The organism is Ruegeria sp. EL01, assembly GCF_900313035.1.
Classification (GTDB): domain Bacteria; phylum Pseudomonadota; class Alphaproteobacteria; order Rhodobacterales; family Rhodobacteraceae; genus Ruegeria.
Genome location: NZ_OMPS01000009.1, coordinates 1 through 110518, shown reverse-complemented (window position 1 = coordinate 110518; position 110518 = coordinate 1). Strand labels below are relative to the sequence as shown.

126 protein-coding genes (1 of these 126 cut by a window edge) are annotated in these 110518 nt (G+C 56.9%); 50 read left to right on the top strand and 76 right to left on the bottom strand.

The genetic code is table 11. The features are described from left to right. From lysA to argH, 4 genes are all read right to left on the bottom strand, one after another. Positions 1–789, bottom strand: partial view of a diaminopimelate decarboxylase gene (gene lysA / locus D9K61_RS06275; protein WP_120632388.1) — the 5' portion only. 477 nt of this gene lie to the left of the window's left edge; the window shows 789 of its 1266 coding nt (coding positions 1–789); its start codon is at positions 787–789; its stop codon lies beyond the left edge, outside the window. Positions 790–860: 71 nt separating this feature from the next. Next, on the bottom strand, positions 861–1010 hold the full coding sequence (locus tag D9K61_RS26870) for a hypothetical protein (protein WP_162946775.1): 150 nt from the start codon (positions 1008–1010) through the stop codon (positions 861–863). A 90-nt stretch (positions 1011–1100) separates the two neighbouring features. Further along, entirely contained in the window at positions 1101–1283 is a 183-nt protein-coding gene (locus D9K61_RS06270) for an argininosuccinate lyase (RefSeq protein WP_120632512.1), read from the bottom strand. Then, entirely contained in the window at positions 1283–2671 is a 1389-nt protein-coding gene (gene argH, locus D9K61_RS06265; RefSeq protein ID WP_120632387.1) for an argininosuccinate lyase, read from the bottom strand. Before argH ends, D9K61_RS06270 begins: the two co-directional genes overlap by 1 nt. A gap of 21 nt (positions 2672–2692) precedes the next feature. On the opposite strand from argH, the gene D9K61_RS06260 reads away from it, so the two are divergent. From D9K61_RS06260 to D9K61_RS06215, 10 genes are all read left to right on the top strand, one after another. Beyond that, complete coding sequence (locus D9K61_RS06260) at positions 2693–3259, top strand: TlpA disulfide reductase family protein (protein ID WP_120632386.1); 567 nt, start codon at positions 2693–2695, stop codon at positions 3257–3259. Next, positions 3249–3689, top strand: a complete 441-nt coding sequence (locus tag D9K61_RS06255) for a hypothetical protein (RefSeq protein WP_162946774.1) — start codon at positions 3249–3251, stop codon at positions 3687–3689. Before D9K61_RS06260 ends, D9K61_RS06255 begins: the two co-directional genes overlap by 11 nt. A 132-nt stretch (positions 3690–3821) precedes the next feature. After that, a complete protein-coding gene (locus tag D9K61_RS06250; protein WP_120632384.1) occupies positions 3822–4208 on the top strand; it encodes a hypothetical protein in 387 nt (128 codons plus the stop codon). Further along, the gene (locus D9K61_RS06245; protein ID WP_120632383.1) at positions 4205–5176 is read left to right on the top strand and encodes a sterol desaturase family protein; all 972 of its coding nucleotides are present in this window, start codon (positions 4205–4207) and stop codon (positions 5174–5176) included. The genes D9K61_RS06250 and D9K61_RS06245 overlap by 4 nt, the downstream gene beginning before the upstream one ends. A 93-nt stretch (positions 5177–5269) precedes the next feature. Then, positions 5270–5449: a hypothetical protein gene (locus tag D9K61_RS06240; RefSeq protein ID WP_120632382.1), complete on the top strand. Its 180-nt coding sequence runs from the start codon at positions 5270–5272 to the stop codon at positions 5447–5449. 98 nt (positions 5450–5547) lie between these two features. Beyond that, positions 5548–6381 carry an EAL domain-containing protein gene (locus D9K61_RS06235; RefSeq protein ID WP_120632381.1) on the top strand — a complete coding sequence of 278 codons (834 nt, stop codon included), beginning with the start codon at positions 5548–5550 and terminating at the stop codon, positions 6379–6381. Positions 6382–6576: 195 nt separating this feature from the next. Further along, positions 6577–7752, top strand: a complete 1176-nt coding sequence (locus D9K61_RS06230) for an acetyl-CoA C-acetyltransferase (protein ID WP_120632380.1) — start codon at positions 6577–6579, stop codon at positions 7750–7752. Between the two features lie 186 nt (positions 7753–7938). Then, complete coding sequence (gene phbB, locus D9K61_RS06225; protein WP_120632379.1) at positions 7939–8661, top strand: acetoacetyl-CoA reductase; 723 nt, start codon at positions 7939–7941, stop codon at positions 8659–8661. A gap of 303 nt (positions 8662–8964) precedes the next feature. After that, positions 8965–9912, top strand: coding sequence for a transcriptional regulator GcvA (locus tag D9K61_RS06220; RefSeq protein ID WP_120632378.1), 948 nt, complete (start codon positions 8965–8967; stop codon positions 9910–9912). Then, positions 9909–10775: a DMT family transporter gene (locus D9K61_RS06215; RefSeq protein ID WP_120632377.1), complete on the top strand. Its 867-nt coding sequence runs from the start codon at positions 9909–9911 to the stop codon at positions 10773–10775. Before D9K61_RS06220 ends, D9K61_RS06215 begins: the two co-directional genes overlap by 4 nt. On the opposite strand, the gene D9K61_RS06210 is transcribed toward D9K61_RS06215, so the two are convergent. From D9K61_RS06210 to D9K61_RS06200, 3 genes are all read right to left on the bottom strand, one after another. Then, the gene (locus tag D9K61_RS06210) at positions 10772–10936 is read right to left on the bottom strand and encodes a YdcH family protein (RefSeq protein WP_120632376.1); all 165 of its coding nucleotides are present in this window, start codon (positions 10934–10936) and stop codon (positions 10772–10774) included. The two genes, D9K61_RS06215 and D9K61_RS06210, sit on opposite strands and share 4 nt — an antisense overlap. A gap of 131 nt (positions 10937–11067) precedes the next feature. After that, a complete protein-coding gene (locus D9K61_RS06205) occupies positions 11068–11832 on the bottom strand; it encodes a tRNA1(Val) (adenine(37)-N6)-methyltransferase (RefSeq protein ID WP_120632375.1) in 765 nt (254 codons plus the stop codon). Continuing rightward, positions 11829–12044, bottom strand: coding sequence for a DUF2007 domain-containing protein (locus D9K61_RS06200; RefSeq protein WP_120632374.1), 216 nt, complete (start codon positions 12042–12044; stop codon positions 11829–11831). The genes D9K61_RS06205 and D9K61_RS06200 overlap by 4 nt, the downstream gene beginning before the upstream one ends. A 56-nt stretch (positions 12045–12100) precedes the next feature. Between D9K61_RS06200 and D9K61_RS06195 the strand changes: the two genes are divergently transcribed. Further along, the gene (locus D9K61_RS06195) at positions 12101–13099 is read left to right on the top strand and encodes a polyprenyl synthetase family protein (RefSeq protein WP_120632373.1); all 999 of its coding nucleotides are present in this window, start codon (positions 12101–12103) and stop codon (positions 13097–13099) included. Here D9K61_RS06195 and D9K61_RS06190 read toward each other — a convergent pair. The 4 genes from D9K61_RS06190 to soxR form a co-directional block, all read right to left on the bottom strand. Next, a complete protein-coding gene (locus tag D9K61_RS06190; RefSeq protein WP_120632372.1) occupies positions 13092–13913 on the bottom strand; it encodes a 4-(cytidine 5'-diphospho)-2-C-methyl-D-erythritol kinase in 822 nt (273 codons plus the stop codon). The genes D9K61_RS06195 and D9K61_RS06190 overlap by 8 nt on opposite strands. Further along, on the bottom strand, positions 13903–15618 hold the full coding sequence (locus D9K61_RS06185; RefSeq protein WP_371688458.1) for a tetratricopeptide repeat protein: 1716 nt from the start codon (positions 15616–15618) through the stop codon (positions 13903–13905). The genes D9K61_RS06190 and D9K61_RS06185 overlap by 11 nt, the downstream gene beginning before the upstream one ends. A gap of 102 nt (positions 15619–15720) precedes the next feature. Beyond that, positions 15721–17367: an electron transfer flavoprotein-ubiquinone oxidoreductase gene (locus D9K61_RS06180; protein ID WP_120632371.1), complete on the bottom strand. Its 1647-nt coding sequence runs from the start codon at positions 17365–17367 to the stop codon at positions 15721–15723. Positions 17368–17504: 137 nt separating this feature from the next. Further along, on the bottom strand, positions 17505–17960 hold the full coding sequence (soxR, locus tag D9K61_RS06175) for a redox-sensitive transcriptional activator SoxR (RefSeq protein WP_120632370.1): 456 nt from the start codon (positions 17958–17960) through the stop codon (positions 17505–17507). A gap of 88 nt (positions 17961–18048) precedes the next feature. Between soxR and D9K61_RS06170 the strand changes: the two genes are divergently transcribed. The 3 genes from D9K61_RS06170 to D9K61_RS06160 all read left to right on the top strand — a co-directional run bounded on the left by D9K61_RS06170 (position 18049) and on the right by D9K61_RS06160 (position 20144). After that, positions 18049–18429: a VOC family protein gene (locus D9K61_RS06170; RefSeq protein WP_120632369.1), complete on the top strand. Its 381-nt coding sequence runs from the start codon at positions 18049–18051 to the stop codon at positions 18427–18429. Between the two features lie 234 nt (positions 18430–18663). Then, complete coding sequence (gene greA / locus D9K61_RS06165) at positions 18664–19134, top strand: transcription elongation factor GreA (RefSeq protein ID WP_120632368.1); 471 nt, start codon at positions 18664–18666, stop codon at positions 19132–19134. Between the two features lie 14 nt (positions 19135–19148). Further along, positions 19149–20144, top strand: coding sequence for a hypothetical protein (locus D9K61_RS06160; protein ID WP_120632367.1), 996 nt, complete (start codon positions 19149–19151; stop codon positions 20142–20144). Here D9K61_RS06160 and D9K61_RS06155 read toward each other — a convergent pair. Genes D9K61_RS06155 through D9K61_RS06130 form a run of 6 tightly spaced genes read right to left on the bottom strand, consistent with a single transcriptional unit; the run spans position 20141 to position 25952 of the window. Further along, positions 20141–20734 carry a GNAT family N-acetyltransferase gene (locus tag D9K61_RS06155; RefSeq protein WP_371688457.1) on the bottom strand — a complete coding sequence of 198 codons (594 nt, stop codon included), beginning with the start codon at positions 20732–20734 and terminating at the stop codon, positions 20141–20143. The two genes, D9K61_RS06160 and D9K61_RS06155, sit on opposite strands and share 4 nt — an antisense overlap. Then, positions 20731–22800: a gephyrin-like molybdotransferase Glp gene (gene glp / locus D9K61_RS06150; protein WP_371688456.1), complete on the bottom strand. Its 2070-nt coding sequence runs from the start codon at positions 22798–22800 to the stop codon at positions 20731–20733. Before glp ends, D9K61_RS06155 begins: the two co-directional genes overlap by 4 nt. Then, positions 22797–23288 (bottom strand): molybdopterin-guanine dinucleotide biosynthesis protein B, encoded by a 492-nt coding sequence (gene mobB / locus D9K61_RS06145; protein WP_120632366.1) that lies wholly within the window; start codon positions 23286–23288, stop codon positions 22797–22799. The genes glp and mobB overlap by 4 nt, the downstream gene beginning before the upstream one ends. Continuing rightward, complete coding sequence (gene mobA, locus D9K61_RS06140; RefSeq protein ID WP_120632365.1) at positions 23285–23929, bottom strand: molybdenum cofactor guanylyltransferase MobA; 645 nt, start codon at positions 23927–23929, stop codon at positions 23285–23287. The genes mobB and mobA overlap by 4 nt, the downstream gene beginning before the upstream one ends. A gap of 58 nt (positions 23930–23987) precedes the next feature. Continuing rightward, the gene (locus D9K61_RS06135) at positions 23988–24998 is read right to left on the bottom strand and encodes an AEC family transporter (RefSeq protein WP_120632364.1); all 1011 of its coding nucleotides are present in this window, start codon (positions 24996–24998) and stop codon (positions 23988–23990) included. A 6-nt stretch (positions 24999–25004) separates the two neighbouring features. Then, positions 25005–25952, bottom strand: coding sequence for a formate dehydrogenase accessory sulfurtransferase FdhD (locus tag D9K61_RS06130; protein WP_120632363.1), 948 nt, complete (start codon positions 25950–25952; stop codon positions 25005–25007). On the opposite strand from D9K61_RS06130, the gene D9K61_RS06125 reads away from it, so the two are divergent. Then, positions 25951–26661: an AzlC family ABC transporter permease gene (locus D9K61_RS06125; RefSeq protein ID WP_120632362.1), complete on the top strand. Its 711-nt coding sequence runs from the start codon at positions 25951–25953 to the stop codon at positions 26659–26661. The two genes, D9K61_RS06130 and D9K61_RS06125, sit on opposite strands and share 2 nt — an antisense overlap. Continuing rightward, on the top strand, positions 26658–26990 hold the full coding sequence (locus D9K61_RS06120; protein WP_120632361.1) for an AzlD domain-containing protein: 333 nt from the start codon (positions 26658–26660) through the stop codon (positions 26988–26990). The genes D9K61_RS06125 and D9K61_RS06120 overlap by 4 nt, the downstream gene beginning before the upstream one ends. Here the strand turns inward: D9K61_RS06120 and D9K61_RS06115 are convergent. The 7 genes from D9K61_RS06115 to D9K61_RS06085 all read right to left on the bottom strand — a co-directional run bounded on the left by D9K61_RS06115 (position 26979) and on the right by D9K61_RS06085 (position 33488). Then, positions 26979–27611 (bottom strand): hypothetical protein, encoded by a 633-nt coding sequence (locus tag D9K61_RS06115; RefSeq protein WP_120632360.1) that lies wholly within the window; start codon positions 27609–27611, stop codon positions 26979–26981. The two genes, D9K61_RS06120 and D9K61_RS06115, sit on opposite strands and share 12 nt — an antisense overlap. Before the next feature lie 18 nt (positions 27612–27629). After that, positions 27630–27764: an aa3-type cytochrome c oxidase subunit IV gene (locus D9K61_RS06110; protein WP_120632359.1), complete on the bottom strand. Its 135-nt coding sequence runs from the start codon at positions 27762–27764 to the stop codon at positions 27630–27632. Positions 27765–27832: 68 nt separating this feature from the next. After that, positions 27833–28393 carry a hypothetical protein gene (locus D9K61_RS06105; RefSeq protein WP_120632358.1) on the bottom strand — a complete coding sequence of 187 codons (561 nt, stop codon included), beginning with the start codon at positions 28391–28393 and terminating at the stop codon, positions 27833–27835. Then, positions 28380–30218: a glycerophosphodiester phosphodiesterase family protein gene (locus D9K61_RS06100; protein WP_120632357.1), complete on the bottom strand. Its 1839-nt coding sequence runs from the start codon at positions 30216–30218 to the stop codon at positions 28380–28382. Before D9K61_RS06100 ends, D9K61_RS06105 begins: the two co-directional genes overlap by 14 nt. A gap of 64 nt (positions 30219–30282) precedes the next feature. Next, positions 30283–30735: a DUF6173 family protein gene (locus D9K61_RS06095; RefSeq protein WP_120632356.1), complete on the bottom strand. Its 453-nt coding sequence runs from the start codon at positions 30733–30735 to the stop codon at positions 30283–30285. A gap of 3 nt (positions 30736–30738) precedes the next feature. Then, the gene (locus D9K61_RS06090; RefSeq protein ID WP_120632508.1) at positions 30739–31785 is read right to left on the bottom strand and encodes an MBL fold metallo-hydrolase; all 1047 of its coding nucleotides are present in this window, start codon (positions 31783–31785) and stop codon (positions 30739–30741) included. After that, entirely contained in the window at positions 31785–33488 is a 1704-nt protein-coding gene (locus tag D9K61_RS06085; RefSeq protein ID WP_120632355.1) for an acyl-CoA dehydrogenase, read from the bottom strand. Before D9K61_RS06085 ends, D9K61_RS06090 begins: the two co-directional genes overlap by 1 nt. Before the next feature lie 139 nt (positions 33489–33627). Between D9K61_RS06085 and D9K61_RS06080 the strand changes: the two genes are divergently transcribed. Next, positions 33628–34575 (top strand): L-threonylcarbamoyladenylate synthase, encoded by a 948-nt coding sequence (locus tag D9K61_RS06080; RefSeq protein ID WP_120632507.1) that lies wholly within the window; start codon positions 33628–33630, stop codon positions 34573–34575. Here D9K61_RS06080 and D9K61_RS06075 read toward each other — a convergent pair whose 3' ends face one another. Next, entirely contained in the window at positions 34576–35130 is a 555-nt protein-coding gene (locus D9K61_RS06075) for a YqgE/AlgH family protein (RefSeq protein WP_120632354.1), read from the bottom strand. Positions 35131–35287: 157 nt separating this feature from the next. On the opposite strand from D9K61_RS06075, the gene D9K61_RS06070 reads away from it, so the two are divergent. Next, complete coding sequence (locus D9K61_RS06070; protein WP_254055695.1) at positions 35288–36091, top strand: protein-disulfide reductase DsbD domain-containing protein; 804 nt, start codon at positions 35288–35290, stop codon at positions 36089–36091. A gap of 4 nt (positions 36092–36095) precedes the next feature. Beyond that, positions 36096–36515 carry an NUDIX hydrolase gene (locus D9K61_RS06065; RefSeq protein ID WP_120632352.1) on the top strand — a complete coding sequence of 140 codons (420 nt, stop codon included), beginning with the start codon at positions 36096–36098 and terminating at the stop codon, positions 36513–36515. On the opposite strand, the gene D9K61_RS06060 is transcribed toward D9K61_RS06065, so the two are convergent. The 6 genes from D9K61_RS06060 to D9K61_RS06035 form a co-directional block, all read right to left on the bottom strand. After that, on the bottom strand, positions 36512–39913 hold the full coding sequence (locus tag D9K61_RS06060; protein ID WP_120632351.1) for an efflux RND transporter permease subunit: 3402 nt from the start codon (positions 39911–39913) through the stop codon (positions 36512–36514). The two genes, D9K61_RS06065 and D9K61_RS06060, sit on opposite strands and share 4 nt — an antisense overlap. A gap of 5 nt (positions 39914–39918) precedes the next feature. Further along, positions 39919–41367, bottom strand: a complete 1449-nt coding sequence (locus D9K61_RS06055; protein WP_120632350.1) for an efflux RND transporter periplasmic adaptor subunit — start codon at positions 41365–41367, stop codon at positions 39919–39921. 106 nt (positions 41368–41473) lie between these two features. After that, entirely contained in the window at positions 41474–42016 is a 543-nt protein-coding gene (gene moaB, locus D9K61_RS06050; RefSeq protein WP_120632349.1) for a molybdenum cofactor biosynthesis protein B, read from the bottom strand. 6 nt (positions 42017–42022) lie between these two features. After that, entirely contained in the window at positions 42023–42643 is a 621-nt protein-coding gene (locus D9K61_RS06045) for a LysE family translocator (protein WP_120632348.1), read from the bottom strand. Next, the gene (locus D9K61_RS06040; RefSeq protein WP_120632347.1) at positions 42640–43239 is read right to left on the bottom strand and encodes a metallophosphoesterase family protein; all 600 of its coding nucleotides are present in this window, start codon (positions 43237–43239) and stop codon (positions 42640–42642) included. The genes D9K61_RS06045 and D9K61_RS06040 overlap by 4 nt, the downstream gene beginning before the upstream one ends. Further along, positions 43236–44003: a uracil-DNA glycosylase family protein gene (locus tag D9K61_RS06035; RefSeq protein ID WP_120632506.1), complete on the bottom strand. Its 768-nt coding sequence runs from the start codon at positions 44001–44003 to the stop codon at positions 43236–43238. The genes D9K61_RS06040 and D9K61_RS06035 overlap by 4 nt, the downstream gene beginning before the upstream one ends. A 146-nt stretch (positions 44004–44149) precedes the next feature. Between D9K61_RS06035 and D9K61_RS26865 the strand changes: the two genes are divergently transcribed. From D9K61_RS26865 to D9K61_RS05985, 10 genes are all read left to right on the top strand, one after another. After that, positions 44150–44476, top strand: coding sequence for a hypothetical protein (locus tag D9K61_RS26865; RefSeq protein WP_162946773.1), 327 nt, complete (start codon positions 44150–44152; stop codon positions 44474–44476). 290 nt (positions 44477–44766) lie between these two features. After that, positions 44767–45702 carry an aspartate carbamoyltransferase catalytic subunit gene (locus D9K61_RS06025; protein WP_120632345.1) on the top strand — a complete coding sequence of 312 codons (936 nt, stop codon included), beginning with the start codon at positions 44767–44769 and terminating at the stop codon, positions 45700–45702. Continuing rightward, entirely contained in the window at positions 45699–46220 is a 522-nt protein-coding gene (locus tag D9K61_RS06020) for a hypothetical protein (protein WP_120632344.1), read from the top strand. Before D9K61_RS06025 ends, D9K61_RS06020 begins: the two co-directional genes overlap by 4 nt. After that, a complete protein-coding gene (locus D9K61_RS06015; protein ID WP_120632343.1) occupies positions 46205–46591 on the top strand; it encodes a hypothetical protein in 387 nt (128 codons plus the stop codon). Before D9K61_RS06020 ends, D9K61_RS06015 begins: the two co-directional genes overlap by 16 nt. Continuing rightward, entirely contained in the window at positions 46588–47046 is a 459-nt protein-coding gene (locus D9K61_RS06010) for a hypothetical protein (RefSeq protein ID WP_120632342.1), read from the top strand. Before D9K61_RS06015 ends, D9K61_RS06010 begins: the two co-directional genes overlap by 4 nt. Further along, positions 47043–48323, top strand: a complete 1281-nt coding sequence (gene pyrC / locus D9K61_RS06005) for a dihydroorotase (protein WP_120632341.1) — start codon at positions 47043–47045, stop codon at positions 48321–48323. Before D9K61_RS06010 ends, pyrC begins: the two co-directional genes overlap by 4 nt. Then, complete coding sequence (gene plsY / locus D9K61_RS06000; protein ID WP_120632340.1) at positions 48323–48928, top strand: glycerol-3-phosphate 1-O-acyltransferase PlsY; 606 nt, start codon at positions 48323–48325, stop codon at positions 48926–48928. Before pyrC ends, plsY begins: the two co-directional genes overlap by 1 nt. Continuing rightward, entirely contained in the window at positions 48925–49194 is a 270-nt protein-coding gene (locus tag D9K61_RS05995; RefSeq protein WP_120632339.1) for a hypothetical protein, read from the top strand. The genes plsY and D9K61_RS05995 overlap by 4 nt, the downstream gene beginning before the upstream one ends. A gap of 190 nt (positions 49195–49384) precedes the next feature. Beyond that, positions 49385–49858, top strand: a complete 474-nt coding sequence (locus D9K61_RS05990) for a YHS domain-containing (seleno)protein (RefSeq protein WP_120632505.1) — start codon at positions 49385–49387, stop codon at positions 49856–49858. 271 nt (positions 49859–50129) lie between these two features. Then, on the top strand, positions 50130–50663 hold the full coding sequence (locus D9K61_RS05985; RefSeq protein WP_120632504.1) for an outer membrane protein: 534 nt from the start codon (positions 50130–50132) through the stop codon (positions 50661–50663). A gap of 50 nt (positions 50664–50713) precedes the next feature. On the opposite strand, the gene D9K61_RS05980 is transcribed toward D9K61_RS05985, so the two are convergent. Continuing rightward, a complete protein-coding gene (locus D9K61_RS05980) occupies positions 50714–51697 on the bottom strand; it encodes a quinone oxidoreductase (RefSeq protein WP_120632338.1) in 984 nt (327 codons plus the stop codon). Between the two features lie 189 nt (positions 51698–51886). Between D9K61_RS05980 and D9K61_RS05975 the strand changes: the two genes are divergently transcribed. Beyond that, entirely contained in the window at positions 51887–52744 is an 858-nt protein-coding gene (locus D9K61_RS05975; protein ID WP_120632503.1) for a DUF2189 domain-containing protein, read from the top strand. Between the two features lie 20 nt (positions 52745–52764). Here the strand turns inward: D9K61_RS05975 and D9K61_RS05970 are convergent, their stop codons facing one another. Together D9K61_RS05970 and D9K61_RS05965 are read right to left on the bottom strand one after the other, a co-directional pair. Further along, positions 52765–53751, bottom strand: coding sequence for an NAD(P)H-quinone oxidoreductase (locus D9K61_RS05970; protein WP_120632337.1), 987 nt, complete (start codon positions 53749–53751; stop codon positions 52765–52767). A gap of 64 nt (positions 53752–53815) precedes the next feature. After that, a complete protein-coding gene (locus D9K61_RS05965) occupies positions 53816–54508 on the bottom strand; it encodes a COQ9 family protein (protein WP_120632336.1) in 693 nt (230 codons plus the stop codon). 111 nt (positions 54509–54619) lie between these two features. Between D9K61_RS05965 and rpsU the strand changes: the two genes are divergently transcribed. Together rpsU and D9K61_RS05955 are read left to right on the top strand one after the other, a co-directional pair. Further along, complete coding sequence (gene rpsU / locus D9K61_RS05960) at positions 54620–54826, top strand: 30S ribosomal protein S21 (protein ID WP_008207378.1); 207 nt, start codon at positions 54620–54622, stop codon at positions 54824–54826. Between the two features lie 300 nt (positions 54827–55126). Further along, the gene (locus D9K61_RS05955) at positions 55127–56227 is read left to right on the top strand and encodes a CAP domain-containing protein (protein ID WP_120632502.1); all 1101 of its coding nucleotides are present in this window, start codon (positions 55127–55129) and stop codon (positions 56225–56227) included. Positions 56228–56286: 59 nt separating this feature from the next. On the opposite strand, the gene ppk2 is transcribed toward D9K61_RS05955, so the two are convergent. After that, positions 56287–57225: a polyphosphate kinase 2 gene (gene ppk2 / locus D9K61_RS05950; protein WP_120632335.1), complete on the bottom strand. Its 939-nt coding sequence runs from the start codon at positions 57223–57225 to the stop codon at positions 56287–56289. A gap of 276 nt (positions 57226–57501) precedes the next feature. Between ppk2 and D9K61_RS05945 the strand changes: the two genes are divergently transcribed. Continuing rightward, positions 57502–58341, top strand: a complete 840-nt coding sequence (locus D9K61_RS05945; RefSeq protein WP_216825760.1) for a CPBP family intramembrane glutamic endopeptidase — start codon at positions 57502–57504, stop codon at positions 58339–58341. Between the two features lie 4 nt (positions 58342–58345). On the opposite strand, the gene D9K61_RS05940 is transcribed toward D9K61_RS05945, so the two are convergent. After that, on the bottom strand, positions 58346–58804 hold the full coding sequence (locus D9K61_RS05940) for an Lrp/AsnC family transcriptional regulator (protein WP_120632334.1): 459 nt from the start codon (positions 58802–58804) through the stop codon (positions 58346–58348). Positions 58805–58940: 136 nt separating this feature from the next. Between D9K61_RS05940 and ald the strand changes: the two genes are divergently transcribed. Then, positions 58941–60059 (top strand): alanine dehydrogenase, encoded by a 1119-nt coding sequence (gene ald / locus D9K61_RS05935; protein ID WP_120632333.1) that lies wholly within the window; start codon positions 58941–58943, stop codon positions 60057–60059. A 100-nt stretch (positions 60060–60159) separates the two neighbouring features. Here ald and D9K61_RS05930 read toward each other — a convergent pair whose 3' ends face one another. Beyond that, positions 60160–60966 (bottom strand): mechanosensitive ion channel family protein, encoded by an 807-nt coding sequence (locus D9K61_RS05930; RefSeq protein WP_120632332.1) that lies wholly within the window; start codon positions 60964–60966, stop codon positions 60160–60162. A gap of 94 nt (positions 60967–61060) precedes the next feature. Then, a complete protein-coding gene (gene mscL / locus D9K61_RS05925) occupies positions 61061–61489 on the bottom strand; it encodes a large conductance mechanosensitive channel protein MscL (RefSeq protein ID WP_120632331.1) in 429 nt (142 codons plus the stop codon). Positions 61490–61635: 146 nt separating this feature from the next. Here mscL and D9K61_RS05920 point away from each other — a divergent pair, with 146 nt between their 5' ends. Further along, a complete protein-coding gene (locus tag D9K61_RS05920) occupies positions 61636–62337 on the top strand; it encodes a glutathione S-transferase family protein (RefSeq protein ID WP_120632500.1) in 702 nt (233 codons plus the stop codon). Positions 62338–62391: 54 nt separating this feature from the next. Here the strand turns inward: D9K61_RS05920 and D9K61_RS05915 are convergent, their stop codons facing one another. Together D9K61_RS05915 and D9K61_RS05910 are read right to left on the bottom strand one after the other, a co-directional pair. Continuing rightward, entirely contained in the window at positions 62392–62841 is a 450-nt protein-coding gene (locus tag D9K61_RS05915; RefSeq protein WP_120632330.1) for a YtoQ family protein, read from the bottom strand. Positions 62842–62928: 87 nt separating this feature from the next. Beyond that, on the bottom strand, positions 62929–63567 hold the full coding sequence (locus tag D9K61_RS05910; RefSeq protein ID WP_120632329.1) for a class I SAM-dependent methyltransferase: 639 nt from the start codon (positions 63565–63567) through the stop codon (positions 62929–62931). Between the two features lie 84 nt (positions 63568–63651). Between D9K61_RS05910 and D9K61_RS05905 the strand changes: the two genes are divergently transcribed. Further along, the gene (locus D9K61_RS05905; RefSeq protein WP_120632328.1) at positions 63652–64536 is read left to right on the top strand and encodes a LysR family transcriptional regulator; all 885 of its coding nucleotides are present in this window, start codon (positions 63652–63654) and stop codon (positions 64534–64536) included. A 44-nt stretch (positions 64537–64580) separates the two neighbouring features. Here D9K61_RS05905 and pheT read toward each other — a convergent pair whose 3' ends face one another. The 10 genes from pheT to D9K61_RS05860 all read right to left on the bottom strand — a co-directional run bounded on the left by pheT (position 64581) and on the right by D9K61_RS05860 (position 73457). After that, positions 64581–66977, bottom strand: coding sequence for a phenylalanine--tRNA ligase subunit beta (gene pheT, locus D9K61_RS05900; protein WP_120632327.1), 2397 nt, complete (start codon positions 66975–66977; stop codon positions 64581–64583). Between the two features lie 86 nt (positions 66978–67063). Further along, positions 67064–67471, bottom strand: coding sequence for a cupin domain-containing protein (locus tag D9K61_RS05895; RefSeq protein WP_120632326.1), 408 nt, complete (start codon positions 67469–67471; stop codon positions 67064–67066). Between the two features lie 69 nt (positions 67472–67540). Further along, positions 67541–67696, bottom strand: a complete 156-nt coding sequence (locus D9K61_RS27450; RefSeq protein WP_254055694.1) for a hypothetical protein — start codon at positions 67694–67696, stop codon at positions 67541–67543. Between the two features lie 3 nt (positions 67697–67699). Further along, complete coding sequence (locus D9K61_RS05890; RefSeq protein ID WP_254055693.1) at positions 67700–68347, bottom strand: PHB depolymerase family esterase; 648 nt, start codon at positions 68345–68347, stop codon at positions 67700–67702. 95 nt (positions 68348–68442) lie between these two features. Beyond that, complete coding sequence (locus tag D9K61_RS05885) at positions 68443–68781, bottom strand: DUF2513 domain-containing protein (protein ID WP_120632325.1); 339 nt, start codon at positions 68779–68781, stop codon at positions 68443–68445. Next, positions 68778–69851: a phenylalanine--tRNA ligase subunit alpha gene (gene pheS, locus D9K61_RS05880; RefSeq protein WP_120632324.1), complete on the bottom strand. Its 1074-nt coding sequence runs from the start codon at positions 69849–69851 to the stop codon at positions 68778–68780. The genes D9K61_RS05885 and pheS overlap by 4 nt, the downstream gene beginning before the upstream one ends. 71 nt (positions 69852–69922) lie before the next feature. After that, positions 69923–71293 carry a glutamate--cysteine ligase gene (locus D9K61_RS05875; RefSeq protein ID WP_120632323.1) on the bottom strand — a complete coding sequence of 457 codons (1371 nt, stop codon included), beginning with the start codon at positions 71291–71293 and terminating at the stop codon, positions 69923–69925. Positions 71294–71359: 66 nt separating this feature from the next. Continuing rightward, positions 71360–71887, bottom strand: a complete 528-nt coding sequence (locus D9K61_RS05870; protein ID WP_120632322.1) for a hypothetical protein — start codon at positions 71885–71887, stop codon at positions 71360–71362. Beyond that, entirely contained in the window at positions 71884–72735 is an 852-nt protein-coding gene (locus tag D9K61_RS05865) for a GNAT family N-acetyltransferase (RefSeq protein WP_254055692.1), read from the bottom strand. The genes D9K61_RS05870 and D9K61_RS05865 overlap by 4 nt, the downstream gene beginning before the upstream one ends. After that, positions 72732–73457 (bottom strand): 16S rRNA (uracil(1498)-N(3))-methyltransferase, encoded by a 726-nt coding sequence (locus D9K61_RS05860; RefSeq protein WP_120632321.1) that lies wholly within the window; start codon positions 73455–73457, stop codon positions 72732–72734. The genes D9K61_RS05865 and D9K61_RS05860 overlap by 4 nt, the downstream gene beginning before the upstream one ends. Before the next feature lie 11 nt (positions 73458–73468). Between D9K61_RS05860 and ubiA the strand changes: the two genes are divergently transcribed. The 3 genes from ubiA to D9K61_RS05845 all read left to right on the top strand — a co-directional run bounded on the left by ubiA (position 73469) and on the right by D9K61_RS05845 (position 76732). After that, positions 73469–74431, top strand: a complete 963-nt coding sequence (gene ubiA, locus D9K61_RS05855; RefSeq protein WP_120632320.1) for a 4-hydroxybenzoate octaprenyltransferase — start codon at positions 73469–73471, stop codon at positions 74429–74431. A gap of 65 nt (positions 74432–74496) precedes the next feature. Further along, positions 74497–76410, top strand: a complete 1914-nt coding sequence (locus D9K61_RS05850; RefSeq protein WP_120632319.1) for an OmpA family protein — start codon at positions 74497–74499, stop codon at positions 76408–76410. 1 nt (position 76411) lies between these two features. Further along, entirely contained in the window at positions 76412–76732 is a 321-nt protein-coding gene (locus D9K61_RS05845; RefSeq protein ID WP_120632498.1) for a hypothetical protein, read from the top strand. 5 nt (positions 76733–76737) lie between these two features. On the opposite strand, the gene D9K61_RS05840 is transcribed toward D9K61_RS05845, so the two are convergent. The 3 genes from D9K61_RS05840 to pgsA are packed head-to-tail and all read right to left on the bottom strand — an operon-like array spanning position 76738 to position 78103. Further along, positions 76738–77181, bottom strand: a complete 444-nt coding sequence (locus D9K61_RS05840; protein ID WP_120632318.1) for a molybdenum cofactor biosynthesis protein MoaE — start codon at positions 77179–77181, stop codon at positions 76738–76740. A 4-nt stretch (positions 77182–77185) separates the two neighbouring features. After that, positions 77186–77431: a molybdopterin converting factor subunit 1 gene (gene moaD / locus D9K61_RS05835; RefSeq protein ID WP_120632317.1), complete on the bottom strand. Its 246-nt coding sequence runs from the start codon at positions 77429–77431 to the stop codon at positions 77186–77188. A gap of 3 nt (positions 77432–77434) precedes the next feature. Continuing rightward, the gene (pgsA, locus tag D9K61_RS05830; RefSeq protein WP_120632316.1) at positions 77435–78103 is read right to left on the bottom strand and encodes a CDP-diacylglycerol--glycerol-3-phosphate 3-phosphatidyltransferase; all 669 of its coding nucleotides are present in this window, start codon (positions 78101–78103) and stop codon (positions 77435–77437) included. A 191-nt stretch (positions 78104–78294) separates the two neighbouring features. On the opposite strand from pgsA, the gene D9K61_RS05825 reads away from it, so the two are divergent. Continuing rightward, positions 78295–79179, top strand: a complete 885-nt coding sequence (locus D9K61_RS05825) for a DMT family transporter (protein ID WP_120632315.1) — start codon at positions 78295–78297, stop codon at positions 79177–79179. On the opposite strand, the gene uvrC is transcribed toward D9K61_RS05825, so the two are convergent. The 6 genes from uvrC to D9K61_RS05795 form a co-directional block, all read right to left on the bottom strand. Then, a complete protein-coding gene (gene uvrC, locus D9K61_RS05820) occupies positions 79176–81050 on the bottom strand; it encodes an excinuclease ABC subunit UvrC (protein ID WP_120632314.1) in 1875 nt (624 codons plus the stop codon). The two genes, D9K61_RS05825 and uvrC, sit on opposite strands and share 4 nt — an antisense overlap. A 290-nt stretch (positions 81051–81340) precedes the next feature. Continuing rightward, a complete protein-coding gene (locus D9K61_RS05815) occupies positions 81341–82120 on the bottom strand; it encodes an SDR family oxidoreductase (protein WP_120632313.1) in 780 nt (259 codons plus the stop codon). 21 nt (positions 82121–82141) lie between these two features. Then, positions 82142–83104, bottom strand: coding sequence for a calcium/sodium antiporter (locus tag D9K61_RS05810; protein ID WP_120632312.1), 963 nt, complete (start codon positions 83102–83104; stop codon positions 82142–82144). Between the two features lie 168 nt (positions 83105–83272). Next, entirely contained in the window at positions 83273–84070 is a 798-nt protein-coding gene (locus D9K61_RS05805) for a S49 family peptidase (RefSeq protein WP_120632311.1), read from the bottom strand. A 114-nt stretch (positions 84071–84184) separates the two neighbouring features. After that, a complete protein-coding gene (locus D9K61_RS05800; protein WP_120632310.1) occupies positions 84185–84946 on the bottom strand; it encodes an ABC transporter permease in 762 nt (253 codons plus the stop codon). Next, positions 84943–85872 carry an ABC transporter ATP-binding protein gene (locus D9K61_RS05795; RefSeq protein WP_120632309.1) on the bottom strand — a complete coding sequence of 310 codons (930 nt, stop codon included), beginning with the start codon at positions 85870–85872 and terminating at the stop codon, positions 84943–84945. Before D9K61_RS05795 ends, D9K61_RS05800 begins: the two co-directional genes overlap by 4 nt. A gap of 588 nt (positions 85873–86460) precedes the next feature. On the opposite strand from D9K61_RS05795, the gene D9K61_RS05785 reads away from it, so the two are divergent. Beyond that, positions 86461–87570 carry a CaiB/BaiF CoA-transferase family protein gene (locus D9K61_RS05785; protein WP_120632307.1) on the top strand — a complete coding sequence of 370 codons (1110 nt, stop codon included), beginning with the start codon at positions 86461–86463 and terminating at the stop codon, positions 87568–87570. Between the two features lie 58 nt (positions 87571–87628). Here D9K61_RS05785 and hemE read toward each other — a convergent pair whose 3' ends face one another. Beyond that, positions 87629–88663 carry a uroporphyrinogen decarboxylase gene (gene hemE, locus D9K61_RS05780; RefSeq protein WP_120632306.1) on the bottom strand — a complete coding sequence of 345 codons (1035 nt, stop codon included), beginning with the start codon at positions 88661–88663 and terminating at the stop codon, positions 87629–87631. Between the two features lie 105 nt (positions 88664–88768). On the opposite strand from hemE, the gene hemC reads away from it, so the two are divergent. Beyond that, positions 88769–89728 (top strand): hydroxymethylbilane synthase, encoded by a 960-nt coding sequence (gene hemC / locus D9K61_RS05775; protein ID WP_120632305.1) that lies wholly within the window; start codon positions 88769–88771, stop codon positions 89726–89728. A 234-nt stretch (positions 89729–89962) separates the two neighbouring features. Here the strand turns inward: hemC and D9K61_RS05770 are convergent, their stop codons facing one another. Both D9K61_RS05770 and D9K61_RS05765 read right to left on the bottom strand, forming a co-directional pair. Beyond that, positions 89963–91237 carry an aspartate aminotransferase family protein gene (locus tag D9K61_RS05770; protein ID WP_120632304.1) on the bottom strand — a complete coding sequence of 425 codons (1275 nt, stop codon included), beginning with the start codon at positions 91235–91237 and terminating at the stop codon, positions 89963–89965. Position 91238: 1 nt separating this feature from the next. Then, a complete protein-coding gene (locus tag D9K61_RS05765; protein WP_371688455.1) occupies positions 91239–92129 on the bottom strand; it encodes a mandelate racemase/muconate lactonizing enzyme family protein in 891 nt (296 codons plus the stop codon). Between the two features lie 50 nt (positions 92130–92179). On the opposite strand from D9K61_RS05765, the gene D9K61_RS05760 reads away from it, so the two are divergent. Beyond that, the gene (locus tag D9K61_RS05760) at positions 92180–93112 is read left to right on the top strand and encodes an IS5 family transposase (RefSeq protein ID WP_120631521.1); all 933 of its coding nucleotides are present in this window, start codon (positions 92180–92182) and stop codon (positions 93110–93112) included. A gap of 27 nt (positions 93113–93139) precedes the next feature. Here the strand turns inward: D9K61_RS05760 and D9K61_RS05755 are convergent, their stop codons facing one another. From D9K61_RS05755 to D9K61_RS05725, 7 genes are all read right to left on the bottom strand, one after another. Beyond that, positions 93140–93763: a mobile mystery protein B gene (locus D9K61_RS05755; RefSeq protein ID WP_254055691.1), complete on the bottom strand. Its 624-nt coding sequence runs from the start codon at positions 93761–93763 to the stop codon at positions 93140–93142. Next, on the bottom strand, positions 93760–94221 hold the full coding sequence (locus tag D9K61_RS05750; protein ID WP_120632303.1) for a mobile mystery protein A: 462 nt from the start codon (positions 94219–94221) through the stop codon (positions 93760–93762). The genes D9K61_RS05755 and D9K61_RS05750 overlap by 4 nt, the downstream gene beginning before the upstream one ends. Positions 94222–94411: 190 nt before the next feature. Beyond that, positions 94412–94741, bottom strand: a complete 330-nt coding sequence (locus tag D9K61_RS05745; RefSeq protein WP_254055690.1) for a hypothetical protein — start codon at positions 94739–94741, stop codon at positions 94412–94414. After that, complete coding sequence (locus D9K61_RS05740; RefSeq protein ID WP_120632302.1) at positions 94725–96284, bottom strand: relaxase/mobilization nuclease domain-containing protein; 1560 nt, start codon at positions 96282–96284, stop codon at positions 94725–94727. The genes D9K61_RS05745 and D9K61_RS05740 overlap by 17 nt, the downstream gene beginning before the upstream one ends. Next, positions 96278–96607 carry a plasmid mobilization relaxosome protein MobC gene (gene mobC / locus D9K61_RS05735; protein ID WP_254055689.1) on the bottom strand — a complete coding sequence of 110 codons (330 nt, stop codon included), beginning with the start codon at positions 96605–96607 and terminating at the stop codon, positions 96278–96280. Before mobC ends, D9K61_RS05740 begins: the two co-directional genes overlap by 7 nt. Before the next feature lie 118 nt (positions 96608–96725). Then, on the bottom strand, positions 96726–97481 hold the full coding sequence (locus tag D9K61_RS05730; RefSeq protein WP_120632301.1) for a helix-turn-helix domain-containing protein: 756 nt from the start codon (positions 97479–97481) through the stop codon (positions 96726–96728). Further along, complete coding sequence (locus tag D9K61_RS05725) at positions 97474–97674, bottom strand: hypothetical protein (RefSeq protein WP_120632300.1); 201 nt, start codon at positions 97672–97674, stop codon at positions 97474–97476. The genes D9K61_RS05730 and D9K61_RS05725 overlap by 8 nt, the downstream gene beginning before the upstream one ends. Positions 97675–97895: 221 nt before the next feature. On the opposite strand from D9K61_RS05725, the gene D9K61_RS05715 reads away from it, so the two are divergent. The 4 genes from D9K61_RS05715 (at position 97896) to D9K61_RS05700 (ending at position 102222) form a co-directional block, all read left to right on the top strand. Beyond that, positions 97896–98888 (top strand): site-specific integrase, encoded by a 993-nt coding sequence (locus tag D9K61_RS05715; protein WP_120632299.1) that lies wholly within the window; start codon positions 97896–97898, stop codon positions 98886–98888. 94 nt (positions 98889–98982) lie between these two features. Beyond that, on the top strand, positions 98983–99180 hold the full coding sequence (locus D9K61_RS05710) for an AlpA family transcriptional regulator (RefSeq protein WP_120632298.1): 198 nt from the start codon (positions 98983–98985) through the stop codon (positions 99178–99180). Positions 99181–99538: 358 nt separating this feature from the next. Beyond that, entirely contained in the window at positions 99539–100996 is a 1458-nt protein-coding gene (locus D9K61_RS05705; RefSeq protein ID WP_120632297.1) for a DUF2235 domain-containing protein, read from the top strand. 48 nt (positions 100997–101044) lie between these two features. Continuing rightward, positions 101045–102222 (top strand): IS3 family transposase gene (locus tag D9K61_RS05700; protein ID WP_120632296.1). Its coding sequence is split into 2 segments (ribosomal slippage): positions 101045–101291 and positions 101291–102222, totalling 1179 coding nucleotides; the frame shifts between segments, so codons are not numbered across the junction. 43 nt (positions 102223–102265) lie between these two features. Here D9K61_RS05700 and D9K61_RS05695 read toward each other — a convergent pair. The 5 genes from D9K61_RS05695 to D9K61_RS05675 all read right to left on the bottom strand — a co-directional run bounded on the left by D9K61_RS05695 (position 102266) and on the right by D9K61_RS05675 (position 105835). Further along, positions 102266–102775, bottom strand: a complete 510-nt coding sequence (locus D9K61_RS05695; RefSeq protein WP_120632295.1) for a hypothetical protein — start codon at positions 102773–102775, stop codon at positions 102266–102268. Positions 102776–103274: 499 nt separating this feature from the next. Continuing rightward, positions 103275–103487 carry a hypothetical protein gene (locus tag D9K61_RS05690; protein ID WP_120632294.1) on the bottom strand — a complete coding sequence of 71 codons (213 nt, stop codon included), beginning with the start codon at positions 103485–103487 and terminating at the stop codon, positions 103275–103277. After that, positions 103472–104389 carry a RimK family alpha-L-glutamate ligase gene (locus D9K61_RS05685; protein WP_162946771.1) on the bottom strand — a complete coding sequence of 306 codons (918 nt, stop codon included), beginning with the start codon at positions 104387–104389 and terminating at the stop codon, positions 103472–103474. Before D9K61_RS05685 ends, D9K61_RS05690 begins: the two co-directional genes overlap by 16 nt. Before the next feature lie 24 nt (positions 104390–104413). Then, the gene (locus tag D9K61_RS05680) at positions 104414–104707 is read right to left on the bottom strand and encodes a hypothetical protein (RefSeq protein ID WP_120632292.1); all 294 of its coding nucleotides are present in this window, start codon (positions 104705–104707) and stop codon (positions 104414–104416) included. A 381-nt stretch (positions 104708–105088) separates the two neighbouring features. Continuing rightward, positions 105089–105835: a dienelactone hydrolase family protein gene (locus tag D9K61_RS05675; protein WP_216825759.1), complete on the bottom strand. Its 747-nt coding sequence runs from the start codon at positions 105833–105835 to the stop codon at positions 105089–105091. 188 nt (positions 105836–106023) lie between these two features. Here D9K61_RS05675 and D9K61_RS05670 point away from each other — a divergent pair, with 188 nt between their 5' ends. The 3 genes from D9K61_RS05670 to D9K61_RS05660 all read left to right on the top strand — a co-directional run bounded on the left by D9K61_RS05670 (position 106024) and on the right by D9K61_RS05660 (position 109415). Further along, positions 106024–106950 (top strand): alpha/beta fold hydrolase, encoded by a 927-nt coding sequence (locus D9K61_RS05670; protein WP_120632290.1) that lies wholly within the window; start codon positions 106024–106026, stop codon positions 106948–106950. A 54-nt stretch (positions 106951–107004) separates the two neighbouring features. Beyond that, positions 107005–107931 carry an alpha/beta hydrolase gene (locus D9K61_RS05665; RefSeq protein WP_120632289.1) on the top strand — a complete coding sequence of 309 codons (927 nt, stop codon included), beginning with the start codon at positions 107005–107007 and terminating at the stop codon, positions 107929–107931. Positions 107932–108380: 449 nt separating this feature from the next. Further along, complete coding sequence (locus D9K61_RS05660) at positions 108381–109415, top strand: AraC family transcriptional regulator (RefSeq protein ID WP_120632288.1); 1035 nt, start codon at positions 108381–108383, stop codon at positions 109413–109415. Positions 109416–109472: 57 nt separating this feature from the next. Here the strand turns inward: D9K61_RS05660 and D9K61_RS05655 are convergent, their stop codons facing one another. Together D9K61_RS05655 and istB are read right to left on the bottom strand one after the other, a co-directional pair. Then, positions 109473–109733, bottom strand: a complete 261-nt coding sequence (locus D9K61_RS05655) for a hypothetical protein (protein ID WP_120632287.1) — start codon at positions 109731–109733, stop codon at positions 109473–109475. A 184-nt stretch (positions 109734–109917) separates the two neighbouring features. After that, on the bottom strand, positions 109918–110518 hold a 601-nt coding region (gene istB, locus D9K61_RS05650; protein WP_120632286.1), incomplete at its 5' end, for an IS21-like element helper ATPase IstB.

Here is a 110518-nt window from a genome sequence, read left to right as displayed (position 1 = left end):
TTTCTTGATCATAGCGCCGTATTCAACCGGCAAGGGAGGGGCATCATTCGAACGCGTATAAGGAATGCCCAGCCCGCCGCCCAAATCGAGACGACGAATATCGTGCCCTTCGGACCGCAGACGTTCGGTCAGTTCTGCGACTTTGTTATAGGCAAGCTCAAATGGCTCCAGCTCGGTCAGTTGCGAGCCGATATGGACGTCGATCCCGATAACCTTCAATCCCGGCAGGCTGGCGGCGAGTGCATAAACTTCAGACGCGCGCGAAATCGGGATGCCAAACTTGTTCTCGGATTTCCCGGTGGCAATCTTGGCATGGGTTTTGGCGTCCACGTCCGGGTTCACCCGCACGGTGATCGGCGCGATCACGCCCAACTCCAGCGCGACGGCGTTAATCACATCCATCTCGGGCTCGGATTCTACGTTGAACTGACGGATGCCGCCAGTGAGCGCAGTGCGAATCTCATCCGCTGTTTTGCCGACGCCCGAGAAAACGATTTTGTCGCCCGGCACGCCTGCGGCCTTGGCACGCATGTACTCCCCGCCCGAAACCACATCCATCCCTGCGCCTGCTTGTGCCAACGTTTTCAGGATTGCCTGATTGCTGGCCGCTTTCATCGCATAGCAGACAAGGTGATCGGTGCCGTCCAACGCGTCATCGAATAGTTTGAAATGCCGCAGCAAGGTTGCAGAGGAATACACATAGAACGGCGTTCCAACCGCGGCTGCGATTTCGGAGATCGGGACATCCTCGGCGAAAAGCGCGCCGTCGCGGTAGAGAAAGTGATCCATAACAGCGCGCTTAGACCAAAACTGCCGCGTGGATCAATCGATTCCGTCTGCTGCTCGCCAGTGATGCGCCACTAAAGCTCGGTCGAGACCCCAATACGACCATATCCGGAAACCGAAATACCCGACTTCCGAGGTTCTGCCGCAGGTTCAGGTCGCGGAGAGGATGACGGTTCGCAAGCGATCAGAACGGCCAATGTCAGAAACAGGGCAACAATCTTCATGGTAATCCTTAAGTTTGGCATGTGTCCGAGGCGCACGGGCAACGCTTTTCATAGATGGGGTGTTTGCCGCCGAACACAACGCACTTCGGGTTAGACACCCAAATACACGCCAAGCCCGCCACGACGCAGGCCAACGCCGCCGCCGACATGTGTACCGCTAGAGCCGACACCGATATTTGCATTGACAGTGGGTTGAACCGGTTCGCCGTCCGCGCCACAGGCGGACAATACAAATCCAGCCGCAATCAGAAGGATTACGTGTAGTATCTGCATCAAACCATCGCCTTCCATCGTTCAATCTGAGCGCGGACCTGATCGGGTGCCGTGCCACCATAAGATTGGCGGGAGTTTACCGAATTGTCGACCGTAAGGACAGAAAAGACGTTTTCGGTGATGTCCGCATGGACCGATTGCATGTCTACCAGCGTCAGATCAGGCAGGTCGCAACCCTTGCCTTCTGCCAGCGCCACCAGCGAACCAGTGACGTGATGTGCATCGCGGAACGGCAGCCCCAGCACCCGCACCAGCCAATCGGCCAGATCAGTCGCGGTCGAAAACCCAGATCCGGCCGCGGCGGCCAGGCTTTCGCGATTGGCGGTCATGTCCTTGACCATGCCTTCCATCGCAGCAAGCGCCAGCATCCAGTTGTCCGCGGCATCGAAGACCTGTTCCTTGTCTTCCTGCATGTCTTTGGAATAGGCCAGTGGCAAGCCTTTCATCACCATCATGAGCGCCGTGTTGGCGCCATAGATTCGGCCTACCTTGGCGCGGATCAACTCGGCCGCATCGGGGTTTTTCTTCTGCGGCATGATCGATGAACCGGTCGAGAACCGGTCGGACAACGTGACAAAGCGGAACTGGGCCGAGGACCAGATCACCAGTTCTTCGGCAAAGCGTGACAGGTGGACGGCGCAGATCGATGCGGTCGACAGGAACTCAAGCGCGAAATCGCGGTCGCTGACGGCATCCAAGGAATTTGCTGCAGGGCGATCAAAGCCCAGCGCCTCGGCCGTCATCTGGCGGTCGATGGGGAAGGATGTTCCGGCCAAAGCAGCTGCACCCAATGGCGATTCGTTCATCCGGGTGCGGGCATCACGGACACGGCTCAAGTCACGACCAAACATCTCGACGTAGGCCATCATATGATGGCCCCATGTCACTGGCTGCGCGGCTTGCAAGTGGGTAAAGCCCGGCATGACCCACTCAGCCCCAGCCTCCGCCTGCGCCAAAAGCGCGCGGATCAGGGCCAGAAGCCCATTTTCAGCCGCGTCCAACTGATCCCGCACCCAGAGTTTGAAGTCGGTCGCGACCTGATCGTTGCGCGAACGCCCTGTGTGCAAACGGCCTGCGGGTTCTCCGATGATCTCTTTCAGTCGCGCCTCGACGTTCATGTGAATGTCTTCCAGCGCGGTCGAGAACTGAAATGTGCCGCTCTGGATTTCTGACAAAACGGTGAGCAGCCCTTCCCGAATAGCCTGCGCATCACTATCACTTATAACGCCTGTGGCAGCCAACATGGCGGCATGGGCGCGCGAGCCTGCGATGTCCTGGGCTGCCATCCGCTGATCGAACCCGATCGAGGCATTGATTGCCTCCATGATCGCGTCTGGACCGGCGGCAAAGCGGCCGCCCCACATCTGGTTCGAAGATTGATCGGTCATGTAAGAAAACCCGGAGTTGATATGCGCCTATTTCGTCTGATCCCCCTTTATATGGCCCTTGCGCTAGGTGCAAACGCGGCTTTGGCAACCGATGCCGAGACATTGGCGCCGTTACGCGATGGCAGCCTGAAGCGTCTGATCCTCCACAAAGAGCCGAAGCCAGTCGAAGCGGTTGAATTTGAACTGGAAGACGATGGCGGCACCGCGACACTGGCGGACTACAAAGGCAAGTATGTGCTGTTGAACTTCTGGGCCACCTGGTGCGCCCCCTGCCGCAAAGAGATGCCCCAGATCGCTGAATTACAGGAAGAATTCGGGGGCGACAAATTCGAGGTTTTGACCCTGGCGACTGGTCGCAACTCGCCGGCAGGCATCAAGAAATTCTTCGATGAAAACGGCATCGATAATCTGCCCCGACACCAAGACCCTAATCAAGCGGTTGCGCGTGAGATGGGTGTGATTGGTTTGCCAATCACTGTCATCATCGACCCCGATGGCAACGAAATCGCCCGGCTGATCGGTGACGCGGAATGGAACTCGGATAGCGCGAAATCCATCATCTCGACACTCGTTGGCGGTGAAAGCTAAGAACCTTTCACCAAACCAACGGAATTATGATACTCTCCCGGCCACATTAAACGGGAGAGTATTGATGAAAGTTGTTGCTTTGTTGGCAGTTGTGGCCAGTGTCGTTCTGCTTTCCGCAGAGACCTTAGACGCCAAGGATCTGAAGAAAGAGGATCAATTTCTGGCAGCTGTCGCAGGAAAAAAACTGGTGGATGGCGGCACATGGGTGATTATTTCTGCCGATGGCAAATTGACCGGTGAAACCGGCGACAAGGTTAAATTCAAAGGCGCCTGGGCTTGGAACAAACGCTTCTGGTGCCGAACTCTGGTTGTTGGTGGCAAGCAAATTCCCCAAGACTGCCAAAAAGTTACAATTGACGGCAATCAGGTCACGTTCACGCGCAACAAAGGTAAAGGTAAATCAGGAGGAACCTACACAATCACGAACTGAGGTTTTGTGGGCTCTATTCCCGCTTTCGGGATCGCTGTGTGGCTAGGCCGCACGAAGTTGCAAGCTGCCATGACGCGACGCCACCTTTGACAGACCTGTCCTGACTTTGCAGTTTTGCGTCAGGAGGATGGTATGCCGCTCGAAATTCTACTGGTTCTGGTGGTTGTTGGAATCACCGGGATCACGCTGCTTCTGCATCTGACCGGCAAGTCCGCGCAGCGCGAGTTGACGGCTGATATCGCACGGGATCAGTGGCTGCGTCACGCGCCGGATGACGCGATCATTGATGTCACGGTGTCCCATGATCGCCATTCGGCTCTGATACGCACGGAAACGGGCCCGGGGCTGCTGTGGTCCTTTGGTGCTGACACCGTGGCGCGGCATCTGGTGGATTTTGACTGGATCGAACACCCGGATGGGTTTGAGGTTCAGTTCCACGATTTTGCAACCCCCGGCACGATCATCCGCCTTGACGAAACAGAATGCGCCCACTGGCGACATCTGATGGAGCCTGCATGACCGACCAAGTGAGTTTTCCCGACGCCGTCCAATGGGCCGTCCCGTTTTTCATCGCTGCCATTCTGGCCGAGTTCGTGTGGATCGCAATCAAAGGTAAAGGCGGACGCTATGAAACGCGCGACGCGGTGACCTCGCTGATCATGGGGGCCGGAAACATCGCCTCGGGCTTCCTGTTAGGCTTCATCGCTTATGCGTTTTTCATGTGGCTCTGGCAGATCACGCCCCTGAATCTGGGCACGTCGATCCCAATCATCCTTCTATGCTTTGTCCTGGACGATTTGCGCTATTACTGGGTTCACCGGTTCGGTCATCGTATCCGCTGGGTCTGGGCCAGCCATGTGAACCACCACAGCTCGCAGCACTACAACCTGACTACGGCGCTGCGGCAGACCTGGACCTATACCTTTACGTTCATGATGGTCGTACGCGCGCCGCTGATCTTGCTGGGGTTCCACCCGGCCTTGGTTTTGTTCTGCGGGGGTCTGAACCTGATCTACCAGTTCTGGATTCACACCGAAGCCATCGGTAAAATGCCCCGCTGGTTCGAGGCCGTGATGAACACCCCCAGTCATCACCGTGCCCATCACGGACGCAATGCGCGCTATCTGGATTGCAACTACGCGGGTGTCTTCATCATCTGGGACAAGATGTTTGGAACCTTCGTGCCTGAGCAGGAAGATGACCGCGTCGACTATGGGCTGGTCCACAATATCGGCACGTTCAACCCGTTGCGCGTGGCGTTTCACGAGTGGGTCGGCATTTGGCGCGACGCGACTCAGCCGGGTCTGACCATACGCCAACGACTTGCCTATTGCTTTGCCCCGCCCGGTTACAGTCACGATGGCAGTCGCGACAGCTCGGAGCAGATCAAGAAAAAGCATCTGGACAGGCACCCGAATGATCGCGGAACGCCCGGTTTCGAGCAATTTGACGAAAATCCGCCTAGTACTCGGACGAAACAGGCCTGACGACTTCGCGAGCAAAGCCTATTAGCCTTGTAATCCGGCCCTCACGCCCCATATCGGGCGTCATGTGTGGAGTATGAGTTTCCGGAGGCCAGAATGAACCGCGTAACAACCGTATCAACTGTTATCGGGCTCTTGGGTCTGGTACTGGCGATGATTGCTGCAATCGGCACCGCTGTGACTGCTTTGATCGCCTTGGGTTTTGTAATGATGGTTCTAGGCGCGATGGGGGCCGTTGTTGGGGCCGCAGCCACGCTGGCGCAGTCCGCACGCTGACCGCTCATATTTTCTGAAAAATCTTAACTGCAGATTCACCTGTTTGCCCTGAAACTGTGACGAACCCACGTTCGGCGTCACACAGGGAACCCTTGCTCATGCGGGACAAGAAGCTTGCAGATCTTCCCGAAGGCTCCGAAAGCCCGTTGAACGCTGCAGTCTCGACCAGGGACCGCTCGGTGGTTCAGATGGCAACGGATGCGGTGAAACACAAGCAATGCAAGCTGGCGTTTCAACCCGTCATGCAAGCACATCCTCCACGTGGAGTTGCCTTTTATGAAGGCTTTATTCGCGTCCTTGACGAAACCGGTCGCGCCATTCCCGCGCGGGACTTCATGCCTCAGGTCGAAAACACACCGATTGGGCGGGAACTGGATTGCGTCGCGCTGGAAATGGGTTTGCGCACACTTGGTCGAAATCCTGCCATCCGATTGTCCATAAACATGTCGGCCCGATCAATCGGTTACGCCCGCTGGTCCCGAGTGTTGGACAGGTTTCTGAAAAAGGACGCAAGCGTGGGCGAACGTTTGATCCTCGAGATCTCGGAAAGCTCAGCGATGCAAGTCCCCGAACTTGTTGTGGACTTTATGGATCGCCTACAGGAACGCGGCATTGCTTTTGCACTGGACGACTTCGGCGCCAGTAATTTCAGTTTTCGCCATTTTCGCGAATTCCTGTTTGATGCCGCCAAGATCGACGGGCAGTTCATTCGGGGGATCAGCGAGAACCCGGACAATCAGGCGCTGGTTCGCGCTTTGATCGCGGTGGCTCGGGAGTTCGAAATTCTGGTAACGGCCGAATCGGTCGAAACTCAACAAGATGCAGAGTTCCTGATCGCCAGCGGCGTTGATTGTCTGCAGGGCTTCCTGTTTGGTGCACCATCGGTCACGCCGCCCTGGAAACAGGAAACAATGTCAAAAACAGGAACTTAGCCGAACAACGCTGTTGCGACAGATCGCCCCCAACACTGCTGAGACAAGCTGTCCGTTGCTGCGCGTGCAGCATTACGCTATGGCAGAGAGTGCTGGAGCGGGGGATCATGAGGCGCTCTGATACCGGGAGAGAGCCTCTCTGCCACCTGCGCCGTCAGATTTCCCACAGGACCATGACGGTAAAGGACTGATTTTATGACCAACGTAGTAATCGCATCCGCCGCACGCACAGGTGTCGGCAGCTTTAGCGGTTCGTTTGCGACCACCCCTGCACACGATCTGGGCGCTGCCGTCCTGGAAGCAGTCGTCGAACGCGCCGGGATCGACAAAGGTGAAGTAAGCGAAACCATCATGGGCCAGGTGCTGACCGCCGCTCAGGGCCAGAACCCCGCGCGTCAGGCGCATATCAACGCCGGCTTGCCGCAGGAAAGCGCCGCTTGGGGTATCAACCAGGTCTGCGGCTCGGGTCTGCGCGCTGTCGCATTGGGCGCTCAGCACATCCAACTGGGTGACGCCGATATCGTGGCCGCCGGTGGACAAGAGAACATGTCATTGTCACCCCATGCCGCAGCGATGCGCGCCGGTCACAAGATGGGTGACATGAAGTACATTGATACGATGATCCGTGACGGTCTGTGGGATGCCTTCAACGGCTATCACATGGGTCAGACCGCCGAAAATGTTGCCGAGAAATGGCAGATCAACCGCGATACACAGGACGAATTCGCTGTTGCGTCGCAAAACAAAGCCGAGGCCGCGCAGAAGGCTGGCAAATTCGCCGACGAAATCATTCCGTTCATCATCAAGACCCGTAAGGGCGATATTGTGATGGATAAGGATGAATACATCCGTCACGGCGCAACCATGGAGGCCATGGCCAAGCTGCGTCCCGCTTTCGCCAAGGACGGTTCGGTCACAGCCGCTAACGCATCCGGTCTGAATGATGGCGCCGCGGCCACCCTGCTAATGTCGGCCGAAAACGCCGAAAAGCGCGGGATTGAGCCTTTGGCACGTATCGCGTCTTACGCCACCGCTGGTTTGGACCCATCGATCATGGGCGTTGGCCCGATCTACGCGTCGCGCAAGGCGCTGGAAAAGGCAGGCTGGTCGGTTGACGATCTGGATTTGGTCGAAGCCAATGAAGCCTTCGCAGCGCAGGCCTGTGCCGTGAACAAGGATATGGGCTGGGATCCATCAATCGTGAACGTCAACGGTGGCGCCATCGCAATTGGGCACCCGATCGGCGCATCCGGTTGCCGTGTCCTGAACACGCTGTTGTTCGAAATGAAACGCCGCGATGCGAAAAAGGGTCTCGCGACCCTGTGTATCGGTGGCGGCATGGGCGTCGCCCTGTGCGTGGAGCGCGACTAATTGCGCTGACAAAAACGTACAAGGGGCGCCCTGTCGGCGCCCCTTTTTGTTACAATTCAATTCTATCACTTGCATGCGACAATATTGACGAACAGAAAGAAAGCAATCTGGACGAAACAATATTGCGCACAGCTCTCTCGCAGAGTAACAGCATTACCAAGGCGATTAAATTTGGAGGATTCCTAAATGGCACGTACAGCACTCGTCACCGGCGGCTCTCGCGGCATCGGCGCAGCAATTTCCAAGGCGCTCAAGGCCGAAGGATGCAATGTTGCAGCCACCTATGCGGGGAATGACGAAGCCGCGGCGAAGTTTACAGAAGAAACCGGCATCGCCACTTACAAATGGAACGTCGCCGACTATGATGAATCGAAGGCAGGCATCGAGAAAGTCGAGGCTGAAGTTGGCCCGATCGATATCGTTGTGGCCAACGCTGGCATCACCCGTGACGCGCCGTTCCACAAGATGACCCCGGAACAATGGCATCAGGTGATTGACACCAACCTGACCGGCGTCTTCAACACTGTGCACCCGATCTGGCCCGGCATGCGTGAGCGGAAGTTTGGTCGTGTAATCGTCATCAGTTCGATCAACGGACAGAAAGGCCAGTTTGCTCAGACGAACTATGCGGCCACCAAAGCGGGCGATCTGGGTATCGTCAAGTCGCTGGCGCAGGAAGGCGCGCGCGCCGGTATCACTGCGAACGCGATCTGTCCGGGCTATATCGCGACTGAAATGGTCATGGCCGTGCCCGAGAAAGTGCGCGAATCTATCATCGGCCAAATCCCCGCGGGCCGCTTGGGTGAACCTGAGGAAATCGCACGTTGTGTGGCGTTCTTAGCCTCGGACGATTCTCAGTTCATCAATGGCTCCACGATTTCCGCCAACGGCGCACAATTCTTCGCCTAGAAAGCAAACTATTAACGAACTGGGCCGGTCCTTCTGGACCGGCCCTTCTTGTATCCCGTAAGAACGCGCGCGCTGCGTTCAGCGGGAACCGAACAACCAGCTCAACGCATTGGTAACAGCCTTGGAACGCTCAAGATGGGCCCGCTGATAGGCGCGGGCCGCTGCGGGGTTGGTTATGACCTCGATCATGGCAAAGTTCCCTTCAGATCAGTTTCGTTTGACCTGCCCTGAGTATGCGCCTTTAATTCAAGGCAAACAAACGAGCTTATTCGATCATTCAGGTAAGAAATTCTTGACCATAAAATGAGTGACTATCTGCCCCCTCTAACCGCTTTACGCGCCTTTGACGCGGCAGCACGCCATATGTCGTTTGCAAAAGCGGCAGCCGAGCTACACGTCACGCCGGCAGCCCTATCGTTTCAAATAAAATCGCTAGAGGAGCATCTGGGCCGCCCCCTGTTCCGCCGCCTCAATCGCGCCGTTGAACTGACCGAGGCAGGTCAGGCGTTGGCCCCTGGTGCCGCCGAAGGGTTTGCGGCCCTGCAAGCGGCTTGGCGTACGGCACGGCGACAAGAGGATGACAACAGCCTGACAGTGACAGCCGGCCCTGCGTTGACAGCCAAATGGCTCGCTCCGCGCCTGTATGAATTCGCGCGCGCGCATCCGGAAATCGACCTGAAATTCTCGGCAACATTGCGCATTATGGATCTGGAACGGGACGATGTGGATGTGGCCATTCGATTTGGCTATGGGCAGGATAACGACCTTTACTCGGTGCCAGTTCGAAAGGAATGGCTGACACCGGTTATGACGCCGGAACTGGCCGAACAATTCACAACACCAGAGAGCTTAAAGGACGCACCTCTGATTCACGATGAGTCGATCAGCTTCCTTAAGCCGCCCTGTGATTGGCCTGCGTGGTTCCGGGCAGCCGGGGTGGATTTTGTCCCAACCCATGGCGCATATTTCTCGAATGCGGATCATGCGATCGATGCGGCTGTTGCTGGGGTCGGTGTCGCTTTGGGTCGCCGCGCCATGATATTGAAAGACCTTTCCGAAGGACGGCTGGTCGCACCGTTTAAACTTGCAATTGAAACAAAGGGGCGTTTCCGCTTTTTGTGCCTGCCCGGCGCAGAGCAGCGACCTCAGATCGCGGCATTCCGGGACTGGTTCATAACCGAGATTGAAAAGACCGCGCATATATCGGATGCATTCAAAATCATCCCGATAGAAGAGGTGCCCGGGCAGTGACCAGAATGCGCGCAACATCAATTGGTTTTGGCGCTGTTTTGCTATGGGCCCTACTGGCATTGTTCACAGTTGGCTCTGCGCCCACACCGCCGCTGCTGCTGAACACAATCTGCTTTTCCATAGGCGGAACGCTTGGCCTGATCTGGACCTGGCTCTCGGGCGGCTTCAGCCAGTTGAGGCAAGTGCGCTGGACAACTTACCTATTCGGCGCCTTGGGATTGCTTGGCTATCACGCCCTGTATTTTTCGGCGCTGCGCATGGCGCCCGCAGCCGAAGCCGGGCTAATCGCGTATCTCTGGCCATTGTTGATCGTTTTGTTTTCCGGCCTGTTGCCCGGCGAACACCTTCGCCTCGGCCATTTGATTGGTGCAAGCCTTGGCTTTATCGGGGCCGCTGTCATCATTAGCGGTGGCGGCAGCGCTGGTTTTCAGACCCAACACGTTCCTGGATATGCTTTGGCACTACTGTGCGCGCTGACCTGGTCTGGCTATTCGGTTCTGTCCCGTCGTCTGGGTGATACACCCACCAGTTCTGTTGCCGTGTTTTGTATCGCAGCGGCAATTGCATCTGCAGTGCTGCATCTGGCAATAGAAGAAACCGTTTGGCCCACGACCACAATCAGTTGGATTTCAGTGCTTGCGCTGGGTCTGGGGCCGGTCGGGCTGGCGTTTTATGTCTGGGATATCGGGGTCAAGCGTGGCGATATTCAAATTCTAGGAACCGCATCATATGCGGCTCCACTTTTGTCTACGCTGGTCTTGGTGGTGGCAGGGATCGCCGCCCCGACCTGGGGGCTGGCGATCGCAGCTCTGTTGATCACTGGTGGTGCCGTGATTGCGGCACGCGCCAGCCTGCGCCCTTAAGCAGACAGGCGTTCGATCTCTTCTTTCAACTTTAGCTTTTGTTTCTTGAGCTGGGCGACATGGAGATCATCGATACCTGGCGAGCGTTGGGCCTGTTCCACTTCGTGACCGAGAGTTTCGTGCTTCTTCTTCAGTTCCGTCAGATGTGCGCTCACGCTCATGGCGATCCTCCTTCTTTACGTGTCTGAGTGATACGTAAGAAGTTGATCACATCATATCCAGCCTGTCACGCCGCAGACGCACAGAATCTGTAATAAATCCGACAAAATCGGCTGGTCATTGCTTATTGCTGCTAAAACCGGGGAAGCGCCGCACCCGCGCGCAATACAGCCGAAACTTCGGGCGTATAGCTGTCGCCATCTTTCATGTGCCGGTCGCCCTCGTGCAGAATCAACGGGGCATGCAACCGAAACGCCGCGCCACCCCCTTTGCGCGCGCGCATGACGACCAGTTCAGCCTCGCGACCGGTGCGCGCGCACAGCGGCAAAACTTCGACGGAGCCCAACCTGCTTGCACAGGCTGACAGAACATCGGGCAGGCGTTCCGCTTTTTGGATCATATGCAGGTAACCTCGCGGGGCGAGCCTTTTGGCCGCAACCGCTATCCAATCCATCAGCGGTGTCTTCTCACCCAATGCAATACTTCGTCCTGAGTCTGACGCAGGGCTATGTGCCCCCGGGCGATAGTAGGGCGGATTTGCGATCACGTGGTCGAACATCCGGTTCCGGAGATCTTCCGGTAAGGCGTTCAAATCAGCCTCGACGACGTCCAGTTGAATCCGGTTCTGATCGGCATTTCGACGGGCCAGATCGGCATAGGGTGGCTGCAACTCAACTCCGGTCAATCGCAATCCCGGGATTCGCGCTGCAAGGCACAGAATGGCGGCCCCGGCCCCGCAACCCAACTCGAGAACAGACTGTCCGGGTTGGGCGGGTACAGATGCTGCCAGCAGAACAGGATCAACACCGGCGCGGTAGCCTGACAAAGGCTGCAACAGCTGTACCTGCCCGCCCAGAAAGGCGTTGCACGTCAGATCACTGTCTTTGAACCGGGTCATCGCCCTAACGGTATCTCATTGTCGCGCATGACACGTTCGGCCCGCGTTAAATCATCCGTACGGACCATAAGGCGACGCGGGAAGATTCCGATGCCTCCTTCGAGGATGCTCATATTTACGTCCATCTGAAAGCAGTCTATATCCTCGCCTTCAAGAAGAGCGGATGCAAAAGCCAGGATTGTCGGATCGGTGCTGCGCAATAGTTCTTTCATGGGGATGGATGTAAGGGCAAGGCGAGGCAGAAGTCGAGCCTTGTATCAGGAGTGTGATGAACGTCAGCACGATCTCGAAACCGCATGAGCGGCTCGCCGAAATTCTGAGCGGTGATATGGAGGCGGTCAACACGCTGATCCGCACCCGCATGGCGTCGGAACATGCCCCACGGATTCCCGAGGTGACAGCGCATCTGGTCGAGGCCGGAGGCAAGCGCCTGCGCCCGATGCTAACCCTCGCTGCGGCCCGGATGTTTGACTATTCGGGCGAGCATCACGTGCGTCTGGCCGCCACGGTCGAATTCATCCATACCGCCACCCTGCTGCACGATGATGTGGTGGACGAAAGCGCCCAACGGCGCGGGCGGCCCACGGCGAATTTGCTGTGGGACAATAAATCAAGCGTATTGGTGGGCGACTACCTGTTTTCCCGCAGCTTCCAATTGATGGTTGAGACCGGCTCCCTGCGTGTTCTGGACATCCTCGCCAATGCCTCCGCCACGATTGCCGAGGGCGAGGTGCTGCAAATGACTGCAGCCGCCGACCTAGGCACGGATGAGAGCGTGTATCTGCAGGTTGTGCGCGGCAAGACCGCCGCGTTGTTTTCAGCCGCGACCGAAGTGGGTGGCGTGATTGCCGGCGCTTCGGAACAGCAGGTCCAAGCGCTTTTCGACTATGGCGATGCGTTGGGGATTGCTTTTCAGATTGCCGATGATTTGCTGGACTATCAGGGCGACAGCAAGGCGACCGGAAAAAACGTCGGCGATGATTTCCACGAACGCAAGCTGACCCTGCCGGTGATCAAGGCCATTGCACAGGCCACGTCTGACGAGCGCGCCTTTTGGGATCGCACAATCGCGAAAGGTCGCCAGCAGGACGGTGATCTGGACCACGCACTGGCGTTGATGAACCACTACCACACCCTGGAAGCAACCCGTTCGGATGCTCTCGGTTGGGCGGCCAAGGCCAAATCTGCATTGGATGTTTTACCTGATCACGAGATTCGCACCCTTCTGCGCGATCTGGCGGACTACGTCGTCTCGCGCCTCAATTGAGCTGCGTCGCGCGGCACCACCATTCAGGATGTGCCGCGCCGATCTCGTAAGCGGCAAAATGCGCGGCGTTCATCGACGGGTAAAGGGCGAAACACGTCGACCCTGAACCCGACATGCGCGCCAGCAACGCGTCTCGGGTTGCGCTCAATTCCTCCAAAACGCGCCCTATCTTGGGGGCCAGTTCCACCGCAGGATCTTGCAGATCGTTCCGCTGCGCGCGCAGCCATTCGGCACAAACATCAGGTGCCTCAAAATCCGGAATGTCGACAGGCATGGGGGGGTTCCGGCGCTTCTTCATCGCATCGAAGACAGCGCCCGTCGGCACTTCGACGCCGGGATTAACCAACACTGCATAGAACTGAGGCATGGCTACGGGTGTGACCCGATCGCCAATCCCTTCCATCCGAGCGGCCATAGCCATCATGCAGACAGGAACATCGGCCCCAATGGATAAGGGTACGTTTTTCGGTACTTCGCCCCCTTGCTTAGCAACCATCCGCAAAACGGCCGCCGCATCTGAGGACCCACCGCCGATACCACCGCCATGCGGTAGCACCTTGTTCAGATGGATACGCCCCGTCCAACCGACGGCCTCAGCCGCCCGCCAAACCAGATTGCGATTGTCGGCGGGCACGCCTTCGGCATGTTCGCCAGTTACATCCAGTGAGAGATTTGGTCCCGGTGTGAATTCCAGTTGATCGCCGACATCCGCAAAAACCACCAGCGAATCCAGAAGATGATAGCCATCGTCTCGCTGGCCGGTCACATGCAGGGTCAGGTTGATTTTGGCAGGCGCGAAGGCCTTAATTGCCATTTGCGACCTTCAGAGGTTCCGCGCCTTCTTCAGCCAGCACCACGTCCAGACCAACCTCCAGCTTGCGGCGAATACGGTCCGGGTCAGCCTCACCATCGGTGTCCTCGGGGTCGACGAAAGACAACGCGCGTTTCCACTGAAACTCGGCCTCGCGCCCTCGACCGACGGCCCAATACACATCACCCAGATGGTCATTGACCACGGGATCAACTGGCATCAGCTCAACTGCACGCTCCATGTGCTCAACGGCTTCGTCATAGCGCCCAAGGCGGAACAGAACCCATCCGAGGCTGTCGACTATGTACCCGCTGTCGGGTCGGGCCGCGACAGCGCGTTCGATCATGCCCAGCGCCTCGTCCAACTTTTCTTGCCGTTCAACCAATGAATAGCCCAGATAATTCAGCACTTGCGGTTGATCCGGGTTCAGCTCCAGCGCGCGGCGGAAATCGGTCTCAGCCTGATCCCAATTCTTAAGGCGCTCGTGCGATATGCCCCTGGCATAGTGCAGAAACCAGTTGCCAGCAGATGCGCTGTCGGTCAGCGCAATAGCACTGTCGTAGGAGTTGACTGCCGCCGCATAGTTTTCCTGCCGCCGTTCCAAATCCGCCAGTGCAACGTGAACACTCGGCAGGTCTGGTTGTCGTGCGGCCAGATTTTGGAGAACTTCAACGGCTGCATCCATCTTTCCAGAACGGCCCAAAACTTCAGCCCTGCCCAGTTCTGCAGCGTGGTAGTCGTTACTTTCTGTCGGCACACTGCGATAGGCTTCGACCGCAAGGTCGTATTGGTTCAACTCATCCAGCAGCTCAGCGCTCAGCAAAATTGAGTCGACATGACCAGGGCGCAGGAAGTTTGCCGTACGCGCATACAACAATACATAGTCAGGTGACGCCTCTGAATTCAGTGCGGCGCCAACAGAGAAGAAAATCTCGGCCAGGCCATCCTGCGCGGATCGGACATGGGTGAACGGCAAAGTCTCTCCGGCGCCCAACCGCGCCAGATAATTCTCGATCGACGGGTCACTGCCTGCTGCAAATACGTTGTTCAGGAACTCGATCGCATCCTCATCGCGGTCCAACTGAGACAGCACTTCGGCACGAGCCAAAGCAGCGCGGCGCGAAAACTGCGCGACGACGCCATCATTGGCTCCGAACACCGCCTCGGATCCTTCAAAATCACCAATTGAGGCCAGCGCCATCGCTTTGTGATAGAGGGCAAATTCCTTCAGACCTTCTTGCGTCGAAACAGTGTCAAACTGTTCCATCGCCTTGGTCATCTCACCCTGACCCAAATAGGCCCATGCAGTCATCAACCCATCAACCAGAGGGCCAGCCCCTTGTGTTTCTGGGTCACGGGCCAGCAGGTCATCCAATTGCCCATCTGCAACCAGATTGGCCGAGATCACCATTCGCGCAGCCTGGCTTGGCAGCTTCGCACCCTCGATCGTCTCGGCAATCGGCAATGCACGCTCGATCTCGCCCAGCGCAAGGCGGGCAACGACAACGCTTTCCAGCAAAAGTTCATTTTGCGGATCGAATTTCAGCGCCTGAGCATAGTATTGTTCGGCAGCCGAGTAATCATTCTCGTAAATCGCTTGACGGCCAGCCAGATAGGATCCGGAACCCGTATCTGCAATAACCGGCATTGCGACTGTCGAAGAGAGCAGCACGGCCAACACCGTGCGACGAACCAGGGAAACCACCAAAATGCTGCCTTGTTGTCATTTGACTGACAGTCAAGCTAGGGCTTTGGTCAGGAAGAGGCAATGGCAGAGCCTTCACGACCCTGCCAGTGCCCGTATTTTCGCTTACATATTCGGGTAGTTTGGCCCATCGCCACCTTGCGGCGTGGTCCATGTGATGTTCTGGCTGGGATCCTTGATGTCGCAGGTTTTGCAATGCACGCAATTCTGGAAGTTGATCACGAATCGTGGACCATCTTCATCCTCGACCATTTCATAGACCCCCGCCGGACAATATCGCTGCGCCGGTTCGTCAAATTTGGGCATGTTGACCTTGACCGGGAGTTCAGGATCGGACAGGTGCAGGTGGCAGGGCTGGCTTTCCTCATGGTTCGTCATCGCAAAGGACACGTTGGTCAGACGATCAAAGGACAGTGTGCCATCGGGTTTTGGGTAGTCGATCGGCTGATGCTTGCTAGCCTCTTCTGTCGCCTCGGCATCGTTCTTACCGTGACCCATGGTGCCAAACAACGAAAAGCCCAGAGTGTTGGTCCACATGTCCAGACCGCCCAGTGCCAGCGACGGGAACAGGCCCCATTTCGACCACATCGGCTTGACGTTCCGCACCTTTTTCAGGTCCTTGCCGATGGCGCCGTCGCGCACATCGGTTTCATAGACTGTCAGCTCATCACCCGAACGCTCGGCCTTGATCGCGTCGAAAGCGGCCTCAGCCGCCGCTTTGCCTGACAGCATCGCGTTGTGGTTGCCCTTGATGCGCGGCACATTGACCATGCCTGCCGAACAGCCCAGCAGGGCCACGCCCGGCGCGACCAGCTTAGGCATCGACTGATAGCCGCCTTCGGTGATCGCACGGGCCCCATAAGCCACGCGTTTACCACCTTTCAGCAGCTCGGCCACCATCGGGTGGTGCTTGAAGCGCTGGAATTCCATGTAGGGGTACAGGTGCGGGTTCTTGTAGTTCAGGTGCACCACAAACCCGACATAGACCTGATTGTTTTCAAGATGGTAAATGAACGATCCACCGCCTGCGTTGCCGCCCAAGGGCCAGCCCATGGTGTGCGTGACCGAGCCTTCCTTGTGCTTTGCCGGGTCAATCTCCCAGATCTCTTTCATGCCGACGCCGTATTTCTGCACTTCTTTGCCGGCAGACAGGTCGTATTTGGCGATGACTTCCTTGGACAGCGATCCGCGCACACCTTCGGATAGGAAGACGTATTTACCGTGCAACTCCATACCGGGTTCGGTGTTGGGACCGTAAGAGCCGTCGGCTTCCAGACCAAAGACACCGGCAACAACGCCTTTGACCTCGCCGTTGTCGCCGTAAACCAGTTCGGAGCACGCCATGCCCGGGAAAATCTCAACGCCCAGTTCCTCGGCCTGTTCAGCCATCCAGCGGCATACATTGCCCATCGAGACGATGTAATTGCCGTGGTTGTTCATCAGAGGCGGCATCGGGAAGTTCGGGATACGGATCTTGCCTGCCTCACCCAGCAGATAGAAGTTGTCCTCGTGCACCGGCACATTCAGCGGCGCGCCCTTTTCCTTCCAGTCCGGGATCAACGCATCCAGACCACAGGGATCCAGCACTGCGCCAGAGAGGATATGTGCACCGACCTCAGAGCCTTTTTCCAGCACCACGACATTCAGATCAGCGTCCAGCTGTTTCAGACGGATGGCGGCGGACAGACCTGCTGGACCTGCGCCCACGACCACCACATCATATTCCATCGCTTCGCGTTCAATCTCGGCCATCGCGGGCTCCCTAGCTAACTTTTCCGAATTGGCGCTCTCACCGCATGGTCTGCGCAATTTTGTTTCACGGCTGATTACCCGTTGTAAAAGACATTGGTCAATCAAAACACGGCGTAACAAAGTCGCATTACGGCAGTTTATGCCTCTGGCGCGTCTCCCAACAGATATCTGGGGCCACTTCCATTGGACTTAGCCCGATCATCGGGGTTGTAGAGAGCGCATTTTGGCAGGCTCAAGCATCCACAGCCAATGCAGCCATCCAAATTGTCGCGCAATCGCAGCAAGGTGTCGATTCGCTGATCCAGATGGGAACGTAAGCTGACACTGATGTCTTTCCAGTCTTTCGGCGTTGGAGTTCGTTTCCCGGGCAGGCCGGAAAGAACCTCTCGTATTTCGGGCAGCGTTAATCCGAATTGCTGGGCGATCATGACAAAACTCAGGCGCCGAATATCGGCCCGCTGATACCGGCGCTGTCCACCGGCGTTGCGCCAGGGCGAGACCAACCCCTGCGCCTCGTAATACCTGATGGCGGAAACCGCCAACCCCGTACGCTGCGCCAATGCACCAATTGCCAGACCCTCAGAAACAGCCATCACATCCTCAAAAAAATATCTTGACCTAAAGTTAGGTTTAGAAATTACGATGAGTCGAAGCAAGGCAAAAAGTTGAAAAGGAGACACCATGATGGCGACACTTGAACACACCAACTTCACCGTACGCGATCCAAAAGCATCTGCAGCTTGGATGGAAAAGGTCTTTGGCTGGAAGACCCGCTGGGAAGGCGCTGCCATCGCGGGCGGATACACCGTGCATGTCGGCAGTGCCCACACCTATCTGGCACTCTATGCCCCATCCGATCCAAAGCCTGCCGGGGAAAGCAGCTATGACATCGTCGGCGGGCTGAATCATGTGGGCGTTTTGGTGGAAGACATCGACGCCACCGAAGCCAAAGTTCGGGACGCCGGGTTCGACCCTCACAATCATGCCGACTACGAGCCGGGCAAGCGGTTCTACTTCGATGACGACAACGGCATAGAGTTCGAAGTTGTCCAATATGATTGAGATGTTGTGGCTTGGAGCCGACGCGCATCGGTGGCGACGGGGTGAGCTTCTGGGGCAACGCCACAGGCGGTCTCCATCACCCCCGAGACGGCGCTAAGTCGCGAATCCAGCGCCTCGCGGCCTTTGCCCTCTTGCAATTCACGCGCCATTTGGGTCAGGTATTCGCCAACCTATCCTTCGCCCCGACGCTTTTGTGCGGCGGGGCGACTCAATTTTTGCGTGGACAAGTAGAGTATGGAAAAGATCCCAATGACGCCTTCGGGCAATGCCGCGCTCGGGGCCGAGCTTAAAAACCTCAAATCCGTCGAGCGCCCTGCGATTATCGAAGCGATTGCGACGGCACGGGAACTTGGGGACCTCAAGGAAAACGCCGAATACCACTCGGCCCGCGAAAAGCAGGGATTTATCGAGGGTCGCATCAAAGAGCTTGAAGGCATTCTGTCGCTGGCCGATGTGATCGATCCCGCCAAGCTGTCCGGCGCGATCAAGTTCGGTGCCAAGGTTACATTGGTCGATGAAGATACGGATGAGGAAAAGACCTGGCAGATCGTTGGTGAATACGAGGCCAATATCGAAGCCGGTCTGCTGAACATCAAATCGCCGATCGCCCGCGCCCTGATTGGCAAGGACGAAGGCGACAGCGTCGAGGTCCGTACCCCGGGCGGCGTACGGTCTTATGAAGTCCTGAGCATTTCATACGCCTGACCGGAGCGCACGTCATGTCAGGGTCAAAACCTGATCCGGAATCCGAACGACCAACCTCGCTGGGCATCTACGACCGCCCACGCGTGCCGTCCGTGACCGGAATCGAAATAGCAGCATTTGTGCTTAGCCTGATCTGGCTGGTGGTGTCCGTTGTTTTTCTGGTTATGCCAGATCAGGAACAGGGCAGCAGCCTGATCGTGACCTTTCTGGCAGTGTTCATGCCTGTGGCGATGATCTGGGTTGCCGCCATGGCCATGCGCGCCAGTCGGATCATGCGCGAGGAGAGCGCCAGGTTGCAAACAGCGATCGACGCGATCCGCAATGCCTATGTCATCCAACAACAGCGTGCCGCCAGCACATATGAACCGACGGTCAGCAAAAAGCTGGACGAAATTGCCGAAACCGCAAAGAAGACCGAAGATGCATTGGCGACATTCTCATCCAAGCGCAGTGCGCCAGCGAAAGTTGCAATGAAACATGCCAGTACCGGCGATCAGACCTCGCTGGAACTTGGCATCTCGGCAGAAGAAATCGCGCCGCCACTGACCACCGATGTTTTCGTCAGAGCCCTGAACTTTCCAGAAACGCAGGACGATACCGAAGGGTTCGACGCCCTTAGGGTTGCGCTGAAGGATCGTAAGACCGCGCAATTGGTGCAAGCCTCGCAGGATGTGCTGACACTGCTTAGTCAGGAAGGCATTTATATGGACGACCTGCGCCCCGATATGGCGCGACCAGAGGTCTGGCGCCAGTTTGCGCAAGGCTCACGCGGTCGTTCGGTCGCCGCGTTGGGCGGTATTCGGGATCGTTCTTCTTTGGCTCTGACGGCCGCTCGGATGAAACAGGATCCGATTTTCCGAGATGCCGCACATCACTTTCTGCGCCGTTTCGACAATATGATTGTTGAGTTCGAATCTATCGCCACTGATGCCGAACTGACGGCATTGGGTGAAACCAGAACTGCGCGTGCATTCATGTTGCTTGGACGCGTGGCGGGCACGTTTGACTAGTCGGGGGCAACCACCCAGCACATCTTGGTGGCGCTGTTGAACCCGAATATGTGCTTGAACGGCCCAGTCTCTTCCTGACCCACGGCCTGGAACCCTTCTCTTTCGTATAGGGCCTTGGCGCGCGGGTTGGTATCGATCACGTCCAGCTGTACTTCGGTCATTCCTGACTGATGCGCCTCGGCCTTGATGGCAGCCAACAGTGCTGTTCCAACACCCTGCCCGCGCGCCTCTGCCGCCACGAAGATACCGTCCATCTGAAATACGCCGGGTTGCAGGTCCCGCTCCAGAACGCTCAGGACCAAGCCGCGCCAGATCGCACCAAACCACCCGTAAACGCGGGCAAGATCGGTCATGCTGCCCCCAGCAAGACCACCCTCTTTTGTTTTAAACCCGGCAAGGCCCAGCATCTGCCCATCCGGGTCACGGGCCACAAGCGCGAAGTCGGGGTTCAATACGGTTTCGAAAAATGCCAGCCCTTTGTCGTCTGGCCCCATGACCCGGTTCAACTTCGCCGCAAAGGCCTGCCAGAACAGGGCCGCGGCCTGAGGTCTTTCAACCGCGCTGAATCCACGTGAAATTGCAATTGTCACAGCCCAAAGCTCCCATATGGGATGAAGCGCACCAAGTCGCCGGGTTTGATATGACGTTCGCCATCTTCGATTTCAACCAGGCCTTCGGCCCAGCTGAGCCCACTGATACGGCCTGACCCTTCTGAATGAAAAACCTCAACCTGACCCGCGCGAATGCGCGCGCGCAGGTATTCCCGTCGCCCCGGCTTTTTACGTTTTTCAAAAGCTGCGGGAACGTCGAAACCTTGTGGTTTCGCCCAGCCCTGCCCAGACATTAGGCACAGCGCTGGGCGGGCAAAGATCAACGTGCAAACCAGTGCTGCGACCGGATTGCCGGGCAAGCCGAAAACCGGCTTTCCCGACCACATGCCCAGCGCAAGTGGGCGTCCCGGCTTAAGCGCGATCCGCCATTCCTGCATTGCCCCGGCCTGCCGCAACAGGGCCGACACATGGTCTTCATCGCCTGCGGACGCCCCGCCGCTGGTCAGAACGACATCCGCCTGGCCCGCTGCCTGATCCAAACGGGCCCGCAGTTGGTCGCGATCATCCGAAACACGCCCCATATCAACTGGGATAAATCCCATCCGATCAATCAGCGACAACAACATCGGGCGGTTGGCGTCGAAAATCTGTCCCGGCCCAGCGCTGGCACCCGGCTCAACCAGTTCATCTCCGGTGGACAGAACTGCCACGCGCAATGGGTGGCGCACCAAGACATCGGACACTCCAACCGCTGACATCAGCGCCAAATCAGCAGGTGTGACTTTGCGCCCTGCACGCAGGGCCACGTCGCCTTCCACCACATCCTCGCCTGCGCGCCTTGTATTGGCGCCATGTTTCATCGGGCCGTGAAACGCAATCTGACCAACCTGAACCGTTACATCCTCTTCCAGAATAACCGTGTCCACACCCTTTGGCAGTGCGGCCCCTGTCAGCACACGCAAGGCGCTCCCTGCCGGGACTTCTCCAGCAAACGGAATGCCGGCTGCCGAGCGCCCGGGGGCCAACGGCATGACGCACGTGCCCTCGGGGATAGGCCCAGCGAAGCCATAGCCATCCACGGCTGTGTTGGGTTGTGGCGGGTTTGACCTGTGCGCAATCACATCTGCAGCCAGAATCCGTCCCATCGCCTGAGGCAGCGACACAGGCTGAGAGGACGTGACCGGGCGCAACCGGTCCTGCAACAAGGCCAGTGCCTCATCAACCGGCGTCCAGGCGACACCGGCAGGCAATGCGAAACAGTCGTTTCGCAATGGCGGTGGCACGATCTTCGACTTGTCCTGAGGTACGCCCAAAATCCAACCTTCCTCTGCGGCAGAGACATCCAATTGGCCCATCAATTCCTGATCTGTCAATTGTGACAGGCTCAGCGCGACCTGCTCGACCTGCCACGCATCCTTGATCCGCCCCTCTGGTGCTCCACCAAGGGTCAGCGACGGCCAGATTTCGACAAACGCGACCGGTTTATCAAGCTGCTCGAATGGCCAGACTGAGACCTGCCCGTCGAACAGGTTCCGCAATCGATGCAATACCGGCAGACCCATCATCACCTGGCCCCCAACAGCGCCTGCACCGGCCAGTTGCCAGCATGTAAAGCTGCCTCTGGCTAGATCTTCGACCTTTCGGCGGTCCGGAAAGGGGTTCTGATAACCTGCTTTGGTGCGCGGCAGCCCGTCAATGTCCCGACGCAGGCCATTCATCCAGAACGGGCCTTTGCCGCCGAACTGCGTGTTGATCTGGCCGGCCAAATCAAAGCGATTGTTGGTCGTTGGGGTATCTTCGATATGTGCTTCCAGCCACTCCCACAGGGCAAGGGGATCATCTGTCCCAGTGATCGCTTTTGCAAAGCCCGAGGGGTAACTGAATGGAAAGTCGAACCCTATGAATACACGCCGATCAGCAGCACGCTCGGTTCGGATAAAACGGCTCAGCCAGTCCTCCGCGACCTTCCGGTTGCGCAAATACACAGGGTCCTCTGATTGACCGTTACGCGCTACGCAAACCCAGATCGCATCCTTGCGAGGGCGTGGTCCGGTATCGTTTCCACCGGACCAATCCACCATCACAAAGCTCTGGAACAGAGTCACAAACCTACCTCACTTAAAATGAAATCCGCAATCCGACATGTGTCATTCAGGTCAAAAACCGGCCTGTCCAGGTCCAACGGCGTGTCGCTGGCAACAGCACGGATCGTGTCGTCATCGGTGGCGATCAGAGCGTTGCCCGGTTCGGCCCGGAATGCCTCGATCTTGGGGTGAGGCTCGCGCTTATAGCCCTCGATCAAAACCAGATCGACCGGAGAGAGCCGGGCCAGTAGCGAACCCAGTGTTGGTTCGGGTGCACCCCGCAGCTCTTGCATCAGCGCGACACGCTGGCCTGAGGCCAATAGCACCTCATGCGCACCAGCCACGCGGTGGCGTTGGCTGTCGCGACCGGGCTGGTCTACGTCAAAAGAATGGTGGGCGTGTTTGACGGTTGAAACGGTAAAGCCGCGCCCGGTGATCTCGGCCACCAGACGCTCCATCAATCCGGTTTTGCCGGCGTTTTTCCAACCGGTGACACCATAAAGCTTCATGCCCGCTCCAGCAGGTCTTTGGCCCGGTTCAGATCGTCTGGCGTGTTAACGTTGAAGAAGGGATCAAAAGGCTCGGCAGAAAAAAGCGCCTCGCGCCCGTTATGTTTGTCGGTCCACAATACCACTTTGCGCAGGCCATCTTTAAGCCCGATCCTTAAATCATCGCGCAAGGCAACGGGCCACAAACCAAAAGTAGGGTGCCGGTTGATCCGCTTTCCACCGCCGGACTTCAACGTATTGTCCCCGGTCCGGGGGGTTGTTGCGAGAACAAGGGGCTGCGACTGACCCTCGGCTGCTTGCAGCAGGCGCGCCACCAGATCACGAGGGAAAAACGGAGTATCTGCAGCCGCGGTGACAATGCAGTCGGCCCCTTCCTCGGCAGCCCAGTCCAAACCTGCTAAAACGCCAGCCAAGGGACCGGCAAACCCGTCGATCGTGTCTGGAAGAACTGGCAAATCCAAACCTGCGAAACGCGCAGGATCGCCATTGGCATTCAACGCCAAACCGTCCACTTGTGACCCAAGCCGATCGACGACATGGGCCAGGAGGCTTTTACCGCCAAGCTGCAGCAGGCCCTTGTCCCCACCGCCCATCCGGGTTGCCAGACCGCCCGCGAGGATCACGCCCAATGGCTGTTTCATGTGATGACCCTGATCAATTGTTCACATCCTTAATCCCGTCCGGCACGATAACGTGTATTCAGCTCAGCTGAAATGCTGATGGGTACAAGTGATGCAGAATGAACAACCACATAACCAGCGTGCCAATCGAAAGCAGCGACGTCACCGAAACCGAATGCGCCGCCAATTCTGATTTTTGGTCGTAGTGCTTGGCCAAAAGGAAAGCATGTTTCGCGGTCGGGACTGCGGCGGACACGGTCGCGGCAATGATCCACAGCGGTGTCATCCCCAACGCAACGGCGGTAACAAGCACCAAACCTGGCAGCAAGATCAGTTTGATCAGAGACACACCAAGGACATACAGTCCGGTTTTCCTGATCGCGCCAAGCCGCGTTGCAAAGCCGATCGCAAACAGGGCCACAGCCGACAGCCCTTGGCCCAGAATGTGCAAATAGTCGGCCACGATGTCCGAAAACCCCAACCCAGTCAGCGAATAGAGAACACCCAGAAAAGCGGACAAGATGATTGGGCTTTTGAGCGCGTTGAACACCAGTGTTGTCAGCCCAACGCGGCTCTGTTCCTGCGCCGAGGACGCGTTTTCCAGCATCACCGTGACAAAAAACAGCAAAACCGCAATCACGACGATAGAGATTACTGCCGGAAGCGACCCCTTGGAGCCAAACAAGGAGTGCAGAACCGGCAAAGCCACCAACCCCGCGTTTGAGGCGATGGCCAGATAGGCCAGCATCGTCGCTTCGCCTGCGCTCCATCCCGTGGCACGACGGATCAAGACGTAGAGCACGACGAACAATCCGGCCGTCACACCGCCAAAGGCAATCAGAAATCCGTAGTTCAAAAGCTCGCTGAACTCTTCTTGCCCGATCAGCATGAACAGAAGGGCTGGGATCAGGACATAAACAGCAAATTGCACCAGCACATCCGCCAGTTTCTCATCAAAAATCTTGGCAAGCGAGAACAGGTAGCCGGTGGCAATGACACCAAACACCGGCGCGATCAGGCTGACAAACTCCAAAAAAATACTGCCTCCAAAATCGATTTCAGTCACCAGTTCGGTCGCCGAACCAGCCATGCGTTTCTATGCTGTTCCCGAGGCGCTTTTCCTGCGGTGTTTTTTGTCCTCTACCGCTACGCTCGCCGGGTCTACGTCGCGGACCAGACGATCCTCACCCGCAAGACACACAAACCTCTGTCCTCGCATTCGGCCGATCAGGGTCAGACCGACCTCGCGTGCGATTTCAACGCCCCATGCCGTGAATCCGGATCGCGACGCCAGAACCGGGATGCCCATCATCGCGGTTTTGATCACCATCTCGGATGTCAAACGACCGGTGGTGTAGAGAATCTTATCCTCTGGCGCCTCGTCCACAGACCGCATCCAACCCGCTATCTTGTCCACCGCGTTGTGGCGCCCGACATCTTCCATGTAAACGAGCGGCCGATTTTCCCGGCACAAGATCGTGCCATGGATCGCCCCCGCCTCAAGATATAGCGACGGGGTGCGGTTGATCTTGGACGCCAGCTCATAAAGCCACGAGGTCCGGACCGTGACCTGTGGCAGGCGCACGTCCTCCAACCCCTCCATCATATCACCGAACACCGTCCCTACAGCGCAGCCGCTGGTGCGTGTTTTTTTCTTCAGCTTGTCTTCATATGAAGTTTCGCGCGCAGTGCGCACCACCACGGTTTCCAGATCGTCGTCATAGTCGACACGCGTGATCTCATCATCTGATAGCAGCATCCCCTGATTGCGCAGAAACCCCAGCGCAAGGTATTCGGGATAGTCGCCAATGGTCATCGCCGTGACAATTTCCTGCGAATTGAGGTAAATCGTCAGCGGCCGTTCTTCGACCACCGAGATCTGACTGAGATCCCCGTTCTGATCCACCCCTTCGACCGCTCGGGTCAGGCGCGGTGCACCTGGGTCCGGGGCGATTATGTAATCCGTGACATCCAGTTCCGTGGCCAATTGCAACCCTTTCCCAAGACGGCTACTGCTGCTGGCATCACCATAGGATTTAGCCATGGCAATCACCACACCCAAGTCATACTTCTGGAAGGGTTTTCGCGATGGGGCACCCTTTGTATTCGTCGCAGTTCCCTTCGGCACCCTGTTTGGCGTGTTTGCGACCGAAGCCGGGTTGAACATCGTCCAGGTCCTTGCCTTTTCCGCCACGGTTTTTGCGGGTGCCGCGCAATTCACTGCGTTGCAACTGCTGCAGGAACAAACACCGACCGCGATTGTGTTGGCCTCGGCACTGGCGGTGAACCTGCGTGTGGCGATGTATTCCGCATCTCTGACCCCCTACCTTGGGCGCGCCCCGTTGTGGCAGAGGGCATGTGCGGCCTATCTGACGGTGGACCAATCCTATGCCTGCTCGATTGTCCAGTTCGAAAAAGAGCCTGAGATGGCGCTATCCCAGCGCATGGCCTACTTTTTTGGCTCGGTCACTCCGATCACACCCTTATGGATTTTTGCGACATATCTCGGGGCTGTACTCGGAACTCAGATCCCGGACAGCTGGGCGCTGGATTTTGCCTTGCCAATTACGTTTCTGGCCATGGTCGGGCCGATGATGCGCACCTTGGCGCATGTGATTGCTGCGATTGTCGCCATTGCGGTAGCGATATTGACGGTCGGGGTCCCGTTCAACCTCGGCCTGCTGATTGCGGGTGCCGCAGGTATGATGGCAGGTGCACAGGCTGAGGTCATGATGGAGCGTCGGAAAGCATGACACAAATCGACGCGCCAACCATTTGGTTCATCATCATCGGGCTGGCAATTGGCAGTTTCGCCTTGCGTTTTGCCTTTATCGGTTTTGTCGGTGATCGCCCCATGCCGCCCTGGCTGTTGCGCCATCTGCGGTACACAGCGGTGGCAATTCTGCCTGCCCTGATCGCCCCGTTGGTCGTTTGGCCATCAGCCACTGAAGGTCAGCCCGACGTGGCGCGAATGGCTGCTGCCGCCGTGACACTGGCGATAGGGCTAATCACCAAAAATGTGCTGGCCGCGATCTTCACTGGCGCCGGCACGCTCTATGGGTTGCTGTATTTATTGGGTTGAAGTCGCGTTTAGTTGATTGAGGCGTGCATTGTTAGCAGCAAGACCTGCCTGCAGATCCGCATCATCGTTCTCGCGGTACTCTTCCGTGACAACGCCCGGTATCTGGCCGAATTGTTCCGAGAGCTTGACCGGAAAAAAGGTGACGTCAATCTGTTCGAACCCAGGCACCTGCTTCAGGATGCTGGCGGTCGAGTTTGCACAATACGCGCCTGCGACCGGACCACTCTGTTTGGCCAATTGAAGTGCAATCTCAGCCTGCTGAGGCGTAACTTGGATCGTCTGGATACGGGCATAGTGCGTTTCACGGGCATGCGAGCTGCGATAGGCCCGTTCCACGGCCGGAGTAATTCCATAGAGCACATCATCGACAACCGGCACGACATCGGCCCGGAACGACCCTGCAGGGTCAAAGATAACCCGCTCACTGCCGCCGATCATCAAAGACGTGTGCGCCCCGGACCCGGTGCGCGTGTTGATCATCGTATAAAGCGTCAGTGTCGATGGGCCGGGGTCGCGGTACGACCGGGCCACAACCTCGGCCTGATCCGCTTGTGGCCGGTTGGAGCTGGCGCAACCTGCCACTGTAGCTGCCAGCAGGCAGACAATCAAAATCCTGAACACAGCCGCCCCCGGTATTGCTTACGACGCGAAGACTGCCAGAAACAGGCAAAGGATTGCGATGGCGACCACGCACCATGTGGTGGCTTTAATGAACCCGTCAAAGGTTTTGGTTTGAACGGTGATATCCATGTCGCCGTGATTGTGTTCAGCCATGTGTCCAAGATTCCTAATTCGCATGTTTGATATGTTGGATAATAGAAAACGAAGGGTCTGTCACGACGTCATTCGCGCGCAGGCGCGCGCTCTGTGAAAACCGAACATCCAGCGTAGCCAAAGCCCCACCGCCACGGAAGACCGCTACACGGCCCTCCACCGAAACGGACAGCTCGGAACATGGCATCGGCGGTGATTGAATGCACGGATCTGATCTGATCGGGCGTCAAGTCATACCGTTGGGCGTATTCGTCGGCGTGGTTGTCGCCGTGATCCTTGACGCAGGACCGCAAGACCTCATCAGCGGACAAGCGGGCGTCATAGCTGTCTTCCGCCCGCAGCGCACCGCCCGCATTGTGATAGGCCCGATCATGGGTCACGCAGCACTCTTCCCAGGGTGGTTGCTTTTCGTACAGCTCGCCAACTTGCGGAAACGTTTTGGCGACCCACCGCCAACTGGTCGACAACCCGCCCGAGCATCCGTCGGTCTCAAACGGTGTCAGTTCAACCACGTCTCGCTGCGCGATCAAAGCATGATGGGTCGGCATTTCAAAGCTGCGCATCAAGTCCTGGGCAAACGCGCAGGTTGGCAGAACTGCAAAAAGCAACGCCAGACTAGGGGCTTTCATCACGCATCGCCTCTGTATCGACCTGCATTCCGAACGTGGTGGCAAGCCACAGCATCAGTCTTTCACCGGGTCCCATTTCGGCGCGAACTCGCAGAACCTCTTGCGCCATGGCCGGACGATCCGTGATCAGGCCGTCCACGCCCATCGATGCCATGGCGGACATCTGCAACGGATCGTTTACCGTCCAGACATAGATATCCTTACCCGCCTCATGGATCGACCGGATGAGGCCCGGCGATACCAGCGCGGCGTTTACGGCAACAAAGTCACCTTCCAGCCCCGCCAGATCTCCGACAGCGGTCGCGGCCAAGACGCCCGCCCGCCAATCCGGGCGCAGGGCCTTCATCTTTTGCACAGCCGGATATTTCAGCGACATGGTGGCGATGTCGCCCTGCATGCCCAATTCCTCGACCAAACCGGCCACCCGATTTTCGAGATCGATGTCATGGCCATAGTACTTCAATTCGATGATGACCTTGGCCCGGCCCTTTGCCGCAAGCAGCACGTCGCGCAGAGTTGGCGAGCGTTCCCCGGCATATTCCGGGCCATACCAGCTGCCGATATCGATCTGGGCCACATCCTCCATCGTGGCATCCCAAACCTTGAGGTTCACGTCCGCAAGCTTCATGAAATCGCTGTCATGGGCGACGATGACAACGTCATCCGCCGTTTCCTGTACGTCGATCTCGACCCAATCTGCGCCATCTTCGATCGCCTTCAAAACCGAGGCCATGGTGTTTTCGGGTCGCAATGCCGCCGCGCCACGATGGCCGATAACCTCTGCATGATCGGGGGCCTGAACACGCGCCAACAATCCCTGCCCTAGCCACAGGCCGATCACCACGGCGGCGGCTGCCGCGCCGACGGTGACGAAAACCGGTGCTTTGATCCGCCGCGGTTCGGGATGCGGAAAGTCCTTTGTTTGGGTGTCAAAGAACCCGTCCAGCAGAACAGCCAGTGCCCCCAGTGCAGTGGCCGCCAGAAGCAACCCCGTCAAAGACCACAAACCCGCGACTACCAAGCTGAGTGTCAGCGCCAATCTCAGGTTCACGCCATCCTGCAGCGGCACAAGTCCGAACAACACACCAGCCACCGCGGCAATCAGCGCCGCAATCACCAGGCGTAAGCCCAGCCACAGGGCCAGTTCGATCTTGAGACGACCGCGTTTTCCTTCCATCCGCCGCGTGCTTTCGTCAAACGCCGCCTTGGGAGAGGAGTCTTCGAAAATGACCAGATGCAAGGCCAGCGCCCAAGCAGACAGTCGACGGATCAGCACCCAGGCCAAGGAAAGGATCACGACACCGATCAGAATGACCGCAACCCAAAATGCTGGCGGATGAAACGTCAGGTAGTAGTTGATGTCATATTCGGTCAGCGTCCACCACGCGATCAAACCCGCAACGGCCACAAACGGCAGTGCCAGAATCAAAACGCGGAAAATGAACCGTATTGCGAACCCGAACAGAGCAGGCAGACGGGGCAAGATCAGGCCGATGGCCGCACTGCCTGCACGCCACGGGTCGCTTTCCCCCATGCGCAGCGATCCGGCCATGACCGAAAAGACAAAAACTTCCGCCAGCAAAAACAGGCTGAGCACGACAATGGCCGCGATAAACCCAGCAGGTGAGAGCAGGAACATTGCGATGTCCTGATCTGTCAGGGCCGACTGATTTGACAGCGACACCGCCAGATTGACCGCAGTGGCGACGCCCGGCGCGATCAATGCAACCAGCAACAGCCTTACCGCAATATAGATAGGCAAGAACACCCGCCGCCGTGCCCAGGCCCCGGCATAGGCGTTTGTAACGGCTGAGAAATAGGTCACGCGGTGGCCTCCTGAATGGTGAACTCATTCAAGGCTGCGCACACGTGAATTGCAAGTCAGGTGGTTAGCTTTCTTCCAGATCAGCGGCCAGTCGGAACCCAATGCGGTTGGCCGGTTTGTCCTCGACCGATTTGGGCAGGGCCCGCAGCATGACGTTCAATTGGCTGACATGCTGCACCAGTTGGGTCCGCGCGCCTGTACCATCCGAACCATAAAAGGTGATGATATCCGGGTCGAAGTACCCCATCCCTTCGATCCGCATCACACCTGCATCGCCGCCGGTAAAGCCCATGGCGACCTCATGATCACCATCCAGTGTCTTTTCAAAGTTCTGAATGTAAAGGATCAGGCGCTCATAGGCCCATTGCGCCGGGCTTTTATCTGCTACCGGAGTTTGCAGCGTTTCCGGCAGATCCTTCGAACCGGATTCAGCCTCGGGGTTCGAATGGACCTCATAACAGCGCGGCATCGCCGCTGCTTCGGCAGCCTCGGCTGACGTTTCGATCTTGTCCTGCATTCCTCATCCCTTGCGTTGGTATACCCACGCCCCGTCCGCGCGGCGCGTCCGGGTTACAGCTCCAATGTGGTGAAGATGGTTCACGTGTGCAACCGCTTCGACCAAAGCAAGACCATATTCCCCGTCGCGGATCGTGCGCTTGAACAAAGGTGCGAAACACTCCGAGGCGGATTTGGGCGTTTCCAGATCGTTCAAAAGACGCTCCAGCGCGCCGTGATGGTTTTCGATCAGCTGCCGCATGCGTGTGGGCAGTCCGGTAAAGGGTAATTTATGCCCGCCCAAGACCAGATGATCGGGGCGCGCCAACGGCTGCAATCGTTCGCATGCCTCAAGCCAATCCGCAACCGGGTCCGCCATGGGTTCAGTGGCGTAGACACCCAGATTTGGGCTGATCGAACTCAGAACCTGATCTCCGGTCAGGACAAGATTGTCATCCCGACTCCAGAACGTCGCGTGTTCAGGTGCATGGCCGTTACCCATATGCACGTCCCAATCGCGACCGCCCATGCGGATAACATCACCTTGTTTGATCCGGGTGAACCCCAAGGGCATGGGGAAAACAACATCCGCGAAATTGAACGGGCGATCCGCCATCCGTTTGGCAAGGACTTCGGCCGCCATGCCCGAACTGCGGTAGAAATCCAGCGTTTCCGTCGGCCAGCTTTCCTGCACATCCAGCATCAGCATCCGCGCAAACAGCCAGGCGGTACGACTTGCGACCAGTTCAGCGCCGTGATCAGACTGAAACCAACCGGCATTGCCGACATGATCCGGGTGATGGTGGGTGACCACGACCCGGTTCACTGGCTTTCCCGCCAGTGGTCCAGCCATTAGCGTTTCCCAGATGTCGCGGGTCTTTTTCGATGACAGCCCCGTGTCGATCACCGTCCAGCCGTCACCATCGTCCAGCGCATAGACATTGACGTGATCCAAGGCCATGGGCAGCGGCAGCCGCATCCACAATACACCCTCGGCGATTTCGACGGCCTCGCCGGATGCAGGCGGTTCAGGCCATGGGTATCGGATCGCAGGGGGGCGTTCGCCGTCCATCATGCGACCAGATCATCTGCGCTGAGCGCAAACAGATCCTCTGCTCCGCTTTGTGCCTGGACCAGCAGGCCCGCATGTTCGGGAAGCAATGCATTGATGTAATAGCGCGCCAGCTTGGCCCTTGGCCCATCAGGGTCGGCAAGTGCGGCAGACAGATGGTAATGCCCACCCAGCACACGCGCAAAGGCGTTCAGATAGGCCACAGCCCCAGCAAAACGGTTGTTCATGTCATCCTGCGAAACCAACCATTCCGTCGCCTCACGCAGCGTTTCACTGGCTTCCCAGACCGGTCCTGCAAGCTCGGGCAGTGTCGCACGGGCCTGTTCCGCCTGATCTTCGATTTCATCCAACAAGCGCGAGGCTGCCTCTCCGCCGTCCATCATTTTGCGCGCGACAAGGTCCATGGCCTGAATGCCATTGGTGCCTTCGTAGATCGCCGTGACGCGCACATCCCGGTAGTATTGCGCGGCGCCAGTTTCTTCGATGAAGCCCATACCGCCGTGCACCTGCACCCCGGTTTCGGCCACACGCATGCCGGTCTGAGTGCCGAAGGCCTTGCCGATGGGCGTCAACAGGGCCGCACGGGCCGCCCAATCCGCATCACCGGTGGCATGTGCCATATCGATGGCGGCTGCGTTGGCCAGCATGATCGCGCGCGCGGCGAAGACATCGGCACGCATTTCGGTCAGCATCCGCCGCACATCCGCATGATCGATGATTGTGCCCGAGGGTGTTCTGCCCTGCTTGCGCTCTAAAGCGTAGGTCATAGCATGTTGATACGCACCTTCCGCGGCGCCAACCCCCTGCCCGCCGACGCCAAGGCGTGCGTTGTTCATCATGGTGAACATCGCAGCCATACCGCCGTTTTCCTTGCCAACCAGCCATCCGGTTGCGCCGTCATATTGCATCACACAAGTCGGAGAGCCGTGCAGACCCATTTTATGTTCCAGCGACACCACTTTCAGATCATTGGCCACGCCCGGATTACCATTTTCGTCTGGCAGGTACTTTGGCACCAGAAACAGCGAAATGCCCTTGGTGCCCGGCACGGCATCCGGCAAACGGGCCAGAACGAGGTGGCAGATGTTCTCGCAGAAATCGTTATCGCCCCAGGAAATATAGATCTTCTGCCCGGTCACTGCATACGTACCATCCCCGTTCGGCTGAGCCTTTGAGGACAACGCACCCACATCCGATCCGGCCTGCGGCTCTGTCAGGTTCATCGTCCCCGACCAGTCTCCTGAAATCAGTTTCGGCAGGTACAACGCCTTAAGCGCGTCATCCGCGTGATGTTCTAGCGCCTCAATCTGACCCTGTGTCATCAAGGGTGCCAATTGCAGTGACAGGCAAGCAGCGCTCATCATTTCGTTCACCGCAGTTGTTACGGTCATGGGCAATCCCATGCCGCCATGCTCCGGGTCACTGCTCATCCCGATCCAACCGCCTTCGGCAATCGCCTTCCAACCGTCGCCATATCCTGGTGACGTGCGCAGAACGCCGTTCTCTAGCCGTGCGGGTTCCAGATCGCCGGGGCGCTGCAACGGGGCCAGAATCTCTTCGCACATTTTGCCCGCCTCAGACAGGATCGCGCTAACAACATCCGGGCTGGCATCGGCGAATTTTTCGGTGGAGGCAATCTGATCGAACCCCACCACTTTGCTAAGCAGGAATTCGTAGTCTGAAATCGGGGCGCGATATGGCATGGTTTGCCTCTGGGTATGTCTAAAAAGGATTGCGCAGGTGGGCTTGGATTCCGTGTCCTACGCCGGTATTCATCTGGGCTTTGATGAATTACCTACCCTTCCCTATGTTGCAAGCAACCAAAACGCGGCGTCACCAGACATGATCCCGACCACACTTGACCTGACAGCCGACCCGCAAGGCATAGCGCGTGCCGCAGATCTGCTGCGCCAGGGCTTGCTTGTCGCCTTTGCAACCGAAACCGTCTACGGCTTGGGAGGAGATGCCCGGAGCGGGTCTGCCGTGGCCGCGATCTATGAGGCAAAAGGACGGCCCAGCTTTAACCCGCTGATCGCCCATGTCGCCTCGGTTCAGGCGGCGCAACGGTTTGTGCAATGGTCCGATCAGGCTCAGATGCTGGCGGATGCGTTTTGGCCTGGTCCTTTGACGCTGGTCCTGCCGTTGCGCGAAGGAAACGGGATTTCCACGCTGGTCACCGCAGGGTTGGATACGCTGGCCGTCCGGGTGCCTGCCCATCACACGGCCAGAGCTTTGTTGGCAGAATTCGACGGTCCGGTGGCCGCGCCCTCGGCCAATCCATCGGGTCAGATCAGCCCCACGAATGCTGAACATGTGCGTGCGGGTCTAGGCGGACGCATTGCCGCCATTCTGGACGACGGCCCTTGCGGCGTCGGACTCGAATCCACAATCGTGGGCCTTGCAGAAGAACCGACCTTGTTGCGCCCGGGCGGCGTGGCTTTGGAACAGATTGAGGCGGTTCTGAATGCCCGCCTTCACCTGCACCAATCTGGCGACTTGCTGACCGCCCCGGGCCAATTGCAATCTCACTACGCCCCAGACGCGCCGGTTCGGTTGAACGCACGGACACGGCAGGGCGACGAAGTCTTGCTTGGATTTGGTCCTGTTGAGTGCGACTTGAACCTATCCGCCAAAGGTGACGTGACCGAGGCAGCGTCAAATCTGTTTGCGGCCTTACACAAGTTGAACGAATCTGGCCGCCCGATTGCCGTATCCCCGATCCCGAACACTAACCTAGGCGCTGCAATTAACGACCGTCTGTGCCGCGCTGCAGCGCCGCGCGACAGTTGATCAGGCGCGACCGGCGCTGGCCGACAGTGTCAGCGGGTCAACACCTAGCGTTGCCAAAGCCGCCGCCCATTTTTCGTCATCCGGCACATCAAAAACAAGATTCGACGTCGCATCGGTCGTCAGCCAGCCATTCATTCCGATTTCGTCTTCCAACTGATCGGGTCCCCACCCTGAGTACCCCAATGTCAGCATTGAATTCAGCGGCCCGCGCCCCGAAGACAGATCTTCAAGCACATCCAGCGTCGCCGTCATGCTGAAATCGTCCGTAATCTGCATGGAATGCAGGTTGGCCTCATAATCTGCACTGTGCAGGACAAATCCCCGGGACATCTCGACCGGGCCGCCGAAATGGACAAGTCGTTCCCCGACGATCGGAATTCGGCACGGAATATCCAGTTGCCCCAGCAGGGTTTTTAACCGCAAATCCGAGGGTTTATTGATGATCAGCCCCATCGCTCCGTCGTCGCCATGGCTGCACATATACACCACCGAATGATCGAAACGCGGATCACCCATGCCAGGCATCGCAATCAACAGTTTTCCGGTCAGGTCCATGGTCGGGTATCTCTTGATGTGTTCCCTTCAACAATGACCCTGCGGCATGTAGATTGGCAAGGGAGCAACCGGTATTTCTCCAGATTTCATTCAAGTGACCGGAACGTGACTTGGAATCCGGCGTCGTACCGGGCATTTATAGGCTATGAAAACGTTGATGAGATCCACCATTGCCGCTGCTTTAACGGCCTGCCTTTGGCTTGCCACCCCTGTTTTGGCGCAAAGCTTGGATGGCGTTGTTAAACTGGACATTCTTGATGGCGGTCGTACCGCCAACGGCACCTATCTGGGTGCGCTGCGCCTGACATTGAAGGACGGGTGGAAAACCTACTGGCGCGCGCCTGGCGACGCGGGAATCCCGCCACAGTTCGATTGGAGCGGATCGCGCAATGTCGGCAATGTCTCCATCACCTGGCCCGCGCCCGAAATCTTCGATCAAAACGGCTTGCAGTCCATTGGATACAAAGATCAACTGGTCCTGCCGATCGAGATTACGCCCAGGAACCCCGCCAAGACCGTGCGCCTGCGTGGCGAGATGGACCTGGGCGTGTGCAAAGATGTCTGCATCCCCGAGCGGTTGGATTTCGATCATACTCTGGATGCCGATGCCGGGCGCAATCCGGCCATTGCCGCGGCCCTTGCACAGCGCCCGTATTCCGCCCGTGAAGGGCGCGTGTCCAAGGCCAGCTGCCGTCTGACACCAACGACTGATGGAATGCAGATCGAAGCGCGCTTGACCATGCCTTCGGCCGGTGGGCGCGAGGTCGCAGTAATCGAACCCGGAAACCCGGCGCTTTGGACATCGCAACCCGACACGATCCGTCAGGGTGATACCCTGATCGCCCGGTCCGAGATCATCAATGCCTCTGGCGCGCCTTTCGCACTTGACCGGTCCGAAATCAGGATCACGGTTTTGGGCGCGAAACACGCGGTGGACATCAAAGGTTGCAGCGCCGGTTGATCGTATGACAAACATCCCCAGGATCGGAGCGCTGGCCGTTGTTTTGCATCAGGGCCAAGTCCTGTTGGTGCAACGCAGCAAACAGCCGGATGCGGGCCTGTGGGGGTTTCCTGGCGGCCATGTCGAATGGGGTGAAACCGTGCTGCAGGCTGCCCAGCGCGAGCTGCTGGAAGAAACCTCGGTCACCGCGCACCCATCTTACTATCTGGACAATCTGGACCTGCTCCGATGGAACGATGAGGGTCAGGTCATTTCGCATTATCTGCTGGTCGGAGTCGCATGCACGTATCAGTCGGGCGAACCAATCGCCGGTGATGACGCGCTGGATGCACGTTGGTTTTCCATCGACCAGATACGAGGCGAAGACCTGCCGATGAGCGATCGGGTTGTCGATCTGTTAGAACAGGCTTTGCGCGCAAGTTAAGCGCCTACCCGAGCCCTCAAGCGCACATAAATCAGACCTGACATCACCACGCTCAAAATCACGATTGGGATCGCTCCGGCAAGAAACGCGCCAAGGCCCATTTGCAAAACGGCTGCGCCGTCTTCACCGGAATATAGGCCCGACAACAGCCCGACCGGCGCGTCTGACATCATGGGCCAGACCATCGTCAAACCGAACCAGACCATCAACACCAGACCGGTTCCGGCAAGCGCCCCCTGAACCACCCGATCCGGGGCGCGCATCGCACGGCGCATCGCTGTCATCGGACGTGAAACGTCGTTCAGAATGGCAAGCAAGGCAGGCACAAGAACCAGAACCAACAACATCCCGAACCCAAGCCCATAAACCAGCGTAATGACGGTTGGTTTCAGGAATTGCGCCTGTTGCGAACTTTCATACAGCAGCGGCGTCAAACCCAGAACTGTTGTCAGTGTCGTTAGCATCACAGGCCGCAACCGGTCTGCCGTACCTTCGACAATGGACGGCACCAGACCACGTTCCTGTTGGTAGCCGTCAATGGTGGTCACAAGAACGATTGAATCGTTGATGATAATCCCTGTCATGCCCAGCAGGCCGACAACCGTAAACATACTCAGCGGCACGCCCCAGATGTAATGCCCCCAGATTGCGCCGACCAATCCGAATGGAATGATGGCCATCACCACCAATGGCCTGCTCCAACTGGCGAAGACCCAGGCCAGTACCAGATAGATTCCAGTCAGACAGAGGATCAGACCTGTGGCCGCCTCGGACAGGAACTCATCCTCTTGTTCGCTCAGACCCGCCACACGCCATTCCACCTGCCGTTCCGAGGCAATCTTCGGCAGGATTTCTTCATTCAGGGCGCGCTCGATCTCGGCCGCGCGTGCGGGATCATCTTCGGAAATGTCCCCGTTCACCGAAATAACCCGCAGACCATTTTCGCGCCGAACCGTCGAGAACCCAGATTTACGCTCGACTGAAACGATGTCGGCCAGCGGCACATAGACCCCGTCCGGCGTCCGCATCAACGTTCGCTCCAGGAAGTCTGCGGTCAGTTCACCTTCAGGCAGCTCTACGCGTATCTCTGCGCTGCGTGGTCCATCCGGGAAGGTCGCGGCCTCGATCCCGTTCAAGCGGTTGCGCAGCACACGGCCCAGTGTTTCAATCCGAAAGCCCAGCGCCTGACCCTGCGCGGTCAGGTCCAGAATGTACTCTTCTTTGTCATAAGCCAGATTGTCTTCCAGTGCCGAAACCTCGGTGTATTTCGACAGTTCGGTTTGCAGGTCCTCGGACGCGGCCTTGAGCGTGTTTACGTCAGCGCCATAAAACTGCACGTCAATCGCATCCCCGCCAGGACCCGAACGCCAGCCACGGAAGGTCAGCAATTCGACCTTGGGATGGCGCGGTACGAAATCCTGCAACTCTCCTACAAACTCGAAACTGGAATAGGGGCGCAGGTCGGCATCGATCAGTTCGATGGAAATACCACCCAACAGGTCTTCGTCTTTGCCTTCGGCTGCGGACAATCCAAACCCGGCGCTGCCGCCGACCTCGGCCAGAACATAGTCAATTGGGTTGCGACCATGGCGTTCTTCGTAGATCTGGCCCAGTTCATCCGTTGCGCGCTGCAATTGTTGCATCATCTCAAGCGTATCGGACCGGGTCGCTCCTTCGGCCATGATGAAATTGCCGGTGACCGAGCCTCGTTCAGGCGCATTGAAGAAGCGCCAGTTCACGTCGCCGCGAATGAACAGGGCAATCTGGCTGGCAAGAATCACAACCATCAGTGCCACGACCACGTATCGCGCCCAGATAACCCATGCGATGAGTGGTCGGAACAGGTGGTCACGCACCCATCGGAAACCCCGGTTGACCACGCGGTTGGGTAGGTCGTACCAATGTTCCTTGGCAGAATGCGCAATGGCATGTGCCATGTGGTTTGGCAGGATCAGAAAACACTCGATCAGTGAAGCGATCAGGACCGCGATCACTGTGAAGGGAATGTCGCGGATCAATTCGCCGAACCGGCCGCCAACAAGGGTGAGACCGAAAAAGGCAATTACCGTTGTGACGGTGGCCGCAAAGACCGGCATCGCCATGCGACGGGCGGCGCGTTCGGCGGCGACCACCGGGGGTTCGCCCAGACGGCGCGCGCGAAAATCGGCGTGTTCCCCGACAACGATGGCATCATCAACAACGATGCCCAGTGTGATGATCAGGCCGAACAGGGACACCATGTTGATCGACAGACCACCGAGATACATCAGTGCAATGGCTGCCGACATCGCCACGGGAATTCCTGCCGCAACCCAAAATGCGATCCGGGCGTTCAGGAACAGAAAGAGCAGGCAGACAACCAGCCCCAGCCCCACAAGACCGTTGTCGATCAGGATATCCAACCGGTCCGTAATAGCCTGTGCTCGGGTTCGGATCAGCTCAACCGTGACCCCTTCGGGCAGGCTGGCCTGCATCTCGGCCACGACGTCCTCGACCGTGTGCTGGATGTCAATTGCATCGCCTTGGTTCGATCGGTCAACCCGAATGGACATGGCCGGGTTGTCGCCAACAAAATAGCTTCGGTTGCGGTTGACCCCTTCAACACGGATCTGCGCCACGTCACCAACAAACAGCTTTGATCCATCAGCAAAACTGCGCAGGGCAATTCCTTCTATTTCTTCAGGTGTCCGTTTTTCTGCACCCGTCCGAATACGAGCATTGGCACCGGTCACATCCCCAGCCGGGCTGGCATTCACCTCGGCGGATATGGCAGTTGCGATGTCGGACATCGCTATATCATTGGCAATCAATTGTGCTGTTGGCACCTCGACCACAACACGAGGGGCTGCAATCCCCCGGATCGTCGTGCGCGTGACCCCTACTGCGAACAATCGGTTTATCAATTCATCCGTGAAGTTCGCCAACTGATCAGGCGCGACTGGGCCAGTCACGACCACATCGGTCACCCGATCGCGCCAGGCACCGCGCCGGATCGAGGGCTCTTCGGCATCTTCAGGCAGGTTGGTTACCCCGTCGACAGCCGTTCTGACCTCTTCCACAGCGCGGGACATGTCCCAGTTGGGCTCGAACTCCAGCCTGATGCGGGCAGACCCTTCTCGGGATGTTGTATCGGTGCTGGCCACCCCTTCGACCGCCAACAACGCGGGCTCCAGAACCTGGACGATGCCATTGTCTACATCCTCGGGACCTGCGCCGTCCCATTCGACGCTGACATCAACCCGTTCAAGAATGACGTCCGGAAAGAACTGCGCCCGCATATTGGGGATCGCGGCAGCACCCAGAACCAGCATTACCAGCAGCAGCAGGTTCGCGACGGTGCGGTGTCGGGTAAAGTAGCTTAGAAGGCCACCCGCCGCGCCGGGTATCTCGCGCATCATGGCGCCTAGCCCCCTGCCCGGTTTTCAATACGCCGCACTAAAGAGACGGGGACTTTCGCCTCGCCCAGTTGACCCAACACCTGCGTTTTGACGTCCCGGGGCATGCCTTCGCTGGCTTCAACCTGCGCGACCAGTTCCGCGCGTTTGGCATCCGTCAGCTCCACCATTTCAGCGTCGGCGCTGGCCTCAATCCGCAGGGGGCGCACGCGCACGCCCGCACCCAATAGGGGCGTTCTGCCAATGACAACCTCGCGCCCGTCCAACCCTTCACCGCGCAGCAGCACTTCGTCGCCTTGTCTGCGGATCAACAGCACGGGCAAAGCCTCAAGCCGGTCATCTGCACCAAGCACCAGGACCGATCCTGAAGCGTCGAGAACGGAAGAGGGCAGACGCACAACCGATTCCAGTGGTTGTTCCTGCACGGTCACCGTCACGAAATCACCCGGCTTGAATCCAGAAGCGCTGTCCAGACGGGCATAGATCAACCGTCCGGTCTGCCCTTCACCTGCCGAGCCGCTGTCGCGGCTGATACGTCCCGTTGCCGCCAGATCAGTGCCAGTGACTTCTAATGACACCGCAACAAGGGCGTTCATCAACGCTCCGTTGTCGTCCAAAAGCCGGACATACTGTGCGGTCGACACCCGAAAGGCCACTTCCAGCGCATTGGGGTCTACCAGTTCGGCCAGTTTTTCATTGGCCGCCACCAGCCGTCCTTCGACAAGGGTCACATCCGTCAGCGTTCCACCAAAACCGGCGCGAATTGTCATGTCGTCCAGATCGCGCTCGGCGGCCTCCAATGCGATCCGCGCGCGTGCCAGCAAAGTCGTCGCCTGATCCACCCGGGATTCCGCCTGTGCCAGAGCGATACGGCGTGCCAGCACGGATTGCTGGGCCGATGCAGCCGTCAGCTCGGCCTCTTCGACGCTTGCGGTCGCCCCGACGCCCCGGGATTCCAGATCTCGTTGTCGCTGCAGGGCCCGCTCACGAAGGTCCGCCTGCGCTTCGGCGGACTTCAGTTCGTCCTGCGCCAGCAGCAGGGAGCGTTCAGCATCTCTTTCTTCGAATTGCGCATCCAGCAGATCGGACTTGGCGCGATCCAGCGCAGATTGCGTATCCGCCGGATCAAGTTCGACAAGAACTTCGCCTGCAGTCACCGACCCGCCATCTTCAAAATCTTCGGCAAGGGAAACCACACGTCCGCCAAGGGCCGCGCGCAGTTCCAGGCGGCGGCGACTCTGCACCTCGCCAAAGGCCTCCAGATAGGGGGTAACGGTTTCCAGTTCAGCGGTTCTGAGTGTGACGGCGAACACACGTTCACGTGCTTGCGGCTGTGTTTTGTCACGTGTCAGCACATCCTGCATCGCGCCAACGATCATCTGAACGGCAACAAACAGCAGGGCCAGCGTCAGGGACGCCAGAAAGACACCGACAATACTCTGCCGTAGAAATCGCATTAATTATTCACCCCGGTTGCGTCAGGCTGCCTTCCGCAAGATGTAGCTGAAGCCGGAAAAATGCCAAGCCACAATGCGGTTACAAGGTATTGAACGTACGACCAGTCTACTTCCGTCGCAGATGTTCGTCCAATCTGGGCATTATCTCTACAAAATTGCAGGGGCGGTGCCGATAGTCGAACTGTTTTTCCAAAATGCCATCCCAGGCATCTTTGCAGGCGCCGGGGCTGCCGGGCAGCGCAAACAGATAGGTTCCGCCAGCCACGCCACCTGTTGCGCGGGATTGTACCGCCGAGGTGCCAATCTTCTCCATCGACAGGATGGTGAAGACGGTGCCGAACGCTTCGATTTCTTTCTCGTAGACATCTCGATGGGCCTCTACCGTCACATCGCGGCCGGTCAGTCCTGTTCCGCCGGTCGAGATCACGACGTCAATTTCCGGGTCGGCAATCCAGATGCGCAGTTGATCAGCGATCTGCCCACGCTCATCCTGAATGATTTTGCGATCTGCGATCTGGTGACCTGCAGCCTGAATGCGGTTCACCAATGTCTGGCCCGAGCGATCTTCGTCCAAATTACGCGTGTCAGATACTGTCAAAACGGCGATACGGACGGGGATGAACTGCAGGGACTCGTCAATGCGCGACATGTGGTGTCAGACCCTTTCCATAATGGCCAGCCGGATCGCCAGAGCGGTGAAAATGCCGCCGGTGATCCAGCCCAAGATACGTGAGGCGCGCGGGTTCGAGATCAAGACCTTTCCTGCGCCACCGGCAAAGATGCCAACCAGACCGTTCACCACAAACCCGCCCAGCGCGATAATGATCCCGAAGGTCAGAAATTGCAGCAGAATCGATCCGGCAGCGGGATCAACAAATTGGGGAATGAAGGCCAGAACAAAAAGGATGACCTTGGGGTTGGTCAGGTTCACGACCAGCCCATCCCTATACGCAAACCGGGTTGCTTTGGCCGGCCCGTTTGCGGTTACAGCCCCGTGTCGGATGACACCCCAAGCGAGATACAGCAAATACGCGACGCCCATCCAACGGATCACATCAAACAGCCAGGGCATTGCAGCAACGGCTGCGCCCAGCCCAAGCCCTGCGAGCAGCACCTGAACCAAGGATCCCGTCGAGATACCGGCGCTGGCGGCAATGGCAGATTTTCCACCTGACCGAAGCCCCTGACCAAAACAGAACATCATATCTGCCCCAGGCGTGAAATTCAGCGCCAAAGCCGCAGGTATGAAAGCCAGAAAGGTGACCGTCTCAATCATGAGGTAACCTCGAACCAATTCACTTTCGGACCAAGGTTGGCGATATGCGTTCGGCCGATCAAGCCGCGATAGCCCCAGCTGTCGTGAATATGGCCGCAGAAGGCAAAGCTCGGTTGTATCCGCTCGATTGCATCCCGCACAGCGACAGATCCAACAGACAAGCCCTGCGAAGTAGAGTCCCCGTGACCTTTGGGCGGTGAGTGGGCGATCAGGATATCAGCGTCATCGCACCGATCCAGCATCTCGGCAGCGTCCCCTTCGGTCAGATCACAGGACCAGTCACCAAAGGGCGTAACGGGTATTCCGTATCCAAGCCCAAACAGGCGCACGCCATCCAAACTCATCCCCGCCCCGTGCAACACATGCACGCCCTCAGGCACGGCGTCGCTCAGTTCTTCTGCACTTTCGGCATTGCCGGGAACCAGCACCAACGGAACAGAGATACCGGACAGCATCTGCATCGCCTCATCCAGACCCTGCCGCATATTGCAAAAATCCCCAGCCCCAATGACCAGATCCGCAGCCCCACTTGCCACAACAATGTCGGCAGCCCGGCTTCGCGCCATGTGCAGATCGGAAAAAGCCAGAACCTTCATCCGTTCCCTTTCAAATGCGCCTTGAGGTCCAGCAGATCCGCCCAAGCTTGCCGCTTCATCTGAGGTTGACGCAGCAGATATGCGGGGTGGAACATCGGGATAACCGGCAGGTCCATCGCTTGGTCCCACTGCCCACGCAACCGCGTGATGCCGCGTTTGCCCAACACGGCCTGACAACTGATATTGCCCATCACCACCAACACATCGGGCTTTGCCAACGCCACGTGCCGCTCCAGAAACGGCTTCATCATGCCGATCTCTTCAGGTTTGGGGTCTCGGTTCTGTGGCGGCCGCCATGGCAGAACATTGGTGATATAGACATTCTCGGTCCGGCTAAGGTCAATCGCTGCCAGCATCCGATCCAGCAACTGGCCGGCGCGCCCGACAAAGGGCTTGCCCTCGCGGTCTTCATCCCGCCCCGGCGCTTCGCCAATAATCATCACGCGCGCACCCGGCCTGCCATCGGCGAATACCAACTGCCGCGCGCCGCGTTTCAATTCACAATAATCGAACGCATCCATAACCGCGCGCAGTTGATCCAGCGAACCGGCGCCCTTGGCGACCGACTGTGCCATAGCAACAGGGTCCACCTGCGCCGGTTTGTCGGGCGTGGCTTGCGGTTGTTCGGGCTTTTTGGCCTTTGGTGTGGATTCAGACAGCGTGTATCGATCCACCGGGGCATCCCCGATCGCGTCGGTTGCACCCAGTTCGATCTGCCATTCCAGCAACGCCCGCGCGGTATGATAATCCATAGCCGATTCCATGCCGATCAATCTAACCACCTTTTGACTGAGGGAAAGCGAATTGGCCTTGCCTTGGCACTCGGTCGCACCGACCCTCAAGACAGTCATGCCACCAATTTTGCGAATCCTTCTGATAACACTTCTACTCACCGTCTCAGGCGGCGGGCTTGCTTTGGCTACGTTTCACGATACACACGGCCAATGCAGGGCCGGCCAGTTTCAATGCGGTAGCAGGTGCTGTTCGGTGGGGCAAAGGTGCAGTTTCGACGGGCATTGCATCCGAGCGGGTGGCACTTATTGCGGCGGAGGGCGCTCTTGTGGCCCCTTTGAACGCTGCGTTGCGGGTGGCACCCGCTGTGCACCAATCGGCGCGAACAAATGCACCTCTCGCCTTGATTGCCCCGGTGGCAGTTTCTGCAACGGGCGCGGCGAATGCGAACGTGTCGCACCCGAGTTTGACCCACGCCCTGCTACAAAATGTTCAGATGGGCTAACTTGCAGAGGTGGATCGTCATGCCTGCCCGGTGGCGGATGTTCCCGGCCGGGCTGGTTTTTATGTGAAGAAACCGGATCGCAATGTCGCCCCGGATTCAAATGTTCGCAGCATCAGGGATGCGTGCCGATCAGGGCCATAGACTGCGGATACGGAAAATGGTGCAAACCCGGCGAGCAATGTCGGCCCGAAGGTGGGTGCGAGACGCTGCCAGAACAGACAGAACCTTAGGTTGCCTCGGGACGCCTGACTTCCTATAAGCGGCCCGATTGTCGGACAGGAGCCCGCCCCATGCGTTTTGCCCATCGTCACCTTCTTGGCATCGAGCATCTGTCCCAATCCGATATCACCGCCATTCTGGATCTGGCCGAAAAATATGTCGATCTGAACCGCCAGTCGGCCAAGCACTCGGACGTGTTGGCCGGGCTGACGCAGATCAACATGTTCTTTGAAAACTCGACCCGGACACAGGCCAGCTTTGAGATTGCTGGCAAGCGGCTGGGCGCGGATGTGATGAACATGGCGATGCAGGCCAGCTCGATCAAAAAAGGTGAAACGCTGATCGACACCGCGATGACCCTGAACGCGATGCATCCCGATCTGCTGGTCGTGCGGCATCCGCATTCCGGCGCGGTGGATCTGTTGGCGCAAAAGGTGAACTGCGCCGTGTTGAACGCGGGCGACGGGCGGCACGAACATCCAACGCAGGCCCTGCTGGATGCATTGACGATCCGCCGTGCAAAAGGCCGCTTGCACCGTCTGAACATCGCCATTTGCGGCGACGTCGCCCATTCCCGCGTCGCGCGGTCAAACCTGATCCTGCTGGGTAAAATGGAAAACCGCATCCGCCTGATCGGCCCTCCAACGCTGGTGCCATCGCAGTTCTCGGAATTCGGTGCCGAGATTTACGACGACATGAACGAGGGCCTAAAAGATGTCGACGTGGTGATGATGCTGCGTCTTCAGAAAGAGCGGATGGACGGAGGCTTCATCCCGTCCGAACGCGAATATTATCACCGTTACGGGCTCGACGTCGCCAAGCTGGCATTGGCCAAACCTGACGCCATCGTCATGCATCCGGGTCCGATGAACCGCGGGGTCGAAATCGACGGCACTTTGGCCGATGACATCAACCGATCCGTCATTCAGGAACAGGTTGAAATGGGCGTCGCCGTGCGCATGGCCGCGATGGAGCTGCTGGCCCGAAATCTGGGTGAGGCCGCATGAGCGATCTGACAGTCTCTCCTCAGGAACACGGTGTGCTGCGTCTGTTTTCACTGGATATGCGTCCGGCGGAAGCAAAGTTCCTGCGTGAACCCAGCGCAGTTGATCAGGTGCTGGGGGTCGACGATCTGGACCCCGGCCAGATCGACATCTTCCCCATCTCGGATCTCGAGGATCTGGGGCTCTTCGGCTACCTGAACGATGGCTGTGGGGTGTCGGACGATCAGCTCAATTGCGACTCTCTGGATACCGTAGAAGGATGGGTGATGGTGGTGCGCAGCGCCGCATTCAAAAACCGAGCCGCCACCTTGCAACCAGACCCGCGCGTACATCTGATTGGCGTCTTTACCGAAGAAACCACGAACTGGACCGGCGGCGTGATTGAAACGGAAAGCGCAAAACCATATTCAGCCCCGCGTGCCGAAACAAATGATGGCGAGACAAGCCACCGCGTCGGATCTGCGGTTCTGGCGCTCGCCATATTGGTGATTGTTGGGGGTGCCCTATGGCTGATCCTGTAATCTTCCAAGCTGACAAAGGCGCCTATATCCGCACCAACACGTGGCTTGCTGCTGGCGCCATGGCGGCGGCCATGATCGTGCTTTGGCTGATCGGAAACCCATATGCCTGGACCGGCGCACCTGCCGGGCTTGCCGCCATCGGATTTCGCGCATGGTACTTGGCCTCGGAAGAATTGCTGGCCAAGTGGGAAATGACCGAAACAACCCTGGCCGGCCCTGGTCCGCGTTCAGTTGCGCTGGATCAAATTGAAGCGGTCAACGTTATGGGCAGCTTTGTTCAGGTCGTCACCAAGGGCGGCGACAAACACCTGATCAAGTATCAGGCTGACCCCGCCGCTACTAAAGCCACTATCGAAAGGGTGATGGGATGAGCGGCCAGAAAGAGTGGTGGCGTGATCAAATCCCTGACGGCGAGGAGGTTCTATGGGTCGGGCACCCGGATCAGGGTTTATTCCCGCCACGCATTGCATGGGTGTGCAAGGTCGCAATTGCCCTGATAGCGTTCGTCTGGCTGTCTAGTCCCTGGCTCATTGATACCGTGAGAGGCTTTTGGAAGATTTCTGCTTGTACCATTGGGTTTATGTTTGTTCTCTACGCAGACCGCTTCGTTCGATCACAACGCGTTTATGTTGTAACTTCGCTCAACGCCTTGGAGTTGAACAAAACCCTTAAATCAAAGCAGCTGAAAATCGACCGGTTCCTGACGTTCTCCCACTCACGCAGGAGACTGGCTTTTGGGCGCCACCCGTTTTTTTCATTTGATCAACTGTCCGATCCCGATGCCGCACTAAAGGCGTTGAGCCAAGCCCGAGAGGCCTCGACATGACCGCCATCGCTTTTTCCAATGCCCGCCTGATCAACCCCGAGGCTGATTCTGACACTGTCGGCTGGCTGCACGTTGTTGACGGTCGCATCAAAGCGCATGGCGAAGGTGAAGCACCGGAGTTGGACGCGGACCTTATTGACTGCAACGGAAAGTGTCTGGCACCCGGTATCGTCGATATCGGCGTGAAGGTGTGCGAACCCGGTGAACGGCACAAGGAAAGCTACAAGTCGGCAGGCCTTGCCGCGGCGGCAGGCGGGGTGACCACCATGATCACTCGCCCCGACACCAGCCCGCCTATTGATACACCCGAAACACTGGAATTCGCCACGCGACGCGCGCAGGCCGACACGCCCGTCAACGTCTTGCCAATGGCCGCGCTGACAAAGGGTCGCGAAGGGCGCGAGATGACCGAGATCGGTTTTCTGCTGGATGCGGGCGCAGTTGCGTTTACCGACTGTGATCACGTCGTTGCCAACACCAAGGTCTTCTCGCGCGCGCTGACCTACGCACGATCCTGCGGTGCTTTGGTCATCGCCCATCCACAGGAACCGGGCCTCAGCGCCGGAGCGGCTGCAACCAGCGGCAAGTTTGCGGCCTTGCGCGGGCTGCCCGCCGTTTCCGCTCGGGCGGAGCGTATGGGGCTGGACCGCGACATTGCCCTGCTGGAAATGACCGGGGCCGCCTATCACGCAGACCAGATCACCACAGCTCGTGCCCTGCCAGCACTTGAACGTGCCAAACGCAACGGGTTGGATATCACCGCCGGAACCTCGATCCACCATTTGACCCTGAACGAGTTGGACGTGGCCGACTACCGCACTTTCTTCAAGGTCAAACCGCCCCTGCGATCCGAGGAGGACCGGCAGGCTGTGATCGAGGCGGTCCGAACCGGTTTGATCGACACAATCAGCTCGATGCACACACCACAAGACGAAGAAAGCAAACGCCTGCCGTTTGAAGAGGCTGCCTCGGGCGCTGTCGCGCTGGAAACGCTCCTGCCAGCAGCGTTGCGTCTGTATCACTCGGATCAGTTGGACCTGCCTACACTGTTTCGTGCCATGGCGCTGAACCCTGCCAAACGGTTGGGGTTGGCAAGCGGTCGTCTCTCAGAAGAAGCTCCGGCAGATCTGGTGGTGTTTGACCCGGATGTCCCCTTTGTCCTGGACCGGTTCACGCTAAAATCGAAATCCCAGAACACGCCGTTTGACGGCCAGCGGATGCAAGGTAAAGTCGTTGCGACCTATGTTGCCGGCAAAGAAGTCTACCGGAGAGCTTGATGCCCTTGATCGACAGTACAACAACCCAACTGATCCTGTGGGCCGTTCTTGGCTACCTGATGGGATCCATCCCATTCGGCATGATCATCGCCAAGGTGATGGGTCTGGGCAACCTGCGGCAGATCGGGTCGGGCAATATCGGCGCCACCAATGTTTTGCGCACCGGAAACAAGGCTGCAGCTGCGCTAACCTTGCTGTTTGATGCAGGCAAAGGCATGGCTGCGGTGCTGCTGGCCCGTAGCTTTGCAGGCGACGATGCGGCGCAAATTGCGGCGCTGATGGCCTTTCTGGGACATTGCTTTCCGGTTTGGCTCGGCTTCAAAGGCGGCAAAGGGGTTGCAACCTTTCTGGGGATCTGGCTGGCGCTGGATTGGCGTGTCGGTGTCGCCTGCTGCCTGACATGGCTGGTTGCTGCCGGGTTCTGGCGGATCTCGTCCGTTGGCGCGCTTGGGGCGGCGGCTTTGTCAACGACCTGGGTGGTCTTGCTGACGGATGGATCGGCCTTCTTCCTTGGGATCATTCTGACAGTTCTGGTGTACTGGCGTCACAATTCCAATGTGGCCCGCATCAAAGCCGGAACAGAACCCAAAATCGGAAAATCGTGACGGCGTCAGAACATTTTCTGACAGCATTCCTCGCGTTGCCGCTTGGCACGTTCGCGGGGACCTCGGGGCTTCGGCGCTATGTTGTGACGCGGCAGGTTTTTGCCCAAGGCAGATCCCATAAACTTGTCGCGCATGAGCTTGGCGGCAACGACTATATCAGCCTGAACCTGTATCAAACCCGGAACAGCGGCGGGCTGCTGCGCCCTTGCGAAATGTCCGCATGCAAGGTGACCGAGTTCGTTACTGCACTTGAACCAGACACCTGACCGACCCTGCGTTTTTGAACACACTCTCTTCACTGCTGCACATTCACGATTGATTGCTTTGAACGTGATCCCACCGCTTCCCACCTGAGATTTTGTGACGGCAAATTACCGGCCGCACTGGACAAAACCCTGGCGTCATCAGTCGCAATTTCAGCGACACACGGTGGCGCAATTCACGAAAGGTGAAGCTATGAATACGTTTAAATCTCTGGTTGGCGGCGTTGCGCTGTCTGTAGCAATCGCGACTTCGACCCTGGCCGCTGGTGTTGAAATCAACGCAAGTTCGACTGGATTGGCGATGCAGGGTTATGACCCGGTTGCCTATTTCTCGGAAGGCGAAGCCACCAAAGGCGACTACCGCATCACCACGCTGCACGATGACGCGATGTATCGCTTTTCATCAGAAGAAAACAAAGCCGCATTTGAGGCCAACCCAGCGGCTTACTTGCCAGCATATGGCGGCTATTGCGCCTTTGGTGCGGCCATGGGCTTTAAGTTTGACGGCGACCCGAACCATTGGAAAATCGTCGATAACAAACTGTACTTGAACCTGTCGAAAGACATTCAGGAACGCTGGGAAGGCGACATCCCGGGCTTTATTGAACAAGCCAGCGTAAACTGGACTGACATCGCCGACAAAGATCCGGCGGAATTGCAGCAATAATCCGCTGAAAACTCTGAACATGTCGGCGGCGGAATGTACCGCCGCCGCACGTCATTTGAAAGCATGAAGTACCAGACCTATCTAATCTGGGAACAAGCATCCTCTTTGCATGGATGCAGACCTCCGAACACAATCGGAGCAGCTTAAATTCGGGTCGGAATACAAAAAAACATCAGTGATCCGGTTTGAAGATCGGACCGTAGAAGTTTGTAGACGTGCGCAGGTGAATTTGGGCCGTGCAGCTTGGAGCTTTGATCGAAAGGATTGTCAGATGACAGGAAAATTGGCACTCGTCACCACTGTCGCGACCTTGGTGGCAGGATCTGCGATGGCGCAGTCTTCGGGAAATTGGACAGGCTTCTATGGTGGTGCCCAGATCGGGTATGCCGACATAGACACCAGCACGTCCGGCGTTGACGGAGATGGGCTGATCGGCGGTATCATTCTGGGTTATGACTATGACCTGGGGGACTGGGTTGTTGGCGGTGGTTTTGACTATGATTGGTCCGATGTCGACCTGTCTGGCACCGCAACGGTCGAGAACGTCTGGCGCCTTAAGGCACGCGCCGGTTACAAGGTGAACCCGCAAGGCTTGCTATACGGAACCGCCGGTTACGCCGAAGCGGATACCGATACCCTTGGCAGCGACGATGGTTGGTTCATCGGTGCCGGTTACGAACAGATCGTTGCCCCCAATATCAGCATCGCGGGCGAGCTGCTTTACCACGAATTTGATGACTTCAACTCGTCAGGTATTGATGTGGATGCGACCACATTCCAGATCAAGGCTGCCTACCGGTTCTAAGGTTTTTGCTACCACCAAGATCGACCCGGCGTGTTGCGCCGGGTCTTTTTTCAGACATCCAGAATAGTACTGCCTGTGGTCTGCCGCGCCTCAAGCGCGCGATGCGCATCGGCGACCTGATCCAAAGGGAATCGCTGATCAATGTGGATCTTGACCTCTCGCCCTTCGACCTTTCCAAACAAACGCCGCGCCATTGCCTGGCACACCGCGTGATCAGCGATATGCGTGAACAGTTTTGGTCGCGTGATTTTAAGCGATCCTTTTTGCGACAGAATACCGATATCAAATGGCGGCACCTCGCCTGAGGCATTGCCGAAAGAGATCATCATGCCCAGCGGTTTCACGCAGTCCAGAGACCCCTCGAATGTATCGGCGCCGACCGAGTCCATCACCACATCCACACCTTTGCCACCGGTGATCTCAGCCACACGCTCAGTAAAGTTTTCGGTTCGGTAGTTGATGCAATGCGCGGCGCCGTTGAATTGCGCCAGACTGCATTTTTCATCCGTCCCCGCCGTTCCGATCAGAGTAATGCCTTCGGATTTCGCCCATTGGCAGGCGATTAATCCCACGCCCCCAGCAGCCGCATGGAAAAGGACGGTATCACCTCGTTTCAGCGGTGTTGTGCGGTGGAATAGATACTCTACCGTCAGCCCTTTCAACATCATAGCGGCTGCTGCCTCATACGAGATGCCATCCGGGAGTGGACACACCTGCGCGGCAGGCATCACCCGAGCTTCGCAATACGCACCGGATGGGGCAGCGGCATAGGCAGCGCGCTGACCCGGTTTCAGATGGGTCACACCTTCGCCGACCGAATCGATCAGGCCTGCAGCTTCCATGCCAAGTGCGTGCGGCAGATCAAGCGGATACAGACCCGTGCGTTGATAGACATCGATAAAATTCAATCCGCAGGCATGATGACGAATGCGAACCTCACCCGGGCCGGGATCGCCAATCGGCATGTCTTTGACGTTTAAGACCTCGGGCCCGCCAAATTCATGAATGACAACCGTACGCGATGTTTGTTGCATGCTCACCTCCTCTTGCCTGGTCCCAAGCTAACATGCCCGCAGGAGGGGGCAATCAGGTGATCTCATGGTGTTGACACGGAATCCACGAACTGTGGTATACTGGCTCCAAGTGTTGCCGGCTGGACCGGCCACGGGCAACCAAAGCCGGATCCATTCCGCGGCGCAAAACTCGCCAGGAAAGGGATGAAGATGGCTAAAACAATCGGAAATCCGATCAGCTGGGCCGCCCAGAGTTTGGGGGCCACAAGCGATCACGTTACGGAAAGCGTATCCCGGATCGGCAGTTCGGCCACAAATCAACTGCCCATGGTCCAAACACTCACCCTGCAGGACTTGCGTGCCTGCTTAAGGGCCGGATACCACGATTTTCTCGAAACGCGAGCAGACGCCATCTTTATCGTATTGATTTATCCGATCGCCGGGTTGTTGATGTTCGGGTTCGCGCTGAACATGAATCTGGTGCCTTTGCTGGCACCACTCGTCGCAGGCTTTGCCCTGATCGGGCCGGTTGCTGCGGTGGGATTGTACGAAATCAGCCGCAAGCGTGAACAAGGCAACGAAGTGCATTGGCTGGACGCCTTCGGTGTTTTCCGATCACCGTCCTTTGGCGCCATCCTTGTGCTGGGGTTTTATCTGGTGATGCTGTTACTCGTCTGGCTGATGGTCGCGCAGAGTATTTACGTTCACACGTTGGGCCCTGAACCACCCACATCCCTCGTTGCGTTCGCCACGCAGGTTTTCACAACCGGAGCGGGGTGGACCATGATCCTGTTTGGCACGGCCGTTGGATTTCTGTTTGCCCTCTGCGCCCTCGCGGTCAGCGTCGTCAGTTTCCCGTTACTGCTTGATCAGAAAGTCGGCCTGCCGGTTGCAGTGGTGACCTCGGTCCGGGTGCTGCGTCACAATCCCGGTGTCATTCTGACCTGGGGTTTCATCGTCGCAACCCTGCTGGTGATCGGCGCCATCCCGATGTTGCTGGGGTTGATCGTGGTAATGCCAATATTGGGTCATGCGACCTGGCACTTGTATCGACGTGCCGTCGCCTAACCCATCCGTTTGATCAGAGATCACTGCGATACGTTCAGAACGATTTTGCCGATGTGACCGGAACTTTCCATCCGGGCGTGGGCTGCAGCCGCATCTGACAGATCAAACGCGCTGTCCATCACTGGCGCAACTTTGCCTGCCTCCAGCAACGGCCAAACGGCCTCTCGCAGGTCTTGGGCAATCTGGGCTTTCGCCAGATCACTTTGCGGGCGCAAAGTGCTTCCTGTCAGCGTCAGGCGTTTCACCATCATGAGCGCAAAGTTCAACTCGACCACCGGACCTTGCAGGAAGGCGATCTGCACCAAACGCCCGTCTTCGGCCAGAGCCTTGACGTTGCGTGGGATGTAATCGCCACCCACCATGTCGAGAATCAGGTTCGCACCACCCTCGGCCCGCATGACCCCAACAAAATCCTCATCGCGGTAGTTGATTGCCTTCTCGGCCCCAAGATTGACGCAGGCCTCACATTTTTCATCAGACCCGGCAGTGGCAAAGACCCTTGCGCCAAATGCGTTGGCCAATTGGATCGCTGTGGTTCCAATCCCGCTGGATCCGCCATGGACCAAGAACCGCTCACCGGCTTTCAAACCACCGCGCGTGAAGACATTGGACCAGACGGTAAAGAAGGTCTCGGGCAGGCAGGCGGCTTCTTTCATGCCCATACCCTGCGGAACGGGCAGGCAATGCGCGGCCGGAGTAGCCACATACTCCGCATACCCGCCACCGGGCAGAAGGGCGCAGACCTTATCGCCGACGGACAGGCCTTCGACCCCGGCGCCCAAGGCAACAACTTCGCCCGACGCTTCAAGACCCGGCAGATCGCTGGCATCGGGCGGTGGATCATACGCGCCTGCACGCTGCAATGCATCGGGCCGGTTCACACCGGCATATGCGACTTTGAGAATCACCTGCCCTGCCCCCGGTTCGGGCATGGGTCTTTCCGTCAGCTGCAAAACATCTGGGCCGCCCGGCTTGGTAATCTCAACGGCGCGCATCATCTGAGTCATGAGCAAATCTCCTTTGCTCAATGCCTAGCAGGCATCCGGACAGAGGCCCAGACGGAACGGCGTGCTATTTTCGTGGGTTGAGCAATCCGGGTAAATCAGCGCGCGTCTTCATGGGGGCCTTCACATGACCGGCCAGCCAGTTGGGCAGCGCAAGGAACGGCTTGAACAGCGGGTTGTCCTTCACCTGCGCCTTCAACTTCTCAAATTGCATGACGTCATCGATGCGGCGGTCCAGAAACTCCCATGCCCGCTGATGGTCGGGGCTGTCATCACCCAGCCAGAACAACAGGGTGGAGGAATACACACCCGACAAAGTTGCACGCTTGGTATACCAGTTCACATCATCCGACGTATCACCCAGCGCGTCCCAGATAAAATCGCAGGTCTGCCACACGGCCTTGGCGCCTTCGCCCGCATGCATTGGCAGCGAAAACAAGGTCATCCCGCGACGTACAAGTTCCTTATCCTCGACCGCCTCAAGCCTATAGCGCACGGCAGCGGCGATTTTTTCCCGGAATTTAAGGCCGCTCATATCTTCGGTCTTGATCCGTTCCAGCATGACCGCATCCCCGCGAGCGTGATAGGCCAGCGCCAAATCGACTGCCCCGCGCGGGCAGATGGCACGTGCCAAACCGTCCTCAAGGTCACAATCTGTGATTGCGGCGCGCAAGCTTGTTTCAGACCAGCCGTCGAACGGAACATGGTTCAAAATGGCGTTCAACAATTGCTGCTTGGCGTCTTCGTAGGTAACGGTCATGGCGGTTCTCCGGTTCTCGGACCCAGTACTAGACAAGATAGGGGCGCTTTGCTATACGGCCAACTCCTGCAATTTCCTTGCAACTCTATCTAGAAAGGTGGTGACAACCACATGCAGGTTAGTGTTCGCGACAATAACGTCGATCAGGCGCTTCGTGCCCTGAAGAAAAAGCTGCAGCGCGAAGGCGTGTTCCGTGAAATGAAGCTTAAGCAACATTTCGAGAAACCGTCCGAGAAAAAAGCGCGCGAGAAAGCTGAAGCGATCCGCCGTGCCCGTAAACTGGCACGTAAGAAAGCACAGCGCGAAGGTATGCTCTAAGAGCTGACCCCAAGCACTCCAGCTTTGGATGACACTATTTGACGACCCCCGAGGCATCGCCCGGGGGTTTGTCGTTTTCAGGGCCGGATACAATCCGCCGACTCGGCCTTTGCGTGTGCGACAAGCCGCCATTTCCCTTTCAGCAGCATTTTGCCCGGCATTTTGCAGCGCAGCGAATCCCGCAGTGGTAGCGCAGCGTCGCCAAAATTCGCGCGATATTCGGACCACTCTATTTCTCTCGACATGCTCTCTTCTAAGTGGCCGCGTCCACAAGGACACAAACAAAAAACGGAGGCACTTATGTCGACTGCAAGCACGTTCGAGCGTGAAATGCTCGCGCTTATCAATCAGGAACGCACATCCCGCGGGCTTGATCCGCTGCAACTTGAGACCCGGCTGAATGACTCATCCGAAGATCACAGCGAATGGATGCTGAACTCGGACACATTCAGCCACACCGGATCGGGGGGTTCTTCGGCAACTCAGCGTATGCAAGACGCCGGGTTTGACCTGTCAGGAAGCTGGCGCACCGGTGAAAACATTGCCTGGCAATCGGAACGCGGTGCGCCCGGCATCAACGATGACGTCGTTCAGCTGCATCAGGGGCTGATGGACAGCCCGGGTCACCGGGCCAACATCCTGAACCCCGATTTCAAATACATCGGCATCGGCATCGAAACCGGTGACATGCAGGGCTATGACGCCGTCATGGTCACGCAGAACTTCGCCAACACCGACGGCCCCGTGATGCTGGACAACGGCAATGCCCCCACGACACCCGCGCCCGCAACGCCAACCGAGGAAGTCGCAGAGCCGGAAGAGCCAGAGGTCGAAACTCCGGAAACGGATGTGACGGAAACAGAAGAGCCGGAACCCGAGACCCCGGAAACGGAAGAACCCGAAGTGGAAACTCCGGAAACGGATGTGACCGAGACAGAGGAGCCGGAAACGGAAACTCCGGAAGTTGAAGAGCCCGAAACGCCTGAAACTGATGTGACGGAGACCGAGGAGCCTGAAACCGAAACCCCGGAAACCGAAGAGCCTGAAACGCCGGGCACTGACGTTACCGAGACGGAAGAGCCCGAGGAGGAAACTCCCAACACTGACGTGGTTGATGCTGGTGAACCAGAGCTCGCATGTTTCGACGTTCAGTCTTTTCTGGATGAGCTCACATCGTTCATCCAAGGCTTGCACGCACAGTTGGATGAATTCGATTGGAACACCACCCGAACAGCAGAAACCAATGCGGGTGACACCGATCCCTTCGAAATGGTTGCACAAACGGAAAACACTCCGACAGAAGAAGCGACAGCCAATGAAGTGGACATGGTCGCAGGAGAAACCTGCGACTTCTACATGTTCAACACGTTCAACTTTGATTGCATGATGGACGCCGCCTGATCAGGCGTTCTGGTGCGGGGCAGAGGTCTTTTGCCTCGCACCACCTTGGGCTTTTTCGGTCAATAGACTTTCGGCACATACAACTCGTCGGGCAGGATGCGACGCTCGTATTCCGGATTGTATCGCCGATCCGGCAGATTGACCTTTTCCTGCGGAACGTCTTCGTATGGTATTCTCGTCAGCAGGTGTTCGATGCAGTTCAACCGCTCGCGCTTTTTGTCATTGCCTTCAACAATGTACCAGGGCGCCTCGGGGATGTTGGTGCGAAACAACATGTCCTCTTTGGCTTTTGTATAGGACTCCCAACGGATGCGGGATTCCAGATCCATCGGCGACAGCTTCCACTGTTTCATCGGATCGTGAATACGCATCAGGAATCGCAACTGCTGTTCTTCGTCGGTGATCGAGAACCAATACTTCAGCAGGATTATGCCTGAGCGGACCAGCATCCGTTCAAACTCGGGAACGTCCTTAAAGAACTGCTCAACCTGATCCTCGCTTGCAAACCCCATCACGCGTTCGACCCCGGCACGGTTGTACCAGGACCGATCAAACAACACGATTTCGCCAGCCGCCGGCAAATGCGGCACATAGCGCTGAAAGTACCATTGGCTTTGTTCCCGACGACTGGGCGCTGGCAGGGCCACAACGCGTGCAACCCGTGGATTCAGCCGCTGTGTGATGCGTTTGATCACGCCCCCTTTGCCAGCGCTGTCGCGCCCTTCGAACAGAATGCAAACCTTTGCGCCTGTGTGTTGAACCCAGTCCTGAACCCTGATCAGCTCTGCCTGCAACCGCAATAGGTTGCGGAAATAGACCTTGCGATCCAACATGTCGGGGTGTTGTTCGCGATAGATCTTGCGAACCTCCATCGAGAGCATGGGTTCGCTGAATTCAATCTCGAAATCTTCGTCCAACGTGTCTTCAAGCTCAGCTTCGAGCCAATCTTTGGGGGCGCCATTGTTTTCATATACCAAGGTCTGCTCCTTCTCAGTCATCGGGTTCGCACCGTACCGGGTGTGTGTAACTGCCTGATGTCATCTGATAAAATGATGTCACCGCAATGCCCTGGCTTGCCCGGATCGAACCTGCAAAGCACTTTCGGCACTGGGGTAGCCGTGCCGTATCCGAATGAATGTGAACGTCTCGCCCCGGGGATACAAGCGTTAGAATTGACGCATTGCGGGGGCATTGCCGCTGTAGATCAAATTCGTGTCTTGTACAGAGGTGCACTTGCGCGACATCACAAACAGACTCAAACCAATGAGATAGGCGTGACGCAATTTCTCTCTCTCCTGCCTGAGATCTGGCCTTGGCTGATCCTGGCAACCGCGCAAGTGGCGGCTTTCGCCGGGCGATCCGCCCTTAGCCTGTCTTTGCTGGCTTTGTTCGGGATGATCTCTTTGATCATCGGGCTGATGTCGCTGCTGGCCACTGCACTCGTGGGCATTGGTTTGCTGGGCGCGTTCCACCTACGGCGCCAATCGGGCTGGAGCGCCGCCATCGGGCATATTGCACTGATACTTTGGTGTTTGGCCCTGGGTGCGCATCTTTTGCCCGGGTTCAACAACTTGCGTATTCTGGATCAGGTGACGTCAGGTGTCGACAGCTCGGCTTTCACGATGTTCCTGAACGTCGACAAGCCAACGGTGCTTTTTGCGGTCCTGTTGGTCTGCCCTGGAATGTTGAACAGCCACCAAAGAACCCGCATCGCGTCCCTTATTCTTGGGATCGGATTTCTCCCTCTCCTATCTGCTTTGGGCTTTTATTTCGGAGCCGTTCGACTTGAGCTTGGCCTGCCGTCCTGGTGGTTGATCTTTGCCTTCTCGAACCTGTTTCTGACCTGCTTGGCGGAAGAGGCGTTCTTTCGTGGCTATCTTCAGGCACTACTAGCGTCCAAGATAGGGGCCGCCTGGGGGATCGCCGTCGCCAGCTTGTTGTTTGGCCTTGCTCATATCGGCGGCGGGCCTGAGCTGGTGGCGTTTGCGGCGCTTCTGGGGATGGGGCTTGGGCTGGCTTACTTTGCAACCGGTCGTCTATGGGTGCCAGTGGCAATGCATTTCGGGTTCAATTTCCTCCATCTCGCCCTTTTCACGTATCCCGGTCCCATCTAAGATATCAGACAGGCAAAGCCGTGGTTTTGAAAACTGTACGCAGGGCAAAAGAACTCTGCATCTGGGCAACCCCTGGCAACCGCGACAGATACTGGCGGTGAATGCGGGCAAAGTCTTCGGTGTTTTCAGCAACCACTTTCAGGATGTAATCCGCCGTACCCGCCATCAGATGGCATTCGAGCACATCCGGAATACGCGCGACGGCCTTTTCGAACGCTTCCAGAACTTCCTCGGCCTGTCCCTGCAACGTGATCTCGACAAACACGGTCGTGGGAACATTCATTTTTCGGGCATCCAGCAGGGCCACGTAGTTGCGGATATACCCATCAAACTCCAACCGCTGCACACGGCGATGACATGCCGATGGCGATAGATTCACTTGCTCGGACAGTTCCGCATTCGACATGCGGCCATTTCTCTGAAGGGCAGTCAGAATCTTACGATCTGTCGTGTCTAAGCTCATTGACGCACATCCATTGCAACAAGTTTAGATTTTACGGGAGTTTCTTCCAAAAGTAAGCCCAAAGGCACGTTTTGTTTCACAAAAATTGCGCCGAGAAATGCACATAATTTAGGCAGTTTATAAACGGAGACCACAAATGAAAATCGGTTGCCCCAAGGAAATCAAACCTCAGGAATTCCGCGTCGGCATGACCCCTAACGCTGCTCAGGAAGCGGCTGCGCGCGGTCATGAAGTGCTGATCGAAACCGGAGCCGGGATCGGCGCAGGCTTTGAAAACGAGGCCTATGTCGCGGCCGGAGCCCGCATTGTGGACACCGCGGAAGAGGTTTTTGCAACGGCCGACATGATCGTGAAGGTCAAGGAACCACAAGCGGTTGAGCGCAAGATGCTGCGGGAAGGGCAATTGCTGTTCACCTATCTGCATCTGGCCCCCGACCCGGACCAGACACATGACCTGATCGAATCTGGGTGCACGGCGATCGCCTATGAGACCGTCACAGATGCCAGTGGCGGTCTGCCGCTGCTGGCTCCGATGTCCGAAGTTGCAGGTCGGCTTGCGCCTCAGGTCGGTTCATGGACCCTGCAAAAAGCCAATGGCGGTCGCGGCGTCCTTATGGGCGGCGTTCCAGGTGTGGGCCCCGCCAATGTCGTGGTCATCGGTGGCGGCGTCGTTGGCACCCATGCAGCCAAGATCGCCGCCGGTATGGGGGCGGACGTCACTGTACTGGATCGTTCGCTGCCACGGCTGCGATATCTGGACGATGTATTTGGCGGCGTGTTCAAGAACCAGTACTCGACCGCCGGTGCAACTGCTGAACTGATCCAGACCGCCGACATGGTTATCGGTGCGGTGTTAATCCCCGGTGCCGCAGCCCCTAAACTGGTCACGCGTCAGCAGCTTTCAACCATGAAGCCCGGTGCGGTTCTGGTGGATGTTGCCATCGATCAGGGCGGTTGTTTTGAAACATCGCGGGCGACGACCCATGCCGATCCGATCTACGACGTGGATGGTGTGATGCACTATTGCGTTGCCAACATGCCGGGGGCGGTTGCACGCACGTCGACCATTGCATTGGGTAACGCGACAATGCCCTTCATGCTGTCACTTGCGGACAAAGGCTGGAAACAAGCGTGTCAGGACGACCCACATTTGCTGGCAGGTCTGAATGTTCACGCCGGTCAGTTGACCTACTACGCCGTTGGCAAGGCATTGGGTATCGATGTCGTTTCACCAAACGTCGTCATCAAAGCCTAATAAACGCCTTTGACACGGGCTATAACAGCGTTGGGGGTGCCGAAGTGGCCCCCCAATGGGAAGAGGTCAATATGTAAGCCCAATTGACGGGCGGAAGCCCTTAGGCCTGTTTTTGAATTTCCACAGAATGCGGATAGGGAATTGAAACCCCTTTACTGTCAAAGGCCTCTTTCACGGTCTTGGTCGTCTCAAACTTAACGTCCCAGTAATCCGCTGCGTTGCACCACAGACGCGCCGTCAGATCGACCGAACTGTCGCCCAGATTTGTGACCCGTACCCAAGGCTCGGGATCGGCGTGAACGCGACCATCCGCCTTGGCGATGTCCAGAATGATCTTCATCGCCTCGTCAGCATTGTCGCCATAGTCAATGCCAAACACCAGATCGACCCTGCGTGTGTCATGGGCCGAGAAATTAGTGATGACCGATCCCCACGCTTGCCCATTCGGCACGATGATCTGCACATTATCCGGCGTCACCAGCTCGGTGGTAAACAGGTTCAGATCCCGCACCGTTCCTGCGGTTCCACCAATGTCCACATACTGACCCAACCTGTAGGGGCGGAAGACAACCAACATGACCCCAGCCGCCAAATCGCTGAGAGTGCCTTGCAGCGCCAGACCAATGGCCAACGAAGCCGCGCCCAGGATGGCGACGATACTTGTGGCCTCGATCCCAAATATCCCCAAAACGGCGACCAGCACCATGGCAAGGATCACCCATTTCACAACGCTCGCCGCGAAATTCCCAAGTGTCGGGTCAATCTGAGGTGTCTTGTTGATACGGCGTCGGACCATACCCGCGATCGCACCTGCCAGGATCCACCCCAGCACCAGAACAATCAAAGCCTTGCCAGCGCTCATCATAATGGGCCATGCCTGACCCGCCATATCCACAGCCTGATCCATCTGTGTTGTCCTTGTTTTCTAAAGGTTGTTGCAGAAAATCACTAAACGGCCCCACCAACTCGGCAGGGCCAAACCATGTAACACACGGTATTTCTTACTTCTTCAACGCGTCGCGGATTTCCATGAGAATGTCCAGCTCGCTGGGGCCAGCAGGTGCTTCTTCTGCGGCTTCTTCTTCCTCGGCAGCCGCGTCTTTGACACGGTTGACCATTTTCACCAGCATGAAAACCACCCAAGCGATGATAAGAAAGTTGACGATCGCCATGATGAAGGCACCATATGCAAACACCGACGCTCCGGTTTCCCGAGCGGCTTCCAGGCTTGCACCTTCGGCCACGTCACCGGCCAGAACAGCATAGTTGTTGGTGAAATCTACCCCGCCGGTGACCAAACCAATCAGCGGATTGATCAGATCGCCCACAAGTGAGGTTACGATAGCGGTGAAAGCCGCTCCGATGATGATACCAACAGCCATGTCCATGACATTGCCTTTGGCGATAAAGGTCTTGAATTCTTCGAGCATTGCGTCCCTCGCTGTTGAATTATCGTTTCTTTTGTCTTTTTGGCGCGTTAGCGCAGGTCAATTGTGCGCAAACAGCATGCTAACACGCGTGTTTTTATGGGAAACCTTACTTAAATTTCCCCAGTATGTCGATTTCAGGAGACACCATGACTCAGAATGCGCAATTTTCCGTAGGTGAAAGATGGCCAGCCAAGGATCCGTCGGTCATTCAGCTGTACTCTTACCCAACACCGAATGGTGTCAAAGCCTCGATCATGCTTGAGGAAACCGGCCTGCCTTACGAGGCACATCTGGTCACGCTGGCCGATGCCGATGTAAAAAGCCCTCAGTTCCTGTCCCTCAACCCCAACAACAAAATACCGGCGATCATTGATCCCAACGGGCCTGACGGGCATCCGATTGGTTTGTTCGAAAGCGGCGCAATCCTGCTGTACCTGGCCGAGAAAAGCGGCAAGTTTCTGGGGCAAACCCAATCTGACAAACACCGTATCACCCAGTGGCTGATGTTTCAGATGGGAGGACTGGGTCCAATGTTCGGGCAGCTGGGCTTTTTCTATAAATTCGTAGGAAGCGAAATCGAAGATCCCCGCCCGCGCGAACGGTACATCAACGAAGCCAAACGCTTGTTGAATGTCGTAGACCAGCAGTTGGAGGGACAGGATTGGATTGCTGGCGAGTTTTCAATCGCCGACATCGCAATTGCGCCCTGGCTGAATGCGCTGGACTTCTATGGCGCAAAAGATGTCGTCGGCTGGGACGATCACGCCAACGCAGTGGCCTATGTCGAGCGCTTCTTTGCGCGCCCCGCCGTGCAACGGGGCAAAAACATCCCAGCTCGGGATCAATAAGACCGACTCCACAACATGGTCCGGGGCGGCGTCATCCGCCCCGGAATCAGCCGCCTACTCCGGAAGTTTTCCGGTCAGTACATAACGCAGAAGCTCAACCACTTGGCCAGGCTCTTCAGCAACAGCTAACGCCGCCGCGTCGACCTCTTTCAGCGCGTGCTGATGGTCCGGTCCATGCAAGACGATCAGTGATTTGCCTGACGCAGCGGCGTAGCCCGCGTCAAAGGCGGCGTTCCATTGTTTGTATTTGTCGCCAAAGCGCACAACCACAACATCCGCATCCGCAATTCCCTTGCGCGTTCGGATTGCATTGACCATCGCACCCTTGTGGTCGTGCCAATACTTGTTTGGCTCTGCGCCCAGAACGGCGACTCCGCAGTCATCGCTTGCTGCGTGATCCGTGACCGGGCTGTTGAACGTCACATCCAGACCTTGCGCCCCATCAATGATCTGTTCGCGCCAGTCGGTGTGAATCTCTCCCGACAAATACACATTCAAGCCCATCTCGCCCTCCGCTTTCCGTTCAGATGTACTTAAGTCGCAATCGGGCAAAGCCCAATGCGGAATGTGAAGAAACCGCTAAAACTTTCGCTATTCCTTGCGAGCCACCAGATACCGAGCCGGAGGAGTCGCGGGAAAATTCCCACTTTCGACAATCGTGAACCCGGATTTGGTGATAGCAGCTTCAAGAGTATCGATATCAAACTGATTGACAAATGGCGCTTTGCCGAACAGCTGCATCACAGGCAACAGAAGCTTCAGCAAACCAAACTTGAACCCCAGACCGCCCTGAGCAAGGCATGGTGTTTTCGAGATAAACACACCGCCGGGCGTCAGTTGCGCATGAATGCCTGCAAAAACCCTGTCGAAATCCGGTACAAGGTGAAACAGGTTGAAGCCCAGGATGGCATCATAGGTCTGCCGCTCATTCGGCATGGTAATATCCACGTTTCTGAACGAGATATTATCGACACCTTCGGCTTTCGCCTTTGCCCGGCCAACTTCGAGCATGCCTTCGGAAAAATCGCTCGCCGTTATATGTGAAACGGAAGGTGCAAGCAGCAGCGCTGTTGACCCCGTTCCGCAGCCAAGCTCCAAAACCTTATGCTCCTTGGACAAATAGGACTGGGTCCTCGCCAGAGTGTACTCATAGGATTCCATGTCGCGGATTGGTGCGCGCGCGTATTTACCGGCAATACCGTCCCAGAACTTTGCAGTTGTCGTTGTCATCGTCGATCTCCTTCGCGCGCAAGGTAGTCATGCACCAATCGAATATGAATTGTCGAAAACCGCAGAGTCCTTATACATATTTGCATGGCAAACCTAGGCGATTTTGATTGGAACCACATTCGCGCGTTTCTTGCGACGGCTGAGACCGGATCGCTGTCTGCCGCGGCCCGACAGCTGGGGCAGACACAACCGACACTCAGCCGGCAGATCGCAGCGCTAGAGGCGGATCTGGGTGTGATGCTGTTCGAACGTATTGGACGAACCTTACAAATCACGCAGGCTGGGGTCGAGTTGCTGGACCATACCCGCGCAATGGGTCAGGCAGCAAACCACATTGCGCTGACGGCGTCGGGTCAGGCACAATCTATCGAAGGGCTGGTGCGCATCACCGCCAGCGACGTGATGTCGGCATACATCCTGCCTGACCTTCTGCGTGAACTTCGCGCTCAGGCGCCGCGGCTGCGGATCGACGTCATCGCCTCTAACGACATCCGTGATCTGATGCGACGCGAGGCGGATATTGCCATCCGGCATATACGCCCAGACCAACCCGACCTGATCGCCAAACTGGTTCATGAGGCATCGGGGCACTTTTACGCCACGACCGAATATCTGAACCGCGCTGGGCGCCCCAAGACCCTCGCCGAGTTATCGAAACATGAGTTTATCAGCTTCGGCGATACAGCCCAGATGATTGCCTATTTGGACCCGCTTGGCATTCACCTGACCGAGGACAACTTTCGGCTTGGGTCGCAGAATGGCATCGTGTCTTGGGAATATGCCAAGCAAGGCTTTGGAATCGCGCCAATGTCTGAGGCGGTTGGCGACACAACGCCGGGTGTTGAGCGTGTGATGCCCAACATGGAAGCCATCAGTTTCCCGATCTGGCTGACCACCCATCGCGAGTTGCACACCAGCCGCCGCATCCGGTTGGTTTTCGATTTACTGGCTGATTATCTGGCCAAATAGAAAACGCTCCCGAAGGCGCGTCTTCCAGCCGTAGGTCATACGGGTCAGGCCCGCAGAACACCGCCTGTGGCCTTGGTGACCTTGGCAATGATCTTTTCGGCCACCGCCTCAATATCCTTTTCCTTCAACGTCACATCCGAAGGCTGCAATCGCACTGTGATGGCCAGAGACTTCTTGCCCTCACCAACACTGCCGCCGATAAACTCGTCAAAGACGCGCACATCCTCGATCAGCGCCTTGTCCGCTCCTGAGGCAGCATTGACCAGTGTCAGCGCCTCAACATCCGCGTCGACAACAAAGGCAAAGTCACGCTCGACCGCTTGCAGATCGCGCAGTTCCAGCGCCGACCGTGTCGCACCCGATTTGCGTGGCATTGGCACCTGGTCCGGCCAGATGGTAAATGCCATTGCCGGGCCTTTGATGTCCATCGCCTGCAGCACGCGCGGATGCAATTCGCCAAACACGCCCAGCACCTTTTTTGGCCCCAGACAAATCTTGCCGTGACGCCCCGGATGCCACCAGACATCGCCATCACGCAAAATTTGAACCTTGGCGGGCGCACCTATGGCGGCCAGCACCGCCTCGGCATCTGCCTTGGCATCGAACAGGTCTACCGGGCGGGACGTGCCGTGCACATCTTTGGGCCCGTCGCGACCAACAAGCAAACCGGTGATCTGTGTATTCTGTTCGCCGGGCTCACCGTCATGGAAAACCGGTCCAACCTCGAACAGCGCCAGATCGGCAAACCCGCGCGCCTGATTGCGTGCGGCAGCCTGCAATAGCCCCGGCAGCAGGTCCGGGCGCATATGGCTCATCTCGGAGGAGATCGGGTTTTCCAGCTGTGTCGCCTCATCCCCGCCGCCAAACAACGCGGCCGAGGCCTGATCGATAAATGTGTACGAAACGCATTCGTTGTAGCCCAGCGCCGCGCAGGTGCGTCGCGCCATCGACTGGCGCCGCTGTGCTGGCGTCATCACCGGCTTGGGGATACCATCGGTCACGCGCGGCAGTGGCTTGCCCTGCAACTTGGTCAGGGATGCAATCCGCGCGACCTCTTCCACCAGATCGGCCTCGCCCATGATATCCGGGCGCCAACTGGGCACATGCGCCATCTCACCTTCAAGGCGGAAACCCAGACGGGTCAGGGTCTGGCGTTGATCGCTTTCCGGAATCTCCATGCCGACCAGTGACTGCACGCGTTCCGCGTCCAGCTTGTAGGCCCGTGAATGCTTCGGTGCTTTGCCCGCAACAACAACTTTCGAGGCCTCACCGCCGCAGATGTCCAGAATCATCTGGGTCGCGTGCTCCAGCCCTTCAAGCGTGTATTCGGGGTCTACGCCGCGTTCGAACCGATACCGCGCGTCCGAGTTGATCTTCAAGGCACGCCCGGTCAGGGCGATCTGCACGTGATCCCAGAACGCGCTTTCAAGGAAGACGTTGACCGTTTCCTCGGTACATCCGGTTTCCGCGCCGCCCATGATCCCGGCAATCGATTCCGGACCTTTGTCATCGGAAATCACCATCATGCCGGGCTGCAGCGTGTACTCTTTCTCATCCAGCGCAACCAGCTGCTCGCCCCCTTCGGCGCGGTGCACGCGTAGATTCCCCTGCACCTTATCGGCATCAAAGACGTGCAAAGGGCGGTTATAGTCGAAAGTCATATAGTTGGTGATGTCCACCAAAGCCGAGATTGGGCGCAAACCAATAGACGTCAGCTGATCCTGCAGCCATTGAGGGCTGGGGCCGTTCTTCACGCCCCTGATCAGACGTCCGGTGAAATGCGGGGCCCCATCCAGTGTGTCATCATCAATCGCAACCTTGATCGGGCTTTCGAAATCACCCGGCACCGGAATATAGTCCCGCTGTTTCAGCGTCCCCAGACCACGCGCTGCCAGATCGCGGGCAATCCCGGCCACGCCCAGCGCGTCCGGGCGGTTCGGAGTGATCGCAATCTCAATCATCGGATCAACCTTGGACGGATCATTCTCGGACAGCCAGTCGACGAACTTGTCACCCACGTCTCCCGAAGGCAGTTCGATAATACCGTCATGTTCTTCAGACAGTTCCAGCTCACGCTCGGACGCCATCATGCCAAAGCTTTCAACACCGCGGATCTTGCCGACGCTGATGGTCAGATCCAGACCGGGGATATACATGCCCGGCTTGCAGACCACGACCGTAATGCCTTCGCGCGCGTTGGGCGCGCCACAGATGATCTGCAGATCGCCCTCATCCGTCTCGACCGTGCACACCCGCAGTTTGTCAGCGTCGGGGTGTTTCTCGGCGTGCTTCACATAGCCCAGCATAAAGCCCGCCAGCCGGTCCGCCGGATTTACAATCTCTTCAACTTCGAGGCCGAGATCGGTCAGCGTTTCGGCGATTTCGTCAACCGACGCATCCGTGTCCAGGTGGTCTTTGAGCCAGGAAAGAGTGAATTTCATCGGTCGTATTCCGCCAGTAATCTTGGGTCAAACCGCGTGTAGCGGATATTCATCCAAGGTGAAAGAGGCCGTATGCCCTGCGGGCGCTAGTCGTCGGTCACTTTGTTAGAGACACTGTCCGACCCCGCAAACACCGCCAGAATACGGGCAATGCCGTCGCCGGTGTTCACGCCAGTATGGGGCGACCGAAACGCCTCAACAAAAGCATCATCTTTGGTGTAGGTTCTCGTCCCCTTGTCGCCGTAATCAACGGTGATTTCACCTTCAAGAATATAAGCAGCCAAGGGCGCATCGTGGCGATGCACACCGGTTTGCTGACCGGGTTGCATTGTCACAATAGCCATCGTGATTTGCGGCGTTCCACCGGGATACTCCAAAGGCTCGCCAATGACCGAGCTATCGGTCTGCAGCAGCACCTCTACTGGCGGGTAAGTGTCGCGCGCAAGGGCCGGAACAGCCCCAAAGATCAGCGCAATAAAAATCAGCGTTTTCACCGGTAGACCTCTCGATTGGTGTCCGTACGCGTAGCTGAACGCGATGCTTCGGGCTTGTCAAACCGCAACTTAGGGGTAAGCCGGCGTCTGGCCCAACAGCTCATCCAGTTGCCAACCGATCCAGCCATGCGGGATGAAATGTCCACCCGGATGCGTGTCCAACGTGACTTGCCCTTTGGCACAATCGGTCCACTCCACACGGCTGAGCGTCAGAAACGGCACCACGCTCTAATCGCCTTGCGGGGTGGCGGACCTGCAACCATACATCTCGCGCCACAACGCCACCGGATAGGTCGCATCGCCGCCGGGGCCAAAGGGGAAATCCATGACCGTATCGTCCAGCCCATGGACATGGCGCACCTGGCGCGGGGCTTGCGGGCAGGTTTCGGTCTGGCGGATCGAGCCTGCGACCGCCAGCAGCGCGGCGGTGTCATTGCCGGATTGGCAGACATAGCGCCATGCCATCGCGCTGCCGAAGGAGTAGCCCGAGACGTAGATGCGTTCAGGATCGATCGGATATCGCTTGGCGACATCATCCAGCACCCTGTCGGCAAAACCAACGTCACCCGTATCAGACGCCCAGAAGTTCCAGCTTTTCCCCAACCCGTTAGGTGCAACAAGCAGAACACCGCGCCGTTTCGTCGCCCCTGCGATCCGTTCGTGTTTCACCACAACGGTGCCCTGCCGCGCCCAGCCGTGAAAATGCAAAAGCACCGGCAGGGGCGTTTCACCGTCCCAGCCGTCGGGTTCCAGCACATGGTACGAGCGGTCGCCGAGGTCGCAGGCGGTCTCGCCGTGGCAGTCAGTGTTCCAAGGTCCCATGGAAAAGGCCGGAGACGCTGCGAGCATCAAAAGGGAAATCAGTCGATAAATCATAGGGCTGAGCCTAGCCAGCCAGCGCGCCATGTCACGTCACAACCCCGTGGGAGTTTGTAACAAGCCGCGCCTAAACAGCATTCAGTTATGCAAAACTAAAGCTCGATCCCCAGTTTGTCTGCCGCTTCCTGCTTGACGTACGCGAGAGCCAAGTCCTTCATCATTCCAAGCGTCATACCTCCAACTTTGGAAGCACCAGACTTAGTTTTGTCCCAAATCGTGTCGTTTCTAATAGCATCTATATAGTCATGACCCATCGAAGTTAAACGAAATCCATACTTACCAACGTTGGTAATAAGACCAACGTCCTTCATCAATTCTAGGTGGTAGTATTCGTTTTTTTCATCTTCGTCATAGTCATGAGTAAACTGCCATTCGCTTGACTCTTCCATCTCGAAAAGAAGCTTGCGAATGACGTCAGCATCGCGCTTCACCGCGACAAACCACCATGCAGATTCGGCATGTCCAGCGCCGCAAAACCATAGTGCCTCAACCAGCGCAGATCGGAATCAAAGAACGCCCGCAAATCCGGGATGCCGTATTTCAGCATCGCGATCCGGTCGATTCCCACACCAAAGGCAAACCCCTGATAGACCTCGGCGTCGATACCACCGGCGGCGATCACCTTGGGGTGAACCATGCCCGAGCCCAAAATCTCAAGCCAGTCATCGCCCTCACCAACTTTTAGCTGACCGTTATCCCAGGAACAGCGGATATCGACCTCGGCCGACGGCTCGGTGAAGGGGAAGTGCGAGGCGCGGAAACGCAGATCGACGCCATCCACCTCGAAGAACGCTTTGACGAATTCTTCCAGAACCCATTTCAGGTTCGCCATCGAAATATCGGTGTCGATGGCCAGCCCTTCGACCTGATGGAACATCGGCGTGTGGGTCTGGTCATAATCGGCACGGTAGACACCGCCCGGACAAATCACCCGGATTGGTGCGCCCTGTTGCTCCATCGAGCGGATCTGGACAGGCGAGGTATGGGTGCGCAGCACATGCGGCGGGCGATTGTCGCCCTCGGCACGGTGCATATAGAAGGTGTCCATCTCGGCCCGCGCAGGGTGGTGGCCGGGGATGTTCAGCGCGTCGAAATTATGCCAATCCGTCTCGATCCGTGGCCCTTCGGCGACCGAAAAACCCAGCTCGGCAAAGATCGCCGTCAACTCTTCGGTGGCCTGGCTGACCGGATGAACCGAGCCCTGACGACGCGAACGGGTCGGCAGCGTGACATCCAGCCATTCGGTGCGCAGACGTTCATCCAGCGCAGCATCGGCAAGACCCGCTTTCTTGGCGGACAACGCTGAATTGATCTCATCCTTCAACGCATTCAGCGCGGGGCCCGCAATCTGGCGTTCTTCGGGCGTCATCTTGCCCAGTTCGCGCATCTTCAGCGCGACCTCGCCCTTTTTGCCGACAGCCGCGACACGGATCGCCTCAAGCGCGTTTTCGTCGCCAGCTTCGGCGATTTGGCCCAGATATTTTGCCTTAAGATCGTCCATGACGGTCCCCTGAAATTGGTCGAGAACCTGCTATCGGTCCGGCCACGCAAATGCAAGCCGAAGGGGCGGGGTCAATAACTGTAGTCAGGGAAAACCCGGGTCAGGTCGCCCTGCCAATCGCCGTTGTAGTGATCCAGCAACTCATCGGCAGGAACTTTCCCCGTTTCGATACTGTCCTTAAGGGCGTTCAGGAAATGCGCCTCGTCCGGAACCATACCACCCGCACCGGGATAGGCGCGGGCCTTCAGACCGGCCTCGGATATCGCGACCACCTCGCGCGCCAGATCGTGCATGCTGATGTTGCCGACCCGTGCCTGCAAACCGTCCTTTGCAGCCTCAACCCGCAGCGCCTCGCGCGTTTCGGCATCCCAGCCTTTGACCAGATCCCAGGCCGCATCCAGCGCGCCCTGATCATAAGTCAGGCCCACCCAGAAGGCGGGCAGAGCACATAGACGCCGCCACGGACCGCCATCAGCGCCGCGCATTTCCATGAACTTCTTGATCCGTGCCTCGGGGAACGCGGTGGTCAGGTGATCTGCCCAATCGCTCAGCGTTGGGGTTTCACCCGGCAAGGCGGGAAGTTTTCCTTGCAGGAAGTCACGGAACGACATGCCCAGCGCATTGATATATTCGCCGTCGCGATAGACAAAATACATCGGCACATCGAGCGCATATTCCACATAGCGTTCAAACCCAAAGCCTTCCTCGAACACAAAGGGCAGCATGCCAGTGCGAGCATCGTCAAGGTGCCGCCAGATATAGCTGCGCCAGCTTTTCTGACCGTTGGGCTTGCCCTCAAAGAAAGGCGAATTGGCAAAAAGCGCAGTGGCGACAGGCTGAAGCGCCAGTGCGACGCGCAGCTTTTGCACCATGTCAGCCTCGGAGCCAAAGTCGATATTGACCTGAACCGTACAGGTTCGGCGCATCATGGCACGGCCCATGGAGCCGACTTTTTCCATATAATCGTTCATCAGCCGGTACCGCCCTTTGGGCATCAGCGGCATCTCTTCATGGGTCCAGATCGGGGCAGCACCCAGACCAATAAAACCCACACCAATCTCGTCAGCGATATCCTTCACCTCGCGCAGGTGAACATTCACCTCGTCGCAGGTTTCGTGGATCGTTTCCAACGGTGCACCCGAGAGTTCTAATGCGCCGCCTGGTTCCAGACTGACATTCGCGCCGTCTTTTTCCAGACCGATCAGATGCCCGGCTTCGCGCACCTCGCCCCAACCGTGGCGATCCCGCAGGCCTTCCAGTACTGCCACGATCGAGCGTTTGCCCTCGAACGGCAGCGGCTTCAGCGTGTCTTTGCAGTACCCGAACTTTTCATGTTCGGTTCCGATGCGCCAATCCTGTTTGGGCTTGCAGCCCGATTCAAGATATTCGGCCAATTGCTCATGGCGTTCGATCGGTCCGCCGCCGGACTGGGGAATGGACATGAACCGTGCTCCGATCCTGTTGAACCTTGTCTTGAAGGCCAGTCCTGAGGGCAAATTGCGCCAGTGTCAATGCAGCCGAAAGTGTGCGGGGCGCGAGGGTGTGCGTTCCCAGATAACGACCGGAATCGACGACCCGCGGTTCAGTTCCGCCAGCATTTGTTCCGTTTTCAATCCTGGCAGATTCGAAAACACATCAAACAGCGCCTCGGCACCTTCTGCATTCACAGGAATGTGAAGCGTCGGCTGACCGGGCTGATCCAACACCCAATGTGCCGGATGCAATGACGGATCCAGTGCCAGCCGCTCGATCTCGCGCGTGGCAACGATGCCGCCATCAAGCGGGCCCAGATAGGTGATCTGACCTTCGTCAATGGTCACAACACCTTGCCCGCCCGTACCGGTTCGGAACCGCGCCCGCTGCACGCCAATTACGGCCAGCGCGACTGAGACGGCGACCAACACCCAGCCCATCCAGCCCAGCAACCCGCCGGGGCCACTGATCCAGCTGAGGCCGAGAATCAGAACGAACACCGCAACCAGAACCTCGCGCCACCGCCAAAGGGCAAGCTTGGCTTCGGGTCGAATGAAGCTCATGCAGCGACCTCCTTTTCTGTCTGAAACAGGATAAGTGCGAACTTGCCCGCAGGGACAAACCCAATAGCCATATAGGCACGCGCTGCTGATTCTGAAGCCGCGAACAGAACGGCGCGCGTTACACCGGCTTCTCGGGCTTCGTTAAGATGCAGTGCCACCGCCGTCCGCGCGTATCCACGACCACGTAGACCGGGCGGAGTATAGACCCCTCCGATCTGCACTACATCCGGCAGTGCGGCGTTGAATCCGGTCATCGCAACAGGTTGCCCATCTATCAACAGCGCCCGATGCGACTCTCGCGACAGGTAGACCTCTACATCACGCTCGGCTTGCTGTGTTGCCACCTTGTCTAGGAAGCCGGGCGTTTCAATCAGATAGGCGCGACGCCAGGCAATGGCTTTCGCGCGGTCGATATCGGCCAATGGAACCAACCGCGATCCTGATACTTCTGGCAGGATCAGCGCCTCAAGATCTAGCGAAAAGGATGGTTCATCTTCGTCCATCACTGTTGGCTTACCCTGCCAGCGTGCCAATCGAATGATCCGACGCGCCTGCGCGGCCTCGCCAATCACACCTGTAATAAGACCATCGCCAATCAAAGCCAGCGCAGACAGCAATTCGTGATCCGTGCAATCGGGACATTGCGGCAGGATCATTCCTTCGTTTGTGATGGTAAACACTGCTCGTGGATCATCGCCAGTGACCCACATTCGGACAGAGCGCGCATCGCTTCCGTTCAGGCCAAAATCGCGCAGGTTGGCAAGTGGGAACATCGAGCTTTGCACATGGCGGTACAAATAGCTTTCAATTTTGCCGAGGTCTTCCTGTTGCGCGGCGCGCCACGTCACACCCAATCCCCCAAGGCCTGCTGCCACATGGTCAACGCCGCAACGGCCGCTGTGTCTGCCCGCAGGATACGCGGGCCAAGGCTGACGACATGCGCATATGGCAATGCGCTCAGCCGTGCGCGTTCCTGATCCGAAAATCCACCTTCTGGCCCGATGAGGATCGCCCACGGGCACCCCTTTTCGCTGGCCGCCAGACGCAGGGCCGAACCTACTTCGGCTTCGTTGCAGAACATCAGTTGGCGCCCGTCCGGCCAGTTATCAAGAACTTTGTCCAAACGCTGCAGATCGGCCACCTCAGGCACAAATGTTCCGCCGCATTGCTCGGCCGCCTCGACTGCATGCGCCTGCAGGCGATCCTGACGGATGCGCTCGGAGTTGGTGAACTGGGTTTGCACGGGCATGATCCGCGCCGCGCCCATTTCGGCCGCTTTTTCGACGATGAAATCGGTACGCGCCTTTTTGATCGGCGCGAACAGGAACCACAGATCAGGCGGCAACTGCAACGGCTTCGTTTGCTGGGCACATGTCAGGACACCGCCGCGTTTGCCGGCCTCGGACACCTCGGCCAGCCATTCGCCATCCTGTCCGTTGAAAAGGGCGACATGGCCACCGACGGCCAATCGCATAACGCCGAAAAGGTAATGCGCCTGCTCGCGCGTCAATTCTACCGATTGCCCCTGACCCAAGGGCTGCTCTACATACAGTCTGATCTTCGCACTCATGAGACCTACATATGCAAGGCAATGCCCCAACACCAGACGGTCAGGTCGCTGATGCCGTAACCGGCAATTGGGTGGACACCCACGCGCCCGCCTTCACCCGCCCCTATCTGCGGCTGAGCCGTGCCGACCGGCCGATCGGAACCTGGCTTTTGCTGATTCCGTGCTGGTGGGGTCTGGCCCTGGCAATCCTCAGCGATGGCCAACCGCGCCTGGGGGATTTGTGGATCGCAATAGGTTGCGCATTGGGTGCATTTCTGATGCGTGGCGCGGGATGCACATGGAACGACATCACCGACCGCGAATATGACGCACAGGTTGAACGCACGCGGTCACGCCCGATTCCATCTGGACACGTCTCGGTTCGACAAGCTGCTGGCTGGATGATTCTGCAATGTCTGCTAGCACTGGCAATCCTGCTCAGCTTCAATCAGGCAGCCATCGCCATGGGGGTTCTGTCGTTGCTTCCGGTGGCCGTCTACCCGTTTGCCAAGCGCTTCACCTGGTGGCCGCAAGTGTTTCTGGGGTTGGCGTTCAACTGGGGTGCATTGTTGGCTTGGACTGCTCATAGTGGCACGCTCGGCTGGCCTGCTGTCATCCTCTATCTGTCCGGCATCGCTTGGACGCTGTTCTATGATACGATTTACGCCCATCAGGACGCCGAAGATGATGAGCTTGTGGGAATCAAATCCACAGCCCGCCTGTTTGGAACTGATACAGCGAAATGGCTCAAGTATTTTCTGGCGATTACTGTCGGGTTGATGGGGCTGGCCATCATTGACGCGGGCGTACCAAACGCGTCGATTGGTGCCCTTGCCGTCGCCCTTGGCGGGCCTTGGGCCATGGGGTGGCACATGATGTGGCAACTGCGTGGTCTGGATATCGAGGACAATTCCAAACTGCTGAAGCTGTTTCATTCTAACAGAGACACCGGCCTGATTCCGCTGATCTTCCTGTGCGTCGCCCTGTTGCTCTGATTGCACCTCTGCTTCGGGGTCTGTTAAGAGTTCTGCCAATCGCCTGAGGAGTCTAAAACCTGCATATGCGTCTGCCGTATATATTAGTCGTTTCCCTGATCTTCCTGGTGTCAGCCATGGTGTCGCTGCTGGCGGCCAGCTACGCCGTGACCAAGATCGAGGAGACATCGGAGTTTGCCGTACGGCGTGCGCTGGACCTTAAAGGCCATGACTGGGCCGAAGTTGAATCCGATGGGTTGCGCGTTGTTCTAACAGGACTCGCACCGGACGAAGCAACGCGCTTTAACGCGCTGACATCTGCAGGCACCGAAGTCGACACCTCGCGGGTCATCGACGAGATGGAGGTGACAGCCACGTCTGCACTGGCCCCGCCGCGATTTTCCGCGGAAATCCTGCGGAATGACAGTGGTATCTCGATCATTGGCCTGATTCCGGCCAGCGAAGATCGCGAAGCCCTGATCGACAGGTTGCGCAATCTGGACCGCTCGGTTCCGGTGTCGGATCTGATGGAAACCGCCGACTACCCCAAACCCGAAGGCTGGGACGACGCGGTTTCCTATGCAATTGACGCCTTGTCCCGCCTGCCGCGCGCAAAAATCTCTGCCAGCTCTGGGCTGGTCAAGATCACCGCCATTTCCGACAGCCAGCAGGAAAAGGAACAACTCGAACAAGATCTGACCCGCGCCGCGCCGCCCAGTTTGCGGATTGGCCTGTCAATCTCGGCACCGCGGCCAGTGATCACGCCATTCACATTGCGGTATCTGATCGGTGAGGCAGGCGGGCAGTTTGATGCCTGCTCGGCCCAAGACGAAAAAGCACGCGACCGAATTGTTGCCGCAGCTCAGGACTCGGGTCTATCGGGCCCCTATTCCTGCACCATTGGCCTGGGAGTCCCGTCGCCGCGTTGGTCTGAGGCTGCCGAGTTGGGCATACGCGCATTGGCAGAGATCGGACAAGGATCGATAACCATCTCGGATGCGGACATTTCTCTGATTGCCGCGCAGGGTACTCCTTCAGCGCTGTTTGACCGGGTTGTCGGTGAGCTGGAAACAGCCCTGCCCGAGGTTTTTGCCCTGCACGCGGTCTTGCCCGAGCCGGAAACAGAAGAACAGACCGGCCCCATCGAGTTCTCGGCGACCCGCAGCCCGGAAGGGCTGGTGCAACTGCGTGGACGCCTGGGTGACGAAACTCTGCGGGATATGGTCGACAGCTATGCCCGCGCGGCCTTTGGGTCAGAACAGGTTTATACGGCAACGCGCATCGTACCGGATTTGCCTGCGGACTGGGCCGTACGTGTTCTGGCGGGGCTTGAGGCATTGAACCAGCTCAACAACGGGGCGCTGACCGTCACCCCGGACTCGGTCGAACTGATCGGCCTCAGCCATGACGAAGGGGCTAAAGCCCGCATAGCCGGGCAGCTTTCGGATAAGTTAGGAGAGGCGCAGGATTTCACCCTGTCGATCACCTATCAACCACCGCCCGCTCCGGCAGACGCCCTGCCCGATCCTGAGCTTTGCGAGACGCAGATTGCCGACATTCAAGCCGTCAGCAAGATCGCGTTTGAGCCCGGATCAGCAACCATTGCTGCGGATTCGCGCAATACCGTTAACCAGATCGCAGATATCCTGCGCGAATGCGGCCCGATCCGCATGGAGATCCAAGGGCACACCGATAGTCAGGGCCGCGAGGAGATGAACCAACAGCTCAGCCAGTCCCGCGCGCAATCGATCCTGAACGAACTGCGCGGTCGGCGTATCCCGACCGCAAGCTACACCGCGGTCGGCTATGGCGAAACGCAACCCATCGGCGACAATGACAGTGAAGAAGGGCGCGAGGAAAATCGGCGGATCGAATTCCGTTTGATCCGGCCCGAACCTGTTGCCAACGAAGAAACCGGGCTAGAAGCCTTGGAGGCCGACGTAACAGGCACCGAGCAAACGGAAAATGACGCATCTGAATCAGGTGCAGAGGACCAGTGACTTGAACAGATTTGAATTCATCATCGCCACCGCCATCATCCTGTTCGCCGCCTTTTGCATGGGCTGGTTCGCGAATTGGCTGGCCCATCGCCTGTCGCGCGTGCGCCAAAGTGACGTTGCCGATCTCGACCGCATGAGCCAGGAATTGCACGAGGCCGAAGAAACCCGCGATCAGGCGATTACTTATCTTCAGCAGCGCGAGGCGGAGCTGACCAATCAGTTGACCCAGACCGAGGCCGAGCTTGCGGCTGCAATGGATGGTCTGCGTGCCGCCCGGCAAGAAGCAGAAGAATTGCGCGGACGGATCAACAACGCTGATTGAGCCGCTCACCAGCGCGTCAGCGCGTCTTCATCCTCATCCTTGGCGGTGACCCAATCTGCCCCCGCCCCGGTAATTTCTTTTTTCCAGAACGGCGCACGAGACTTCAGGTAGTCCATCAGAAACTCGGCTGCTTCGAATGCGTCTTTGCGATGTGGTGCAGCAGTGGCAACCATCATGATCCGGTCGCCCGGCACCAGGCGCCCGTGCCGATGGATGACAAGAACATCGCCCAGAGACCAGCGCGCCATGGCCTCTTCGGCGATTTTTGTAAGCGCACGCTCGGTCATGCCCGGATAGTGTTCGATCTCCATCACATCCAGATTGCCCGTGGCCAGATCACGTACCACGCCGGTGAAGGTCACGATCGCCCCGTTTGTGGCGTCTGTAGCCGCAAAGGCGTTGGCCTCGGCACCCAGATCAAACGCGTCTTCCTGTACGACAATGCGCATTGCTTTAACCGCCGGTCATTGGGGGGAAGAACGCCACCTCACGCACACCCGCCAATGAGGCATCAAAGTCCGAAAGCTCCTGATCCAATGCAACACGCAAGGCCGAAACATCGGCAAACGCCGCAGCATAGCGGTCTTCCCTCGCGCTGAGTTCGGCAACCAGATCCGAAACCGTGGCTGCATTGGTCTCGACCCGCTCTTTGGGAAGACCAATCCGTTCGCGCACCCAGGCGAAATACAGAACGTCCATTGCTCAGCTCTCCTTCAGATGGGGCATGGCTTTACGTAGGTAATCATAGCCGGTGATCAATGTCAGCGCCGCCGCAAGCCAAAGCAACCACAGCCCGATCCGTCCCGACCAGAACATGGCTTCAAGGTTCCAACGCACGCCATTCAGATCTTCGATCTGTCCGGTCAGAACCTGGTCGATCGTAGCAGGGTCCATGCCGAAGGTGCCCATCACGAAGTAGTGCTCAAAAATGCCCTGAGAAAACAGCACAGCAATGGCGATCATCTGCGCGGTAGTCTTCCACTTGGCCAGCTTGGTGACCTTCAGCGTTCCGGCCACATCCCCAAGATATTCGCGCAGACCCGAGACAAATACCTCGCGAAACAGGATTACGGTGGCTGGCAACACCAGCCACGGCGTCCAGTGTTCGGTCGAATACCCCACCAATATCATCAAAGCGATCACCACCATCGCCTTATCGGCAATCGGATCCAGCATGGCCCCTATCCTGGTTTCCTGCTTCCAGGCACGGGCCAGATAGCCATCGAACCAGTCAGTGATTGCCGCTGACAAAAACAGAATCAGCGCAAACCAATCCGCATAGGGTCGGGTGAAATACAGAAACATAATGGCCAGACCGGGCGCAGCCAGCAGGCGGAGAATGGTCAGGGTGTTCGGCAAGTTCCATTTCATGAATTGGACAGTACATCGGCGGTTCCGGACAGAAAAGGCGGGACGGCAAAAAACTGCGCCAATCACAGTCGCTTGAAGGGTTTCGGGTCAAACCGTCGCAATCAGGACCTCGCATCAGGATACAACTTGGCGCGGGGCGGGTTTGCGGTCAGATTGCCGGACGGACCAGCCAAGGGGCGCGTGCGATAAAGATGACGACACATATTCAAACCGATCCCCGTTCAAATTTGATTGGAAGCGCCTGGATGATCGCTGCCATGGCCGGGTTCGCACTTGAGGACGCTATGTTAAAATCCGCATCCGCCGCCCTGCCGATCTGGCAGGTCTTGGTTCTATTCGGCGCTGGCGGAACTGCCATCTTCGCCTGCGTTGCCGGGCTGCGCGGCACACGGTTGCTGCAACCCGATGTGTTGTCAGCCCCGATGAAAATACGTGTGTTCTTCGAAATCTTCGGACGATTGTTCTACGTGCTGGCCATCGCGTTGACACCGCTGTCTTCTGCGACGGTCATCCTGCAGGCCACACCACTGGTCGTGGTTGCCTGTGCCGCGCTGTTCTTCGGCGAAACCGTCGGCTGGCGACGATGGAGTGCGATCTTTGTGGGAATGATCGGCGTCGTGATTATCATTCAACCCACCGGAGACAGCTTTTCCATGTTGTCGGTGCTGGCGGTGCTGGGAATGTTGGGCTTTGCCGGACGCGACTTGGCCAGTCGCGCCGCGCCCGCAAGTTTGGGAACCGAAGTTCTTGGGTTCTATGGCTTCCTCTGCGTCATCGTCGCTGGGTTTGCCTATCGGTTCTGGGAGGGTGCCCCAATAGCCCCCCTGTCCCTCCACACTAGTCTGCACCTGGCAGGCGCGGCGGTGCTGGGCACGATGGCCTATGCGTCACTGATGAAAGCCATGCGCACAGGTGAAGTTTCCGCCGTGACACCGTTCCGCTATTCCCGTCTGTTGTTTGGAATCGGTCTGGGTGTCTTCCTGTTCGGAGAGCATTTGGACAGGACTATGTGGATCGGCAGTGCGCTGATTGTCGCCTCGGGCCTGTACATTCTTTGGCGAGGGCGGCGGGTCTAGCCCTTGTCGTGGAAAAAGTCATACACCTTCTGCGCCAGACCAGCCGAGATGCCATCGACCGCCTTCAGATCCGCCAGATTGGCCCGGCCAACCGCTTTGGCACTGCCGAAATGCGCCAGCAGGGCGCGCTTGCGGGCAGCACCCACGCCCGGGATTTCATCCAGCGGCGTTGCCCCCACCGCCTTGGCACGTTTCGCACGATGCGTACCGATGGCAAACCGGTGGGCTTCGTCCCTTAGGCGCTGAATGAAATACAGTACCGGGTCGTTGCGCTTCAGGGCAAAGGGGCGCTGACCGGTGCGATGGAATTCTTCCTTGCCGTGATCGCGGTCGACCCCTTTGGCGACGCCGACCATCGGGATATCTTCGACCCCATGTTGTGCCATGATCTCATGCACAGCGCTCACCTGCCCGGCACCGCCATCAATCAACAGAAGATCGGGCCACAGCCCTTTGTCACGGTCAGGGTCTTCTTTTTGCAGGCGGGTAAAGCGGCGGGTGAGAACCTCTTTCATCATCCCGAAATCGTCACCGGGGGTCAGGTCGTCGCCCCGGATGTTGAACTTGCGATAGGCGTTTTTCATGTACCCTTCAGGACCGGCCACAATCATGCCGCCCACCGCGTTGGTGCCTTGAATATGCGAATTGTCGTAAACTTCGATCCGGTTCGGAGGGCTATCCAACTCAAACGCCTTAGCCACGCCGCGCAGCAACTTGGCCTGCGTCGCGCTTTCTGACATGCGGCGGGCCAGTGATTCACGTGCGTTACGTAGCGCACCAGCCACAAGTTCCTGCTTTTCGCCGCGCTGGGGCACGAGGATCTCGACCTTGCGCCCGGCTTTCTCGGTCAGCGCCTGTTGCATCAAATCTGCGTTTTCGATGGCGTCAGACAGGATCAGCTGCTGGGGCGGTTCCTTGTTGTCGTAGAACTGGCCCAAAAATGCCTCCATCGCCTCAGCCGCAGAAACATCCGGCCCCACACGTGGATAGAAGTCGCGGTTGCCCCAGTTTTGGTTGGCGCGAATGAAGAACACCTGAACACAGGCCTGACCGCTGTCCATATAAAGGCTGATCACATCCGCCTCGGTCACGCCGCGTGGATTAATGCCCTGCGAGGTTTGCACCTGTGTCAGTGCCCGGATCCGGTCGCGCAAACCGGCGGCGCGTTCGAATTCCATCGCCTTGGACGCTGCCATCATCTGCTCGGCCAGTTCCTCCTGTACCTTGGTGGACCGGCCGGACAAGAAGCGTTCGGCGTCATTGACGCTTTCGCGATACTCGGTCTCAGAGATCAAACCAACGCATGGCCCGGAACACCGCTTGATTTGATAGAGCAGACAAGGCCTCGTCCGGCCATCAAACATGGAATCCGAGCAGTTGCGCAGCAAGAATGCCTTTTGCAATTGATTCAACGTCCTGTTCACCGCACCAGCGCTGGCGAAAGGACCAAAATAAGCCCCTTTTTCTTTCTTCGCCCCGCGATGTTTTTTGATCTGCGGAAAAGCGTGATCCTTGGCGACCAGAATGTTCGGAAAACTCTTATCGTCGCGCAGAAGCACGTTGTATTTGGGTTTGAGCTGCTTGATCAGGTTCTGTTCAAGCAGCAGCGCCTCGGTCTCGGTCCTTGTGGTCAGGAACATCATCGAGGCTGTCGCGGCGATCATCCTTTCGATCCGCCCCGAATGGCCGGGTCGCGTATAGTTCGAAACCCGCGCCTTGAGGTTCCGCGCCTTGCCCACGTATAAAACCCGGCTGTCACTATCCAGCATGCGATACACACCCGGAGAACTGTCCAGCGTCTTCACATAACGCTGGATGCAGGCATATCCGGTGGTCTGAGTGTCCGAGTTCATATCGTTGTGAGAGTTCATAGCCCTGAAATATGATTCTCTGTCCTTGGCTGCAATCTTGAGCGCCCCAGATCAAGAGAAAACAAATCCACGGTTTCTGTGGATAACTGTGCAGATAAGTTTTGGCCCACAGTGATTTTTCCTTGTTTCCCTGCCATTTCCCTGCGTTGCACAAAAATTAGGCACTTTTTCAAGCCATTGTTTCTAAACAGTATTATTTTGATAACTTGACAAGTATATGAAAAAAAAGACATTTTTGTAACGCCTGTGTAACAGAAACGCGAGCAGTGCAAAACTTGCAGCAAATTTATCTATTCTATGCCCAGAACATCCGGCGTTCGCCATCCCAGATGCTGACCACCATCAACGCATAACAACTGCCCGGTCACAGCATGGGCGTCCAGAAAATACCCCAGCGCAGCGGTGATATCTGAAGGGTTCGCGCCACGCTTCAGAATCGTATTGGATCGTTGTGCCTGAAAGTGCTCGTCGCTTTGCCGGTGACCCTTCATTGTCGGCCCCGGCCCAATCGCATTCACCCGGATCGCCGGGGTCAAGGCCTGCGCAGCGGTGCGGGTCAGCGCCCACAGTCCCATCTTGGCGATTGTGTATGACATAAACTCGGGCGTCAGTTTCTGGACACGCATGTCGACCATGTTGACGATCACGCCCGTCGCAACAGGTTCACCATTTGCATCGGTCGCGGGCTTCAGCCCCTGTTCGGCCATTGCTTGGGTCAATACAAACGGAGCCCGCAAGTTGCTGTCGAGATGACGATCCCAGCTTTGGCGGGTTGCCGAGTGAATATTATCGTGTTCGAAGATCGAGGCGTTGTTCACCAAACAGGTAATCGGTCCGCCCAACGCCTCAGCGGCCCGGGGCAACAACGATACAACCTCGGCCTCATTCAACAGATTAGCCTGCAGCGCAACCGACAGACGGCCCAAGGCCTGAACGTCGGCTACGGTTTCCTGCGCTGGTTGTTGCGACGTCGCATAATGCACCGCAACGTCATAACCACGGCCCGCCAGATACAGCGCCATCGCCCGACCCAGACGAATTCCGGCTCCGGTCACTAAAGCTCGGGTCATGGATCACCTCTTTCCGTCAGATCACAGCAGCAATGTGGTGACATACATCACATAAAGGAAAGTCAATGCCACACCCCAGTTACGTGAGATGTCTTTCTTGAAGAAAACAAACGGGATCAGCAACAAGGATGCGGCCAACATGACCCACAGATCATACCGCAAGAATTCGGGTTCCACCGGGATCTTGCCGAACCAGGTAGCAATACCAACAATGGCCAACAGGTTGAACATGTTGGATCCAATGACATTGCCCAGAGCAACGTCAGCCTGACGACGCAATGCCGCCATAACCGTGGTTGCCAATTCCGGCAGCGACGTCCCCACAGCGATTAGCGTCAGACCGATCACTGTCTCGCTGATGCCGTATTGCCGTGCAATGATGGTGGCGTTGTCCACCAGCAGATGCGCGCCCATCGGCAGGCCGATCAAACCAAGGATCAGATAAATCGACACTTTCCAGTAGGGCATATCTGGATCGGCCTCTTCCAGACCCTCCAGCTCTTCCTCTTCTGCGCAGGCTTCACCAATTGCTTTGCGATGGGCGTTCGCCTCGCGAAACGCGTTCCACAGCACCAAAGCCAGCGCACTCAGCAAAATGGCCCCGCTGATCAGGTTAAACACACCGCAAAAAGCCAGCCCAATGAACAAAACTGTCGCCAGCAGCATAAAGACGTAGTTTTTGCGGCTGTCGCATTCGCTGGTGTGCAAGGTTGCCAGTAGGGCCGGCACCCCCAGAACCAGAAGGATATTGGCCGTGTTCGACCCAACAACGTTCCCGAGCGCAATCCCGGGCGCGTTTTCCTTCAAGGCGCTGATTGCGATCAACAGCTCTGGCGCAGATGTGCCAAAAGCCACAATAGTCAGGCTGACGATCAACGCGGGCACGCCCAACCGCAGGCTAAGGTTCACGGCACCGCGCACCAGCGCATCACCGGCCAGCAGAAGGATCACCAATCCAAGGCCAGATAGCAGCCACGGCGTCATGCCCGGCCTCCTTTTTCGCAGGCGCAGGGGCCTTTTCCAATTCTGAAACGTCCGCAGCGCGGGCATTTGGCCGACTTCAAACGCTGCTGACCGGGAAAGCGCAGCTTCCCGAACATCGCCAATACGCCCATGGCGATCAGGAACAGAGTGACAATCTTGACGATCACGTCACAAGCCGAAACGTGCGTAGGCCGCGCGCTCCTCTAGTCCGGCGACGGCATCCTGTGCCAGCGCCGCACCGAACCGCGACCAGATCGGTTTTTTTACACCATAGCGCCGGAACTTCACCTTTTCGCCAAACCGTTCCTGCAGTTTCGGTTTGAGATGGGCAATACCATCAATCAAACCCAGCTCCTGAGCGCGGCGGGCCAACCAGACCTCTCCGGTAAACAGATCAGCGCTTTGGTCCAGCTTGTCCCCGCGCCGGGCTTTGACATGTGAAATGAAGTTTTCGTGGATGTCGTGCAACAAACGTTCAAGCCGTGCGACATCCTCTTTCTTTTCCGGCGCAAAAGGATCCAACATCGACTTGGACTGGCCCGCAGTGTGCACGCGACGCTCAAAACCTTGGCGTGCCAAAAAGACATGGGCGCCGAACCCAGATGAGATTACCCCGATCGAGCCCAAAACCGAGCTGTCATCAGCCCAGATCTCATCCGCCGCCGCAGCCAACCAATAACCGCCCGAGGCTGCCACATCCTCGACAAACGCAATGACCGGTATCTCAAGTTCTTGCGACAACCGTCGAATTCGCGCCCCTATCAATGAGCTTTGGACCGGAGAACCACCAGGAGAATTGATCTCAAGCGCGACCGCAACCGGCTTGCCCTTGCGAAATGCTCTTTCGATAACGGGGGCCAAAGAGGTGTCGTTCAACGACCCGCGCCCGGCCATACCTATGGCACCAGACAGACGGATGATGGCCACACTGGGCTGCTTTTTTACAAACGGCAGGCTGAACTTCATGGGTGCCGATGTAGAGTGCGGTCAACATGTAAACAAGGGACTCGCTGGGCGTAAAACGCGACGTGAACCAATTTCCTGAAAGCGGAGGGCAAAAATGCAACGCACATAGGTGCGTTAACTTCGGATGCGCCAGCCTGTTTTGAAGATCCAACCGACGATGCCCAGACAAATGCCGGTGAAGGCCAGAATGGCCAAAAGGCTGAATGTGATCGGCACATCCGCGAGCCCATAGAAGGACCAGCGGAAGCCCGAAATCAGATACACCACCGGGTTGAACAAAGTGATTGTCTGCCACAGCGGCGGCAGCATCGAGATCGAGTAGAACGTCCCACCCAGAAATATCAGCGGCGTCACAACAAGCTGCGGCACCAGTGAAATCTGTTCGAAATTGCTGGCCCAGATGCCGATGATAAACCCAAGCAGAGAAAAACTGAGGCAGGTCAGGATCAAGAATGCCACCATGGCCAAGGGGTGTTCGATACGTATGTCCACGAAGAAGTTGGCGGTCACCAGAATCACCAATCCGACAAACAGCGATTTCGTGGCCGCAGCCCCGACATAGCCGATCACGATCTCGATGAAATTCACTGGTGCGGACAGCAATTCATAAATCGTTCCCAGAAACTTGGGAAAATAGATTCCAAATGAGGCGTTTGTGATTGCCAACATAACAACCGACAGCATGATCAGCCCTGGGACAATGAAGGCCCCGTAAGATACGCCTTCCACCTCTTGAATACGGCTGCCAATGGCTGTGCCAAAGACCACAAAATAAAGCGAGGTCGACAGAACCGGTGACAGAAAGCTCTGTGCCAGAGTACGAAAAAACCGGGCCATTTCGAACCGATAGATCGCGGCAATTGCGGACCAGTTCATACGGCCTCTCCCGATACAAGGTTAACAAATATCTCTTCCAGACTTGATTGACGTGTTTGCACGTCGCTCAGCACAAGTCCGGCCTGCGCCACATCGTTTAGCAATGTTGTTATTCCGGTACGATCTGCATTGGTGTCATAGGTATAGACCAGTGTCCGCCCATTGCCGTTCAATGTCAGATTATGCGCCGACAGACTGCCGGGGATATCTGTGATCGGTTCGGTCAACATGACCTCGATCTGTTTCTTACCCATCTGCGCCATCAGAGTGCCCTTGTCCTGAACCAGCAGCAGCTCACCCTTGTCGATGACACCGACACGATCAGCGATGGCTTCGGCCTCTTCAATGTAATGCGTCGTGAGAATGATGGTGACCCCAGCCTGTTTCAACTCGGCTACGATCTCCCACATGTCCTTGCGCAGCTCGACGTCCACCCCGGCGGTAGGTTCGTCCAGAAACAGGACACGCGGCTCATGCGCCAGCGCCTTGGCGATCAGCACCCGGCGTTTCATACCCCCGGACAATTCCTTGATAGAATTCTTACGCTTGTCCCACAGGGAAAGCTTGCGCAGGATCTCTTCGATCCGCGCATTGTCACTGCCATATCCGAACAAACCGCGCGAAAACCGAACCGTGTTCCAGACCGTTTCAAAAGGCTCCAACGCGATTTCCTGTGGCACCAGACCAATCATTTTCCGGGCAGCGCGAAACTCAGTTTGGATGTCGTGACCGCCGACCATGACGGACCCTGATGTTGGTGTGGTGATCCCGCAGACCGTCGAAATCAGAGTGGTTTTTCCCGCGCCATTAGGTCCCAAAAGTGCAAGAATCTCACCCTGCTTGATATCTAATGAAATACCTTTCAGCGCCTCAAAACCGTCGGCATAGGATTTACGCAGATCCTTTATGGACAAAATGATCGACATTCTTGCTCCCCGTTCTGGCGGACACACTATCGCGCAGAGCGGAGACGGAACAGATCAATTCTGCACACTGCATTGCGCAAATTTCTTGGCGCCATTTTGCACCGCGTTTGTCGGGTTTTCGCCGCGTTGTGCCCAGCGGAGAAAGCACTGAATGCGTGCTGGCCTCTTCCCAATTCATCAACCGCTCTACCGACTATGCTTCGGTAGCTCTTGGTTGGTCGGCCAGCCGCATGTGCCCTGACCCCGCTCGGCGGCAGCCTGCCGCAAGCCGACCTCTTCGGTCCGGGTTTTGAGGTGGATCCCTTCAGACGAATCGCGGGTAGTCCCGTTAAACACCGTGACCAGCCAATCGCGCTGACAGCTCATCATGAATGGCGTTCAGTACCGCAGGGCGACTCAGTGCAATCCACGCCGTGCGCCCGCTTTTCTCATGCCGAACCGTCGGCATCTGTTCTCTCGTGCGTCAGGTAGAACAAAACACCCGAAGGCACGGTCTCCTGGCCCTTCCGGTCAAGACGCCACGTCGCGGAACGTCTCTCTTGCAATCCGGCCACAGTATCGGAACCTGTGCGCAGGGAGAATTGTCGCATGCTAGACGGACTACGCCTCATAGAAATCGAAGGCCTGGGGCCCGCCCCGTTTGCAGCTATGTTGCTTGCGGATCTTGGAGCCGATGTCATCACCATCCACCGCAAGGGCGGAGGTGTGACTCCGGGCATGCCCGAACGTTCTGTCCTGGATCGCGGCAAGCGATCGATTGAACTCGACCTCAAAGACGACACAGACCTACACACCGCCAAACGCCTGATCGACACCGCCGATGCACTGATCGAGGGGTTTCGGCCCGGCGTCATGGAACGCTTGGGCCTTGGACCCGAACAGTGCCAGGAACGAAACCCCAAACTGGTCTATGGTCGGATGACAGGCTGGGGACAGGACAGCCCGCTGTCCGAGGCTGCTGGTCATGACCTGAACTACATCTCCTTGTCCGGCGCACTCTGGTACGCGTCGACACCCGAAAACCCTCCGCAAACGCCTGCCACACTTGTCGGCGACATCGGCGGCGGTGCCCTGTATCTGGTCACTGGCCTCCTGGCTGGTTTGATCAACGCCCAACGAACGGGACAAGGCACCATCGTGGACGCAGCCATTTACGATGGCTCGGCCCATATGATGAACCTGCTCATGAGCATGCGCCAAAGCGGCAATCTGTCCGAGGCACGCGGTCAAAGCCTATTGGATGGTCCGCATTGGAGCCGAACCTATGTCTGTTCAGATGGTGGCTTCATCACCGTCCAATGCCTTGAACCAAAGTTCTACGCTGAATTTCTACAGATCATGGGCCTCTCAGACGATGAGACGTTCCAAAAGCAATTCGACCGATCGCTCTGGCCAGATCAGTCGCGCCGCCTTGCTGCACTGTTTCTCACGCACAGCCGCGATCATTGGGCTGCATTGTTCCACGGTACAGACGCCTGCGTCGCGCCAGTTCTCAGCCCAGAACAGGCGCTGACGCATGACATGAACGCCGCGCGCCAAACATGGCGCGACATCGATGGAACGCTGCAAGCCGCACCCGCGCCAAGGTTCTCGAACACCCCCTGGCACCCAAAACCCATCCCGGCTCGGGGCGAGCACACAGTGGAAATTCTGGCAGACCTCAACACCCAGAGCCGGCCTGATCCTTCATCTGGCTAACAATATCCCCGGGGATGAATTGGCCACAGGCCAAGAAGGGGGCTGGCCCCCTTCGCCTTCACCGGCTGCGCACGGTATCGATCATCAATTGAACATTTTCCGGATCCGCATCCGGTGTGATCCCGTGTCCAAGATTGAAAATATGCGGCCCGTTTGAAAACGCATCAACGATCCGACGCGTCTCGTCCACCAGCGCCTGCCCACCGGTCACCATATGGGACGAGGCCAGATTGCCCTGAATGCACCCGTCGACCTGCACATGTTCCACTGCCCAATCCAGAGAAACAGAATTGTCCAGCGCCACGCAATCCACGCCAGTCGCCCCTGCAAACCCGACATAGCCCTCACCAGCTTCCCTTGGGAACCCGATCACCGGGATACCGGGGTGGCGCGCTTTGATGGCTTGCGTGATCACCCGACAAGGTTCGACGGCATATTTTTGAAATGCTTCGCCTTTCAAAGATCCGGCCCAGCTGTCAAAAATCTTGACCACCTCGGCCCCAGCTTCAATCTGGGCTGACAGATATTCGATTGTTGCCGCGGTGATCCGATCCAACAAAGCCTCGAACAACGCGGTGTCACCCTCACGCAGTGCATGGGCAGGACCCTGATCAGGCGTTCCACGTCCCGCGATCATATACGTCGCGACGGTCCAGGGTGCGCCGGCAAAGCCGATCAAGGTTGTCTCAGCCGGCAATTCCCGCGACAGGATGCGGACGGTTTCATAGATCGGCGATAGCGTTTCATGAATATCGCTGACCGGCTTCAATGCCTCAAACTCCGACGGCTGCGTGATTGTGGACAAACGTGGGCCTTCGCCGGTGACAAACCAAAGGTCCGCACCCAGCGCTTGCGGCACCAGCAAGATGTCGGCAAACAGGATCGCCGCGTCGAACCCATAACGGCGGATCGGTTGCAGCGTGACCTCGGCGGCCAGTTCGGGGTTATAGCACAATGACAAAAAATCGCCCGCCTGCGCTCGTGTCGCGCGGTATTCCGGTAGATACCGTCCGGCCTGGCGCATCATCCAGATCGGCGGCACATCCTGCACTTCGCCCGCCAGTGCCCGCAGCAGTTTTTTTGTCTCGACCATCTTCGCCCCCAATCGTCACGTCCGGGCAACGGGTCGACCTTCGGCGGCAATTTGTCAAGCGCGGCCCCATTGTCAGGGCAATGTGACGCGACTAAAGCTGGGCGCATGACATTGACCCTGCCCACCCCCGCATCGCCCCTTAGGATTGGCACCCGTGGTTCGCCGCTTGCGCTGGCTCAGGCCTATGAGACACGCCAAAGGCTGAGCAAGGCGTTCGATCTTCCCAATGAGGCGTTTGAGATTACGGTCATCAAGACCACAGGCGACAACCGGGCCATGATCGACGCGGACAGACCGCTGAAGGAGATTGGCAACAAAGGTCTTTTCACCAAAGAGATAGAAGAGGCGATGCTGCGGGGCGACATTGATATCGCCGTGCATTCGACCAAAGACATGCCGGTCGACCAACCCGAGGGGTTGGTGCTGGACACGTACCTTCCCCGGGAAGACGTACGCGACGCTTTCATCTCGGAACACCTGGGATCAATCCATGATCTGCCCGAGGGCGCCGTGGTGGGCACTTCGTCGTTGCGGCGACGGGCTCAGTTGCTGCACCGCCGCCCGGATTTGAATGTGGTAGAGTTCCGTGGCAATGTCCAAACCCGCCTGAAAAAACTGTCCGATGGTGTGGCCGATTGTACGTTTCTGGCTATGGCGGGACTGCGGCGTCTGGACATGTGCGATGTTCCGGCCACCGCAATCTCACCGAATGAGATGCTGCCTGCCATTGCACAAGGCACCATCTGCATTGAACGGCGCGGCACCGACCATCGCACCGCCCAAATGCTCGAAGCCATCCATCATGGCGAAACCAATCAGCGCCTGCAGGCCGAACGCGCGTTGCTTGGCGCGCTGGACGGGTCCTGCGAAACTCCGATCGCTGGTCTGGCAGAACTCGTGAACGGTCAATTGCGCCTGCGCGGTGAAGTTCTGCGCCCCGACGGATCAGAATCAATAACCGAGGAATTGACCGGATCTGTCGCTGATGGGGCGGAAATGGGTCGCGATATGGCCGCCAATCTGTTGAAACAGGCAGGTCCTGGTTTCTTTGATTGGAAAAATTGACAAAAAGTTTATGCAATGTGAACTACTTCACTGTCGCCCGCTCTGCCATCGGGCATTACGGTGTCATACCGGTTGGAAAGTCGGATCAGTCTCGAAAGTATCGAAAAGTTTTAGATTGTTGGTGTTGTAGTAAGTATTCGAGGGGGCGAGACTGAACCCCAAAATCCAATCAGTTAGGGCCGCTGTCAATTTCGACAGCGGCCCAATTGATTCATCCGGAAGATTTTTGGATCGCTATTCGCAGATTGCCGCAACAGCCCTTGCGACTGCCTCTTTTGTTTGTGACAGATCAGTTTCGCTTAGCGCTAGCGACGGATACAGCTTGCCCGGTGATTTGAAGATCCCGTGTTCGCGCAAGACAGCGTTGTATGTGGCATTGCGTTTGGGGTCATCGTGTTTGGCGCTGCGGTAATCTCGGCAGGTATTGTCGGTAAAATAAATATCGAACAGCGTTTCGTCCCCACAGATCTGATGGACAATCCCTGCCCCGCTCAACGCGTCAGATTGCATTTTCTGTAACGCACCACCGATTGCGCGAAGCCGATCATACGCCCCGTCTCGCCGCAAAATCTCCATTGTCTTCAACCCTGCCACGGACGCCACTGGATTGCCGGACAAAGTCCCCAATTGCATCAACCAGCCCTCTGCACCTACGCGCGACTTATCGAAATGCTGCATGATCTCGGCACTGGCACCAACGGCCGCCAGCGGAAAGCCCCCGCCGGTGATCTTGCCCAAGGTGCAGATGTCCGGGGTCACACCATACCGTTCCTGGGCACCGCCATAAGCCAGACGGAACCCGGTCACGATTTCATCGAAGATCAGCAGCACATTGTGTTTGTCGCACAAATCACGCAACCCCTGCAGGTATCCGGGCATCGCGGGAATGATCCGTTGCAATGGCTCGGCCATGATCGCCGCGATATCATTATGCTCATCCAGCAGGGTTGAGACGGCCTCCAGATCATTGAAGGGCGCGACCAACATCTGCTCAGCCACGCCCGCGGGGATACCTGCGCTGTCCGGCACAGCCTGCGGGAAATTGACCTCGCGGTTGGGGGCAAGGCTCATCTGCGCTTCGGCGCTCATACCATGGTAACCGCCTTCGAATTTCACGATCTTATCGCGTCCGGTATAGGCACGCGCCAGGCGGATCGCATACATGTCCGCCTCGCCACCCGAGGCGACAAACCGCACCTGTTCGCAACAAGGTACTGCATCCACAATGGCCTCGGCCAGTTCGATCCCTTTGCTGTTATTGGCAAAGAAGGTCATGCCCTTGGGTAGTTGCTCCAGCACGGCTTCCATCACTTCGGGATGACCATGGCCCAACAGCATTGGCCCCGAGCCGATTAGGTAGTCGATGTATTCGGTACCGTCCTCATCCCAAACCCGGCTGCCTTCACCTCGGGCAATAATGATACCGGGATCGAAATTGCCAAACCCTCCGGCAGGCAAGACCGCCTGCGCGCGGGCGATCCATTCAGATTGAGTGTTAATCTTAAGCATCTCAAACAACCTCCAAAATCGGGGAACCCAGGACATCCATATCGGGCACAACGCCCAGGCCCGGGCCCTCGGGCGGGGCAATACGACCATTGGTTCGCACAGGGGCGTCCGGGCAGACCCGCGGCGCCACGTAAGACGACAGATCGCAGGTGTTCAGCAATGCCCCGTGCGGCGTGGATGCTGCAAAATGCAGCGAGGCGGCGGTTACGATATCCGAGCCCCATGTGCATTCGGCGCAGGTTTCGGTGCCCAGTTGCACGCAAAGATCTCGCGCCCGGCGCATAGCTGACAAACCACCGAATTTGGACAGTTTCAGCGCCACAGCGTCCATGCAGCCCAGCGCGTGTGCCTGCAACAACGAGGCCAGATCACAGGCGTTTTCGTCAATTTTCATCGGCAGACCGGTGGCCTGTCGAACAGCCGCACAGTCTTCTAGCGTTTTGCAGGGCTGTTCCAACATGACATCAAGATGCGCCACCGCACGGCCTGTGCGTGTCGCATGCAATCGCGAGGCCCCGCAGTTCCAATCGCCATAGACAATCGGACCCGGTCCCACCGCTTCGCGCACTTTGAGCAAACGTTCCGCATCGGCCTCCCAATCCGCATCGGCACCCAGCTTGACCTGAAACTGACGTATACCGCTTTGATACGCGGTGGCTGCGATCCGAGCCATTTCGTCTGGCGCAATGCAAGTGATCGAGTGGTAAAGCGGCATATCCTTGCGCGTCCGCCCGCCCAAAAGTGCATAAAGCGGCAAACCCGTGGCCTGACCGAACAGGTCCCACAGCGCGATATCTACGATAGATTTAGCATATGCATGGCCCGGTAGAAATCCATCCAGTTTGCGCATCGGCGCATCAACCCCAAAGGGCGAAATGCGGCTTTGTTGCACAAATGGGGCGAGGGATTCCCTGTTTGAATCCAGTGGGGTAGCAACGGTGCATGAGCAGTTGGTCCCCTACGAAGTACAAGACCAGGAACTGGCCTTCGTACAACACAGCGTTGAAGCAGCGCGGTTCGCTATCGATCTGGCTTGATCCTGAGATGGAATGGTACGCTTCGTCGACCGGCAAGCGCGGTCGTCAGCGCGAGTTTAGCGACGCGGCAATCCAGGTTTGCCTCACGATGAAGGTGCTATTCGGCATGCCCCTTCGCCAGACGACCGGGTTCGTCGAAAGTTTGTTGCGGCTGGCAGGCCTTGACTGGAAAGTGCCAGACTTCAGCACTCTTTGCCGCCGCCAGAAGACGATGAGCGTCGCTATCCCCTATCGCGGAGGGACGGGTCCTTTGCACCTGCTGATCGACGCGACCGGGATCAAAGCGGAGGGTGAAGGAGAGTGGAACGCCCGTAAGCATGGCGGACCAAAGAAGCGCCTTTGGCGCAAGCTGCATCTCGGTATGGACGAGGAAACACTGGAGATCCGCGCAGTTGGCGTCACGACAAGCAATGTCGGCGATGCTCCTATGTTGCCCGACCTGCTGGACCAAATCCCGCCCGACCAAGAGATTGCCACGGTCACCGCTGATGGGGCCTACGACACGCGCAGCTGCCACAATGTGATTGCCGCTCGCGGAGCCGCCGCCATCATCCCGCCACGCAAGAATGCCCAACTTTGGAAGCCAACCACGGCAGGAGCTATCGCCCGAAACGAAGCTGTCAGGGCGTCCAAATATCTTGGACGGGCACTCTGGCGAAAGTTGACCGGCTATCACCGCCGAAGTCGCGCAGAGACGAAGATGCACTGCCTCAAACTCCTGGGCCAAGGCCTCATGGCCCGAGACTTCGACCGGCAGGTCGCTGAGCTACAGATCCGGATCGCGGTGCTCAACCGCTACACCGCTCTTGGCATACCCATCACAGAGCCCGTAGGATGAGTCTGTCCGCGGAAAGGGGAAGTGCGTTCAGACCCCGATTTGTGCAACAAAGCCTATTGAATCGACCAGTTCAACTAGCGGCCCGAACTCAAACCCATCTGCCGCGCGCAGAGCCGCGATGTAGCGAGCCCGATGGTTGCTGTCTGCGGTTAGTGCCCCGCCACCTGACCAATCGAGGAAGATTTCTGGATCAATTGTGGCCAGGTAGGCATCCGCCATGATCCTCGCCCAGCGTCCGTTGCCATTGGCAAAGGGGTGGACCCAGACCAGCTTATGGTGGAAACGTGCGATGGCTTCCAGCGGCTCGTAGGTGCCGTTCTCGCGCCAGTAGCGGGCATCGTCGAGGCAGGTGCGCATCTCAGTCGAGATGTGCCAGACTGGCACACCGATGTTCTTCTCGGATAGCCGGTAGACGCCCGCCCAATCCCAAACCTGGCCAAACAATCGCTTGTGGACCTCGCGAGCGGCATTGTCGGTCAGAACATCAAAGGACTTGGGACGCCGTTCCAGCCAGGTCAGCCCCTCGATGATGTTTTCACCCTCCAGCTCGTTCAGCTCTCCGCGCGAGGTGATGTGCTTGGCCTTGAGGCCAAGCAACTCGTCCGGTGTCAGTGGTGTTGCGCCGGAGGGTTCGTGCAGTTCCAAGGTCACTTCCAGAAATCCCTCGGCATCTCACGTGCGATTTCTCTCGCAAGTTCTTCGATCATTTCTTCCTGGCTGCGCAGGCCTTCGATCTGCTCTTCCAAGGCCATGTGCGCGCGGGTGCGCTTTATTATGCGTTTGGCCTTCTTGCGGGCCTGAGCCATGACGATCTCTTCGACCAGCCCTTCGCGCGGGATGATCGCATAAACTAGCTTTCCACCCATGGCCTCAGCCATCTTGTCGAGCTGATTCAGGGAGATTGTTCCAGCTTTTTCCTTCTGGACGGAGCTGTAGATGCTGTTCCTGGATACGCCGAGCCGTTCGGCTAGTGCGGGCGCGCTCATGCCGATGGCTTCCTGGAAGGTCGCGATCCAGCCCCCAAGTGGCTTGGCGAAGGCCTGAGCCATCCGTCTAGCCTGATTGATCTTGTCTTCGGCTTGCCTCTGTTTCGCGCGTGTGACGGACATCTGCCAACCTATGGTTTTGCATATTTGACTTAATCGTAATACCATAGTATGGCAGTTAGTTAATAACTGCAATACCATAGTATGGCATAAATGATAGATATGCCACACCGTAGTATGGCAAGTCTGAAAAAACACACTCAAACCCGGAGCCGCTCAAACTCGTTGATGTGCTGGGAAGGTTGAGCAGAAATCACTCAGTTTCCGCGAAGAAAAATTGCTGTCCAACGGCAATTTCCTTCGCATCAATACCCAACTCCTTGATCGGATAACCTTTATCGCCCCACCAACGGATATTTCGCATGTAGCCATTTCCAGCGACGTCCACAAACAAGCAGCGGATGTTCTGGTAGTCGCCCCAGACACCCGCTACAGCAACAAGCGAAACCCCTTCTGGAAGGCAGGCCACCTTTTCAAAACCGCGATAGTCGATGCCATAGTCGCAGGCCTGATGGTAGCTCATGGTGAAGTGGTCGTGTGCAAAACTCATTGGTTTCCCTTCCTCGCTAAAGTTCCAGGCCATGGTTGCGGCCCCGTTCGATCTGCAATTCCTTCAGCTCTGTTTCAGCCTCTCTTCGGCGGCCTTCGCTAAGGTCAAGCTCTCGCTCAACTGCGCGTCCAGCGCGTTGTAGGTGGCCTCTTCGCTCAGCAAGCCACGCAACGCCTGCATTGACGCGATCTGCGAGCGTATGAGCAACGTCGCGCAGGTCGCGATACCATCCAACTGGGCTTGCAGCCTCTTCGTCGAGCGCGCCTCTAATCCGGTCAATTCCTGCGCTGAGGTTTCGCAGGCCGTCACCAACCGCTCGACGCAGGCGAGCAAGTCGCGCTCCAAGGCTGTCAGGGGCGTCGTCATTCATTCCTCCTTGATCTTGATGCAGATGACCGGTGTCCCGGCCAGCGTGCAGGTCTTCTGCTCGGTCCGGGCGGGGTCTAGCGTCAGCAAGGTCTGTTCCCCATGGTCGATCCGCGTCAAGCCCAGTTCCGTCAGCTCCGAGCGTGTCAGTTGCACCGTCCAAAACCAGCTCGCGGCCATCATCGAGGCGATCCCCGTCACGATCAGCCCCGAGATCACCCAGGGCGAGATCGTCAGCCAGCGCCTGATCTGTTCGGTCCGCGTCTCGAACAAGCTCCTGTTCTCGTTCAGGAAGTGGCGCGTATCGCTCTCGATGGTACGCGCGTCGCTCGCAATGACCGTCAAATCGCTCCTGAAGCTCTCCAGCTGGGATGCCATCGAGGCGGCGTAGTCGTGGCGTATCGTGTCCAACTCCGCGTTCAATTTCTCGCTTAGCCGGGTCGGCTTGCCAGTCTTCATAGAAAATCTCTCCTTTCAGGCGCCAGCGTTCGCCGGTCTCGGGGTCTTGCGCGGTGAGGTAGGCCTTGCTCGCTCGGGGCAGGCCGAAACCCGCGTCCGTGAGCGCCTCGATCATGCTGGCGCGATCCTCGATCAGACCCATCGATATCTGATCGAGGATCCAAGCATGCAACTCGTCGCGGCCCTGGGCACGGGTCGGGGCCTCGATGGTGTCACGCACCTCCTGCGCGCGCTCCAGCTCCATCGGGTCGGCCCAGCCGTGGCCTTGGTTCATCAGGTCGCGCAGGCTGTCAAAGGCGTCCTGGTAGCCGGGCGGTGCGATGTTCAGGCTGCGACCGGTAGTCAACTCCAGGCGCGGGGTGCAGAAGTGCAGTTCGACCCGGTCCTCGTGGCTGTGACGGACCCAAAGCATGTCGTATTGCTCGCCGTCCAGCCCGGCAAAAGCCAGCTGCTCGAAGGCGTCCATGACCTCGACCTGCTGCGCCTCGCTGGGGGCGTCCTCGGCTGCAAAGCTGATCACGCCCGCTCGGTAAGTCCACTGGTGGCGGCTGGCGTCGATCAGCGCCTCGGTGCGGCTTGGGTCGCCGCGCAGCACCTCGGGCAAGGGATCGCGCACCGCGGTCAGGGGGAGGCCATCGGCATCGCGGATCAGGTCGCGCTTGCCGTCATAGGCCAGCACGCGCTCAGCCACGAGGTAGCCGACCGGTCCCGCGCCCGCGCCTTTGCCGTTGGGAAAGAACTTGATCAGCACCGCCGCGCCTCTTCGAGGAGCTGGGCAAGCCGGCGTTCGATCACCAATAGGCGGCGCGCGACGGTCAGGCTGTCGAGGTCGGTGCGGCCCACCAGCATCGCGTGGTTCAGCCATCGCGCGATCTGGTTAAGGTTGCCGCCTATGCGCCCAACTGCCAGCACCAGCGCCGGATCGACGCGCGGCACTGGCTTGCGGCGGCGCGCCTCGGTCAGGCCAAGCACCTCGCGCAAGAGCGTCGCGGCGGGCAGGCCAGCGGCCTCGGCCTTGGCGCGGAGCTCGGCTTTCTCAGCCGCCGTGCAACGGAAGACGAAGGTCTCTGTCAACGGCTCCTTTGCGCGGGCTTTTCCCGCGCCGGTGGGGTTCGAAGGGGAGGCTTGCCGCCCCTCGCAAGGTCCCGTGGCATCCGCGCCAGCGTATGACATGGGTCGCCTTGCTGTTTGCTCAGACCACATGGCAGTGCTCCGCGTTTTCTGACGTCTCGCGGATCAAATCTCTGAGTAATTGGAGTTGGTCCTGCCACTCAGCGCAGCCCAACGGGGCCGGTGTCCGTGCCGGAAGCCAGTATCCCAGGTGATGTTCGTGCGGAGACTGGGGCAGGCTGCGCTCCAGCGTGGTCATGCCTTCCCGGGCTAGCCTTTCGTTCCAGTCCCGAACAAAGCAGATGCCCCTCGGGACGAAAACGAGGTCCGAGCGCGCTCCGCCGGATTGCCCTTCATCGGACCAATCCGGCGCGGACGCGCGCTCTCGTTCTTTTCTAAGTTCTTGTTCTCTGTTCGGGGGGCGATCCTGTCCCCCTTTCCCGGACAGGTCTGTCCCGCTTTGTGGACAGGATTGTCCCCCTTTGGCGCGGCTAAGCGGGACAACTTTGTCCCCCTCCCGGCGGCGATCCGTGGCCCGTTTTAGGGCCGCTTTGGTCGGGTGGTAGCGAGAGGAATTGCCCTTATTGGTCCCGCGCTCCACGGTCATGTAGCCCGCCGCCTCGACCTTGTTCAGCGCCCGCTTGACCGACTTGGCGTGTTTGCCGATGGCCGCGCCGATGGTCTCGAAGGACGGACGGCTTTCGCCCGTCTCGTGGTCGGCGTGGGCCAACGCCAGGTAGAGCGCCACGCGCAGGGCGTTGTCGTCCAGCTCATGATCGGTGACCATTTCCAGCAGGTATTGCAGCTTAATCTTGCAGAAGGGCAGAAGATCAGACATCGGCCCCACCCGCGATTGCGATCACGCTTGCGGTCTGGGAGGTTTCCTCAGCAAACTTTTCGATTTGGCCGTTGACGCGGGTGCCAGCCCGGTCAGCGGCCTTTCGGTTTCTGAGGGAGCAGGACTCACCGAAACCCGCCTCAAATGCCGCATAATCCGGATCAAATCCGGACCGCCCCTTAACAAGGGTCATAGTAAAACGGGTTAAATATTTGGAATTATTGGTCGGAGTGAGAGGATTCGAACCTCCGACCCCTGCCTCCCGAAGACAGTGCTACTATTTCTCATAGCGGAACATTGCTGATCAGAATCTACTAATATCAAACAGTTATTGATTTTACTATGAACATAGAAGATCATTGAGTGCCGCGATTACGCATCACATTTGCGAGACAAAAACGAGACAAAAATGACATGGCCGCTTTGACCGAGCTATCAATTCGCAAATTCGCACATCCAGAAAAGGGAAGCGTAAAGCACCTTGATCCATCCTTGCCAGGATTTGGCATACGCTGCTCTGTTCGATCCAAGTCTTTCTTCGTGATGTATGGGGCAGATCGCCGCCTAAAAACGCTTGGCAAATGGCCAAAACTCTCTCTGAAAGATGCCCGCATTGCCGCTAGGCAGCTATTGGCTGCGCCGCCTGCAGTTCGCACCAGCCCCAAGTTTGGCGAGATGCGCGAGAATTTTTTGGCAGACTGCCGCCTGCGACTGCGGCCCACCACTGTCGAGCGGTATCACTACGCGCTCAAAAACATCGCAGATACCGAACTTGATGTGGTGTCCACCAATATAGCTGATCCCAACCAGATCAAGGCGCTCAAGGCACTCTTCAACTGGTGCATTGATCATGGATTTTATGATCGCAATCCATTCATGCGGCGCAAAGTGAAATTTGTGGTTCGCGACCGCCTGTTATCCGACGATGAAGTGGCTGCAATATGGCATGTTGAGCAAGCACCATACTCCGATATCGTTCGATTGTTGCTCATGACCGGGCAGCGGCGCAATCAGATTTGGCGCTTTCACCCGGATTGGGTTGAGGGCGACATGCTGACATTCCCAACAAGTGTAATGAAGAGCAAACGGCCGCATACCATTCCTGTTACAGGTTTTGGAGCGTACCTGCCTAAACAGCCGTTCGTGTTCAACGGATGGTCTAAGTCTAAGGCGCGCCTTGATCGACGTTCTGGGGTGGCTGATTGGGTATTGCATGATTTTCGGCGGTATTTTTCCAGCACGATGGCACGGCTTGGAGTGCCACTTCATGTTACTGAGCAAATAATTGACCACCGGTCACAGGTGAGCGGTGTCGCGGCAATATACAACCGCTATACTTTTTTGGAAGAGATGCGAGTAGCGCTGATCGCATATGAGGAGCATTTAACCTCCATTACGGCGCGATAGCCAGCGCGACAATTAGCTGATACCTTGATGACCTCTCGGGAGATTTGTCGTAACCGAGGGCATCGCGTTGCTCTCCAATCAAGGAGACATCGTGATGAGGATACTTTCAAAACGTCAGGTGAAGGAGCTTGTTCTGTACTCACCACAACACATAGCCCGGCTGGAGAAGGCAGGCCAATTCCCCAAGCGGGTACCGCTGGGCCCGAACCGGGTGGGCTGGGTTGAGGGTGAAGTGCTAGACTGGCTTGAAGAACGTTTGGCGCAGCGAGAAGAACCAAACCGACACTCCTGATTTCAGGAGCTGGGTGGCCGGGGTTGCAAACCCGGCCATCCGACATGCCTATTCTGTTTGATTTAGATATGTTGATAGTTTTGAAAGCTGTTGCGACGTATCAAATGTACTTTAGGCTTTGCGATCACCACTTTTCTGACGCACTCTGAAATTCTAGAAACTTGTTTCTTAAGCGGATATGGCGTTCCTGCATTTATTGAACCGCTAAAGTGAGTTCGTTGCGCGGGTGAGAGCAATCTCCACACAGTCAGCTACAATGGGAACCTACTAAATTGGCGCTAAATGCCTGATGTGCTATGAATAGCAATCAGGTGTTTTAGAACTTTTTGAGATACATTTACGTCAAAGGACGATTTTAATGCCGAAGAACATCCTCATTTTCTCTGATGGCACAGGGCAGATGGGAGGGCTGCGCCCAGATCAAAGGCTGTCAAATGTCTACAAAATGTTTCGGGCAATGCGGCCGGGGCCGGACTCACCAATTAGTCCTAGAGAGCAATATGCATTTTACGATCCAGGGTTAGGTGCTGGAGAAATCGACGGTATTACCTTCAAAAAGACCCGAACTATGCTGGAGGCCGCTGTAGGAACCGGTATCGATGAAAACGTGATTGATTGCTACGAAGCAATCATTTCTAGCTACGAACCCGGTGATAGGATTTGTGTATTTGGGTTCTCGCGGGGAGCATACACGGCAAGAGCAGTGACGAATGTCCTTAACCTTTGTGGTGTTCCAACTCAAATGCCAGACGGTAGCCCTGTGCCACGCCACGGGACCAAACTGCGCAAGATCGCAAGCGATGCTGTTAAGTATGTGTATAACCATGGGGCTGGATCAAAACGCAGTCTCTATGAGGACGAACGCGAAGAAAAGGCTCGCCGGTTTCGTAGAAAGTATGGATCAAACGCCGAAGGTGAAAAAGCGCTTGAGCAGGGCAACGTACAGCCTACTTTTGTGGGTGTTTTTGACACAGTGGCAGCGCTCGGAAATCGAAAAGCAAATGTGTTCGTTTGGGGGGCATCGATTGTCTTACTCGTGTTGTTCATGGGGAGTATCTACGGTGGAATGCACTGGGTATTCACGGTATTCCTAGGAGTTGTTGCAGCTGCAACTCTATATTGGCTCGTGAAAACACTTATGGGTCAGTTCAAGTACTTTTCACCAGACCCAGAACGGCCTCTGCGATTTAGTAATCCGGGTGATTGGTTATCGATCTGGAAGAATGGCCACTGGGCCGTATGGAACCAAAAGAACTACGATAAGTATCTTGATTCAGATGTTCAGTACGCAAGACATGCGTTGGCTATTGATGAGCATCGAGCGGACTTTCCACGTGTACAGTGGGGTAGTTTAAGTGAGGCTGCCAAAACAGAGGGACGTAAACTGCCATGGATGAAACAGTATTGGTTTGCAGGTTGCCACAGTGATATCGGGGGCAGCTACCCTGAAATAGAGTCGCGACTGAGTGATATTGCTCTGAAGTGGATGATCGATGAACTCAAGCAATGTGTTCCGGCGGTTCAAATCAACGACGGAAAGCTGGTTACTTCGCCGGACGCTAGATCGCTTCAACACGAAGAAAAGATTATGTTTTCGGCGGGACCAATCCGAAAGGAGTGGCCAAGAAAGCTGAGAGAAGTGAAAGTTGGCACCCTTCATGAAACGGTCTTGGAAAGACTGGAAGCGGGTGCAGTGCCTCAAATGGAGGAAGTAAAACCGTATCGTCCGGAAGCATTGGCGGATCATCATGATACGAAACATTACTATACGGAAAAAACTGACAAGTCTGCCAAGAATCTTGACCCAGCCCCCTGAAGTCGGGCCATTGAGGTGTTAGTAATCCGTCCAAGCAAAGGATGGACTATGAAACGCAGATTTAGTGACGAACAGATCATTGGGATGATCAAAGAATACGAAGCCGGGGTGAAGGCGCAGGAGCTGTGCCGGAAGTATGGGATCAGCGACGCGACTTTTTACAAATACAAAGCCAAGTTCGGCGGGATGAATGTGTCGGACGCGAAGAAGCTGCGCGCGCTTGAAGATGAGAATAATCGGCTGAAGCGCATGCTGGCGGACGCGATGCTTGATAATGCCGCGCTGAAAGACCTCGCGACAAAAAACTACTAACGCCTGACGTTAAGAGACGGGCCGTGTCGGACGTGATGGACCGGCACGGCTTGTCCGAGCGTCGGGCGTGCGAGTTGGCTGATCTGCATAGATCGGTCTTTCAGTACAGGAAGCAGAACCAGGGCGATGAGGCCCTGCGCAATCGGTTGCGCGAATTGGCGAATGAGCGTCGCCGGTTCGGGTATCGCCGTTTGGGCATTCTGCTCGCCAGAGAAGGGTTCGAAGTGAATCACAAGAAGCTGTTCCGTCTCTATCGCGAAGAAGGGCCTGCAGTCCGTCGCAGACGGTCGCGCAAGCGGGCTCTGGGCACACGCAGGCCCATTCTGGTGCCTGATCGCGCCAATCAGCGTTGGTCACTGGACTTTGTCTCTGATGCCTTTGCTGATGGCCAAAGGTTCCGTGTGTTGTGCATCGTGGATGATTGCACGCGCGAAGCCTTGGCAACTGTGGTGGATCGCTCATTGTCAGGTGCGCGGATGACCCGCGAACTGGATGATCTGATCCGACGGCGCGGCCAGCCCGACATGATCGTCTCCGATAATGGAACGGAATTGACATCCCACGCGGTGCTGAGGTGGTGCCAGGATACTGGCGTCGGCTGGCACTACATCGCGCCAGGAAAGCCCATGCAGAACGCCTTCGTCGAAAGCTTCAATGGCCGCCTACGTGACGAATGCCTGAATGAACACATCTTCGGCAACCTCGCCGAGGCACGAAAGATCATCGAAACCTGGAGGATCGATTACAACACAGAACGACCGCATACATCGCTTGGCGGGCTGGCTCCTGCCGTCTACGCCAATCTCAACCGAGCCACCCGGCCTGCCTCGCTTGAGCTACGCAAGGGCTCCGCTCAGCAGGCCTTGACTGCAACCATATCAACAGAAAGAAACAGGAACGGATTCTACACCTGAACGACCCGGATCAGGGGGCTGGGTCACACCTTTTGCGAGTGGTCTATGAATCAGAAGTCCGTGCATTCGTTGCCTGAAACACCTGCTGATTTCCTACAGTTATTGACCAATCGGTGTAGTATATTAAGTGCTCGATGTGATCCGGATTCAAATAGGAACCACTTTCGATATCAACGATAACTCTCTGACCAAAATGGGTTTGCTGATACGGATCATAAATCAAGACACCACGGAACCCTTCACCCAAAACGAGCGGAGGAAATCGTGCAAAATGACCGTCCCAATAGTTCGACCCACTGCCTAGATTGTCGATGTTTACGACATAGTCTTGACCTACAGACGCGGCAAACGCATTGTTCTCAATCTCGACAACAAACTCGTCAAAAGTAGATTTGGTTAGGTCGAGAGCATACGAGGACCAATCATTTTGGGTTTTGGACGTAAGGAAAATCGCAGCTTCTTGCTCACGGTTAGCATTGGGAAGGAAAAGCAGGTCAAGTTCGCGTAGTGTGTCGATCCGTTTGTACTCGACCGGAACACCAAATCTTGGCATGAAAAACCCTCGCTGTTCATTCTTCTAGTCAAACAATCGGCTAGCTCAATCCAAATGCTATACACTGTTATGAGTCGGGTCGAGTCGACTGTTCCGCGGAGTAAGAGGCGCGGCGTGAGCAATTGCCTTGAGCTATCCTCACCTTCGCCAATCTCGGTTTTCGGTACGATACCGGGATTCATGCCAAACGCAGCATCAGTTAAATTGGGCTCACAGCGGACCTCAGGGGCGGCGCGGCACCTGGGCTTGCCGCATCACGCTGCGGATCGTCAGCGGCACAAAGCAGAAGTTTGGGTGTCCTTCCCCCCTAGAGCTGGGCCATTACATTGGCCGCGAAAAGACGATTGGGCATGGCGAGGAAACGCTATTAGAGAAACCCCTGATCAGTGGCCCAGAAACAGGGGCTAGACAGTTTCCGCCACACCCAAAACTAGCAAGCCTTTCTAAGGAACTTCCAACTGCAGTGGGCGTCATAGCGAATTCTTGATCATGATTGGCTTCACGTCTTGAACTCCGAGTAAGGCTCCTCAATCAATCGCACCCAAAACACCGTCTGGCCCGTAATGCCGCCAAACTGAACACCAGACTCCACCACCCGTGAAGTATTGTAGTCTTTGCCCGGTCCCGGAGGAGGCACCTTTGCGTGCGCAACGCGAAGTGCCTCTTCCAAAGTTGCCCCTACTCCTTCATAAACGATCAAGTTATCAAGCACTTGTTACCTCCTCGTTCAATACTCGGCTCCAAGAAAGAAATAGCAGCATCCGCTATTCTTCCTCCAGAAATATTGTCAAACGCGACGAACATTGGCTGCGTATTGATCTCCAAGAAAACTAGATTCTTGGCATCATCGCGCATGAAGTCTGCAGCGTAAAATGTTAGGTCAAGAATGCCAGCCAATTTCTTCAGTCCAGGCACGACTTCCTCTGGTGGCACTATCATTTCGATTTTTGCTTGGTGTCTCTCACGATAATCTAGGTCTACGCTTGTTATGCTAAAGGCGAACACTTGATCTCCGACACCAAAGACTCTCACCTCGGGTCGATCTAACTTCTTCTGTACAAAGCGGGGATAATCCACCGAAGGCGCGTGACCGGTTTGTGGCTTGGACAACGACAGGGAAGACCTAAGCTCGGTGGTTAGGCTTCCACCAGCAACCGGTTTCACAATTGCTTCGATTTCCAGGTAACGATCGATGTCACTTGATGAGAGGGTGGCGACTAAGGTCTCACCTATTTGGAGACCACACTTCCTAGCATGACACAGATTGAAGATCTTATTGTTTTCGCTGGAAGAGGAAAATCTATTGAAACAACGTATTTTCTCGTTGCTCAGCATCCATCCACGTATGGCGTAATACCAATTTAGCGCAACTGACGGTAGGTAACCCTTATCACGGCATTGTTGAGACCAGAACACATCGTGCCTGATGAAGGCTGATGTTGGGTGGACCCGCTCACCATCGATATTCAGAGCTGTATCACCCAACTCGAAAGCAATACTTGGATTGCAATCCGGCCCTACAATGAGCTCCTTAAAAGGTACATCAAGTTCGATCAGACGCTTGAGGAACCGCCCAATGTTTGGATCAAGTTGACCGCCAGCAACAAGTATCAAGCTTAAACAAGAGTGCCCGAAGGGTTACTTCGGGTCTTCCTCACCGAGAGCCTTCGTTGTGATGCCACCTATCTCTTCCTCCTCGCCCACTGCCAAGGTGGTTACGATGCCCTCTTCCTCTCCGACCGGCATAGTTGTTACAGGTGGGTCTTCTTCGCCTACTGCCATGGTTGTGAGATCCCCAGAAACCCTAACCTCTTGGTCCTCCTCACCTTTCGCCATTGTTGTAAGCGCAGGCTCTTCTTCACCGAGCGCTAGCGTCGTTATGGGGGGATCTTCCTCGCCGACCACTAAGGTCGTGAATTTTGAATCATTCATTTTGAATCACCTTGCCACTCTTAATGCTCTAACCATATCACGTCACAGCGAAAAAGAATACGGTGGTTGAAGCTGCAGTAACGAACAACGCAGTCCCCCGTAATATGGGCCACTGCTCAACACTAAAATTGACTGGTAGCGGCCCTTAGCGGCCTTTCATCAGTGAACTCAGATGCCGCGTCTGCATCCCGCTTTCCAGACATTCGCTGCGTTTGCTTTGTTTCAGATTGCTCCCACCACTGAGAAATGGGGGTACCCGAAATTTTGCACGTGATTAGAAGAGCGGTACCAATTTTGGTCTTTTAGCTAAGAAGCTCATTTTTCTATGACAAAAGCCGCTCTGATGCGGCGCTCAAAATCGCGGGTGGGTGTTGCAACTACTTAGATTCGTTGGTTCAGAAACTCGAGAACGTCTTGATAAACTGCGGGGCTAGCTGAATTTGAAGTCAGGGTGGAGTGGTGCTTTCCCGGAAGGTCAGGTGTGTATCGCTCCAGAGCTGTACCGAGAATATCCTTTGCAGCCTTCATATGAGCTTCTTTGCAGATCCAGTCACCACTATAGCGGTACGCTTTGACGCACGGCAGGACCTTGTTGGCGGCCCCGGCTTCAATTTGCGCTCTATCCGCATCCGAAAATCCTAAAGACCTGATATTCCACAAAAAGGGAAACGAGGGTTGGCACGCGGCGACAGCGGTGACTTGTGGGCTCGCAACCCCTGCTATGGCAAACCCACCCGTCAAACACATGCCCACAATACCAATTTTAGCATCGGGATGATGGTCGGCAACATCCTGAATCAGGTGAAGCAACCAACCTGTAAACGGTCGACTGTCCGCCTCCGACTTTGCTGCAAACAGACGGCGAAACTCCTTGGTCACGCAAAAGGCAAGCGATTGAGCAGAGTTCATATTTGTACCGGGTGATTTAAAAATCAGCGGCATGTACACCTTGAAGCCTTCGTCAGACATTCTGCGACAGTAGTCGATAAAAGACTCTGACATGCCCGGAAGCTCATGGAGGATAATCAAGGGCTTCTCGCCGTTCTCGCTTATGAAAACGGGTATCTTGATCTCATTTCCGATCTCAACAGCATCATGAAAACCACTCAATAAATCATTTTGTGTCAAAGGCTTGCTCCCTACAAATCGATTGGAACGCACATTGAGGCTATCCAATAAATTAGATAGTTTATAGACTAAACTCGACTGCGTTGTGCGGATACCGCTATGTTCAACCAAGCAGACAAATATTTTGAAATAACAAAAAAATCTTTAGGCTTTGGCGCTGTGGATCGACATTTGGAAACAGGAATTTCATGGGATTTATTGGAAAGGATGCGTGGCGCATCAAAGAAAGAAAACGCAAAATTATGTCGCAAGTCGTCCGGCAACAGCTTGCTCCGGGCAAGTTCAAACACCTGCGACATGGACAAACCCACTATCAGTTGGCCGGGGACCCAACCGGACCTCTGCTAGTTTGCATTCATGGTTGGACGACGGCCAGTTACGTGTGGGAACAGCTGAGGGAAGAGTTCGTCAATCTAGGCTATCACGTTTTAACCTATGATCTCTATGGTCGAAATTTTTCCGACAGACCGCCAAATGTTGCCCATACAGCTGATTTGTATTCAGACCAATTGACCGAACTCCTAGACCAACTTGGCTTAAGTCAAAGGCGCTTGAACATTATTGGATACTCCATGGGTGGCGCAATCGCTGCGCATTTTGTCAATAGACGCATCGCGGACGTAGATCGCCTCCTACTTATTGCTCCTGCAGGGATGGAAATCCGCGCACCAAAGGCTCGTAACATCGCGCTTGAGAGCCCGGAGCTCTTTGACCCCCATATCCTACTTGCATTGCCAGTGCCGCTAAGATGGCAGTTTCGTAGAGCGGCGTTTGGGTTTTGGAACAAAAAGCCCGTCCGGGAAGTTAAAAGACGGCAGTTCCGCGAGCTGGACTATAAAGGTTATGTCCCAGCACTGCTGGCGTGCCTAAAGGGCATTCTCGCAAATGAAATGGAAGACGAACACAAGCGCATTGCTGAACGTGACAGCATTGCTGTCAAAGCGCTCTTTGCAGATGCGGACAGAACAATACCCTGGCCGCGCGCGAGAAATCTATTCGACGAGTGGAATCCAAATAAGGTAAGCGTCCGGATCCATGGGGCGGGGCACGGTTTGACTTACACCCACGTGGAACGAATTATGCAAGAAACCCAAGGATTCATGGATTTGGGTTGACTCGAACACGCGCATGGCGTGGTGCATCATTTATTATCAAGAAAGGAAATTCAAATGACCGACTTTTTTATGACCGTCCGCGGAAGATCAGGTGATGGGTACAGTAATAGGCTTGGCCCCGCAAAGTTCCTTTGCGTTCCTGACAAGGAACAGCCCACAAAAGAATATGAGGAGTCGTTCACGGCTTGGATGAAGAAAGTGCGCGCCGCTTCAGGTGCCTCAAGCGACAAGAAAGGCAACGTTGTCTTTTTTGTACATGGCTACAACACCGAAGTCATGGACATGGAGAGGCGTCACCATGACATTACAAAAGGTCTAAAGAAAGCAGGTTTTAAGGGTGCTGTGATTGGCTTTGATTGGCCGAGCAACGGACGAACTTTGGAGTATGTCTTTGATCGCCTGGATGCGCGGGCCGCTGCAAACCATCTAATGAGCTATGGTATCCGTCCCTTTGCCGAAAGGCAGGAGCCAGACTGCGATGTGAACGTTCATGTTCTGGCGCATTCCATGGGCGCCTTTTTAGTTCGAGAAGCGTTTGACTATGCTGACGATGACAATGCTACCGCGCAGACGAGTTGGACTATGAGCCAAATTGCTCTCGTTGCCGCAGACATATCAAGTAAGTCTATGAAAGATGGAAGTGCAAACTCCAGATCAATGATCCGACGCGCTACTCGTATCACAAACTACTTTAGTAAGCATGATGAGGTTCTATCTATTTCCGAGATCAAACGCGTTGGCGTGTCGCGGCGGCTCGGTCGAGTAGGTGCGCCTGATGCTAGATCAGAAAAGGTGGTCAATCTCGATTGTTCGGACCTATATAAAGCCAGTCCAGATTTACATGGCACGACGGATTCCCACCGTTGGTATTTTGAATCTCCGAGGTTCTACAAGGACCTGACAGCAACTTTCGTCTCCAATCTGGACAGGGATGTGATTGCTGGACGTGAACCTGCTGCAGGCGGTCTGCGATTGGCTTAGCGAGATTTGCGACTAGACCACTCCACAACTACCCATCCGGCCCAAAGCCGACCTCCACCACCCGGTCGAGATGCTGCGGCGCGGCCCGTTGAACCAGCCATTCGCTGCGAACGCAAAATCTCAACACAAGCGAACTCACAGAACGCGGACAAAGCGTAAATTCGCTGCTCGTGCGCGAATGGCAACTGTGCGAAATTCGTCGAAGCTTTCAGTGTCTGTTCTTAGCAACGTGCTTCGTAAATGGTCATTCTGCCGCCCGATCTCATTAAGATTCTGAAATTCTCCGGGTGAGGTTTGTGAAGACGTCAAGCTCGAAGAACCTCAAGTGCCTTACCTTCCAGGGACAACAAACGATCGCTTGTCATAGCTTTTGCACCGTGTCTATGATCTCCTAAAACACAAGGCGCTCGGATTTTGCAGGGTGCCTTTGTCTTGGGCGGCATATAAGCATGAAAGAGAGCAAGGTGAACTCTGATAGCCAATCTTGGAGTGTTCCAGGTTTTGGTGCGCATCACATAGCCAGGCTTCTGGACAACTGCGGCTCAGATATTGTGGCGCTGCTGAAATCGGCCAATCTGCCCGTTGATCTTCACGAAACTCCGCCGAATTTTGTTGATGTCCGCAACGAGCTCCGCCTTTTGGCACTCGCCATTGAAGAGACCGGAGACCCCCTGTTTGCGATCTCGGCCGGACAAACATTCAACCCCAGAAAGACGACGCTTCTCAGCTATGTCGTTTTGAATTCTCCCACCGTTGGCGCGGCTATTGAGAAGGCTGTGACCTACGCGCGCCTGGCACGGGGCTTTGCCAAACTGTCATTCTATGAAGAAGATCGTGGCATGTTCCTGGAGATCGATTCCGTCGCCCAGTTGATGCGCTCGGACGGAGCTCATAATGAGTTTCGAGTTTCCGCATTTTTGACCAGTCTTCAGATCGCGGCTGAGACGCCCCTTCCGGTGCTTGAGTTACGGTTCCCGCACGAATTGGCCGAGAAAAAACACGCACAGATTTCCAGTATTTTTTCAGCCCATGTCAAACAGGGCCAACGCGTTCCGGGTATCCTGTTCGACAATTCAGTAATGGACATTGCGATCAAAGATACGGACCCCGCATTGCTGTTGCACCTTGAAACGCATGTCCAAAACCTGATGAAAGATTTGCCGCCAGCAATCGGTGAAACAAGCGCTTTGGCGCAGGGCGAAATAACCTCGCGACTGTCTTTTAATGCGCCAACCCAGGATGAAATCGCAAAGACGCTGGGAATGAGTGTCAGTACCCTTGGACGCAAACTTGCCAAAGAAGGCACGACCTACAAACAACTGCTGAAGGACGTTCGTGCACGACTGGCAGAGCAGTATCTTGATGACCCCAAGCTGAGCCTTTCCGAGATTGCCTTTGCGCTTGGGTATTCTGATCAGGCGGCATTTACCAATGCCTACAAGACCTGGACGGGCCAATCACCAGGAAGTGTGAGAACCGTTTAGCGGATGCTAGTCGAGCGAAACACCGTCTCAAGCAACCGTTGATAGAGTTCAGCCCGTTTACGACCAAGCATCGGTGCATGCATCACAATTGTCGTTGACCGAAGGCTGTGACGCCAAGCCGGAGCTATGGCCAGATCCTATGGTGGTTTGGTGGGTTTTGGATTTCGTTTCCGCATGGGTGTGTACTTGCGAAACTGTTGAGCGAACATCCTGTGCATGTCCGCGCTGGCCGTGGTCACGCAACGGGCCCGCCATCGACATTCCAGCATTCAAAACAAGTGCGAACACTGTAGCGGTTGTAATCATTGCCTTTTTCATCTTCTCGTTCCTTTCTGTAGAGTGTGTGTCAATCCCGGCGCAAAAAGGGTCAGTTTCCCGGTGTAAAATTGGTCAGTTTGTTTGGGAGTTAGCTGCGCCTTGGTGCGTGTGCTTGTCATATAGCTGACGCGTGCCAGGGCGCGCTGGCCGCAGGCCAGCCCTTCAGCCTTTGCGGGTTGGTGTTTCAGCTTCGGGCTTTGCGGCTCTGTCGCAGCCGGAAGCTTTCGCCGTTCATTTCCAGGATATGCACGTGGTGGGTCAGACGGTCCAGAATGGCACCTGTGAGGCGTTCTGATCCGAAGACCTCGGTCCATTCGTCGAATGGCAGGTTGGAGGTGATGATTATGGAGCCGCGCTCGTAGCGCTGGGAGATGACCTCGAAGAGCAACTCGGCGCCTGTTTTGCTGAGGGGCACGAAGCCAAGCTCGTCAATGATTAGCAGGTCCTGGCTGACCAGCTGCTTTTGCAGGCGTTGCAGACGCCGCTCGTCGACAGCCTCAATCAGGTCATGAACCAGAGCGGCGGCGGTCATGAAGCGGACCTTGAGGCCTTTCTGGCAGGCGGCCAGCCCAAGCCCCAATGCAACATGGGTTTTGCCGGTTCCACTTGGTCCCAGTGCGATGACATTCTGGCGGTGGCCGACGAACTCGCAGCGGGCCAACTGCATGGTCAGAACTTTGTTCRGCGACGGGATAACCTTGTAGTCGAAACTGTCCAGGCTTTTTGTCGCCGGGAATTTTTCGGCCTTGATCCGACGTTCGATCATCCGGCGTTCACGCTCGATC

What these genes read in the sequence shown, in the direction of transcription:
- D9K61_RS26870 (WP_162946775.1), bottom strand. Translation starts at nt 1,010, where the DNA reads ATGAAGATTGTTGCCCTGTTTCTGACATTGGCCGTTCTGATCGCTTGC.
- D9K61_RS06270 (WP_120632512.1), bottom strand. Translation starts at nt 1,283, where the DNA reads ATGCAGATACTACACGTAATCCTTCTGATTGCGGCTGGATTTGTATTG.
- argH (WP_120632387.1), bottom strand. Translation starts at nt 2,671, where the DNA reads ATGACCGATCAATCTTCGAACCAGATGTGGGGCGGCCGCTTTGCCGCC.
- D9K61_RS06260 (WP_120632386.1), top strand. Translation starts at nt 2,693, where the DNA reads ATGCGCCTATTTCGTCTGATCCCCCTTTATATGGCCCTTGCGCTAGGT.
- D9K61_RS06250 (WP_120632384.1), top strand. Translation starts at nt 3,822, where the DNA reads ATGCCGCTCGAAATTCTACTGGTTCTGGTGGTTGTTGGAATCACCGGG.
- D9K61_RS06245 (WP_120632383.1), top strand. Translation starts at nt 4,205, where the DNA reads ATGACCGACCAAGTGAGTTTTCCCGACGCCGTCCAATGGGCCGTCCCG.
- D9K61_RS06240 (WP_120632382.1), top strand. Translation starts at nt 5,270, where the DNA reads ATGAACCGCGTAACAACCGTATCAACTGTTATCGGGCTCTTGGGTCTG.
- D9K61_RS06235 (WP_120632381.1), top strand. Translation starts at nt 5,548, where the DNA reads ATGCGGGACAAGAAGCTTGCAGATCTTCCCGAAGGCTCCGAAAGCCCG.
- D9K61_RS06230 (WP_120632380.1), top strand. Translation starts at nt 6,577, where the DNA reads ATGACCAACGTAGTAATCGCATCCGCCGCACGCACAGGTGTCGGCAGC.
- phbB (WP_120632379.1), top strand. Translation starts at nt 7,939, where the DNA reads ATGGCACGTACAGCACTCGTCACCGGCGGCTCTCGCGGCATCGGCGCA.
- D9K61_RS06220 (WP_120632378.1), top strand. Translation starts at nt 8,965, where the DNA reads ATGAGTGACTATCTGCCCCCTCTAACCGCTTTACGCGCCTTTGACGCG.
- D9K61_RS06210 (WP_120632376.1), bottom strand. Translation starts at nt 10,936, where the DNA reads ATGAGCGTGAGCGCACATCTGACGGAACTGAAGAAGAAGCACGAAACT.
- D9K61_RS06205 (WP_120632375.1), bottom strand. Translation starts at nt 11,832, where the DNA reads ATGACCCGGTTCAAAGACAGTGATCTGACGTGCAACGCCTTTCTGGGC.
- D9K61_RS06200 (WP_120632374.1), bottom strand. Translation starts at nt 12,044, where the DNA reads ATGAAAGAACTATTGCGCAGCACCGATCCGACAATCCTGGCTTTTGCA.
- D9K61_RS06195 (WP_120632373.1), top strand. Translation starts at nt 12,101, where the DNA reads ATGAACGTCAGCACGATCTCGAAACCGCATGAGCGGCTCGCCGAAATT.
- D9K61_RS06190 (WP_120632372.1), bottom strand. Translation starts at nt 13,913, where the DNA reads ATGGCAATTAAGGCCTTCGCGCCTGCCAAAATCAACCTGACCCTGCAT.
- D9K61_RS06180 (WP_120632371.1), bottom strand. Translation starts at nt 17,367, where the DNA reads ATGGCCGAGATTGAACGCGAAGCGATGGAATATGATGTGGTGGTCGTG.
- soxR (WP_120632370.1), bottom strand. Translation starts at nt 17,960, where the DNA reads ATGGCTGTTTCTGAGGGTCTGGCAATTGGTGCATTGGCGCAGCGTACG.
- D9K61_RS06170 (WP_120632369.1), top strand. Translation starts at nt 18,049, where the DNA reads ATGATGGCGACACTTGAACACACCAACTTCACCGTACGCGATCCAAAA.
- greA (WP_120632368.1), top strand. Translation starts at nt 18,664, where the DNA reads ATGGAAAAGATCCCAATGACGCCTTCGGGCAATGCCGCGCTCGGGGCC.
- D9K61_RS06160 (WP_120632367.1), top strand. Translation starts at nt 19,149, where the DNA reads ATGTCAGGGTCAAAACCTGATCCGGAATCCGAACGACCAACCTCGCTG.
- mobB (WP_120632366.1), bottom strand. Translation starts at nt 23,288, where the DNA reads ATGAAGCTTTATGGTGTCACCGGTTGGAAAAACGCCGGCAAAACCGGA.
- mobA (WP_120632365.1), bottom strand. Translation starts at nt 23,929, where the DNA reads ATGAAACAGCCATTGGGCGTGATCCTCGCGGGCGGTCTGGCAACCCGG.
- D9K61_RS06135 (WP_120632364.1), bottom strand. Translation starts at nt 24,998, where the DNA reads ATGGCTGGTTCGGCGACCGAACTGGTGACTGAAATCGATTTTGGAGGC.
- D9K61_RS06125 (WP_120632362.1), top strand. Translation starts at nt 25,951, where the DNA reads ATGGCAATCACCACACCCAAGTCATACTTCTGGAAGGGTTTTCGCGAT.
- D9K61_RS06130 (WP_120632363.1), bottom strand. Translation starts at nt 25,952, where the DNA reads ATGGCTAAATCCTATGGTGATGCCAGCAGCAGTAGCCGTCTTGGGAAA.
- D9K61_RS06120 (WP_120632361.1), top strand. Translation starts at nt 26,658, where the DNA reads ATGACACAAATCGACGCGCCAACCATTTGGTTCATCATCATCGGGCTG.
- D9K61_RS06110 (WP_120632359.1), bottom strand. Translation starts at nt 27,764, where the DNA reads ATGGCTGAACACAATCACGGCGACATGGATATCACCGTTCAAACCAAA.
- D9K61_RS06105 (WP_120632358.1), bottom strand. Translation starts at nt 28,393, where the DNA reads ATGAAAGCCCCTAGTCTGGCGTTGCTTTTTGCAGTTCTGCCAACCTGC.
- D9K61_RS06095 (WP_120632356.1), bottom strand. Translation starts at nt 30,735, where the DNA reads ATGCAGGACAAGATCGAAACGTCAGCCGAGGCTGCCGAAGCAGCGGCG.
- D9K61_RS06090 (WP_120632508.1), bottom strand. Translation starts at nt 31,785, where the DNA reads ATGGACGGCGAACGCCCCCCTGCGATCCGATACCCATGGCCTGAACCG.
- D9K61_RS06085 (WP_120632355.1), bottom strand. Translation starts at nt 33,488, where the DNA reads ATGCCATATCGCGCCCCGATTTCAGACTACGAATTCCTGCTTAGCAAA.
- D9K61_RS06080 (WP_120632507.1), top strand. Translation starts at nt 33,628, where the DNA reads ATGATCCCGACCACACTTGACCTGACAGCCGACCCGCAAGGCATAGCG.
- D9K61_RS06075 (WP_120632354.1), bottom strand. Translation starts at nt 35,130, where the DNA reads ATGGACCTGACCGGAAAACTGTTGATTGCGATGCCTGGCATGGGTGAT.
- D9K61_RS06070 (WP_254055695.1), top strand. Translation starts at nt 35,288, where the DNA reads ATGAGATCCACCATTGCCGCTGCTTTAACGGCCTGCCTTTGGCTTGCC.
- D9K61_RS06065 (WP_120632352.1), top strand. Translation starts at nt 36,096, where the DNA reads ATGACAAACATCCCCAGGATCGGAGCGCTGGCCGTTGTTTTGCATCAG.
- D9K61_RS06060 (WP_120632351.1), bottom strand. Translation starts at nt 39,913, where the DNA reads ATGATGCGCGAGATACCCGGCGCGGCGGGTGGCCTTCTAAGCTACTTT.
- D9K61_RS06055 (WP_120632350.1), bottom strand. Translation starts at nt 41,367, where the DNA reads ATGCGATTTCTACGGCAGAGTATTGTCGGTGTCTTTCTGGCGTCCCTG.
- moaB (WP_120632349.1), bottom strand. Translation starts at nt 42,016, where the DNA reads ATGTCGCGCATTGACGAGTCCCTGCAGTTCATCCCCGTCCGTATCGCC.
- D9K61_RS06045 (WP_120632348.1), bottom strand. Translation starts at nt 42,643, where the DNA reads ATGATTGAGACGGTCACCTTTCTGGCTTTCATACCTGCGGCTTTGGCG.
- D9K61_RS06040 (WP_120632347.1), bottom strand. Translation starts at nt 43,239, where the DNA reads ATGAAGGTTCTGGCTTTTTCCGATCTGCACATGGCGCGAAGCCGGGCT.
- D9K61_RS06035 (WP_120632506.1), bottom strand. Translation starts at nt 44,003, where the DNA reads ATGGAATCGGCTATGGATTATCATACCGCGCGGGCGTTGCTGGAATGG.
- D9K61_RS06025 (WP_120632345.1), top strand. Translation starts at nt 44,767, where the DNA reads ATGCGTTTTGCCCATCGTCACCTTCTTGGCATCGAGCATCTGTCCCAA.
- D9K61_RS06020 (WP_120632344.1), top strand. Translation starts at nt 45,699, where the DNA reads ATGAGCGATCTGACAGTCTCTCCTCAGGAACACGGTGTGCTGCGTCTG.
- D9K61_RS06015 (WP_120632343.1), top strand. Translation starts at nt 46,205, where the DNA reads ATGGCTGATCCTGTAATCTTCCAAGCTGACAAAGGCGCCTATATCCGC.
- D9K61_RS06010 (WP_120632342.1), top strand. Translation starts at nt 46,588, where the DNA reads ATGAGCGGCCAGAAAGAGTGGTGGCGTGATCAAATCCCTGACGGCGAG.
- pyrC (WP_120632341.1), top strand. Translation starts at nt 47,043, where the DNA reads ATGACCGCCATCGCTTTTTCCAATGCCCGCCTGATCAACCCCGAGGCT.
- plsY (WP_120632340.1), top strand. Translation starts at nt 48,323, where the DNA reads ATGCCCTTGATCGACAGTACAACAACCCAACTGATCCTGTGGGCCGTT.
- D9K61_RS05990 (WP_120632505.1), top strand. Translation starts at nt 49,385, where the DNA reads ATGAATACGTTTAAATCTCTGGTTGGCGGCGTTGCGCTGTCTGTAGCA.
- D9K61_RS05985 (WP_120632504.1), top strand. Translation starts at nt 50,130, where the DNA reads ATGACAGGAAAATTGGCACTCGTCACCACTGTCGCGACCTTGGTGGCA.
- D9K61_RS05980 (WP_120632338.1), bottom strand. Translation starts at nt 51,697, where the DNA reads ATGCAACAAACATCGCGTACGGTTGTCATTCATGAATTTGGCGGGCCC.
- D9K61_RS05975 (WP_120632503.1), top strand. Translation starts at nt 51,887, where the DNA reads ATGGCTAAAACAATCGGAAATCCGATCAGCTGGGCCGCCCAGAGTTTG.
- D9K61_RS05970 (WP_120632337.1), bottom strand. Translation starts at nt 53,751, where the DNA reads ATGACTCAGATGATGCGCGCCGTTGAGATTACCAAGCCGGGCGGCCCA.
- D9K61_RS05965 (WP_120632336.1), bottom strand. Translation starts at nt 54,508, where the DNA reads ATGACCGTTACCTACGAAGACGCCAAGCAGCAATTGTTGAACGCCATT.
- rpsU (WP_008207378.1), top strand. Translation starts at nt 54,620, where the DNA reads ATGCAGGTTAGTGTTCGCGACAATAACGTCGATCAGGCGCTTCGTGCC.
- D9K61_RS05955 (WP_120632502.1), top strand. Translation starts at nt 55,127, where the DNA reads ATGTCGACTGCAAGCACGTTCGAGCGTGAAATGCTCGCGCTTATCAAT.
- ppk2 (WP_120632335.1), bottom strand. Translation starts at nt 57,225, where the DNA reads ATGACTGAGAAGGAGCAGACCTTGGTATATGAAAACAATGGCGCCCCC.
- D9K61_RS05940 (WP_120632334.1), bottom strand. Translation starts at nt 58,804, where the DNA reads ATGAGCTTAGACACGACAGATCGTAAGATTCTGACTGCCCTTCAGAGA.
- ald (WP_120632333.1), top strand. Translation starts at nt 58,941, where the DNA reads ATGAAAATCGGTTGCCCCAAGGAAATCAAACCTCAGGAATTCCGCGTC.
- D9K61_RS05930 (WP_120632332.1), bottom strand. Translation starts at nt 60,966, where the DNA reads ATGGATCAGGCTGTGGATATGGCGGGTCAGGCATGGCCCATTATGATG.
- mscL (WP_120632331.1), bottom strand. Translation starts at nt 61,489, where the DNA reads ATGCTCGAAGAATTCAAGACCTTTATCGCCAAAGGCAATGTCATGGAC.
- D9K61_RS05920 (WP_120632500.1), top strand. Translation starts at nt 61,636, where the DNA reads ATGACTCAGAATGCGCAATTTTCCGTAGGTGAAAGATGGCCAGCCAAG.
- D9K61_RS05915 (WP_120632330.1), bottom strand. Translation starts at nt 62,841, where the DNA reads ATGGGCTTGAATGTGTATTTGTCGGGAGAGATTCACACCGACTGGCGC.
- D9K61_RS05910 (WP_120632329.1), bottom strand. Translation starts at nt 63,567, where the DNA reads ATGACAACGACAACTGCAAAGTTCTGGGACGGTATTGCCGGTAAATAC.
- D9K61_RS05905 (WP_120632328.1), top strand. Translation starts at nt 63,652, where the DNA reads ATGGCAAACCTAGGCGATTTTGATTGGAACCACATTCGCGCGTTTCTT.
- pheT (WP_120632327.1), bottom strand. Translation starts at nt 66,977, where the DNA reads ATGAAATTCACTCTTTCCTGGCTCAAAGACCACCTGGACACGGATGCG.
- D9K61_RS05890 (WP_254055693.1), bottom strand. Translation starts at nt 68,347, where the DNA reads ATGATTTATCGACTGATTTCCCTTTTGATGCTCGCAGCGTCTCCGGCC.
- pheS (WP_120632324.1), bottom strand. Translation starts at nt 69,851, where the DNA reads ATGGACGATCTTAAGGCAAAATATCTGGGCCAAATCGCCGAAGCTGGC.
- D9K61_RS05875 (WP_120632323.1), bottom strand. Translation starts at nt 71,293, where the DNA reads ATGTCCATTCCCCAGTCCGGCGGCGGACCGATCGAACGCCATGAGCAA.
- D9K61_RS05870 (WP_120632322.1), bottom strand. Translation starts at nt 71,887, where the DNA reads ATGAGCTTCATTCGACCCGAAGCCAAGCTTGCCCTTTGGCGGTGGCGC.
- D9K61_RS05860 (WP_120632321.1), bottom strand. Translation starts at nt 73,457, where the DNA reads ATGAGTGCGAAGATCAGACTGTATGTAGAGCAGCCCTTGGGTCAGGGG.
- ubiA (WP_120632320.1), top strand. Translation starts at nt 73,469, where the DNA reads ATGCAAGGCAATGCCCCAACACCAGACGGTCAGGTCGCTGATGCCGTA.
- D9K61_RS05850 (WP_120632319.1), top strand. Translation starts at nt 74,497, where the DNA reads ATGCGTCTGCCGTATATATTAGTCGTTTCCCTGATCTTCCTGGTGTCA.
- D9K61_RS05840 (WP_120632318.1), bottom strand. Translation starts at nt 77,181, where the DNA reads ATGCGCATTGTCGTACAGGAAGACGCGTTTGATCTGGGTGCCGAGGCC.
- moaD (WP_120632317.1), bottom strand. Translation starts at nt 77,431, where the DNA reads ATGGACGTTCTGTATTTCGCCTGGGTGCGCGAACGGATTGGTCTTCCC.
- pgsA (WP_120632316.1), bottom strand. Translation starts at nt 78,103, where the DNA reads ATGAAATGGAACTTGCCGAACACCCTGACCATTCTCCGCCTGCTGGCT.
- D9K61_RS05825 (WP_120632315.1), top strand. Translation starts at nt 78,295, where the DNA reads ATGACGACACATATTCAAACCGATCCCCGTTCAAATTTGATTGGAAGC.
- uvrC (WP_120632314.1), bottom strand. Translation starts at nt 81,050, where the DNA reads ATGAACTCTCACAACGATATGAACTCGGACACTCAGACCACCGGATAT.
- D9K61_RS05815 (WP_120632313.1), bottom strand. Translation starts at nt 82,120, where the DNA reads ATGACCCGAGCTTTAGTGACCGGAGCCGGAATTCGTCTGGGTCGGGCG.
- D9K61_RS05810 (WP_120632312.1), bottom strand. Translation starts at nt 83,104, where the DNA reads ATGACGCCGTGGCTGCTATCTGGCCTTGGATTGGTGATCCTTCTGCTG.
- D9K61_RS05805 (WP_120632311.1), bottom strand. Translation starts at nt 84,070, where the DNA reads ATGAAGTTCAGCCTGCCGTTTGTAAAAAAGCAGCCCAGTGTGGCCATC.
- D9K61_RS05800 (WP_120632310.1), bottom strand. Translation starts at nt 84,946, where the DNA reads ATGAACTGGTCCGCAATTGCCGCGATCTATCGGTTCGAAATGGCCCGG.
- D9K61_RS05795 (WP_120632309.1), bottom strand. Translation starts at nt 85,872, where the DNA reads ATGTCGATCATTTTGTCCATAAAGGATCTGCGTAAATCCTATGCCGAC.
- D9K61_RS05785 (WP_120632307.1), top strand. Translation starts at nt 86,461, where the DNA reads ATGCTAGACGGACTACGCCTCATAGAAATCGAAGGCCTGGGGCCCGCC.
- hemE (WP_120632306.1), bottom strand. Translation starts at nt 88,663, where the DNA reads ATGGTCGAGACAAAAAAACTGCTGCGGGCACTGGCGGGCGAAGTGCAG.
- hemC (WP_120632305.1), top strand. Translation starts at nt 88,769, where the DNA reads ATGACATTGACCCTGCCCACCCCCGCATCGCCCCTTAGGATTGGCACC.
- D9K61_RS05770 (WP_120632304.1), bottom strand. Translation starts at nt 91,237, where the DNA reads ATGCTTAAGATTAACACTCAATCTGAATGGATCGCCCGCGCGCAGGCG.
- D9K61_RS05760 (WP_120631521.1), top strand. Translation starts at nt 92,180, where the DNA reads ATGAGCAGTTGGTCCCCTACGAAGTACAAGACCAGGAACTGGCCTTCG.
- D9K61_RS05750 (WP_120632303.1), bottom strand. Translation starts at nt 94,221, where the DNA reads ATGTCCGTCACACGCGCGAAACAGAGGCAAGCCGAAGACAAGATCAAT.
- D9K61_RS05745 (WP_254055690.1), bottom strand. Translation starts at nt 94,741, where the DNA reads ATGGCCTGGAACTTTAGCGAGGAAGGGAAACCAATGAGTTTTGCACAC.
- D9K61_RS05730 (WP_120632301.1), bottom strand. Translation starts at nt 97,481, where the DNA reads ATGTCTGATCTTCTGCCCTTCTGCAAGATTAAGCTGCAATACCTGCTG.
- D9K61_RS05725 (WP_120632300.1), bottom strand. Translation starts at nt 97,674, where the DNA reads ATGACCCTTGTTAAGGGGCGGTCCGGATTTGATCCGGATTATGCGGCA.
- D9K61_RS05715 (WP_120632299.1), top strand. Translation starts at nt 97,896, where the DNA reads ATGGCCGCTTTGACCGAGCTATCAATTCGCAAATTCGCACATCCAGAA.
- D9K61_RS05710 (WP_120632298.1), top strand. Translation starts at nt 98,983, where the DNA reads ATGAGGATACTTTCAAAACGTCAGGTGAAGGAGCTTGTTCTGTACTCA.
- D9K61_RS05705 (WP_120632297.1), top strand. Translation starts at nt 99,539, where the DNA reads ATGCCGAAGAACATCCTCATTTTCTCTGATGGCACAGGGCAGATGGGA.
- D9K61_RS05695 (WP_120632295.1), bottom strand. Translation starts at nt 102,775, where the DNA reads ATGCCAAGATTTGGTGTTCCGGTCGAGTACAAACGGATCGACACACTA.
- D9K61_RS05680 (WP_120632292.1), bottom strand. Translation starts at nt 104,707, where the DNA reads ATGAATGATTCAAAATTCACGACCTTAGTGGTCGGCGAGGAAGATCCC.
- D9K61_RS05670 (WP_120632290.1), top strand. Translation starts at nt 106,024, where the DNA reads ATGGGATTTATTGGAAAGGATGCGTGGCGCATCAAAGAAAGAAAACGC.
- D9K61_RS05665 (WP_120632289.1), top strand. Translation starts at nt 107,005, where the DNA reads ATGACCGACTTTTTTATGACCGTCCGCGGAAGATCAGGTGATGGGTAC.
- D9K61_RS05660 (WP_120632288.1), top strand. Translation starts at nt 108,381, where the DNA reads ATGAAAGAGAGCAAGGTGAACTCTGATAGCCAATCTTGGAGTGTTCCA.
- D9K61_RS05655 (WP_120632287.1), bottom strand. Translation starts at nt 109,733, where the DNA reads ATGAAAAAGGCAATGATTACAACCGCTACAGTGTTCGCACTTGTTTTG.